The 113,448-nt window shown below is 65.7% G+C and carries 107 protein-coding genes (2 of these 107 cut by a window edge); 69 read left to right on the top strand and 38 right to left on the bottom strand.

Going from position 1 to position 113,448, the window contains the following annotated elements; all coding sequences use genetic code 11:
• A protein-coding gene (locus tag ACFOOQ_RS04900) for a lysylphosphatidylglycerol synthase transmembrane domain-containing protein (RefSeq protein ID WP_379722410.1) crosses the window boundary here: on the bottom strand, positions 1–658 show its 5' portion. The gene continues 353 nt to the left of window position 1, outside the view; the window shows 658 of its 1,011 coding nt (coding positions 1–658); it begins with the start codon at positions 656–658; its stop codon lies beyond the left edge, outside the window.
• Positions 659–961: 303 nt separating this feature from the next.
• Between ACFOOQ_RS04900 and ACFOOQ_RS04895 the strand changes: the two genes are divergently transcribed.
• From ACFOOQ_RS04895 to ACFOOQ_RS04855, 9 genes are all read left to right on the top strand, one after another.
• Positions 962–1,546: an SIS domain-containing protein gene (locus ACFOOQ_RS04895; protein WP_379722408.1), complete on the top strand. Its 585-nt coding sequence runs from the start codon at positions 962–964 to the stop codon at positions 1,544–1,546.
• A gap of 4 nt (positions 1,547–1,550) precedes the next feature.
• Positions 1,551–2,132: a D-glycero-alpha-D-manno-heptose-1,7-bisphosphate 7-phosphatase gene (locus tag ACFOOQ_RS04890; protein WP_379722406.1), complete on the top strand. Its 582-nt coding sequence runs from the start codon at positions 1,551–1,553 to the stop codon at positions 2,130–2,132.
• Positions 2,107–2,826 (top strand): transaldolase, encoded by a 720-nt coding sequence (locus tag ACFOOQ_RS04885; RefSeq protein WP_379722404.1) that lies wholly within the window; start codon positions 2,107–2,109, stop codon positions 2,824–2,826. The genes ACFOOQ_RS04890 and ACFOOQ_RS04885 overlap by 26 nt, the downstream gene beginning before the upstream one ends.
• A gap of 39 nt (positions 2,827–2,865) precedes the next feature.
• On the top strand, positions 2,866–3,885 hold the full coding sequence (locus ACFOOQ_RS04880) for an NAD-dependent epimerase/dehydratase family protein (protein ID WP_379722402.1): 1,020 nt from the start codon (positions 2,866–2,868) through the stop codon (positions 3,883–3,885).
• A complete protein-coding gene (locus tag ACFOOQ_RS04875) occupies positions 3,882–4,898 on the top strand; it encodes an NAD-dependent epimerase/dehydratase family protein (protein ID WP_379722400.1) in 1,017 nt (338 codons plus the stop codon). The genes ACFOOQ_RS04880 and ACFOOQ_RS04875 overlap by 4 nt, the downstream gene beginning before the upstream one ends.
• Positions 4,895–6,454 (top strand): PfkB family carbohydrate kinase, encoded by a 1,560-nt coding sequence (locus ACFOOQ_RS04870; protein WP_379722398.1) that lies wholly within the window; start codon positions 4,895–4,897, stop codon positions 6,452–6,454. Before ACFOOQ_RS04875 ends, ACFOOQ_RS04870 begins: the two co-directional genes overlap by 4 nt.
• The gene (locus tag ACFOOQ_RS04865; RefSeq protein ID WP_379722396.1) at positions 6,451–7,371 is read left to right on the top strand and encodes a Gfo/Idh/MocA family protein; all 921 of its coding nucleotides are present in this window, start codon (positions 6,451–6,453) and stop codon (positions 7,369–7,371) included. Before ACFOOQ_RS04870 ends, ACFOOQ_RS04865 begins: the two co-directional genes overlap by 4 nt.
• An 87-nt stretch (positions 7,372–7,458) precedes the next feature.
• Complete coding sequence (locus ACFOOQ_RS04860) at positions 7,459–8,730, top strand: nucleotide sugar dehydrogenase (protein WP_379722394.1); 1,272 nt, start codon at positions 7,459–7,461, stop codon at positions 8,728–8,730.
• A 146-nt stretch (positions 8,731–8,876) separates the two neighbouring features.
• Complete coding sequence (locus ACFOOQ_RS04855) at positions 8,877–10,556, top strand: hypothetical protein (protein ID WP_379722392.1); 1,680 nt, start codon at positions 8,877–8,879, stop codon at positions 10,554–10,556.
• Between the two features lie 100 nt (positions 10,557–10,656).
• Here ACFOOQ_RS04855 and ACFOOQ_RS04850 read toward each other — a convergent pair whose 3' ends face one another.
• From ACFOOQ_RS04850 to ACFOOQ_RS04840, 3 genes are all read right to left on the bottom strand, one after another.
• Positions 10,657–10,944, bottom strand: coding sequence for an FkbM family methyltransferase (locus ACFOOQ_RS04850; RefSeq protein ID WP_379725330.1), 288 nt, complete (start codon positions 10,942–10,944; stop codon positions 10,657–10,659).
• 2 nt (positions 10,945–10,946) lie between these two features.
• A complete protein-coding gene (locus ACFOOQ_RS04845; protein WP_379722390.1) occupies positions 10,947–11,441 on the bottom strand; it encodes an FkbM family methyltransferase in 495 nt (164 codons plus the stop codon).
• Between the two features lie 159 nt (positions 11,442–11,600).
• Positions 11,601–12,278: a class I SAM-dependent methyltransferase gene (locus ACFOOQ_RS04840; protein WP_379722388.1), complete on the bottom strand. Its 678-nt coding sequence runs from the start codon at positions 12,276–12,278 to the stop codon at positions 11,601–11,603.
• 39 nt (positions 12,279–12,317) lie between these two features.
• Between ACFOOQ_RS04840 and ACFOOQ_RS04835 the strand changes: the two genes are divergently transcribed.
• Positions 12,318–12,938: an NUDIX hydrolase gene (locus tag ACFOOQ_RS04835; RefSeq protein WP_379722386.1), complete on the top strand. Its 621-nt coding sequence runs from the start codon at positions 12,318–12,320 to the stop codon at positions 12,936–12,938.
• Between the two features lie 49 nt (positions 12,939–12,987).
• Here ACFOOQ_RS04835 and ACFOOQ_RS04830 read toward each other — a convergent pair whose 3' ends face one another.
• Positions 12,988–13,875, bottom strand: coding sequence for an NAD-dependent epimerase/dehydratase family protein (locus ACFOOQ_RS04830; RefSeq protein WP_379722384.1), 888 nt, complete (start codon positions 13,873–13,875; stop codon positions 12,988–12,990).
• Positions 13,876–14,226: 351 nt separating this feature from the next.
• Entirely contained in the window at positions 14,227–14,484 is a 258-nt protein-coding gene (locus ACFOOQ_RS04825; protein ID WP_379722382.1) for a hypothetical protein, read from the bottom strand.
• A gap of 101 nt (positions 14,485–14,585) precedes the next feature.
• Here ACFOOQ_RS04825 and ACFOOQ_RS04820 point away from each other — a divergent pair, with 101 nt between their 5' ends.
• From ACFOOQ_RS04820 to ACFOOQ_RS04800, 5 genes are all read left to right on the top strand, one after another.
• Positions 14,586–15,728 (top strand): thiamine pyrophosphate-dependent dehydrogenase E1 component subunit alpha, encoded by a 1,143-nt coding sequence (locus ACFOOQ_RS04820; RefSeq protein ID WP_379722380.1) that lies wholly within the window; start codon positions 14,586–14,588, stop codon positions 15,726–15,728.
• Positions 15,721–16,818 carry an alpha-ketoacid dehydrogenase subunit beta gene (locus tag ACFOOQ_RS04815; RefSeq protein WP_379722378.1) on the top strand — a complete coding sequence of 366 codons (1,098 nt, stop codon included), beginning with the start codon at positions 15,721–15,723 and terminating at the stop codon, positions 16,816–16,818. The genes ACFOOQ_RS04820 and ACFOOQ_RS04815 overlap by 8 nt, the downstream gene beginning before the upstream one ends.
• Positions 16,819–16,917: 99 nt before the next feature.
• Complete coding sequence (locus tag ACFOOQ_RS04810) at positions 16,918–17,958, top strand: DegT/DnrJ/EryC1/StrS family aminotransferase (protein WP_379722376.1); 1,041 nt, start codon at positions 16,918–16,920, stop codon at positions 17,956–17,958.
• A gap of 3 nt (positions 17,959–17,961) precedes the next feature.
• Positions 17,962–19,074, top strand: coding sequence for a DegT/DnrJ/EryC1/StrS family aminotransferase (locus ACFOOQ_RS04805; protein ID WP_379722374.1), 1,113 nt, complete (start codon positions 17,962–17,964; stop codon positions 19,072–19,074).
• A gap of 11 nt (positions 19,075–19,085) precedes the next feature.
• On the top strand, positions 19,086–19,751 hold the full coding sequence (locus ACFOOQ_RS04800) for a PIG-L deacetylase family protein (RefSeq protein ID WP_379722372.1): 666 nt from the start codon (positions 19,086–19,088) through the stop codon (positions 19,749–19,751).
• Positions 19,752–19,780: 29 nt separating this feature from the next.
• Here ACFOOQ_RS04800 and pelG read toward each other — a convergent pair whose 3' ends face one another.
• From pelG to ACFOOQ_RS04750, 10 genes are all read right to left on the bottom strand, one after another.
• The gene (gene pelG / locus ACFOOQ_RS04795; protein ID WP_379722370.1) at positions 19,781–21,160 is read right to left on the bottom strand and encodes an exopolysaccharide Pel transporter PelG; all 1,380 of its coding nucleotides are present in this window, start codon (positions 21,158–21,160) and stop codon (positions 19,781–19,783) included.
• Position 21,161: 1 nt separating this feature from the next.
• Positions 21,162–22,730, bottom strand: a complete 1,569-nt coding sequence (pelF, locus tag ACFOOQ_RS04790) for a GT4 family glycosyltransferase PelF (RefSeq protein ID WP_379722368.1) — start codon at positions 22,728–22,730, stop codon at positions 21,162–21,164.
• Complete coding sequence (locus tag ACFOOQ_RS04785; protein ID WP_379722366.1) at positions 22,727–23,815, bottom strand: hypothetical protein; 1,089 nt, start codon at positions 23,813–23,815, stop codon at positions 22,727–22,729. The genes pelF and ACFOOQ_RS04785 overlap by 4 nt, the downstream gene beginning before the upstream one ends.
• 4 nt (positions 23,816–23,819) lie before the next feature.
• Positions 23,820–25,214: a GAF domain-containing protein gene (locus tag ACFOOQ_RS04780; protein ID WP_379722364.1), complete on the bottom strand. Its 1,395-nt coding sequence runs from the start codon at positions 25,212–25,214 to the stop codon at positions 23,820–23,822.
• A gap of 17 nt (positions 25,215–25,231) precedes the next feature.
• Complete coding sequence (locus ACFOOQ_RS04775) at positions 25,232–26,782, bottom strand: hypothetical protein (protein WP_379722362.1); 1,551 nt, start codon at positions 26,780–26,782, stop codon at positions 25,232–25,234.
• Between the two features lie 39 nt (positions 26,783–26,821).
• Complete coding sequence (locus ACFOOQ_RS04770) at positions 26,822–29,983, bottom strand: tetratricopeptide repeat protein (RefSeq protein ID WP_379722360.1); 3,162 nt, start codon at positions 29,981–29,983, stop codon at positions 26,822–26,824.
• Positions 29,980–32,202, bottom strand: a complete 2,223-nt coding sequence (locus ACFOOQ_RS04765) for a polysaccharide deacetylase family protein (protein WP_379722358.1) — start codon at positions 32,200–32,202, stop codon at positions 29,980–29,982. Before ACFOOQ_RS04765 ends, ACFOOQ_RS04770 begins: the two co-directional genes overlap by 4 nt.
• An 11-nt stretch (positions 32,203–32,213) precedes the next feature.
• Positions 32,214–33,062 carry an endo alpha-1,4 polygalactosaminidase gene (locus ACFOOQ_RS04760; RefSeq protein WP_379722356.1) on the bottom strand — a complete coding sequence of 283 codons (849 nt, stop codon included), beginning with the start codon at positions 33,060–33,062 and terminating at the stop codon, positions 32,214–32,216.
• On the bottom strand, positions 33,050–33,997 hold the full coding sequence (locus ACFOOQ_RS04755) for an NAD-dependent epimerase/dehydratase family protein (protein ID WP_379722354.1): 948 nt from the start codon (positions 33,995–33,997) through the stop codon (positions 33,050–33,052). Before ACFOOQ_RS04755 ends, ACFOOQ_RS04760 begins: the two co-directional genes overlap by 13 nt.
• 212 nt (positions 33,998–34,209) lie before the next feature.
• Positions 34,210–36,093: a potassium transporter Kup gene (locus tag ACFOOQ_RS04750; RefSeq protein ID WP_379722352.1), complete on the bottom strand. Its 1,884-nt coding sequence runs from the start codon at positions 36,091–36,093 to the stop codon at positions 34,210–34,212.
• Between the two features lie 180 nt (positions 36,094–36,273).
• Here ACFOOQ_RS04750 and ACFOOQ_RS04745 point away from each other — a divergent pair, with 180 nt between their 5' ends.
• A complete protein-coding gene (locus ACFOOQ_RS04745; RefSeq protein WP_379722350.1) occupies positions 36,274–37,050 on the top strand; it encodes an urease accessory protein UreH domain-containing protein in 777 nt (258 codons plus the stop codon).
• A gap of 4 nt (positions 37,051–37,054) precedes the next feature.
• On the opposite strand, the gene ACFOOQ_RS04740 is transcribed toward ACFOOQ_RS04745, so the two are convergent.
• Positions 37,055–37,825: a DUF2189 domain-containing protein gene (locus tag ACFOOQ_RS04740; protein WP_379722348.1), complete on the bottom strand. Its 771-nt coding sequence runs from the start codon at positions 37,823–37,825 to the stop codon at positions 37,055–37,057.
• Positions 37,826–38,027: 202 nt separating this feature from the next.
• On the opposite strand from ACFOOQ_RS04740, the gene ccoN reads away from it, so the two are divergent.
• The 9 genes from ccoN to ACFOOQ_RS04695 are packed head-to-tail and all read left to right on the top strand — an operon-like array spanning position 38,028 to position 46,154.
• The gene (ccoN, locus tag ACFOOQ_RS04735) at positions 38,028–39,512 is read left to right on the top strand and encodes a cytochrome-c oxidase, cbb3-type subunit I (RefSeq protein WP_379722346.1); all 1,485 of its coding nucleotides are present in this window, start codon (positions 38,028–38,030) and stop codon (positions 39,510–39,512) included.
• Positions 39,513–39,535: 23 nt separating this feature from the next.
• A complete protein-coding gene (gene ccoO / locus ACFOOQ_RS04730; protein ID WP_379722344.1) occupies positions 39,536–40,261 on the top strand; it encodes a cytochrome-c oxidase, cbb3-type subunit II in 726 nt (241 codons plus the stop codon).
• A gap of 10 nt (positions 40,262–40,271) precedes the next feature.
• Positions 40,272–40,436: a cbb3-type cytochrome oxidase subunit 3 gene (locus ACFOOQ_RS04725; protein ID WP_379722342.1), complete on the top strand. Its 165-nt coding sequence runs from the start codon at positions 40,272–40,274 to the stop codon at positions 40,434–40,436.
• A 6-nt stretch (positions 40,437–40,442) separates the two neighbouring features.
• A complete protein-coding gene (ccoP, locus tag ACFOOQ_RS04720; protein ID WP_379722340.1) occupies positions 40,443–41,306 on the top strand; it encodes a cytochrome-c oxidase, cbb3-type subunit III in 864 nt (287 codons plus the stop codon).
• Positions 41,307–41,348: 42 nt separating this feature from the next.
• Entirely contained in the window at positions 41,349–42,818 is a 1,470-nt protein-coding gene (ccoG, locus tag ACFOOQ_RS04715; RefSeq protein ID WP_379722338.1) for a cytochrome c oxidase accessory protein CcoG, read from the top strand.
• A gap of 13 nt (positions 42,819–42,831) precedes the next feature.
• Positions 42,832–43,335 carry a FixH family protein gene (locus ACFOOQ_RS04710; protein ID WP_379722337.1) on the top strand — a complete coding sequence of 168 codons (504 nt, stop codon included), beginning with the start codon at positions 42,832–42,834 and terminating at the stop codon, positions 43,333–43,335.
• Between the two features lie 7 nt (positions 43,336–43,342).
• Positions 43,343–45,772 carry a heavy metal translocating P-type ATPase metal-binding domain-containing protein gene (locus tag ACFOOQ_RS04705; RefSeq protein WP_379722335.1) on the top strand — a complete coding sequence of 810 codons (2,430 nt, stop codon included), beginning with the start codon at positions 43,343–43,345 and terminating at the stop codon, positions 45,770–45,772.
• Positions 45,769–45,966 carry a cbb3-type cytochrome oxidase assembly protein CcoS gene (ccoS, locus tag ACFOOQ_RS04700; protein ID WP_379722333.1) on the top strand — a complete coding sequence of 66 codons (198 nt, stop codon included), beginning with the start codon at positions 45,769–45,771 and terminating at the stop codon, positions 45,964–45,966. Before ACFOOQ_RS04705 ends, ccoS begins: the two co-directional genes overlap by 4 nt.
• On the top strand, positions 45,963–46,154 hold the full coding sequence (locus tag ACFOOQ_RS04695) for a hypothetical protein (RefSeq protein WP_379722331.1): 192 nt from the start codon (positions 45,963–45,965) through the stop codon (positions 46,152–46,154). The genes ccoS and ACFOOQ_RS04695 overlap by 4 nt, the downstream gene beginning before the upstream one ends.
• Before the next feature lie 6 nt (positions 46,155–46,160).
• Here the strand turns inward: ACFOOQ_RS04695 and rimO are convergent, their stop codons facing one another.
• From rimO to ACFOOQ_RS04675, 4 genes are all read right to left on the bottom strand, one after another.
• Entirely contained in the window at positions 46,161–47,495 is a 1,335-nt protein-coding gene (rimO, locus tag ACFOOQ_RS04690; protein ID WP_379722329.1) for a 30S ribosomal protein S12 methylthiotransferase RimO, read from the bottom strand.
• A gap of 55 nt (positions 47,496–47,550) precedes the next feature.
• On the bottom strand, positions 47,551–48,051 hold the full coding sequence (gene nusG, locus ACFOOQ_RS04685; RefSeq protein WP_379722328.1) for a transcription termination/antitermination protein NusG: 501 nt from the start codon (positions 48,049–48,051) through the stop codon (positions 47,551–47,553).
• The gene (locus ACFOOQ_RS04680; RefSeq protein ID WP_379722326.1) at positions 48,048–48,710 is read right to left on the bottom strand and encodes a MarR family transcriptional regulator; all 663 of its coding nucleotides are present in this window, start codon (positions 48,708–48,710) and stop codon (positions 48,048–48,050) included. The genes nusG and ACFOOQ_RS04680 overlap by 4 nt, the downstream gene beginning before the upstream one ends.
• A gap of 62 nt (positions 48,711–48,772) precedes the next feature.
• Positions 48,773–50,089, bottom strand: coding sequence for an amidase (locus ACFOOQ_RS04675; RefSeq protein ID WP_379722324.1), 1,317 nt, complete (start codon positions 50,087–50,089; stop codon positions 48,773–48,775).
• A gap of 95 nt (positions 50,090–50,184) precedes the next feature.
• Between ACFOOQ_RS04675 and ACFOOQ_RS04670 the strand changes: the two genes are divergently transcribed.
• The gene (locus ACFOOQ_RS04670; protein WP_379722322.1) at positions 50,185–51,981 is read left to right on the top strand and encodes a glucan ABC transporter ATP-binding protein/ permease; all 1,797 of its coding nucleotides are present in this window, start codon (positions 50,185–50,187) and stop codon (positions 51,979–51,981) included.
• Between the two features lies 1 nt (position 51,982).
• Here the strand turns inward: ACFOOQ_RS04670 and ACFOOQ_RS04665 are convergent, their stop codons facing one another.
• The 10 genes from ACFOOQ_RS04665 to ACFOOQ_RS04620 all read right to left on the bottom strand — a co-directional run bounded on the left by ACFOOQ_RS04665 (position 51,983) and on the right by ACFOOQ_RS04620 (position 63,629).
• Positions 51,983–52,372 (bottom strand): hypothetical protein, encoded by a 390-nt coding sequence (locus ACFOOQ_RS04665; protein ID WP_379722320.1) that lies wholly within the window; start codon positions 52,370–52,372, stop codon positions 51,983–51,985.
• A gap of 86 nt (positions 52,373–52,458) precedes the next feature.
• The gene (locus ACFOOQ_RS04660) at positions 52,459–53,082 is read right to left on the bottom strand and encodes an FMN-binding negative transcriptional regulator (RefSeq protein WP_379722318.1); all 624 of its coding nucleotides are present in this window, start codon (positions 53,080–53,082) and stop codon (positions 52,459–52,461) included.
• Between the two features lie 95 nt (positions 53,083–53,177).
• A complete protein-coding gene (hutU, locus tag ACFOOQ_RS04655; protein WP_379722316.1) occupies positions 53,178–54,866 on the bottom strand; it encodes a urocanate hydratase in 1,689 nt (562 codons plus the stop codon).
• Positions 54,867–54,895: 29 nt separating this feature from the next.
• Positions 54,896–55,666 (bottom strand): histidine utilization repressor, encoded by a 771-nt coding sequence (gene hutC, locus ACFOOQ_RS04650; protein ID WP_379722314.1) that lies wholly within the window; start codon positions 55,664–55,666, stop codon positions 54,896–54,898.
• A gap of 133 nt (positions 55,667–55,799) precedes the next feature.
• Positions 55,800–57,188, bottom strand: a complete 1,389-nt coding sequence (locus ACFOOQ_RS04645; RefSeq protein ID WP_379722312.1) for an amidase — start codon at positions 57,186–57,188, stop codon at positions 55,800–55,802.
• A 28-nt stretch (positions 57,189–57,216) separates the two neighbouring features.
• Positions 57,217–58,515, bottom strand: coding sequence for a M20 family metallopeptidase (locus tag ACFOOQ_RS04640; protein ID WP_379722310.1), 1,299 nt, complete (start codon positions 58,513–58,515; stop codon positions 57,217–57,219).
• A 41-nt stretch (positions 58,516–58,556) separates the two neighbouring features.
• Positions 58,557–60,185: an ABC transporter ATP-binding protein gene (locus ACFOOQ_RS04635; protein WP_379722308.1), complete on the bottom strand. Its 1,629-nt coding sequence runs from the start codon at positions 60,183–60,185 to the stop codon at positions 58,557–58,559.
• Between the two features lie 4 nt (positions 60,186–60,189).
• Positions 60,190–61,032 (bottom strand): ABC transporter permease, encoded by an 843-nt coding sequence (locus ACFOOQ_RS04630; protein ID WP_379722306.1) that lies wholly within the window; start codon positions 61,030–61,032, stop codon positions 60,190–60,192.
• Positions 61,033–61,041: 9 nt separating this feature from the next.
• Positions 61,042–61,983: an ABC transporter permease gene (locus tag ACFOOQ_RS04625; protein ID WP_379722304.1), complete on the bottom strand. Its 942-nt coding sequence runs from the start codon at positions 61,981–61,983 to the stop codon at positions 61,042–61,044.
• 32 nt (positions 61,984–62,015) lie between these two features.
• On the bottom strand, positions 62,016–63,629 hold the full coding sequence (locus ACFOOQ_RS04620) for an ABC transporter substrate-binding protein (RefSeq protein ID WP_379722302.1): 1,614 nt from the start codon (positions 63,627–63,629) through the stop codon (positions 62,016–62,018).
• A 167-nt stretch (positions 63,630–63,796) separates the two neighbouring features.
• Here ACFOOQ_RS04620 and ACFOOQ_RS04615 point away from each other — a divergent pair, with 167 nt between their 5' ends.
• Together ACFOOQ_RS04615 and ACFOOQ_RS04610 are read left to right on the top strand one after the other, a co-directional pair.
• Positions 63,797–65,359: a gamma-glutamyltransferase family protein gene (locus ACFOOQ_RS04615; RefSeq protein WP_379722300.1), complete on the top strand. Its 1,563-nt coding sequence runs from the start codon at positions 63,797–63,799 to the stop codon at positions 65,357–65,359.
• A 25-nt stretch (positions 65,360–65,384) separates the two neighbouring features.
• The gene (locus ACFOOQ_RS04610) at positions 65,385–65,954 is read left to right on the top strand and encodes a VUT family protein (RefSeq protein ID WP_379722298.1); all 570 of its coding nucleotides are present in this window, start codon (positions 65,385–65,387) and stop codon (positions 65,952–65,954) included.
• Positions 65,955–65,960: 6 nt separating this feature from the next.
• Here the strand turns inward: ACFOOQ_RS04610 and queC are convergent, their stop codons facing one another.
• The 6 genes from queC to ACFOOQ_RS04580 all read right to left on the bottom strand — a co-directional run bounded on the left by queC (position 65,961) and on the right by ACFOOQ_RS04580 (position 73,753).
• Positions 65,961–66,680, bottom strand: a complete 720-nt coding sequence (queC, locus tag ACFOOQ_RS04605) for a 7-cyano-7-deazaguanine synthase QueC (RefSeq protein ID WP_379722296.1) — start codon at positions 66,678–66,680, stop codon at positions 65,961–65,963.
• A gap of 10 nt (positions 66,681–66,690) precedes the next feature.
• Positions 66,691–69,288 carry a TRAP transporter permease gene (locus ACFOOQ_RS04600; RefSeq protein WP_379722294.1) on the bottom strand — a complete coding sequence of 866 codons (2,598 nt, stop codon included), beginning with the start codon at positions 69,286–69,288 and terminating at the stop codon, positions 66,691–66,693.
• Positions 69,289–69,380: 92 nt separating this feature from the next.
• Entirely contained in the window at positions 69,381–70,358 is a 978-nt protein-coding gene (locus ACFOOQ_RS04595) for a TAXI family TRAP transporter solute-binding subunit (RefSeq protein WP_379722292.1), read from the bottom strand.
• A 313-nt stretch (positions 70,359–70,671) separates the two neighbouring features.
• A complete protein-coding gene (locus ACFOOQ_RS04590; protein WP_379722290.1) occupies positions 70,672–71,523 on the bottom strand; it encodes a BKACE family enzyme in 852 nt (283 codons plus the stop codon).
• Entirely contained in the window at positions 71,523–72,857 is a 1,335-nt protein-coding gene (locus ACFOOQ_RS04585; RefSeq protein WP_379722288.1) for an aspartate aminotransferase family protein, read from the bottom strand. Before ACFOOQ_RS04585 ends, ACFOOQ_RS04590 begins: the two co-directional genes overlap by 1 nt.
• A gap of 5 nt (positions 72,858–72,862) precedes the next feature.
• Complete coding sequence (locus ACFOOQ_RS04580) at positions 72,863–73,753, bottom strand: MurR/RpiR family transcriptional regulator (protein WP_379722286.1); 891 nt, start codon at positions 73,751–73,753, stop codon at positions 72,863–72,865.
• 189 nt (positions 73,754–73,942) lie between these two features.
• Between ACFOOQ_RS04580 and ACFOOQ_RS04575 the strand changes: the two genes are divergently transcribed.
• The 9 genes from ACFOOQ_RS04575 (at position 73,943) to ACFOOQ_RS04535 (ending at position 82,140) form a co-directional block, all read left to right on the top strand.
• A complete protein-coding gene (locus ACFOOQ_RS04575; protein ID WP_379722284.1) occupies positions 73,943–74,857 on the top strand; it encodes a LysR family transcriptional regulator in 915 nt (304 codons plus the stop codon).
• Positions 74,858–74,970: 113 nt separating this feature from the next.
• Positions 74,971–75,783 carry a putative hydro-lyase gene (locus tag ACFOOQ_RS04570; protein WP_379722280.1) on the top strand — a complete coding sequence of 271 codons (813 nt, stop codon included), beginning with the start codon at positions 74,971–74,973 and terminating at the stop codon, positions 75,781–75,783.
• A 27-nt stretch (positions 75,784–75,810) separates the two neighbouring features.
• Complete coding sequence (locus ACFOOQ_RS04565) at positions 75,811–76,881, top strand: TRAP transporter substrate-binding protein (protein WP_379722278.1); 1,071 nt, start codon at positions 75,811–75,813, stop codon at positions 76,879–76,881.
• Between the two features lie 72 nt (positions 76,882–76,953).
• Positions 76,954–77,553 carry a TRAP transporter small permease subunit gene (locus tag ACFOOQ_RS04560; RefSeq protein ID WP_379722276.1) on the top strand — a complete coding sequence of 200 codons (600 nt, stop codon included), beginning with the start codon at positions 76,954–76,956 and terminating at the stop codon, positions 77,551–77,553.
• A 6-nt stretch (positions 77,554–77,559) separates the two neighbouring features.
• Positions 77,560–78,843: a TRAP transporter large permease gene (locus tag ACFOOQ_RS04555; RefSeq protein WP_379722274.1), complete on the top strand. Its 1,284-nt coding sequence runs from the start codon at positions 77,560–77,562 to the stop codon at positions 78,841–78,843.
• A 27-nt stretch (positions 78,844–78,870) separates the two neighbouring features.
• Positions 78,871–79,563 carry a DUF2848 domain-containing protein gene (locus ACFOOQ_RS04550; RefSeq protein ID WP_379722272.1) on the top strand — a complete coding sequence of 231 codons (693 nt, stop codon included), beginning with the start codon at positions 78,871–78,873 and terminating at the stop codon, positions 79,561–79,563.
• A gap of 26 nt (positions 79,564–79,589) precedes the next feature.
• A complete protein-coding gene (gene pxpB, locus ACFOOQ_RS04545; RefSeq protein WP_379722270.1) occupies positions 79,590–80,318 on the top strand; it encodes a 5-oxoprolinase subunit PxpB in 729 nt (242 codons plus the stop codon).
• Positions 80,315–81,367, top strand: a complete 1,053-nt coding sequence (locus ACFOOQ_RS04540; RefSeq protein WP_379722268.1) for a 5-oxoprolinase subunit C family protein — start codon at positions 80,315–80,317, stop codon at positions 81,365–81,367. The genes pxpB and ACFOOQ_RS04540 overlap by 4 nt, the downstream gene beginning before the upstream one ends.
• Positions 81,364–82,140 (top strand): LamB/YcsF family protein, encoded by a 777-nt coding sequence (locus ACFOOQ_RS04535; protein WP_379722266.1) that lies wholly within the window; start codon positions 81,364–81,366, stop codon positions 82,138–82,140. The genes ACFOOQ_RS04540 and ACFOOQ_RS04535 overlap by 4 nt, the downstream gene beginning before the upstream one ends.
• A gap of 12 nt (positions 82,141–82,152) precedes the next feature.
• Here ACFOOQ_RS04535 and ACFOOQ_RS04530 read toward each other — a convergent pair whose 3' ends face one another.
• Entirely contained in the window at positions 82,153–83,118 is a 966-nt protein-coding gene (locus tag ACFOOQ_RS04530; protein WP_379722264.1) for a helix-turn-helix transcriptional regulator, read from the bottom strand.
• A gap of 175 nt (positions 83,119–83,293) precedes the next feature.
• On the opposite strand from ACFOOQ_RS04530, the gene ACFOOQ_RS04525 reads away from it, so the two are divergent.
• From ACFOOQ_RS04525 to atpD, 32 genes are all read left to right on the top strand, one after another.
• A complete protein-coding gene (locus ACFOOQ_RS04525; RefSeq protein WP_379722262.1) occupies positions 83,294–83,977 on the top strand; it encodes a TetR/AcrR family transcriptional regulator in 684 nt (227 codons plus the stop codon).
• Positions 83,978–84,098: 121 nt separating this feature from the next.
• The gene (locus ACFOOQ_RS04520; RefSeq protein ID WP_379722260.1) at positions 84,099–84,908 is read left to right on the top strand and encodes an ABC transporter permease; all 810 of its coding nucleotides are present in this window, start codon (positions 84,099–84,101) and stop codon (positions 84,906–84,908) included.
• Positions 84,909–84,947: 39 nt separating this feature from the next.
• Positions 84,948–85,946, top strand: coding sequence for an ABC transporter substrate-binding protein (locus ACFOOQ_RS04515; protein ID WP_379722258.1), 999 nt, complete (start codon positions 84,948–84,950; stop codon positions 85,944–85,946).
• 20 nt (positions 85,947–85,966) lie between these two features.
• A complete protein-coding gene (locus ACFOOQ_RS04510) occupies positions 85,967–86,794 on the top strand; it encodes an ABC transporter ATP-binding protein (RefSeq protein WP_379722255.1) in 828 nt (275 codons plus the stop codon).
• A gap of 5 nt (positions 86,795–86,799) precedes the next feature.
• Positions 86,800–88,200, top strand: coding sequence for an enolase C-terminal domain-like protein (locus ACFOOQ_RS04505; protein WP_379722253.1), 1,401 nt, complete (start codon positions 86,800–86,802; stop codon positions 88,198–88,200).
• Positions 88,197–89,342, top strand: a complete 1,146-nt coding sequence (locus ACFOOQ_RS04500; RefSeq protein WP_379722251.1) for a Gfo/Idh/MocA family protein — start codon at positions 88,197–88,199, stop codon at positions 89,340–89,342. Before ACFOOQ_RS04505 ends, ACFOOQ_RS04500 begins: the two co-directional genes overlap by 4 nt.
• Positions 89,343–89,346: 4 nt before the next feature.
• Complete coding sequence (locus ACFOOQ_RS04495) at positions 89,347–90,513, top strand: dihydrodipicolinate synthase family protein (protein WP_379722249.1); 1,167 nt, start codon at positions 89,347–89,349, stop codon at positions 90,511–90,513.
• Positions 90,510–91,364: a sugar phosphate isomerase/epimerase family protein gene (locus tag ACFOOQ_RS04490; RefSeq protein WP_379722247.1), complete on the top strand. Its 855-nt coding sequence runs from the start codon at positions 90,510–90,512 to the stop codon at positions 91,362–91,364. Before ACFOOQ_RS04495 ends, ACFOOQ_RS04490 begins: the two co-directional genes overlap by 4 nt.
• A 132-nt stretch (positions 91,365–91,496) precedes the next feature.
• On the top strand, positions 91,497–92,069 hold the full coding sequence (locus ACFOOQ_RS04485; protein ID WP_379722245.1) for a dTDP-4-dehydrorhamnose 3,5-epimerase family protein: 573 nt from the start codon (positions 91,497–91,499) through the stop codon (positions 92,067–92,069).
• Between the two features lie 8 nt (positions 92,070–92,077).
• A complete protein-coding gene (locus ACFOOQ_RS04480; protein ID WP_379722243.1) occupies positions 92,078–92,923 on the top strand; it encodes an urease accessory protein UreD in 846 nt (281 codons plus the stop codon).
• A 325-nt stretch (positions 92,924–93,248) separates the two neighbouring features.
• The gene (gene urtA / locus ACFOOQ_RS04475) at positions 93,249–94,514 is read left to right on the top strand and encodes an urea ABC transporter substrate-binding protein (RefSeq protein ID WP_449265803.1); all 1,266 of its coding nucleotides are present in this window, start codon (positions 93,249–93,251) and stop codon (positions 94,512–94,514) included.
• A gap of 143 nt (positions 94,515–94,657) precedes the next feature.
• Positions 94,658–96,625, top strand: a complete 1,968-nt coding sequence (gene urtB / locus ACFOOQ_RS04470; protein WP_379722239.1) for an urea ABC transporter permease subunit UrtB — start codon at positions 94,658–94,660, stop codon at positions 96,623–96,625.
• Positions 96,618–97,769, top strand: coding sequence for an urea ABC transporter permease subunit UrtC (urtC, locus tag ACFOOQ_RS04465; RefSeq protein ID WP_379722237.1), 1,152 nt, complete (start codon positions 96,618–96,620; stop codon positions 97,767–97,769). Before urtB ends, urtC begins: the two co-directional genes overlap by 8 nt.
• Positions 97,770–97,790: 21 nt before the next feature.
• A complete protein-coding gene (gene urtD, locus ACFOOQ_RS04460; protein WP_379722235.1) occupies positions 97,791–98,630 on the top strand; it encodes an urea ABC transporter ATP-binding protein UrtD in 840 nt (279 codons plus the stop codon).
• Positions 98,631–98,647: 17 nt separating this feature from the next.
• Positions 98,648–99,343 (top strand): urea ABC transporter ATP-binding subunit UrtE, encoded by a 696-nt coding sequence (urtE, locus tag ACFOOQ_RS04455; RefSeq protein WP_379722233.1) that lies wholly within the window; start codon positions 98,648–98,650, stop codon positions 99,341–99,343.
• Between the two features lie 39 nt (positions 99,344–99,382).
• Positions 99,383–99,685 carry an urease subunit gamma gene (locus ACFOOQ_RS04450; protein WP_379722231.1) on the top strand — a complete coding sequence of 101 codons (303 nt, stop codon included), beginning with the start codon at positions 99,383–99,385 and terminating at the stop codon, positions 99,683–99,685.
• Positions 99,686–99,851: 166 nt separating this feature from the next.
• Positions 99,852–100,160 carry an urease subunit beta gene (locus tag ACFOOQ_RS04445; protein WP_379722229.1) on the top strand — a complete coding sequence of 103 codons (309 nt, stop codon included), beginning with the start codon at positions 99,852–99,854 and terminating at the stop codon, positions 100,158–100,160.
• Positions 100,161–100,173: 13 nt separating this feature from the next.
• Positions 100,174–101,946, top strand: a complete 1,773-nt coding sequence (gene ureC, locus ACFOOQ_RS04440; RefSeq protein ID WP_379722227.1) for an urease subunit alpha — start codon at positions 100,174–100,176, stop codon at positions 101,944–101,946.
• A 138-nt stretch (positions 101,947–102,084) separates the two neighbouring features.
• A complete protein-coding gene (locus ACFOOQ_RS04435; RefSeq protein ID WP_379722225.1) occupies positions 102,085–102,657 on the top strand; it encodes an urease accessory protein UreE in 573 nt (190 codons plus the stop codon).
• Positions 102,593–103,330, top strand: coding sequence for an urease accessory protein UreF (locus tag ACFOOQ_RS04430; RefSeq protein ID WP_379722223.1), 738 nt, complete (start codon positions 102,593–102,595; stop codon positions 103,328–103,330). The genes ACFOOQ_RS04435 and ACFOOQ_RS04430 overlap by 65 nt, the downstream gene beginning before the upstream one ends.
• Positions 103,327–103,938, top strand: a complete 612-nt coding sequence (ureG, locus tag ACFOOQ_RS04425) for an urease accessory protein UreG (protein WP_379722221.1) — start codon at positions 103,327–103,329, stop codon at positions 103,936–103,938. The genes ACFOOQ_RS04430 and ureG overlap by 4 nt, the downstream gene beginning before the upstream one ends.
• Before the next feature lie 110 nt (positions 103,939–104,048).
• On the top strand, positions 104,049–104,462 hold the full coding sequence (locus tag ACFOOQ_RS04420; protein ID WP_379722219.1) for a DUF805 domain-containing protein: 414 nt from the start codon (positions 104,049–104,051) through the stop codon (positions 104,460–104,462).
• Positions 104,463–104,524: 62 nt separating this feature from the next.
• A complete protein-coding gene (locus ACFOOQ_RS04415; RefSeq protein ID WP_379722217.1) occupies positions 104,525–105,181 on the top strand; it encodes a bifunctional 4-hydroxy-2-oxoglutarate aldolase/2-dehydro-3-deoxy-phosphogluconate aldolase in 657 nt (218 codons plus the stop codon).
• Positions 105,182–105,183: 2 nt separating this feature from the next.
• Positions 105,184–105,432: a DUF1272 domain-containing protein gene (locus tag ACFOOQ_RS04410; RefSeq protein WP_379722215.1), complete on the top strand. Its 249-nt coding sequence runs from the start codon at positions 105,184–105,186 to the stop codon at positions 105,430–105,432.
• 14 nt (positions 105,433–105,446) lie between these two features.
• Positions 105,447–106,934 (top strand): glycerol kinase GlpK, encoded by a 1,488-nt coding sequence (gene glpK, locus ACFOOQ_RS04405; RefSeq protein ID WP_379722213.1) that lies wholly within the window; start codon positions 105,447–105,449, stop codon positions 106,932–106,934.
• Between the two features lie 147 nt (positions 106,935–107,081).
• On the top strand, positions 107,082–107,276 hold the full coding sequence (locus ACFOOQ_RS04400; protein WP_379722211.1) for a hypothetical protein: 195 nt from the start codon (positions 107,082–107,084) through the stop codon (positions 107,274–107,276).
• An 8-nt stretch (positions 107,277–107,284) separates the two neighbouring features.
• Positions 107,285–107,692: a hypothetical protein gene (locus ACFOOQ_RS04395; protein WP_379722209.1), complete on the top strand. Its 408-nt coding sequence runs from the start codon at positions 107,285–107,287 to the stop codon at positions 107,690–107,692.
• Between the two features lie 177 nt (positions 107,693–107,869).
• Entirely contained in the window at positions 107,870–108,730 is an 861-nt protein-coding gene (locus ACFOOQ_RS04390) for a flagellin (protein WP_379722207.1), read from the top strand.
• Between the two features lie 462 nt (positions 108,731–109,192).
• A complete protein-coding gene (locus tag ACFOOQ_RS04385) occupies positions 109,193–109,753 on the top strand; it encodes a F0F1 ATP synthase subunit delta (protein ID WP_379722205.1) in 561 nt (186 codons plus the stop codon).
• The gene (gene atpA / locus ACFOOQ_RS04380; protein WP_379722203.1) at positions 109,753–111,282 is read left to right on the top strand and encodes a F0F1 ATP synthase subunit alpha; all 1,530 of its coding nucleotides are present in this window, start codon (positions 109,753–109,755) and stop codon (positions 111,280–111,282) included. The genes ACFOOQ_RS04385 and atpA overlap by 1 nt, the downstream gene beginning before the upstream one ends.
• Positions 111,283–111,307: 25 nt before the next feature.
• Entirely contained in the window at positions 111,308–112,210 is a 903-nt protein-coding gene (locus ACFOOQ_RS04375) for a F0F1 ATP synthase subunit gamma (RefSeq protein WP_379722201.1), read from the top strand.
• A 45-nt stretch (positions 112,211–112,255) separates the two neighbouring features.
• Positions 112,256–113,448: the 5' portion of a F0F1 ATP synthase subunit beta gene (gene atpD, locus ACFOOQ_RS04370; RefSeq protein WP_379722199.1), read on the top strand. Its footprint extends 232 nt past the window's final position; only the first 1,193 of its 1,425 coding nucleotides appear in the window; its start codon is at positions 112,256–112,258; the stop codon falls past the right edge of the window.

Here is a 113,448-nt window from a genome sequence, read left to right as displayed (position 1 = left end):
AGCTGAATTGGAGGACCGAGATAAGCACAGCCATAAGGGCGGTCATAGGGCTGGCCGTGTAGATGCGTATTGCCCCGGTCAGGTCGCGCGCCATGGAGGACAGGATTCTGCCGGCCTTGCCGGGCAGGCGGGTCATGAGGGCAGCAATGGCGTCGCCCCATAACACGGCAATGATCAATGCGGCCGCCATAGCAGCGGCGGCGAGCGCCGCGATCCATTCAAATCGCGTGGTAATGGCCTGAGGCAACGAGGATTCTACGGAGAAGCCCAGAAGCAGCAGGGCGGCCAGACCGCTGAGACGATCGACCAGCATGCTCATGGCTATGGTGTTAATGGAGCGCGACGTTTCCCGATAAGCCATGGCCAGGCGCACCAGATCCCCGCCGTAGGAGCCCGGCAGGAAATTGTGAAAGAACTGGCTGATAAAGGTAATGTCCAGCACCTTGCGGTAGGACAGGGGCAGCGCCAGGCGGACAAGCAAGAGGTGCCACCGCAGCGCCGAAAGCGGCATGGTCAGGACAATGCACAGGAATGCCAGCAGGAATGGCCATGGGGTGACGATGGCGCTGCGGATGGCGGCAAGGTCAATCGAGCCATAGTGAACGAGAAGCCACACTCCGGCGAGCCCGATGGCCAACTTAATCGCAAATGCACGCATTTTTCGTTGCATTCCCCCGGCGAAGACCCGCCGCGCCCCTCTGACCGCATCTCATGCCCCGTCGCCTATCGCGGCCCATACCAGTTGGGGAAGGGCATTGCAACCCGACTTGTGGTAGGTTCTGGCGGGGAACACAATATAATACTACAACATGTAGCTTGACTTTATAAAAGCCCCTTGTTTCTCTTTCGTCCCTAATTCTTGCGGTATGGCCGCGCGCCCTTGGCGGTCTTAAATCGGGAAGCGCCCCGGCAGTTCGGGCCAGGATAGCGGCGGCATCCATGCGCGTTAGTCGGAGCTCTTATGTCACATATTGCAGCATATTTTGCCGAAGTGGCCCGGATCGCAGAAGCCGTAGACATCCCGAAGATTGAGAAGCTGGCTGCGGAATTGGCGACCCTACGGGAGCGTGAAGGACGGCTTTTTCTGATCGGGGTCGGCGGCAGTGCTGGCAATTGCAGCCATGCCGTCAATGATTTCAGGAAGCTCTGTGGGATTGAGGCCTATGCGCCGACGGACAATGTCTCCGAACTTACGGCGCGGACCAATGATGAAGGCTGGGGAACGGTTTTCTCGGCTTGGCTCGAAGTGAGCCGCCTGAATGCCAAGGACGCCATCCTGATTTTCTCGGTCGGCGGCGGGGATGCGGAGCGTAACATCAGTCCGAATATCATCGCCGCCATCGATCTTGCGCAGAAGCGGGGGGCTAGGGTGCTCGGCGTTGTCGGGCGGGACACCGGGTATACGGCGCGCAAGGCGGATGTGGCGGTGGTCATCCCCTGCGTCAACCCGGACCATATAACGCCGCTTTCCGAAGCTTTTCAGGCTGTTGTCTGGCACGGGCTGGTCTGCCATCCACTGTTGCAGAAAAGCGCGACCAAGTGGTGAGGATGTGTCCGGTCCTGGCCTGAACAGAGCGGTTTTCCTTGATCGCGACGGTATCTTGGTAGTACCTGAGTTCCGCGACGGGAGAAGCTATGCGCCCCGGCGGCTTCAGAACTTTGCAATATACCCTGAAGCGCGCCGGAACTTGGACCGGCTGAAGCGGGCGGGGTTCAGTCTGGTCGTGGTCACCAACCAGCCCGATGTGGGGGCGGGCCTGCTGGAGCGCGGGCAGTTGGAGGAGATGCACAGGCTTTTGCGCGAAGCGCTTCCGGTCGATGAGATCGCCGTCTGCTGTCATACCCGTGAGGACCGGTGCGCCTGCAGGAAGCCCGAACCGGGCCTGATCCACGGTTCGGCCGATCAGCTTAGGATCGATCTGGCCGCGAGCTATATGGTGGGAGATCGTGCCTCCGACATAGAGGCGGGGGCGAGGGCTGGCTGTCGCACGGTGTTTGTGGATCTGTGTTACACGGCCGAGCCGACGCCGGATGGTCCGACGGCAAATGTGTCGTCTCTAGGTGAGGCAGTGGACTGGATACTGGCGGATTCAAAGGGGGGGGGCTGTGAGCAAGAATACGTTGAAGGTTAAACTGTTCGCGGATGGCGCGGATTTGGCGGGCATGGCGGCCATGTACGGCAATCCACTGATCAGCGGATTTACCACAAATCCGACGCTCATGAAAAAAGCCGGAGTGACCGACTATCCGGCATTTGCCAGGCAGGTTCTTGCGGTTATTCCGGATCGGCCCGTTTCCTTCGAGGTGTTCGCGGACGAACTCGACGAGATGGAAAATCAGGCGCGGATTATCGCGACGTGGGGTCCGAACGTGAATGTGAAGATTCCAGTCATGAACACGCGGGGAGTCTCGACCGCACCGCTGATTGCAAAGCTGTCGGCAGACGGAATCATGCTGAATGTCACCGCTATCATGACTGTGCGGCAGGTCCGCGAAGTCGCGGCTGCACTTGCGCCGGATGCGCCCGCCATCATTTCCGTTTTCGCCGGCCGGGTTGCCGATACGGGTGTCGATCCGGTGCCGCACATGAAGGCTTGTCTGGCTGAACTTTCGGCGCGACCGAAGGCGGAGCTTCTGTGGGCCAGTCCGCGCGAACTCCTCAATATTTTCCAGGCTGACGACGTTGGTTGCCACATCATAACCGCAACCAACGACGTGCTGGGGAAACTCAAGCTGGTTGGTAAGGACCTGGATGAGTATTCCCGCGAAACCGTGCAGATGTTTTTTGATGATGCATGTGCTTCTCGTTTCGAGATTAGTCGTTGACCGAAGGTGCCGGAAATCTTCCGGATGACAGGAGAACCGATGACTGCTGTTCGTCTCTTTAAAAACGTTCTGGTAACGGGCGGTGCCGGTTATTGCGGCAGTCTTCTGGTTCCGCAGCTCCTTGCCCGGGGCTACAAGGTGACGGTTTATGACGTCATGTACTTCGGTTCCGATTTCCTGCCGAAGGACAATCCAAATCTGAAGATTGTCGAAGGGGATATCCGGGATGCTGAAAAGCTGGAAGCAGCGACCAAGGGCTGCGACGCCTTTGTAAGCCTCGCATGCATTTCGAATGATGCCAGCTTCGAACTCGACGACGAGTTGTCGACCTCGGTCAACTATGATGCTTTTGAACCCATGGTGCTTGCGGCAAAGCGTGCCAGTGTCAAACGATTCATCTATGCTTCGTCTTCCTCGGTTTATGGTGTGTCGGACCAGCCGGACGTTACCGAGGATCATCCTCTGGTGCCACTGACCCTGTACAATAAATACAAGGGCCTCTGTGAGCCCATTCTTCGCCGACATACGGACGAGAACTTTGTGGGGGTGACCTTCCGGCCGGCTACTGTCTGTGGTTATGCTCCGCGGCAGAGGATGGATCTGTCGGTCAATATTCTGACCAACCATGCCGTCAACAACAACAAGATCACTGTATTCGGTGGATCGCAGCTGCGCCCAAATCTGCATGTCCAGGATTATTGCGACGCCGTGCAGTTATTTCTTGAGGCGCCGTCCGAGAAGATCGCTGACCGAGTTTACAATGTCGGCTACCAGAATCTGTCCATCATGGACATCGCCCTTCTGGTGAAAGAGGTGGTTGCGCGGGAATTCCCCGGCCGGCCGCCGATCGAAATCGTCACCACTCCGACGGATGACATCCGTTCCTACCACATTAATTCGGACAAGATCTGGCGGGAATTGGGGTTCCGCCCGAGCCATTCCATCGAGGATGCCGTGCGCGATCTCTGTCGGGCCTTCCGCGACAATCTTCTGCCGGACAGCATGACGGACGATTTCTATTTCAATGTCCGGCGCCTGAAGAGGCTGAACGCCGCATGAGCCTGAAGGACCTTGCCGTCGTCACTGGCGGGGCCGGCTTCATTGGAAGCCATATGGTGGACTTGCTGCTGGATGAGGGATTCCGCGTCCATGTGGTTGACGATTTTTCCGGCGGCCACCGGAACAATCTGGCACACCACGGCGGCAATACTGATCTTGAGGTCTTCGATCAGGATATTCGCAGCCTACCTTCCGGCAGCCCCATCTTTTCCGGAGCCAGGTACGTCTTTCATTTCGCGGGGATCGGCGACATTGTCCCGTCGATCGAGCGGCCTTTGGATTACATGGATATCAATGTCCAGGGCACCGTGCGTGTTCTGGAATGTGCCCGCCACGCCGGGGTCGAGAAGTTCGTATACGCATCCTCTTCCTCCTGCTACGGGCTGGCGGCGACGCCGACGCGGGAGGATCATCCGATCAATCCGCAATACCCCTATGCCCTTTCGAAATACCAGGGGGAGCAGGCGGTTTTTCACTGGCGACAGGTCTATGGCCTGCCGGCCAATGCCGTGTGTATCTTCAATGCGTATGGCCCGCGAGTGCGGACTACCGGCGCTTATGGCGCGGTGTTTGGTGTTTTTTTCAAGCAGAAGCTGGCCGGCAAGCCCTTTACGGTTGTCGGTGACGGAACGCAGTCGCGTGATTTTATATACGTCACCGACGTGGCCCGCGCTTTTCTCGCCGCAGCCAGAACCCCGCTGAGCGGCGAGCGGTTCAATGTGGGGGCCGGCAATCCGCGGACAGTGAATGAGCTGGTTGACCTGCTGGGCGGACCTGTCGTCTACGTGCCGAAGCGGCCGGGCGAACCGGACTGTACCTTTGCCGATATTTCCAGAATCCGCGCGGCGCTGGGATGGGAGCCGCAGGTCGATTTCCGCCAGGGGGTTCAGCGCATGATGCAGCATATCGACCACTGGAAGGATGCTCCCCTCTGGGATCCTGACTCGATCGCTGAGGCCACGAAATCATGGTTCAGCTGTCTGGGGGCTGACCGGCAGGGGGGGAGGCAATGACTGGAACTCTGGGGAAACCCTATTCGCACAAGATCAAGACGGCCGAGGAACTGGCCGGCGTTCTTGGCGAGCGCCCGCGTTCGCGCGAAGCGATCATGTGCCATGGCGTATTCGATGTGGTTCATCCCGGCCATGTCCGGCATCTGCTTTTTGCCAAGAGCAAGGCGCCGATCCTCATTGCCAGCATCACGGCTGACAGGCATATAACCAAGGGCACGCACCGGCCACACGTCCCCCAGGATCTGCGCGCCCTCAATCTGGCGGCATTCGAGATGGTCGATTACGTGGTAATCGATCCCAATCCGACTCCAATCGAGAATCTGAAGGTCATAAAGCCCGATTTCTTTGCCAAGGGCTACGAATATGCGCCAGACGGCTTCAGCCCGAAGACGGCGGAGGAAGTTGAGGTAGTCCGTTCCTACGGCGGCGACATCATCTTTACGCCTGGCGACATCGTCTATTCCTCGTCAAAACTGATCGAAATGCAGCTTCCATCGCTCAAGTTGGAGAAGCTGCAAATAGTGATGGAGAGCAACGGCGTCACTTTCCGTGACCTGCGCGATACGCTCGATCGACTTGAAGGGCACCGGCTGCATATCGTTGGCGATACAATCATCGACAGTTACACCAACTGCACGATGATCGGAGGGCAGACGAAGACGCCGACTATGTCGGTGCTTTTTGAAAGCAGACACGACTATATCGGAGGGGCCGCCGTTGTAGCCAAGCACTGTCGCGCGGCTGGGGCGCATGTTACCTTTTCCACAGTCCTGGGCGACGATGATTACCACAAACTGGTGATAAAGGACCTGGAGGCAGCGGGAGTCAGTGTCAGGGCGTCAGTTGACCGGACCCGGCCTACCGTGAACAAGAATGCGATTGTCGTGGGCGGTTATCGCCTGCTCAAGGTCGATACGCTGGACAATCGTTCCATCTCCGATCAGGTCCTCGGCGAGATGACGGCCGGTATTCGCGATGTGCCGGCGGATGCGGTGGTTTACGCGGATTTCCGGCATGGCATATTCAATCGCAGGACTATCCCCGCGTTCATCGAAGCCATTCCGGACGGCGTTTTCCGGGTGGCGGACAGCCAGGTGGCCAGCCGCTGGGGCAACATCACGGATTTCAAGGGCTTCGATCTCGTCACACCGAACGAGCGTGAGGCCCGTTTCGCCCTGGGTGATCAGGATTCCGGTATCAGGCCGCTCGCTTCCAATCTTCATGATGCATCGGCTTGTAAGCTCCTGATACTTAAATTGGGTGAGCGTGGAGTTCTGACGTCGCGCAGCCTTGATCATGAATCGCTCGACAGTTTTTATGTCCTTGAGACTTTCGTCGACCAGGTGGTCGATGCGGTCGGTGCAGGTGACGCCCTTCTGGCCTACGCGACGTTGGCTATGCTTGCCAGTCGTAACGACGTTCACGCCACGATTCTCGGATCCATCGCAGCGGCTTGCGAGTGCGAGTTCGATGGCAATATTCCGATCACTCCCGGTCATGTGCGATCCAAGCTCGACAGGGTCGAGCATCAAATGAACTATGGCGGCTCGCCATGAGGGTTCTGGTTGTCGGGCTCGGGGTCCAGGGCCACAAGCGGCGGCGGTTTGCCGGCGACGACTATGTGGCCAGTGTTGATCCGGTCAATCCCGAGGCCGATTACAAGGCAATCGAGGATGTGCCGTTATCCAGTTACGACGCAGTGATGTGTTGCATACCGGATGAGCCGAAACATGGCGTGCTGACCTACCTGATCGAGAGCGGCAAGCATGTCCTGGTTGAGAAGCCGCTGTGGACTCCCAAGATTGAAGACATCGCCAGCCTGGAGGCGTTAGCCCGCCGCAGGCAGGTCGTTTGTTATACTGCCTATAACCATAGATTCGAGCCGCATTTCGTGCGGATGCGTGCGCTGCTGGATTCCGGTGAGCTTGGGAATGTCTATTCCTGTCGCATGTTTTACGGCAACGGGACAGCCCGTCTGGTCCGGGATTCGGAGTGGCGGGATCGGGGCGCCGGCGTTCTGCCCGACCTTGGGTCACACTTGCTCGATACATGCCGGTTCTGGTTCGGCGATATGGATGACGATTTCAACCTGAAATCGGCCCATTGCTTTGAGAACCGGGCGGCTGATCATGTGACAATCGGATGTGAGTCCATGCGGCCGCGGATCGAGTTGGAAATGACCCTGTTGTCGTGGCGCAATCATTTCACTTGCGACATCTTCGCGGAAAATGGCTCGGCGCATATCGAATCGCTTTGCAAATGGGGGCCTTCGGTCTTTACGCATCGCAGGCGCGTGCTGCCTAGCGGCCGCCCGCCCGAGAGCGCGCAGACTCTGGTGCAGGACGATCCTACGTGGGCTCTCGAATACAGCCATTTCAAGGCGCTGTGCCACCGCAACGCCGAGGCGGATCTCTCGGGCGACCTCTGGCTTGCCGGCGCGCTGGAGCGGCTGGCTGGCGGGATGTTGGCCTGATGCACGGCGCGCGCATGCGACGTGGCTGCCGTGGCGGCATGGCTCGGGCGCCGATAGGGGCTTTTGGCCGGGCGGGGAGCGATCTGCGTGACCAATAAACCGACGATCGGCTTTGCCGGCATGACCCATCTGGGCCTGATTATGGCATCAGCCGTGGCCTCCAGGGGATTCGGCACCGTCTGCTATGATCAGGATGCATCGCTCGTGGAGCGGCTCAAGGGCGGGGGCCTGCCGGTCAATGAACCCGGACTTGACGACCTGATCCGGCAGAACGGAGCGCGCCAGCATTTTTCCGCTGACCCTGCGGCGCTGACTGATTGTGATGTCGTCTACATTTCGGTTGATGTTCCCACGGATGATACCGGGCGGAGCGATTTATCGACAATCCGCGCGATGATTGACCGGGTTGCCGGTGTCCTTGCTCCGCACGCATATATGGTGATCCTCTGCCAGGTCCCGCCGGGCTTCACCCGGTCCGTTTCTTCCGTTCCGCACGACAGGCTGTATTATCAGGTCGAGACACTGGTGTTCGGCCGCGCCGTTGAACGGGCCCTGCGCCCGGAACGCTATATTGTCGGCAGCCCGAATCCGGAATTCCCGCTTCCATTGCCGCTTGCCACGCTGCTGGGGGCTTTTGGCTGCCCCCTGCTTGTGATGCGGTATGAAAGTGCCGAGCTGGCAAAAATTGCGATCAATTGCTGTCTGGTGGCCTCGGTCAGCGTTGCCAATACGCTGGCGGAACTGAGCGAGGCCACCGGTGCGGACTGGAGCGAGATCGTCCCGGCCCTGCGTCTCGACGAACGCATTGGCCCCAAGGCCTATCTGTCGCCCGGCCTCGGCATTGCCGGTGGCAACCTGGAGCGGGACCTGACGACGGTCGTCGACCTTGCAGAGCGATCAGGTACGGACAGCGGGGTCATTCGCGCCTTTATCGCGAACAGCCGCCATCGTGCCGGCTGGGCCCGCGCCGAGGCCCGCAGGGTGCTGGCCGGGACCGGTGGCCGGATTGCCATCTGGGGTCTGGCCTATAAGGAAAATACGCATTCCATAAAAAACTCGCCATCGCTTGCGACCATTGCGGGCCTCCAGGATATACCGCTGACAGTGCATGATCCCGTGGTTCCGGCCAGCGTGGTAGATCATCCGCGGGTGAAGCATGCCGAGACGCCGCTTGACGCGCTTGAAGGGGCCGACCTCCTTCTGATCATGACGCCCTGGGCCCAGTATCGGGGCATCGCGCCGGCCGAAATTGCCGCGCGGATGGCAGGGAAGGTCGTGATTGATCCGTTTCGTGTGCTCGGCGGCTCCGAGGCCGCAGCGGCGGGGCTCGACTACCGGACCCTCGGGGTATCGAAGTAGATGCCGTCCATGTCCATCCCGGAGCATGCGGCCGCCTTCATCGATCCGGAGCCGGCGCCTCGGAACAGGCGGCAAGGATATCGGCATTCTGCGATGCGGATAGTGGCGCAGAATGCCTTTTGGGTTTGCGGGCAGGGAGATGGCTCATGCCGTTGAAGGGTGCGAATGCGCGAACTGGTGTAGCGCCAGGATCGCCGGCCGGATGGGATGTGCGACATCTCTTCGATTCCCGAGCCTTTCCATTTGTCTTCGCGCTGCTCTATGCCGCGTCCTTTGTCTGGATATTTCTGATTCCCACGGCTTTCTGGGACGATCTGTCCTTCCGTAATGCGGTTGATCGCATCGGATACGGTTATCAGTCGGGACGGCCTCTGCTCGGATACTGGTGGGCCGGGCTCGCGGCCCTTCCGGCATATGACCATATCGCGCATCTTTTTGTCTTCGTAGCTTACGCCGCGGCCGCGTTGGCGATCCGGTGTTTCCTGGCCGAATTGAAGATTCTGGATGAGCGCGAGAGAAACGCGATCGTCCTTCTTCTTGCGGTGCTCCCGGTTTTCCAGAGCCGTTTTCTGGTGGCGTCCACCTACTACACGCTGGATTATCTGCTCTTCTGTCTTGGCGCGTGGTTGGTCGCCCGCGGACTGTTCAGAGGCGAGATCTGGGCGAGGATCGCGGGCAACATTTGTCTCCTCCTGTGCTTCTTCACGGATTCTTTCGTGGTGCTGGCCGGATTCCTCATGCTGCTGCTCTGGGTGGCGTGGGTGCTGCGCGCGGATAACGCGCCCCTCGATATCGGGACCTGGTTTGCGGGAGCGGTGTCGGTGACCCGGCGGCTTCCGGATCTGGTTCTGCTGCCCTTTGTGTATTTTTTCGGGGTCAAGTCCCTGTTTCCCGTATCCGGGGCTTTTCAGAACTATAACGTCGTCACCGCCGAGGGCGTGAAAGACGCTCTTCTGCATTTGCCCTTCCGTGCCCTGGTCGCGGTTTTCGCCATAAATGCCGATGGCCCGTCCTGGCAGGCGATGGTCGGAGTGTCCGCGGCCATGGCGGTATTGCTTCTGCTGCTCCGCTGGTATCCGGCAGCGGCTATGTCGGACAGCAAGAGGACAGTGCGGTTTTACGGTTTTGCGGTGATCGTCGGGTTCTGCGGCGTCATGCTTTCGATCTTTCCCTACAACGCAATATACCGCTATGTGCAGCCGTATGATTTTGGCGATGCGAATCAGTTGACGCTGGCCCTGTCTGCGCCCGCTTTTATTGGCTTCCTCATATGGTTCCTGTGTCGGGACTGGCTGAAATGGACCGCAATCTGTGTTGCGATGGTATGGAGTGTTGCCCATAACATCACGACATACGCGGACGTCATCATGGACGGGCATATCCAGAACGGCTTGGTGCGAGCATTGCGTGAGTCAGGCGAGGTGGCCAGCCATCACGCATTCGTCGTCGACATATCGCGCTATCCGCATCTGTCCCGCCAGCGGAAATATGGAACGGCTCAGTTGAACTGTCTGATGAAGGAAGCCTTTGGCGACGAGACGCGCTTCGCCGTGGCCTTTACGCAGTTCCCATTCCCGTGGGATCGGGAGCGAGCCATGCTGCAGAGGTTCATCGATACGGGAACGTGTTACCACCAATATACCGACGAGCCCCCGGTGCTGCTGACCGTATACCCGGGCCGCGGCAATATTGACCAGATCACGTCTCTTAAAATGGCCGTGATGCGAATAAAAAATTACGCGATATACCAGCAAAGCCTCGAAGGCCTGATCAGCCTGAATGTCGCCCCCCTGCCGCCGGGAAGTATTCAGTCCGCCTCCCCCTAGCCGTTACGGAGCAACGACCCGGGCAGCCCGGGTCTCTCTGGCGGCGGGCTCCGGGGGTGATCGGCGCGTATCTATCCTGCCCGTCTGGAGCGTCGCGCAGCTATAGGATCCGATCCACAAGCTCGGATGGCACAAAGAACTGATTCCGCGCCTGCGCGGTCATCTCCGCCGCCCCGCTTGAGAAACGGGATGAGTCCGGATGGAAGGTAATGGGGCGATAGTCCCACTTCGTCATGATGTCGAAAATGCGCGGGTCGCCCATATTGACTTCGATCAGGAACACCGGCCTGCATCGCGCGACCATCGCCTCCATTCCCATGAGAGCTTCAGGTTCTGCGCCCTGGATGTCGATTTTCAGCATCGAGGCGTCAATCCCGAGCGCGTCGATCGTCAGCAGGCGGGTGGTGTTTTTTGCATGGAAAGCTTGTCGGCCAGCTTGGGATAAGCCCCGCCCGCGCCCTCTCTCGCGTCCTTCTCATCCAGTGCGCCGGCGCTATGCAGATCGACCGCAGCATAGCGCGGCACATAGAACGACACCTCTCCGCCATTCTTGTCGGAGACGGCGCCGATTACAAAATCATAGCGTCCGGCATTGTTTTCCTTGATGTGACGGAGCCGCGTCGAATGGTTGGGGTTGGCCTCAAATGAAACGACGCGCCATCCACTCAGCAGTTTCAGGAAGGCGCGGCCCGAGTGGCCGCGATTGGCCCCAAGATCGAGAATGGTTTTGTATGGAAAATCAATTTTCCGGGCCAGCACCGGGAAGCCATGGTAATCCATTTCATGAGGCAGCAGGAAATCAAAGTTATCGAGCAGGAAAACCGCAAGCCGGTATCCGAAAGGATGACTTTCAAGAATGCGAGCAGCCATCATCTTCAAAGACATTAACTTTCCTACTCCTTTAACGGCGCGCATGTTGCGGCGTGCGAAAAACCACTGGAGATCGGCCTATACAGACGCGGGTGCCGGCTGCCGAATGGATCGGAAGTATGGGCTAGCCCATTGATTCTCGGCAAGGCAAATCGGCATTCGCCATGACTCCGGCTAGAGCCGCAGGGCGTCATCCACTTTAAGGATGGTCCAGAAATAGTCGCCCCGGTAACCGGTCGCTGCAAACAGGTCGCGCCAGCCCGCTGGAGTGAGATAGGTCCGGGCCGTCAGCATCCAGTCTTCAAAAACCTGCCGCTCACGTTCGTCGCGATACGCATCGACCTGGACAAACCCGTGCGCGGGCGCGACTCTCGACATTTCGCGCAGGGCGCGTGCGCAGCCGTCAAGCTCGAGATTGTGGGCCGTGTTGATCGAGATCGCCAGCTTGAAGTCGGCATCCGGGAACGGCAGTGCATCGCAGCTGCCCTGGATCAGGTACGGCTGCGCTTCCGGGACTGCATTGCGGAGCGCATAGCCAGACACATCCAGTCCCCAGACATCGAGGCCGGGCAGGGCTTCCCGCAGATCCTTGACCAGGAACCCCTTGGCGCAGCCGATGTCGAGTACCCGGTCGCCGGGGCGAAGATTGTAGTGCTCGATCAGGCGGTGCGCGACAGGCACCCAGCGGCCGTCATAACGGTACCCGCCATAGCCCTGTTCGCGGCTGCCGTCGAAATACTCGACATCGAACTTGAGTGCCAGCTCGCGGTTTTCGTCCTTGTTCAGCCTGCGGGCAGCGAGGTCCCGTACGGGTTTCGATTTTACTTGAAGGAAGTCAATAAGCGCGCCCATAACAATCACATCCTTCCGTCAAGACAGGGGAGGCGTCTGATGACGCGACAGCCGGACTGCCTGGTGGTCGCAGCGTCCGTCGCGCGCAAGCTATACAAGTCCGGACGTAATCGCATGACGAAACCCTTCCGAGGTCCGAAGACGCTGATACTGCAGACACCCTTTGTCCGGATCTGGAACCAACGGGTGTCTTTCGGCGCCTTTTCTAAAGAGTACGATATCGTCGACTTCGGGCCGCGCGTTGGCGTTCTGGTTCTCCGCGCGGATGAAGTCCTGCTGGTCAGGCAGTACCGTTTTCTGGTCGACCGGCCCTGCTGGGAGATTCCAGGGGGCTCCTGCGAGCCGGGGGAGAGTTTGGCGGCAGCGGCGCGCCGCGAGGTTCTTGAGGAAACCGGGTTCGGGATCGGTGAGGTCCGACCACTGCTGACCTATTACCCCGGGCTCGATAATGTGGACAACAGGACGAGTGTCATGATCGCCCGCGTGATCCATCAGGAGCGCGCATTCATCCCCGATCCCGCGGAGGTCATCGAGATCGCGTGGCTGCCGCTTAGTACTGCGCTGGAGATGGTTTTCAGCGGCGAAATCCTCGACGCCATGACGGCAGTCGCGCTGACCGCCCATATTGCTAGGCGGCATTCGTCAGGCGATCCAGGTTGACGTGAAACCACAAAGTGAAGGCATCGAACGGCATTAGCTGCAGCCCGGCCTAGTTCTGCGTTGCCATCATGCCAAGATGAGCGTTCTTCAGGCCGGTATCAAGCGGCTCGAACGCGAAGTCCGGAAACGCGCGGTGCAGGGCGGAGACGTCAAAATGGCGGCGGGTGACCAGGTTCTGACGGGGCGTGGTGATGATGTCGACCGGCGTGTCGAACAAGCCTGCGACCTTGCGCGCGAGATCCATGTAGCTGATCGAATGGCCGGTCGCCAGATTCAGAAGGCCCTGGCTGCGATGTTGCAGGGTCAGCAAGATGAGGCGGCAGACGTCATCGACTGAAATATGGTCGCGCGTCTCCTCACCTTCACCGAACAGCGTCACCCTGGAATCTTTCAGAGCCATGCGCCGCAGGCGGTTCGGGCCATAGGAGTTGTGGGTATCCTCTGCCCCGTAGATCAGAGTTGGCCGCAACACGGCGACGGGCGACTTGGCCGCCGTCTTGGCCATGAGCTCGCGGGTGATATGCATCGTTGCATATAGGTCGGTCGGTTCGGCTGGCGTTGCTTCGCTGATCGGCCCATCCTGCATCGGGTAGACGGCGTCGGAGCTGATGTATACTAGGTGTGCGGGTGGAACGGCTTCGCAGGCCGCGCACACGGCGGCCATCATGCGGATGTTGCTTTCCAATGGCCCGATGCCGCGGCCCTTGTCCGGGGTCAGCGCGGCAAGCATCACGACCGCATCGGTTGGCCGCAGCTGCTGTGCCAGCCGGTCGGCGGCGCCGGTTGTCGAAAGGTCGATGTCCGCGCTAGACAACGCTAGGCAGGGGATCGCGGTTTCCGCCAGCAGGCTGGCCAGCCTGCGCCCGACAAAACCCTTGGCGCCAATAACAGCAACACGCTCGGGTTTCACTGGCTCCTGGCGGCCGTGGTTCAGCATCAACTGTTTCCTTTCGAATCCATTCCCGGAGGGATGTGGCTCAACCCACTCGGCGGCAGGCGCCATCGCCCAGTAAGTTATAAGGTTATAATGGCGGCCTCGACCAGTGATCGACAAGTTACATCCGGCAAGGCAGTCAAATTTTCTGAAGGTTCGGGATAGTCGTCGTTGACCGGGATCGTGAAATAGCCGACATCGTGCCTGCGGTCATCGACCATGTAGCTGCGGCGCAGACTGATAGCCCTGAGCATGGTGACGGCGACCGGAGTGTTGGGCTTCGACTTGTAGAAGCGGCTTTCCGGTAGTTCCGCATCCCAGCAGACCCGGCTTTTCCGCAGGGACTGCCTCGCATCAGCCGGTCGTACATGGCTGCAACTGTTCCGGCGGGCAGCACGCCCCCAGCATCAGGTGGAACGCGGACAGCGCTGCGGCCAGCGATTCGCTCATATCAGGAGCGGTCTTGGCGGAGGCCTGGGCGACTTCCGAAAATACGTCTTGCTTTGCACGGCCGACAGATACCCCCACTGCTGTGACCGCACAACGCATGAGCCGCGGATCGCCGTTGAACACTGCCGCGGCGCTCGGGAATGCTAATGTCTTGGAAGGCATGGTGAATTTACAAATCGGGGCGGGAATGGCCAATGGTGGCGGGCGGGGCTGGCCGATGCCGGCATCCGGCCCGGCCGTTGGCCCCCGGAAGTCAAGATGTTATGATTCGCGGCGCGCTCGGATCTCTGTGGAATATCATCATTGAGGCAGGGCGGTTGGCGGGCCTCTCGCTGGGCCGGGGGGCACCGGCCTGCAGCCGGTCAGTGAAAGCGCTTGCGAGCCGCGTACGGGTGGGCCGGGAACGGGTTGTATTTGACGGGGTGGTGGCATTGATATCGAACGAAGAACGCCATTTTGCGCTGACCTTATTTCGCGACATTCTTCGTATTCGTCTTATTGAAGAGGCCATAGCCAGCCGCTATGCCGAGCAGGAGATGCGCTGTCCGGTGCATCTGTCGATCGGGCAGGAGGCGGCTGCCGTCGGCATGTGTGCTGCGCTGACGCCGGATGACCGGATGTTCTCGACGCACCGCTGTCATGCCCACTATCTTGCCAAGGGCGGCGACCTGAAGGCGATGATGGCGGAGATTTACGGTAAGGCCGCCGGCTGCGTCGGCGGGCGCGGCGGGTCCATGCATCTGCAGGACCAGGCGGCGGGCCTGATGGCCAGCGTGCCGATCGTCGGCGGGTCGATCCCGATGGCGGTGGGCACCGCACTGTCCGATTCGCTGGACGGCAATGATCGCGTTTCCGTGGCCTGTTTCGGCGATGCCGCCATCGAGGAAGGCGTGTTCCACGAGAGCATGAATTTTGCCGAACTGCGCAAGCTGCCGGTCATCTTCCTGCTCGAAAACAACCTGTATTCGGTTTACACGCCGCTGGCCGAACGGCAGCCCGCCCGCCCGCTGACCGACTGCGCCCGGGCTTTCGGGATGACGGCCGAAGCGGTTGACGGCAATGATGCGCTGGCGGTCCATGCCACAGCGGCAGCGGCGGTGGCGCGGGCGCGGGCCGGCCAGGGGCCGACATTGCTGGTGCTGTCGACCTACCGCTGGCGCGAACATTGCGGGCCGAATTACGACAACAGCATCGGCTATCGGACCGAGGCTGAGTTCGAGGCCTGGAAGGTGCGCGACCCGCTTGCCGTTCTGCGTGCACAATTGACGCAGGCCGGTGCGATCGATGCCGCTGTCGAGGCGAGGCTGGTCGACGAGCTGACGGGCGAGATCGACGCGGTATTTGAATTCGCCCGCTCGGCGCCGTTTCCAGTCCCCGCGCAGGCGCAAGAGTTCGTCTATGCCTGAGCAACCGGCAGCCGGCATGCGCACAATCAGCTATGCAGAGGCCGTCCGGGAGGCCCTGATCGAGAGCGGCAAGAAAGACGCCAATGTGATTTTCTTTGCCGAGGGCATCCAGGATCCTGCCGCCGTCTTCGGTACCACCCGGGGGCTGGCGGAAGCCTGCGGCAGCAATCGCGTGATCGAGATGCCGGTGTCCGAAAACGGCCTGACCGGGGTGGCGGTCGGCGCCGCCCTGCTCGGCAAGCGGCCGGTCATCAGCTTCCACCGGGTGGAATTCGCCCTGCTGGCCCTCGACCAGATCCTCAACAATGCCGGCAAGGCGCATTACATCAGCGGCGGCCGACACAAGGTTCCGCTGGTCATCCGCATGGTCGTCGGCCGCGGCTGGGGGCAGGGACCGGAGCATTCCCAGAGCCTCGAAGCCCTGTTCGCCATGATGCCGGGCGTGAAGACCGTGATGCCGGCGTTCCCGGCCGACGCCAAGGGGTTGATCGCGGGAGCGATCGCCGATGACAACCCTGTCATGGTCATCGAGCATCGCTGGTGCCATTATGCCACCGGCCATGTCCCCGAGGGCTATTACAGCCTGACGCTCGATGGCCCCCAGGTGGTGGAGGCCGGCGGCGACGTCACCATCGTTACCACATCCTACATGACCCTGGAGGCCCTGCGGGCCTCGAAGGTGTTGCGTGCCATCGGCGTCAATGCCGAAATCATCGACCTGCGCGTCCTGCGGCCGCTCAACATGCAGCCGATCCTGGCCTCGCTGGCGAAAACGGGGCGCCTCGTTACCGTCGATACCGGCTGGCGCACCCTGGGCATGGGCGCGGAGATCGTCGCGTGCGCCGCAACCGAAGGCTTCGGCCTGCTGAAGGCGCCGCCGCAGCGGCTGGGCATGCCGGATCACCCCACCCCCAGTTCACGCGGCATGGTGCCCGGTGTCTATCCCGATGCCATCCGCATTGTCCGGACGGTCGCCGGAATGCTCGGGCTGTCCGCCGACAGGCTCGCGGCGGCCGAAGAGCAGTTGGCGCAAGAGCGCGGCGATCTGCCTGTCGATGTTCCGGATCCTTTCTTCAAGGGCCCCTTCTGAGGCTCCCCTGCAATGCATCCAGCGCAAGGCCAGACTATGCGTGTCCGATACTCCCCGCTTGGTCAGCAGTATGCAGACCCCGAGCCGATTTTCACAGAATTGCGCGAGCTGGTCCGCTCGGGCGATTTCACGCTTGGCAAGGTCGTCGGTGAATTCGAGGCGATGTTTGCCGAGGCTGTCGGCGTCCGTCATGCCATTGGTGTCGGCTCCGGCACCGATGCTCTGAAGATACCGCTGAAGGCACTGGGGATCGGACCCGGCGACGAGGTCATCACCACGGCGAATACCTTCTGGGCGACGGTCGGCGCCATTGCCGAGGCCGGCGCGCGGCCGGTCTTCGTCGACTGCGACGACAGCTTCTGCATGGATGTGGCGCAGCTTGATGGTGCCCTGACGTCGCGGACCAGGGCGATCATGCCCGTGCACCTGACCGGCGATGTTACCGATATGCCGAAGGTGATGGCTTTTGCCGAACGGCATGGGCTGGCGATCGTCGAAGACGGCTGCCAGAGCCTGATGGCGCAGCTCGACGGCCAGCCGGCCGGTACATTCGGGGTCGCGGCCGGCTTCTCGATGCATCCGCTCAAGATCATCAATGTCTGGGGCGACGCCGGCGTCGTCGTCACCAACGACGACGAGATGGACCGCAAATGCCGGTTGCTGCGCAATCACGGGCTGCGCAATCGCGATGAAATGGAAATCCTCGGCTACAACTCGCGGCTTGATTCCGTGCAGGCCGTGGTCGGCAAATGGATTCTCCGGCAGATCGAAGACATTGTGCGGCGGCGGGCAGAAAATGCCGCGTATTACGATGCCGGTCTGCGCGACGTTGCCGGCATCCGGTTGCCGCCACGCAATCCCCGGGTCCGCAACGTCTACCTGTTGTACATGTTCTTCGCCGAGCGTCGTGACGCGCTGCTGGAATACCTCGTTGCTCATGGCGTGGAAGCCAAGGTCCATTACCCCGTCCCGATATATCAGCAGGATGCGCTGCGGTTTCTTGGCCACAAAGCCGGAGATTTTCCGGTGACCGACCGTCACGCGCGCGAGGTCATTACGCTTCCGGTCGACCAGCATCTGTCGGTGGCCGAACTCGATCACGTCATCGAAACCGTGCGCAATTTCTATTCAAGAAAGTGAACAATGGCTGACGAATTCAAGGTCCCCTTCATCGACCTGCAGATGCGTTACGAGGAAGAACGCGAGGAGATCCTCGCCTGTGTTGATCGGGTCCTGTCGAAGGGGCATCTCGTCCTCACCGAAGAGGTCTTCGAGTTCGAGCAGAAGGTCTGCGATTATACCGGCGCCAAACACTGCATTTCCCTGAATTCCGGCACCGATGCGCTGATGATCGGTATGTGGGCGATGGGTATCGGCCGCGACGACGAGGTGATAACGCCGCCGGTCTCTTTCGTCGCTTCGACCGGTTCGATCGCGCACATCGGCGCCACCCCGGTTTATGCCGACGTGCTGGACGACCAGACCATCGATCCGGCGGAAATCGAAAAGAAGATCACGCCCAGAACCAGGGCGATCATGCCGGTGCACTGGGTGGGGCGGATTGCCGACATGGATCCGATCATGGACATTGCCCGGCGCCACAATCTGCTGGTGATCGAGGATGCCGCCCAGGCTATGGCGGCCTATTACAAGGGCCGGCATGGCGGCACCTTCGCGCATTGCGCGGCGGTTTCGGCGCATCCGCTGAAGAACCTGAACGCGATCGGCGACGGCGGGTTCCTGCTGACCGATGATGACGAGATTGCCCGCAAGGCCAAGCTCTACCGGACCCACGGGCTGGAAAGCCGCGACAACTGCGTGATGTTCGGCGTGAACTCGCGGCTGGACGTCGTATCGGCAGAGGTTCTCAAATTCCGCCTCGACCGCCTCAAGGGCGTTGTCGAGGCGCGCCGCCGCAATGCCAATGTCTACCGGTCGATCATCAAGCCCGGCCCCGTCTTCATCCCGGAAGAGAAGGCGCATGAGCAGGTGTCGTATGTGATGTTCATCGCCCAGTGCGACGACCGGGACCGCCTGCAGAAGTATCTCGTCGACCACGGCGTGCAGACGCTGGTCTATTACGGGACGGCCCTGCACCTGCACAAGGCGGCCGAGAAATACGGCTACAAGCGTGGCGATTTCCCGGTCGCGGAACGGCAGTGCGACCGGGTCCTGGCGCTGCCGCACATGCAGTATCTGTCCGAGGACCAGTGCGCCTATGCAGCGGACCTGGTCAACAAGTTTTACGGAGTCTAGGGCGTCCGGCGATGGCGAACGTCCTGATCATCAGCCCGCACGGGATGGATGAGGTGCTTGGCTGCGGCGGTGTCATCGCCCGCCATGCTGCCGCAGGGGATCGCGTCGATGTCCTAGTCCTCTTCGGCGACGGCACTGGCATGGATGCAGGTCGGCGGATCGCGGCGCCCGCCGCGGCCGGGATTCTCGGTGCCACTGCGCCGGTTTTTGCCGGTCTGCCGGAAAATCGCAGCGACAGCCTGCCACTGATCGATATCATCCGGCCGATTGAGGATGTCGTCAAACGGCTGCAGCCGAGCGTTGTCTATGTTCCCCATGGCGGCAGCCTGCACGTCGATCACCACAGCGCCTTCCGCGCGGCCGTCACCGCGATCCGGCCGCTACCGGGTCACCCGGCGGGGCGCATATATGCCTATGAAATAGTGTCGTCGACGGAATGGGCGCCGCGCGGTCTGGGTGCCGACATTTTCGTTCCGACCCGGTTTGTCGATATTTCCGCCGTGCTGGAAAAGAAAATGCAGGCCCTGGACTGCTACCGGGCGGAAATGCGCCTGGCGCCGCACAGCCGGTCGGTCGAGGGTGTGCGCGCACTTGCCACGCACCGTGGCCATGTGGCGGGGCTGCAGGCGGCCGAGGCCTTCGTCACGGTGAGGGAGGTCCTGACCGGTCTGCTCTGATCCGGCGACTTCCGGCTGTGGGCGCGGCATCATTTGATGCTGGCGTTGTTCTTCACGAAGGTCAGGAACGGCAGGCGCGCGACCTCGCGGACCACCACGGCGAGCGCGGCGAGAAAAGCGATCAGCGAGGCGAGGAAAAAGCCGTAGCCGTACCAGGCGAAACCCCAGGACAGGCTGAGCCAGCTCAATCCGCCATTGAGGCAAAGATACAGCAGGGTCAGCTGCACCAGCCGCAGGCGCAGGTCGAAATAGGCCAGCACGATGGTCAGGAAGACGAACAGGATCTGGAACAGCGAGCCGATGGTGCCGAGCCGGAAGATCCCGATCTGTCGTGCATCGATGCCGAGCGCCGCGAACAGCGCCGGGCTGCACAGGATGGCCAGCGCGGCAATCACGCTCTGCAGCAGCAGGATGTTGCGGCCGGCCGCATTGAGGCTGCGGATGATGGCGGCATGGTTCTCGCGGATCTCGCGCCAGGTCGCATGCGCCTCGATGGCGCGGTAGAAGGTCTGATAGCGTTCGAAGAATTCCGTCTCGATGGCGATGATGAAGATCGCCAGCACCGGCACGGTGGTCATGTTGGCAAGGAACATGGCGCTGTCATAGGCCGGATTGCTGATCAGGCCGACCGCGGCGCGCTCGGCATCGGGCGCCAGCCACAGCACCAGCTTGTCGCACCAGATGGTCAGATTGTAGGCGAAACCGAACAGGGCGAGCTGCCAGAAGCGCGGGAAATAGCGCAAGAAAGCGAACGGCCGCACGATGCCGTAGGGATATTCGACCATCACCCGCAGCGTGAGCGCGAAGAAGATCACCGCGAGGCCGATGGCAAAGCCGCCGATCAGCCCGGCGGCGCCATAATTGTCGAGTAATGCCCAGGCGGCGCCGAGGCCGATGGTCATGCCGCCGGCAAAGCTGAGCCCGATGGCGCGATAGTCCTTCAGCGCCGAGAGGAACACGCTGACCAGCCAGATGCCGCAGATCAGGAAGTAATGCACGGCGCTGGCCAGCCGTTCGGGCAGCGTCATGTCGGTGTGCAGGAAGTACAGCCAAATGACGATCGGCGCCTGCAGGCCGAGTGCCACGGCAGTGGCACCGACCAGCATGCCGGGTGCCTCCTCGACCTTCTGCTCGTAGATGCGGTCGGCCAGATAGCGGGTCATCACCAGCAGGAAGGGGCCGCAGCAGACCAGCGACAGGGCGAAATTGTAGATGGTGACCAGCCGGAAGGTCTCGACCGCCTGGCGGCCGCCGGCGGCCTCGCCGAGGATGCCGACCGCCGCCATGGCGATCACCGTCACCAGGAAGGGGCCGGACGAGACCAGCGCCGCATAGACATAGCCGACAGCGACGCCGACCAGATTGTCCTGCCGGGTCAGCCGGCGCAGGACGAAGCCGATGCCTGCCATGTCAGGTCGCTCCCGGCTGGCGCTGCTGCCGCCAGCGGGCGAAGAAGCCGCGTTGTCTCGGTGTGCGCAGATGCACCGGCGCGGCGTCGGGCAGGGCGATCGCCTCGGCGTAGAGATCGCCGTAGATACGGTCAAGATGCCGCTTGTTGTAGCGCAGGCGGACGCGCTCCTGGATGGCGCGCGAGGCGGCGGCCAGGGTTTCCGGGTTGCGCAGCAGGGCGGCCAGCGCGGTCGCGGTCGCCTGCGGATTGGCCAGCGGGGTGATGGCGCCGCCGGCACCGAGCGCCGGGCTTTCGTCGGGCGGGCCGAGGATCATCTCGCGGCAGGCGCCGACATCGGTGGCCACCGTCGGCACGCCGGCGGCACCGGCCTCTAGGATCACCAGCGGCTGTGCCTCCGAGATACTGGTCAGCACAATGGCATCGATGCGGCCGAGCCAGTCGTCGAGCTTCACCTGTCCCATGAACTTCACCGTCTCGCCAAGGCCCAGCATGGCCACCAGGTCGCGACATTCCTGGCCGTAGCCCGGATCTTCGTCGAAGGGGCCGAGGATCAGGGCCTGCAGGTCGGGGATCTGCTGGCGCAGCATGGCGGCAGCGCGGATATAGGTCTTCACGTCCTTGATCGGCACCACACGGCCGATCAGGGCAATGGTCGGCGGCTGGCCGACGGTGTCGCGCGGCACGGCGGAATAGCGGTCGTAGTCGATGCCGTTGGGGATCACCTGCAGGCGCTCTTCCGGGGCGCCGTCGCGGCGCTGCAGGTCCTGGTTGCCGCCATACAGGGTAATGATTCGCCAGGCGGCGCTGTAGGCGCAATGGGAATAGCCGGTGAAGGTGTCGATCCACAGGTCGCGCAGGTCGCGTTTCTTGCGTTGCACCGTCAGTGATCCGGCATTCACCTCGTGCAGCCAGTTGGCCATGGTGATCTCGATGCGGCGCTCGTTGGTGTAGATGCCATGTTCGGTGATCAGGGCCGGGCGCCGCGTCTCGATATGCGCCCGCGCCGCCAGCATGCCGGCATAGCCGGTCGAGATCGTGTGATAGGCCCGCGCCGGCGGGATCTCGGCCAGCAGCACGGCGAACAGGCTCGACATCATGCTGCGCCAGCTCCAGAAGAACTCGAGGAACGAGCCCTCGGGCATCTCCCGGTCATAGAGGCGCAGCACGCTCTGCCAGGCGGCCGGCGAATTGAGTAGCCGCCGGCGGCCGAGCCGGCGACGGGCCGGGGCCAGCGCCGCATCGAGCAGGGCCAGGTCTTCCAGCTGGCCGGCCTCCATCAGGGCGGTGATGCCGTGCTCCATGCGGCGGAACAGCCGGTGGTCGCCGGGCATGGAGCGGCTGCCGGTCGGGATATCCTGCAGATAGACATGCTCGATGCCGACGACGTTGCCGGGCACCGTGTAGCGCGGTTTGCGCTCCTGCCGGTCGGGCAGCAGGCAGACCAGATGGAAGCTGCGGTCGGCGTGGGTCTGCAATACGTCATGCACCCAGCTCGACACGCCGCCGGCCACATAGGGATAGGTGCCCTCGAGGATCATGCAGATATCGGCCGGCTGCCGCGCGGTCATGATGCCGCCTTCGCACTGTCCAGCCACAGCCGCGCGCTCTGCTGCAGGCGATCTTCCTCGTCGCCGGCATCCAGCAGCAGGTCGCCGAAACGGGCGGCGATGCCGCGCAGTTCGGCGAAACGGCCAAGATGGAACAGGCATTCGAGATACCAGCCGACAATGGCGCGGCTGCTGCGGTCCTGGTCGAGCCGCTGGCCCAGCCAGTCGACGGCATCGGCATGGCGGCCTTCGCGTACCAGGATGCGGCTGATCGCCATGCGGATATCGGCATCCTGCGGTTTCAGCTTCAGGCAGGCGCCATAATACATCAGCGCCGAACGGCGGCTGGCATGCTCGCGGCCGGAATCGAGCAGGCCGGAAAAGGCATAGGCATCGTAATGCCGCGCCATGGCGAGCTGGTGCTCGAAATCCTGCGGCGCAGCTTTCGCCGCAGCCTCCAGCGCGATGGTGCGGTCGGTAAAGCCGCTTTCGATCTCGGCGGTCGCGGTTGCAGCCTGCACGCGGATCGCCGGGTTGGCATCCTGCAGGGCGAGTTTCAGCGCCGGGGCGAATTCCGGCCGGAAGCGGCGGGCCAGCAGCATCAGCACGGCGCGCTTCTGCTCGATGGTGCCGTACCGCATCACGTCGGTAAACGAATCGATGCCGCTCAGCGTCTGATTGGCGCTGCGGCCCGAGGCGATCATGCGGTAGAGCTTTTCGTCCTCGTCGTCCTCTTCCTCCGGGAACAGCGCCGAATACCATTGCTCGAAGGGCGTCGCCTGGCGACGCAGGATCACCTGCAGCGGCGTGATGACGGCCAGTCCGAGCGTGCCGAGCGGCCCGAAGAAACAGCCGGACACCGCCAGCAGCATGGCGAAGCGGTTGACCCGGCCGCCGCGCCGGAAGGTATAGGCCCAGCCCAGCACCAGCAGCACGATACCGAGATGGAAGCAGGCGAACGGCAGCAGGCCGATGCGATCGGTAAATGCCAGCCACAGCAGGCCGGTCTGTGCCGCCAGTGTCAGCAGGCAGGGCAGCAGAATCTCGGCCGTTCGCCGCCACTCGTTGCGGCCGCGGACGGCTGTGGTCTGGCCAGGTGTCGTCATTCCGTCACGGTGCCCCGGGGCGGTCGTCGGCCGGCGGGTCGTACAGGCGGTGCACGGCGATGCTGATACGCAGGCCGGGATGCTCGCGGGCCAGCAGGGCCGTCAGTTCGGTTTTCAGCTTGTCGCCGGCGATGGTGGCATGCCGGTGTGGTGTCGCCGGCAGCACGACATCGTAATCCCAGCCGCTCGCGCGCGTCTCGAAGGCAAGGTCGGTGTCACGCAACGCGGCGTGCACGGCCTGGCCGACGGCTGCCGAGATTTCCGGCCGCCGCGAGGCCGGCAGCTGTTCGGCGCCCTGCACCGACAGCCGCAGCGCGCTGACCGGAAAGCCGATGCGGCGGGCAAGGTCGAGCACGATGCGGGTTTGCCGCTCGCGGAAGCCGGCGGCGAACAGCGACCGGCTGCTGTCATAGGCCGAGCCGGCCTCGGCCTTGCGGAAGCGCAGGGCATGGGCATAGGCGGTGGCGATCCAGTCGCAGGTGACGCGGAAATTCTCCACCGTCGAAAGGTTGAAGTCGAGGAAGCCGATCTGTTCGACCTTGACCATGCCGAACACTTCGCCGGTATCTGCCGACAGCAGCGGGCCGGCCATGAGGCCCTCGTCGGCCAGGATGTCGAGGTCTTCCGGCTGCGAGGCATTCAGCATGCGCTGCTGGCCGATCACGGCGCGGAACAGCGCGCTGTTACTGTCGAAGCGACGGCCGTACTGCTCGGGCGTTGCCCAGCCTTCGGTGATCAGTGGCTGCAGCCGGCCGTCCTCCAGCAGGAAGACGGAATACTGCTGCGGGTCGAGAATGGTGCGGATGATCTGGTCGACGCCGGTCAGCACCTCCTCGGGTGCCAGCCGGTCGATGGCGCGGGCCGCCTGGTAGAGCGACACGACGGTCTTCATCTGGCCGGCGACGCGCACTTCGAGGCGCGTCTTCGCCGCCGCCAGCTTGCGGTAGGCATCGTCCAGCGTGCCGATATGCTGTTCGGTTTCGACCAGCCGGCCGGACAGTTCGGCGATGCGGTTGCGGTGGCGCCGGCCGATCTCGCCGATGAACACAACGGTCAGCAGCCAGAGGATCGGGTTGCGGGCCAGTTCCAGGATATAGGCGTAGATGTCCTGGTCGATCGGCTGGTCGGGAATGTTGCCGATCAAGAGGGCAGCGGTGCTGGCGACGGCGGCGAGCAGGGCCTCGCCGGTGCCGTATTGCGCCGCCATCAGCAGGATGATGATCCAGAAGGGATGCGGCTGCACACTGGCGAAGCGGTCGCTGGCGAAGACATAGCGGTCGAGCAGCAGCGCGCCGGCGAGGAACACCGCGATCTCGAGCAGCGCGGTGATCCGCCAGCCGCCCATCCGGCGTGGGGGCTTCGGCGGCGATGCCGTATCCACGGGGGTGTCCGGTTCCATGGCGGCCTGCGCTGGGCTCAGAAACGCCACTGGGCGTAGGCGCCGGCCCGGGTCACGTCATCACTGCTGCCGCGGGTCAGCGCCTTGGCATGGCTGGCGCGCAGGCCGGCCTCGAAATGCTCCTGCCCGACCAGCGCCAGGCTGCCGCCGAGGATCGGGCCGCCCTCGTTGTAACGGTCATAGGCGTAACCGCCATAGAGATTCATGCGTAGCCAGTCGGTCAGGTTCTCGGCCATGGAGATGTCCAGGCTGTGGATTTCGCGGGTACTGATATCGAGCGGCCGGAACAGGGTACCATCGGCGGCGCGGTAGGATTTCTGGCTGTCGATGTATTCGCCGTCGAAGCCGTAGCCGGCACTCATGTCGAGATCGCCGAGCGTGAATGCCTTGCGCAGGCCGCCGTTCAGCCCGGCGCTGCGGGTGACGTCGTCGTCGCCGTCGATGCCGTAGCGGTTGTAGCGGACCCCCAGCGTGGCCGACCAGCTGTCGCCGAACTGGCGCTCGTGCTGCAGGTCGACGCTGTCCTGGGTGCCATCGTTGACGATGCCGGACACCAGTTCCCAATAGGCGCGGTGGTAGGTGGCGCCGAGCTTGGTTTCCTGCCGGGCATCGCGCCAGGCATAGGAGACAGCGGCGCCGGGCGTGCCCTTGGAATCGCCGAGCAGGGCACCGCGCAGGGTGCCGCCGGCATCGAAAGTGTGGCTGACATAGACTTCGGCGCGCTGGCGGTCGAGATGGGCGGGCGCGCTGGTGCCGTTCAGGTTCAGCGCCGCATCGGTGTCGAGCCGGCGGGTTTCGACGATTGCGCCGGCATCGGTCATCCTGCCGATGGCGGTCTGCCCCTGGCCCACGGTGATCACCTGGCGGTCGGCATGCTTCACCTTGGCGACATCGGTATCGGCGCGCACGAAGGGGGCGCCCTGCTGGCCGAGGCGGCGGGCGGCATCGGCATAGAATTCGTTGTCGCCATCGAGCGCGCCGGCACGGCGGAAAGTGTCGGCCGCCTGGCGCCAGGCGCCGCGGGTTTCGGCCAGTTCGGCGCGGGCGGCGAGGATTTCCGGCCGCTCGCCATAGCGGGCGGTCAGCGTATCGAGATCCATGGTCGCCTGGCCGATCTGGCCGCGCTGGATCTCGATGCGGACCAGGGTCAGGCGACGCTGCAGCTCCGGCGGGATTTCGCCCGGCGCGGCGCCTGTGATGGCGGCAGCGGCCGGGGCTTCCGCCAGCAGCAGCCGGCTGCCATCGCCGACGGGGGTGAGGGTATAGGTCAGCGGCCGCTTGCCGCGGATCAGCAGCTGGTCATAGCCGGTACTGACATAGTCGACGAGGTCCGGGTAGAGCCGCGGCAGGGCATCGCCGAGGCCCGGGTCGATCGGCTGCGGGAAGCGCAGCAGCAGTTCGCGGTGGTCCGGGGTCAGTTCCGCCTGCGGTGTTTTCCCATTCAATATCAGAGTGTTGCTACCTGTCGTCGCGGCCTGCGGGGTCTGGGCTGCAACGGGCAGGGCAGCACACAGAAGCAGCAGGGTGGCGACCATGATGCGGCCGATATGTCGGGTAAACTGTGTCATGCAATTCTACTCTAAATGATATCCGTCCGGTTATCGCGGTTAAGGATTGATAATCCGTTCCGCTTCGTCGAGGCGGCCGAGATCAATCAGCAGGCCGGCAAGATCGGTGCGCAGGCCGGTATCGTCGGGCCGCGTCTTCAGCAGCCCGGCAATGGTCCGGTCCATCTCGCCGGTGCGACCGAGCCGGCCGAGCAGGAAAGGGCGGGCACGGACGGCGGCGTCGCTCGGCCGGTGCTGGCGGTCGATGATCGCCAGCGCCGCGCGGTACTGGTCGGCCGCTTCGCTGCGTTTCTGGCCGGCCAGCAGCAGCTCGCCGTAATTGTAGTGGCTCTGCCAGTCGGCCGGGCCGCCGGCGAGATAGCGGGCATAGAGTTTCAGCGCCTCGCTGCGCCGGCCGCCGCCATAGGCGGCCAGCGCCAGCCGGCGGATCGCCTCACGGTCGTTCGGGTCGGCGGTCGCGAGATCGCGGGCCAGGCCGGCGACGGCATGCGGCAAGCCGAGGTCCTCGGCGCGGCCGAGCAGGGCGGCCAGCCGGCCACCGTCCTGCCTGGCGGCCTTGCCGGCGCGCAGCAGCCAGTCTTCCGCCTCGCGGGTCTTCTGCTGTCCGGCCAGATAGTCGACCAGCAGGTCGAGCCGGGCCGGCTGGCGCAGGATGCTGTCGTCATGGCCGAGCAGGGCGGCCACCCGGTCGCCGCCGCCATGGTCGAGCAGCAGTTGCAGCCATTGCCGTTGTTCGCCGTCGTTGGCAGCGCGCGCCCGCCGCTCCAGCCAGTCGAGGCCGGCCGCGCCCGGCCGCGGGCCCCACAGGTACAGCAGCTGCTGGGTATCGTCGCCATCGGGTCCTTCGCGTTCGGCCAGCTGGCGGAAAGTCTCCTCGGCTGGTGCCTTGGCGCCCAATTCGAGCAGGCGAAAGGCCGCGGCGCGGCGCTCGGTCACTGGAGTGCGATCATTTCCGGCGGTCCGGGTGATATCGGCAATCAGTTCGTCGCGCCGGCCGAGCTTTTCGAGGGCGGCTTCGTAGGACGACTGCCAGTCGCCGCCCCAGCGTGTCGCCGCTTGTTTCAGGTACGGCAGGGCGCGCTTGTCGCCGCCGATGTCGATCAGCGCGTAGAGATCGGCCTCGGCCTGCTTGCGGTCGCGCGCATGCTCCATGCGGCTGGCCAGCAGGGTGACGGCCTCGTCGCGCCGGCCGAGCTTCAGCAGCAGGTCGAGGGTGGCATCGCCGGCGGCGGGGTCTCCGGCAGCCGCCAGGGCCTGCCAGCGCGGCAGCGCCTTTGCCGGTGCCAGACGGGTCAGCAGTTCGAGCCGCGCCCGGGCGTCGTCGCCGGAAAGATTGCCGGCATCGAGATCCTGCTCGGTGGCCGTGGCGATGGCTGCGGTGTTGCCGACAAGCCTGAGTCGTGAATCGGTCAGCGTGCCGATGATGGCGTGGCGCCCGGCCGGCGTCAGGCCGGGCCGGTTCAGCGCGGCAAGGGCAATGGCGGCGACGTCGGCGCCGGTCTGGCGTGCCGCTTCGAGGGCGAGCTCGGTGGCATCCGGGGTTTCCGGCGGCAATCCGGCCAGCAGCGGCAGGGCCTCCTTCGGCCGGTTGAGCGCCAGCAGGGCACGCGCCTGCAATGCGGCATGATCGGGCGTCGGCTGCAGTGCCGACAGCCTTTGCACGGCGGCCAGCGCCAGCGGCCAGTGTGCGGCATCGCTGCCGATGTAGTAGAGGTCGGTCAGCAGCGCGGCATCCCGTGGCGCGGCCTGGCTGATCCAGTCGGCCACGGCACCGGCGTCGCCGGAAGCCGCGGCAAGCCGCGCCCAGGCCGCGTCGAGTGGCGCCAGTCGCGGCCGTTTCGCGCGCACGGCGGCCAGCAGGGCGGCGCCTTCACCCTGGCGCTTCAGCTGCGTGTAGGCTTCGGCGAGATCGCTGAAATTTTCCGGCGGCAGCCGCGGATCGCCAGCCAGGGCCGCCATGACAGCAAGGCCGCGGCTGTTGTCGCCGAGCTGCAGCAGCACCTGGCCGAGCAGCACGCGATCCTCGAAGCCGAGGCCGGCTTCCCTGACCTGGGCAAGCCAGCTCTTCGCAGCAGTCTTGTTGCTCTCGGCCAGTGCGAAGCGCGCCGCCAGCAGCGGCTGCGCCGCCATCGCCGCCTCGCTGAGGTCGCCGCGCAGCCGGGCGGCCAAGCTGACCTTCTGCTTCTCCGGTGCGGCATCGAGAATCGCCACGGCATCGGCGATGCGGCGGTCGGTCATCGTATCGAAGGTTGCCACCGCGAGATCGAAGCGGCCGGCGTCCAGTGCCAGTTCGAACAGCAGGCGGCGGCCGTTGGGTGGCAGCGGCGCGGTATTGTCGCGGCCGGTCAGGCGGGCGAGGGCGGCATCGCTGCGGCCGTTGGCCGCTTCCACGGCGGCAAAGGCTTCGGCATGGCGCCGGGCGAGCGCCGGTTCACGGTCGGCGGCGGCGATGACGGCAAGGGCGGCGGCACTGCCGTTGCGGCGAACGATCGCCGACAGCACGGCTTCGACGTTGTCGCTGTCGGCATCGCTGCCCTTGCGCAGCCAGTCGAGCAGGGTGGCCTGCAGCCGCGCCGCATAGGTGGTGCCGGCAATGACCGTGTAGAGATCGACGAAACCGTCATCCACTTCGCGCGGCTGGCTGCGAGCGAGAGTGTCGAGGGTATCGAGGGCCTGGTCGGCTTTGCCGTCGATGCCCTGGTAGCGGGCGAGTTGGATATAGTCTTCGGCCTCGGCCTTGCCGGTGCGGACCAGTTCCGTAAGCGCCCAGCGCCGCGCCGTGCGATCGTCGCGGAAGATGGCGAGATCGAAATAGTCGTGCAGAGTGTCGATATCGCCGGTGACGGCGTAAAGCGCCTTGCGGGTCTTTTCCTCGTCGCCGAAGCGGTCGACCTGGTGCTGCAGATCGGCCAGCAGGCGCAGCGCCTTGGGGTCGTCCGGACGCTTGCCGACAAACAGTTCCAGCGCGTCGATGGCGCGTTCCGGCGTGCCGTTTTCAAGGTAGAGGTCGACCAGCGGCCGGATCGTGCCGGCTTTCAGGTTGCCGTCGGCGATGTTTTCTTCCAGCAGGGTCTGGGCGCCGTCGAAGTTGCCGCTGCGCATCATCATCAGCGCCTGCTCGGCGCGGCGTGGCACCACGGCGATGCTGGCCGCCAGGGCCGCCAGCGCGATCACCACCACCAGCAGCAGGTTCAGTTTCACGGCCGCGCCCCGAGCGTCAGCGCGGCACCGGCGGTGGCAGTGGGCGGAAGCGAGAAGGCGAGCCGGCCGGTTGCGTCCGCGGCGGCCTCCTGCTGCGCGGTGGCGCCATCGGGGCCGGCAAGCGTGATCTTCCACAGGCTGGACGGTGCCACCTGCCAGACGAAGCTGCCATCGCCATAGCCCTGCACCTGCATGCGGCAGCCGGCGACCTCGCAGGCAAAACCATGGATGCGCCAGCGCGCATCCTGCAGCCGCGGCCGCGCGACCGGCACGGGCGTGGCGGTCAGGCTGATCTCGGGCTGCGGCATGTCGGGATCGATGGCGACATAGAGCACGCCGCCGTCGTGATGCCAGCCGATCACGCCGCTGCTGGTCTGCAGGTCGGGGCTCAGGGCCGCCAGCGGACCGTCGAAACGGATGGTGCTGAGTGCGCCGTGGTCGGCGATGCGCCAGCTGTGCGGCCCGGTCTGCTCGATCCGGGTGGTGAAGAAGCCCTCGGCGATACTGGCGTAGGTGTAGGTGCTGACCGGCGCCACGCTCTGCTGGCGGACCCAGTCGAGGTTGTCTTTGACGGCGTTCAGCGAGGCGAGCCGTTCGGCCGAATAGATATGGTAGTAGAGATTCAGCGGCTTGATGCGCAAAGGCGTGCCGGTGTTGATCCAGGTCTGGCGCAGATAGCGGTAGCCGAAATAGCGGTTGGTCCACAGGTCGGTATAGGTGTTCTCGTTCGATCCGGCGGCATAGATCTGGATCTCGCCACCGACCCGCGCACCGATCGGCGCCACCGACGAATAGGACGGATATTCGGCGTCAAAGCGGGAATCGCCGCCGTTGATGTTGAGCGCGCCGGCCTCGCGGGTCAGCTTCAGGGCAAGCGGAAACGGCGAGGTGTCGCCCGACCATTGCACCAGACGCACCGGTTTGCCGGGCGGCGACAGGGTCTGCAGGAAGGCGATGGCGCCGCCGATCTCCTGATGGATGTCGAAGGGTTTGTCGCCATAGGCGCGCGGGATGCGATAGCCGGTATGCAGGCCGGCCGCGCGGGCGGCCTGCATGCTCTTCTCATCCGGATCGCCGCCCTGGTAGCGGTCCTGGCCGCGTGCGTCATAGATGGTGCGGAACGGCTTCTCGCTGGCCGGATCGTAATTGCGGAAAAAGCCCCATTGGAACGGATGGCTGTAGGTATGGCTGGCCGGCTCGACATTGGGGCGGGCGAATATCTCGCGCGCCAGCTCCATGGCCGCCTTGCTGCCATGCCAGGCCGGATCCAGTTCGGCCACGATGGGAGCGATCGTCACCGGCAGGTCGGGATAGCCGTCGACGATTTCGTGCAGGATGACTGCGGCGGAAACGACATGGCGGCCGGCATAGCCCGGCACCCGGCTTTCGTTCAGCCAGCCGTCACCGTCGATATGGCTGTGGAACAGGCGCCGGCCGCTGACCGTGGTGACGTCGGGCTTGGGCAGCGCATCGGTGGCGAAGACGCTTGAGAAGAAGCCGAAGGGGTTGATGAACCAGCGCGTGCGCAGGAAGGCCGGGTCGCGGAAATAGCCATAGCCGGGCGAGACGATGCCACCCTGCCGGCCGATCACGGCAAGATTGCTTTCGTCGGCCTTGCCCTGCGGACCCTGCACGACCAGCAGGGCCTGCACCAGATCGTCGCTCGGTTTGAAGATGCCGAAGGCGGGCAGGATTTCCGGCAGGGCCCGCTCGAAGGCCATGCCGGCCGGGTCGCTGCTGACCACCTTGCTGCCATAGGTATCGGCGATCCAGCGGTCCTGCATGTGGACGCCGAGCCGGCCCAGCACCCGGTCGACGGCCGCCGGATCTGGCACATGGCCGGCGGCATCGCGCAGCGGCAGGTCGCCGAGGATACCGAGCCGCAGGCCGTGGCCGGCGGCGGCGTCGAGCCATGTCCATACGGCGGCCGGATCATCGACCTGCTGGCTGGTCAGCCACATCAGGATGCCGCGCAGGTCATCGCGGCCGGCGATTTCCGGCAGGCCCTTGCGGATGTCGTGGAACTCGACAGTCAGGCCGAGATAGTTGAGCGGCATCGCCGCCAGCTGGTGCACGTTGCTGAAGCGCAGCTGCGGCTCAGTCTTGCCGTCATACAGCGCCAGGATGGTGCGTGGCACGGGGGCGGCCACGGCCTGTCTCGCCGGCAGGACCAGCAGGCAGGCAAGGACAAACAGGCTGCGAAGGACAAAGCGTGCCATGCCGGTTCCCCTCAGGGTTCCGGAATGATGCGGTCCAGCGCCCGCGTCGCCACATAGGGCAGGAAGCCGGCGGTGCGTTCGGCGGCATAGATCTTCCTGATGCCGGCGGGATCGTCCGGCGACCAGTAATCCAGCGTCATCACGGTCAGTTTCGGATTGCGCTGCTGCACGGCCTTCAGTTTCGCGACATAGGCCCTGTAGTCGGCGTCCGGCGTCAGGACATAGGCATTGCGGTCGGCCGACCAGTTGGCACGGATGCTCTCGCCGAGCACGAAGTCGATGTCCGTCGCCACGGCATCGTGCAGCTCGAAGGCGCGGTTCAGCATGATCTTCGCCGTCGGGAACCGCTGGCGCAGCTCATGCACCAGTTTTGCCGCCGCCGCGGTCATGCCCTTGTAGCGCACCGGGTCGAGGCGTTCGAGGTGGCCGGGATCGTCCAGCGTGTCGAGGAAAAAGCCGTGGAAGCCCTGTGTCCAGACGCTCGGTGCCAGCGTGTCGAGAATCCGCTTCTGCCAGGCGGGATTGCGGATGTCGACGAAATAGCTGCCCGGCCAGTGCGGGTTTTCGTCAAGCAGCACGCCGGAAGCCTTCACGGCGGCGAAATCCGGCCGCCAGGATTCCATCTCGCCGAGGCTCATGTAGCCAAGCAGCCAGATGTCGCGGTCGAGCAGCGGCGCCAGCGGCGGATGGCGGTCGGCATCAAACACCGCCAGGCGATAGTCGAAAAAAGCGCGCGCCGGCTCGCTGCCCCGGTAATACACCACCCAGGGCGCATAATCGGCGGCCCGGGCGGCGGCGGGCAGAAGCAGGAAGAGGACAGCCGCAAGGAACCGCAGGGCCAGCCCGGTCAGGCGGCGCATGGCGTCCCGTCGAACACATGGGCCAATGTCGGGCGCAGCCCCTCGTCGAGCGTGACTTTCGCGGTCACGCCCAGCGCCGCCATGGCGGCTGCCGGATTGCCGATCGAACGGCGAATGTCGCCAGCCCGTGCCGGGACGTGTTTGACCTGCGGCGGATGGCCGGCAATGCGGCCGATGGCGGCGGCGAGCTCGAGCACGCTGGTCGCCCGGCCGGTGCAGACATTGTAGACACAGGATCGCTGCGGCTGCCGGCTCATGGCGGCCAGCAGGTGGCCAACCACGTCGCCGACATAGACGAAGTCGCGCACCTGTTCGCCATCGCCGAACACGGTCAGCGGCTCGCCGGCGGCGATGTGGCCGGAAAACAGCGCGATCACCCCGGAGTAGGGCGAGGCCGGGTCCTGGCGCGGACCATAGACGTTGAAGAAGCGCAGGCCGGTGGTCGGCACGCGATGCACCAGCCAGGCGACGCGGCCATGCATTTCGCAGCCGAGCTTGTCGGCGCCATAGGCAGTCAGCGGCTCGGTCGCGGCGGTCTCGGCCAGCGGGGTCGCCGGGTTGTCGCCATAGACGGCGGCGGACGAGGCATAGACGACCGGGCAGGGCTGGCCGTCCCGGGCCTGCCGGGCGGCATCGAAGACGGCAATGGCACCGGCCTGGTTGGCGCGATGGGTGTCGTACCAGTGTTCGACCGATTGCTGGACCGAGGCGATGGCGGCGAGATGGAAACAGCCGTCCACGCCCTCCATGGCCGCATGGGTCAGGGCGAGGTCGGCCACATCGGCGACGATCAGCTCGGCAGCCGGAGCGAGATTAGCCCGGCGCCCGGTCGACAGATTGTCGAGCACCCGGACGGAATCGCCCCGCGACAGCAGGGCGTCGACGAGATGGGATCCGATAAATCCGCATCCGCCTGTTACGAGATACTTGGCCACCTGGATCGACCCCACCCACTAGAACAATGTCGTATTTAATACGCGCACTGGTTACGGTCAAATTAACTTTTGGCCGCTGCCGAAGCTGTGAGGGTGAGAAACACTGTCCGGGTCCGGCGGACAAATTGGTTTTTGGTAACCCTTCGCCGGCCCGAGGCCGGCCTGCCGTCTGAAGGCGCGCAGAACGGCGGATTTCTGTAGCCGGGAGGTATCTAGATTTCAACCTGTATGCCGAGTTCCACCACCCGGTCGGGCGGCAGGTTGTAGAAGGTGGTGGCGCCCATGGCATTGCGCGACAGGACGGCGAAAAGCTGTTCGCGCCACAGCGACATGCCGGGCACCTGGTCGGAGGGGATGACGGACTCGCGGCCGAGGTAATAGGTGGCCCGCTCAAGGTCGATCTTCACCCCGAGCTCCTCGGCGAAGCGCAATGCCACCGGGATGTTGGGCGTCTGCATGAAGCCGTAATGGGCGAAAATCCGGCAGAAGCCCTGGTCCATCGGCTCGATGGTCAGGCGGTCCTGGGCGCCGACGCGCGGCACGTCCTCGGTGACCACGGTCAGCAGCACCACCTGCTCGTGCAGCACCTGATTGTGCTCCAGGTGATGCGGCAGGATGGTCGGCACCATCGGTGCCGTCGCAGTCAGGAAGACGGCGGTGCCGGGCACCCGGATCGGCGGCTTTTCTTTCAGTTTCCCGAGGAAGGCATCGAGGCGGATCGCGTTCTGCATCAGCTGGATACGCAGCAGTTCGCGGCCGCGCGACCAGGTGGTCATCAGCAGCAGGATCACACCGCCGGCTGCCAGCGGGAACCAGCCGCCCTCGAAGATCTTGATGCTGTTGGCGCCGAGGAACAGCAGGTCGAGCAGCAGCAGGGAGCCGGCAACGAGCAGCGCCGACCAAAGCGACCAGCCCCAGCGGTCGCGCATCACCCGGAAGATCAGCAGTGTAGTGATCACCATGGTGGCGCTGACCGCGATGCCGTAGGCGGCGGCGAGATTGGCCGAGCTGCCGAAGCCGAGCACCAGCCCGATGGTGGCCAGCGCGAGCGCGGTATTGACGATGGGGACATAGACCTGGCCGGTTTCTTCCGACGAGGTCTGCACGATCTGCATGCGCGGGCAGCGGCCGAGCTGGATCGCCTGGCGGGTCAGCGAGAAAGCACCCGAGATCACCGCCTGCGAGGCGATCACGGTGGCCATGGTGGCCAGCGCGATCAGCGGGTAACGCGCCCAGTCGGGCGCCATGTGATAGAAGGGACTGACGGCGCGCAGCGGATCGGCCAGCACCAACGCGCCCTGGCCGAAGTAATTCAGCAGCAGGCAGGGGAAGGCACAGCCGAACCAGGCCAGCCGGATCGGCGTGCGGCCGAAATGGCCCATGTCGGCATAGAGCGCCTCGCCGCCGGTCACCACCAGGAAGACGGCGCCAAGCACGGCAAAGGCCGTGCCGCCGGCATCCAGGCAGAAGCGGATCGCATAGACCGGGCTGAGCGCCTGCAGCACCTCGGGGTGTTGCAGGATCTGCACCACACCCAGCAGGCCGATGATACCGAACCAGACCACCATCACCGGCCCGAACAGGGCGGCGACCCGCGCGGTGCCGCGTGACTGGAAGGAAAACAGCAGTACCAGGATCACCAAAGTGATCGGGATGACGAAGGGGCCGATGCCATGCGCCGTGGTCTCGAGGCCCTCGACGGCGCTGAGCACCGAGATGGCCGGCGTGATCATGCCGTCGCCATAGAGCAGCGCGGCGCCGAAGATGCCGAGCGCGACCAGCACGCCGCGGCCGGGCCGCTTGCTGCCGGGCCACGGATTGAGCAGGGCGAGCAGGGCGAGGATGCCGCCCTCGCCGCGGTTGTCGGCCCGCATCACCAGCAGCAGGTATTTCAGCGAGACGACGACGACCAGCGACCAGAAGATCAGCGACAGGATGCCGAACACGCGGTCCGGCGTCGGCTCAAGGCCGGCCAGTGCCTGGCGGAAGGCATAGAGCGGGCTGGTGCCGATATCGCCATAGACGATACCGAGCGCCGCCAGCGCGAGCCCCGCAGTCCGGCGTTTGCCGGTATCCTCCTGGACGGCCGCTGTCATGGATTAGCGGCGGGCCCGACGCTGTCGTGGGAATGCATCCGTTTTCTATAGCATGGCAGGCGGCATACGCCCACCGCGTGGCTGCGGCGGTCCGCCGCATGTCACACCTGTCCGGCTTATGGTCACGGGGGTTTGATCAGCATCATTTGCGCCGCTGCCGTCCTGCCGTAGTCTGGCGGCATGATCGACTGGCATGCCCTGCTGAATGCCTGCAGCGCGCTCGCCGGCGGCGAGGCGGCGGGCAGCGTGCTGTCCTTCGGCCTGCCGACGGGCCTGTTCCTGCTCGGCCTGGTCGGTGGGGTCACCCATTGCGCCGGCATGTGCGGCCCCTTCGTGCTGGCACAGGCCGGCCGGCGGCTCGCCGCCCTGCCACTGGCGGAGACCACCATGCTGACGCGGCTGCAGGGCGCGGCCCTGCTGCCCTATCATTTCGGGCGGGCGACCACCTACACGGCCCTCGGCGCGGCGGCCGCCGGGCTGGTCGGTGGTGTCGCGCCGCTGACGGAAAGTGGCCTGCTGCCGGCTGCTGCGCTCGGTCTCGCCGCCGTCACCTTCCTGCTGCTGGCGGCCGGCCAGGTCTGGCCACAGCTGGCCGGTCGCGGGCTCGCGATCCTCAAGCAGACCGGCGGCGCGCGCTGGCAGCGACTGCTGGCGCCGCTGTTCGCCCATCCGGTCGGAGTGGGCGGCTATCTGCTCGGGGTTGCGCTCGGCTTCCTGCCCTGCGGGCTGGTCTATGCGGCGGTGCTGGCGGCGGCGGCCGGCGGCAGCATCCCGCTGGCGGCGGCCGGCATGGCGGCTTTTGCGGCCGGCACGGTGCCGGCGCTGTTCGTGGTCGGCTGGCTCGGCCTGGTGGCGGGCCGGCGCTTCCGCGCGGCGCTGCGCCTCTGGATGGTGCCCGTCCTGCTGCTGAATGCCGCCGTCGCCGCCGGCATGGCGGTACGCTGGCTGGCGCTGTAGCAACCTAGGCGACGACTTCCTTGTAGGCATGCCAGGTGGCATGGGCGACCAGCGGGAACAGGATCGCCAGCCCGGCAAAGAAGGTGACGATGCCAACGGCGGTGAACAGCACGATCAGCCCGGCCCACAGCGCCATCGCCCGCGGATTGGCACGCACCGCGCGCAGGCTGGTGATGATCGCAGTAACCACGTCGACGTCGCGGTCGAGCAGCATCGGCAGGGCCACCACCGAGATGGTGAAAGCGACCAGCGCGAAGCCGCCGCCGATCAGGGCGCCGATCACCAGGAAGGGCAGGTTTTCGGCTTCCATCAGGTAAAAGGGGATCGCATCCAGCGGCGGCGTGCCGCTGCTGAAATACAACGCGAACCACAGCAGGGCGACCCGCACCCAGACGAAATGCAGCAGCAGCAGCACCATGCCGAAGACGGCGATCTGCGCCGGCCGGTGCCAGGCCATGAGGGCAAGGCCGAGGTCGACCGGGCGTCCGCTCTCGAGCCGCCGGCTGGTATCATACAGCCCGACGGCAATCAGCGGTGCAATCAGGAAGAAGCCGGCCGCCATCGGCAGCACAAGATAGCCGAGCTCGCCGTACCACAGCCCATAGGCCAGCGCCCAACTGAACAGGGCCAGGCAGAGGCCATAGGCGATGCTGACCTGTGGCGCGCGGACAAGGTCATGCCAGCCGGCGGCGAGCCAGTGCCACGGGCGGTCGTGGGCCACGCGATGGACCAGGAAGCCGGACGGGACGGGCAGTGGCGGCATCACTTCGGCCATGGTGTTCCTCCTTCTCTGCATACCGGTTTGCCGGTACGTCCTGCGGCAACCCGCCGCAGCGATTTCCCCTTTTATTGCACCGATTTGGCCAGAAGCGATTGATCTGCGTCAATGCCTGTTTTGCCCTGCCGGGCCACAAGGAAGCCTGCCAAGCCGTGAGGAGTCGGGGGGACCGACTCGCCGGACTGTAAGCGAGGTTTCCATGACCGCTATCGCCGCCGCCCCATCCCATGCGGGCAGCCCCACCGCCGGACCCGCCTATGTCGAGGATGTCGTCCGCGCCTTCGTGATCGCCACGACCTTCTGGGGTGTCGCCGCCTTCGCCGCCGGCGTCTTCATCGCGCTGGAGCTCGCCTTCCCGCTGCTCAACATGCATTTTGAATGGTCGACCTTCGGCCGGCTGCGCCCGCTGCACACCTCGGCGGCGATCTTCGCCTTCGGCGGCAATGCCCTGATCGGCACCTCGATCTTTATCGTCCAGCGCACCTGCCGTGCCCGCCTGTTCGGCGGCCCCGCCGCCGGCTGGTTCCTGTTCTTCGGCTATCAGCTGTTCATCATCCTGGCCGCCACCGGCTATCTCGCCGGCATCACCCAGGGCCGTGAATATGCCGAGCCGGAATGGTACACCGATCTGTGGCTGACCATCGTCTGGGTGGTCTATCTCGTCGTCTTCGTCGGCACACTGATGAAGCGCGAGGAGCCGCATATCTATGTGGCAAACTGGTTCTTCGTCGCCTTCATCGTCACCATCGCCATGCTGCATATCGTCAACAACCTGGCGATCCCGGTGTCGATCTTCGGCGCCAAGAGCTATTCGCTGTTCGCCGGTGTGCAGGATGCGCTGACCCAGTGGTGGTACGGCCATAACGCGGTCGGCTTCTTCCTGACCGCCGGCTTCCTGGCGATGATGTACTACTTCATCCCCAAGCAGGCCAACCGGCCGGTCTATTCCTACCGGCTGTCGATCGTGCATTTCTGGTCGCTGATCTTTCTCTACATCTGGGCCGGCCCGCATCATCTTCACTACACCGCGCTGCCCGACTGGGCTGCGACGCTCGGCATGGTGTTCTCGGTGATGCTGTGGATGCCGTCCTGGGGCGGCATGATCAACGGCCTGATGACGCTGTCGGGCGCCTGGGACAAGCTGCGCACCGATCCGGCGCTGCGCTTCTCGGTCACCGCGGTTGCCTTCTACGGCATGGCGACCTTCGAAGGTCCGGTGATGTCGATCCGCCAGGTCAATGCGCTCAGCCACTATACAGACTGGACCATCGGCCACGTGCACTCCGGCGCGCTGGGCTGGAACGCCTTCATCACCTTCGGCGCGCTGTACTACCTGGTGCCGGTGCTGTGGAACCGCCAGCGGCTCTATTCGATCCGCCTGGTCTCCTACCACTACTGGATCGCCACCATCGGCATCCTGCTCTACATCACCGCCATGTGGGTGTCGGGCATCATGCAGGGTCTGATGTGGCGCGCCTATGATGCCCAGGGTTTCCTGCAATATTCCTTCGTGGAAACCGTGATGGCGATGCACCCCTTCTATGTGATCCGTGCGCTCGGCGGCGTCTGCTTCCTGCTCGGTTCCCTGATCATGGTCTACAACCTGTGGCGTACGGCGCGCGGCGATCTCCGCGACGAGGCGCCGATCGTCCACGCCGGCGCGCAGCCGGCGGCGGCCGGCTAAGCGGCAAGCGAGGAGCGCGTCCCATGGCCTATCGTCATGAAATCATCGAGAAGAACTCCGTCCTTCTCGTTGTCCTCACCCTGATCACCGTCGCCATCGGCGGTCTGGTCGAGATCGTGCCGCTGTTCACCATCGAGAGCACCATTGAGAAGGTGGACGGCATGCGGCCCTATTCGCCGCTCGAACTGGCCGGTCGCAACATCTATCTCCGCGAGGGCTGCTATCTCTGCCACAGCCAGCAGATCCGCCCGCTGCGCGACGAGGTCGAGCGTTACGGCCATTACAGCCTGGCGGCCGAGAGCATGTACGACCATCCGTTCCAGTGGGGCTCCAAGCGCACCGGGCCGGATCTCGCCCGCGTTGGCGGCAAGTATTCCAACGAATGGCATGTCGAGCATCTGAAGGACCCGCGCGCCGTGGTGCCCGAGTCGGTGATGCCGCCCTATGCCTTCCTGGCCGAGCGGCCGCTGAAATACGCGGATATCGCCGATCACCTGAAAGCCCTGCGCGTCACCGGCGTGCCTTACAGCGATGCGGCGGTGAAGGATGCCGTGGCCGATGTCGAGGCACAGGCGACGCCCGATGCCGACACCGAGGCGCTGCTGAAGCGCTACGCCAAGGCCAAGACCGGCGATTTCGATGGCAATCCCGGCCAGATCACCGAAATGGATGCACTGGTCGCCTATCTGCAGATGCTCGGCACCCTGGTCGAATTCGACAAGGTGCAGCCCGGCAGCCTGCGGCAGTGAGGAGGACACCATGTCGATGATGCATGAAATCTATCCCCATCTGAAATCGCTGTGGACCGTGTGGTTCTTCCTGCTGTTCACCGGGATCATCGTCTGGGTGATGTGGCCCAGCCGGCGCAAGGACTGGGACCAGCAGGGACAGATTCCGCTGCGCGATGGCGCGGACAAGGAGTGAACGGCGATGCCGACCAAGATCGAGAAAGACCATATCACCGGCGCCGAGACCACCGGCCATGAATGGGATGGCATCAAGGAGCTGAACAATCCGCTGCCGAAGTGGTGGCTCTATGTCTTCTATGTCTGCGTGCTGTTCGCCGTGGTCTGGTCGGTCCTGTATCCGGCGATCCCGGGTTTCCGCAGCCATACCGACGGCCTGCTGGGCTATACCCAGCGCGGCGCGGTGGAAAAGACACTGCAGGAAGCCGCCGATGCCCAGGCGCAGTATCGCGACCAGATCGCGAAACTGGACATCGCCGCCGTCAAGGCTGACCCGGAGCTGAACCGTTTCGCACAGGCCGGCGGCCGCGTGCTGTTCGCCGAGAACTGCGCGCCCTGCCACCAGTCGGGCGGCACCGGCGCCCGCGGCTATCCCAGCCTGGCCGACGACGACTGGCTGTGGGGCGGCCGGCTGACCGATATCGAGCAGACCCTCCGCCACGGCATCCGCGCGCCGAATGACGACGAGACCCGGCAGTCGCAGATGCCGCGTTTCCTCGCCGACGGCATGCTGCAGCCGGTGCAGATCGAGGCGGTTGCCCAGCATGTCCGCTCGCTGTCCGGGCTCGACAAGGCAAATGCCGAGGGTGCCAAGCTGTTCGCCGAGAATTGCGCCGCCTGTCATGGCGAAGATGGCAAGGGCAACCGCGAGCTCGGCGCGCCGAATCTGGCCGACAAGATCTGGCTCTACGGCTCCAGCAAGCAGGCGGTGATCGAGACGATTTCCTACGCCCATGCCGGCGTGATGCCGGCCTGGGGCGGACGCCTCGACGATGCCACCATCAAGATGCTGGCGCTGTATGTGCATGCGCTCGGCGGCGGCGAATAGCCGCCGCCAGGACCAAAGCCGGAAGGACAGGCGGTGAGTGACATGAACCAGATGGTTCCCGACCGCGAGACCAAGAGTCGCGCCGAGGCAGCGCTCGGCCTGTTCGCGCCCTCGCTTTATGCCGATCACGTCAAGGTCTATCCGCGTGCCGTGTCGGGGCGGTTCCGCACGGTCAAATGGGGCGTGCTGATCGCCTGCCTGGCCGCCTATTACATCGGGCCGTGGCTGCGCTGGGATCGCGGCCCGAATACGCCCGACCAGGCCCTGCTGCTCGATATGGCCGGGCGGCGCGGCTATTTCTTCAATATCGAGATCTGGCCGCAGGAGGTCTACTACATCACCGGGCTGCTGATCCTCGGCGCCGTGGCGCTGTTCCTCGCCACCGCCCTGTTCGGCCGCATCTGGTGCGGCTATGCCTGTCCGCAGACGGTATGGACCGACCTGTTCATGCTGGTCGAACGCTGGGTCGAGGGTGACCGTAACGCCCGCATGAAGCTGGACCAGCAGCCGCTGTCGTTCAACAAGGTCTGGCGCAAGACCGCCAAGCATGTGCTGTGGGTGGCGATCGCGGCGGCGACCGGCGGCGCCTGGATCATGTATTTCCAGGATGCCCCGACGGTAACGCGCGAGATGGTTACCGGCGAAGCCGGCGGCGGCACTTATTTCTTCTTTGGCCTGTTCACCGGCACCACCTACCTGCTGGCCGGCTGGGCCCGGGAACAGGTCTGCACCTATATGTGCCCCTGGCCGCGCTTCCAGGCTGCGATGCTGGACGAGCATTCGCTGGCGGTGACCTATCAGGGCTGGCGCGGCGAGACCCGCGGCAAGCACAAGGCCGGTGACAGCTGGGACGGACGCGGCGACTGCGTCGACTGCCGCGCCTGCGTCAACGTCTGCCCGACCGGCATCGATATCCGCGACGGTTTGCAACTCGAATGCATCGGCTGCGGCCTGTGCATCGATGCCTGCGACGAGGTGATGGGAAAGGTCGGCCGGCCGCTGCGGCTGATCGATTTCGTCTCTGACGTGAATGTTGCGCGTCGCGCTGGCGGGCAGCCGGCGATCCGCAAGCTGGTGCGGGCGCGCACCGTCATCTATGCCGCCCTGCTGGTGCTGGTCGCCGCCGTCATGGTGGTAACGCTGGCGACCCGCAGCCAGTGGAGCATGAACGTGCTGCATGACCGGGCGCCGCTTTATGTCACCTTGTCCGACGGTAGCCTGCGCAACGGCTATACCGTCAAAGTGCTGAACAAGACCCGCGATGTGCGTGACCTGCACCTGGCGCTCGACGGCCTGCCGCAGGCCGCCATGTTCTACGCCGGTGACGGCAGCGAAGCGGCGGTCAGCCTGCCACTGGAGGCGGCCGCCGACGATGTCGACGACGTGCGGGTCTTCGTGAAGGTACCGCGCAGCGTGATCCGGGCCGCTTCGACGCCGTTCCACTTCCGCCTGCTGGACGGCCGGGGCCACGAACTGGCACATTACGCCGCCACCTTCAACGGTCCGAACTGACAGGGAGGCCCCGATGGCACTCAGCATCGCTCGCAGTTCCGCTCCGCGCGGCCGCTGGATTCCCTGGCTGTTCGTCGCCGGCTTCGGCGTCATCATCGCCGTCAATGCCACCCTGATCGTTTTCGCGGCGCGCACATTCAGCGGCCTGGTGGTCGAGAACCCTTACCAGAAGGGCCTCGAGTACAATGCCGAGAAGGCGCAGATCGACCGCCAGGGCCGGCTCGGCTGGCAGTATCTGGTGGTGGCTGCGCCGCAGACCGCGCACGCCGGTGCGATGGATATCGAGCTGCACTGGACCGATGCGGCCCGCGCGCCGCTCGACAACCTGGTGATCAGCGGCCATCTCGAACGCCCGGTGGAGAATCTGCCGCCACTGCAGGTCGCCTTCACCGCCGTGGGCGGTGGCCGCTACCGCTCGACGGTTGTCCTGCCCGAACGCGGCGCCTGGGACCTCTATGTCACGGCGGCGCGCGGCAGCGACAGTTTCGAGGCCGCCGAACGTCTGATCATGCCCTGAGGCCAGGATGAGCCTCGCTGAACGCCGTATCGGTCCTGATCCGGCCGCCGCCGCCCCGGCGACGGCAGCGGCGCTCTGCGACCATTGCGGCGGTCCGCTGGGGGGCGCGCCGGTGGGCGACGACGGGCTGCGGTTCTGCTGCCGCGGCTGTTCCGGGGCGCGCCGGCTGATCCACGGCCTCGGGCTTGATCGCTATTACAGCCTGCGCGATGCGCTCGGCGGCCCGGCGCGGCCCGAAGGCGACGAGGCGGCCGACTGGACCGATTTCGTCGAGACCCTGCCCGACGGCCGCCATCGCATCGAGCTGCTGGTCGAGGGGCTGCATTGCGCCGCCTGCCTGTGGCTGATCGAACAGGCGCTGCATGCCCAGCCCGGCGTGGCAAAGGCCCGGCTGTCGGCCACCACGCGGCGTCTGGTCATCGTCTGGTCGGGCGAGGCGGCACGGGTCAACCTGCTGGCCGGCACGCTGCACCGGCTGGGCTACCGGTGCCTGCCCTATACCGCCGATGCCGCCGAACAGGCCGGGCAGGCGGAAGAAAAGGCGCTGCTGCGCGCCATGGCGGTGGCGGGTTTCGCGGCTGCCAATGTCATGCTGCTGTCGGTGGCGGTGTGGTCGGGCATGTCGGGCTCGATGGGTCCGGCGACCCGCGACCTGTTCCATGCCGTCTCGGGGCTGATCGCCCTGCCGGCGATCGCCTATGCCGGCCGGCCGTTCTTCGGCTCTGCTTGGGCGGCCCTGCGCCATGGCCGCGCCAACATGGATGTGCCGGTATCGATCGGCGTGCTGCTGGCGGCCGGGGTCAGCATCGCCGAGCTGCTGCGCTCGGGCCCGCATGCCTATTTCGATGCCGCCGTGACCCTGCTGTTCTTCCTGCTGGTCGGCCGTTATCTCGACCTGCGCGCGCGCGGCTTCGCCCGTCGCGCCGCCCAGCGGCTGGTCGCCTTCACGGTGCGGCCGGTCAGCGTGCTGACGGCAGACGGCATCCGCCAGCGGCCGGCCCACAAGGTGCTGGCCGGCGATCGCGTGGCCGTGGCGACCGGCGAGCGTATCCCGGTCGACGGCGTCGTCGAGACCGGCCGGTCCGCGCTCGACGCCAGCCTGATCAGCGGCGAAACCCTGCCGCAGCCGGCCGGGCCGGGCACCCGCGTCTTCGCCGGCATGATCAACCTCGATGCGCCGCTGACGGTGATCGCCACGGCGGTCGGTCGTGGCACCTTGCTGGGCGAGATCGCCCGCCTGATGGAAGCGGCCGAACAGGCGCGTGGCGCCTACGTGCGGCTCGCCGACCGGGTGGCGCGCTGGTATGCGCCGGTGGTGCACAGCACGGCGCTGCTCAGTTTCCTCGGCTGGCTGCTGGTTGGCGGCCTTGACCTGCGCGGTGCCGTGCTGATCGCTGCCGCCGTGCTGATCATCACCTGTCCCTGCGCGCTGGCGCTGGCAGTGCCGGCCGTGCAGGTGATCGCCTCGAGCCGTCTGATGCGGCGCGGCATCCTGCTGAAATCGGCGAGCGCGCTGGAACGTGCGGCCGCCATCGATACCGTGGTGTTCGACAAGACCGGCACGCTGACGCTCGGCGCGCCGCGCCTGCTCGACGATGGCCTCGACTCGGCCGTGCTGCGCGAGGCGGCGGGACTGGCCGCGCGCAGCCGCCATCCGCTCTGCCGCGCGCTGGTCGCGGCTTGCCCGGATGCCGAACCGGCCGGCGATGTCGAGGAAATGCCCGGCGCCGGTCTGCGGCGGCGCACCACTGCGGGCGAATGGCGGCTTGGCCATGCCCGCTTCGCCGGCGCGGTGGCCGGTCCGGCCGACGATTGCAGCGAATTGTGGTTCACCCGGCCGGGCCAGCGCCCGCTGCGCCTGCGCTTCCGCGACAGCCTGCGCGGCGATGCACCGGATGCACTGGCCGCCCTGCGGGCGACGGGACTGAAGATCGTGCTGCTGTCGGGCGACCGGCCGGCGGCGGTGGCCGCCGTTGCCGGTGCACTCGGCATCACCGACTGGCAGGCTCAGGTCGATCCGGCCGGCAAGGCGGCAGCAATCGCCACACTGAAGCAGGCCGGCCGGCATGTGCTGATGGTTGGCGACGGGCTGAACGACGCGGTGGCGCTGGCGGCAGCCGATGCCTCGCTGTCGCCATCGAGCGGCCTCGACATCGCGCAGAATGCCGCCGATGCGGTATTCCAGGGTGGCCGGCTCGGCGCGGTGGGCGAGTTCCTAGCCGTGGCACGGCGCAGCCGCCGCCTGGTCTGGCAGAATCTCGGCTTCGCGCTCGGCTACAATCTGCTCGCCGTGCCGCTGGCGATTGCTGGCTTCGTCACCCCGCTGATCGCGGCCGCCGCCATGTCGGGCTCGTCGCTGGTGGTGGTGCTCAATGCGCTGCGGCTCGACTGGGGCCGTGGCGGCGGCGCGACTGCATCCTGGGAGGCCCGGCCATGACCGTGCTGCTGTATCTGATTCCCGCCGCGCTCGGCCTCGGCCTGATCGGCATGCTGGCCTTCCTGTGGGCCCTGCGGTCGGGCCAGTTCGAGGATCTCGACGGCGCCGCGCGCCGCGTGCTGTTCGACGATGCCGATGCCGAGGCGCGTGCCCGGCCATCGGCGCAACCGCCCCAACAACGGAGCAGACAATGAAATCGATCGAAGATCTGGTGAGCTTCTGGCTGTTCGCCGCCCTGGTGACGGTGTTCGGCCTGGTCGGCCTGGTGCTGGCCGCCGGCGCCAAGGATGACAGCATCGCAGCCTTCGGCCTGCTGCTGGCCGGCTTTGCCGTGCTGTTCGACTACTGGGCGATCAGCTACGCCCACGACCACGCGGAGTGACCGCAGTCAGGCGACAACCGATCCGCTGAGATCGTAGGCTGTCGCCTTGTCGATGGCGACCTTGACGATATCGCCCGTCTGCAGGCCGGCGGCATTCCTTATCTTGACGATGCCGTCGATTTCCGGGGCATCGGCATAGGTGCGGCCGGTGGCGGTGGTACGCTTCGCGTCGTCGATGATGACGTCGAGCGTGCGGCCGACCTTCGCCTTCAGGCGGGCGGCGCTGATTGTCTGCTGGGCCGCCATGAAGCGCTCCCAGCGCTCCTGCTTGACTTCGTCAGATACATGGCCGGGCAGATCGTTGGCGGCGGCGCCTTCGACATTCTCGTATTTGAAGCAGCCGACCCGGTCGAGCTGGGCTTCATCGATCCAGTCGAGCAGGGCCTGGAACTCGGTTTCGGTCTCGCCCGGGAAGCCGACGATGAAGGTCGAGCGGATGGCCAGATCCGGGCAGATGTCGCGCCAGGCACGGATGCGCGCCAGCACCTTTTCCTGGTTGCCCGGGCGGCGCATCGCCTTCAGTACCGAGGGCGCGCCATGCTGGAACGGGATGTCAAGATAGGGCAGCAGCTTGCCCTCCGCCATCAGCGGAATGACCTCGTCGACATGCGGATAGGGATAGACGTAATGCAGCCGTACCCAGGCGCCAAGGCTGCCCATGGCATCGCAGAGCTCGGTCAGCCGCGCCTTCACCTTGCGGTCGCGCCACTGGCTTTCGGCATGGCGAAGGTCAACGCCATAGGCCGAGGTGTCCTGCGAAATGACCAGCAGTTCCTTCACGCCGGCCTTGACCAGCCGTTCGGCTTCGTAGAGGACGTCGTTGGCCTGCCGGCTGGCCAGCTTGCCGCGCATGGACGGGATGATGCAGAAGCTGCAGCTGTGGTTGCAGCCTTCGGAAATCTTCAGGTAGGCGTAATGCCGCGGCGTCAGCCGGATGCCCTGTGGCGGCACCAGATCGACGAAGGGGTCATGCACCGGCGGCGCCGCCTCGTGCACTGCCTCGACCACCGCCTCATACTGCTGCGGGCCGGTCACCGCCAGCACGTCGGGGAACATGCCGCGGATCTTCTCGGACTCGACGCCCATGCAGCCGGTGACGATCACCCGGCCGTTCTCGCGCATCGCCTCGCCGATCGCCTCCAGCGATTCCTGCTTGGCACTGTCGAGGAAGCCGCAGGTATTCACCAGCACCACATCGGCGGCGTCGTAGGAGCCCGAGATGCTGTAGCCCTCGGCGCGCAGCTTGGTGATGATGCGTTCGGAATCGACCAGCGCCTTCGGGCAGCCGAGGCTGACGATGCCGACTTTGGGCGCGGGTTTCTGCGGGGCGGGGCTGGTCATGGGCGGGGCTTATACGCCCCCCGGACCGGGTTTTCCAGCCGTCAGGGGCGGGCCGTCAGGCAGCTTCCACCTGGCGCAGCGGCATCCGGGTGCGGACCATGCGGCCGAGCAGGGAAATCAGCAGAATGGCCCGGTCGCCATCCACCGCTTCCTCGAAAATAGCCGCGGTATCGGCCATCGGGCCGTCGACGATGCGCAGCGCCTGGCCGCGCCGAAAGCCGGGCGGGTTGAGCCGGATATAGCCGGTTTCGTCCTCGCGGCTGCGGATTTCCGCGATTACCGCTTCTGGCACCGGGATCGGGGTCTCACCGAACATTACCAAGCCGATGACACCCCGGGTGCCGTTGACCGAACGCCAGCGCTGGGTCTCGGTGTCGACGCCGGCAAACAGATAGCGTGGGAAAAGCGGCGCGGCGATGATGCCGGGCGCCTTGCCGGCCCGACGACAGAGTTTCTGGTATTGCGGCAGGTAGACGGCGAAGCCCTGGTTGCGCAGGTGCTGAGAGGCAAGGACTTCCTTGTGCGGCTGGGTATAGACGGCAAACCAGGTCGTCATGCCGCATTCTCGCGTTCGGCGGCAGGGTTCGTCGTGGTGACATGCAGCAGGCGCGGCGTCACGATGCGGTCTGTCGGCAGGTCGCGACGCAGGCTGTCATAGACGGTCTGCGGCTGCTGGCTGTCGGCGATGGCCACGGCTTCGGCCTTCAGGACCCTGGCGGCCGTCAGGTCGGGGACGATCGGGCGGCCATGGAAGCTGGCGATATTCCGCTCCGGCGCGATGACGGCAACCACGGTGACGCCGGCAGAGGACGCGGAGAGCAAGGCGATTTCGGCCAGCTCGCCGCTGCCGACAAGGGCGACGCGATGGATGCCGCGGGCAGCGAGGGCGGCGAAGGCCTCCTCATACTGGCTACGGGCACCTCGAAAGAAATGCAGCGAGGTTTCAAGATATTCCGCCACCAGCCGGCTCTTCTCGGCAAAGCCCTTGGGCGTCAGGTAATAGGCATAGCGGCGGGCCGGGGCATTCTGGATCTTCACGAGGCCCTTGGCGGCACAGCGCTTGAGCAGCGCATTGGCCAGGCCGAGCGCCACCCCCATGCGGGTCGCCAGGGTGCGCTGGGTATGCTCGTCGCCGCTGCCGATCGCTTCCAGCAGGGCGACCATGGTGGCCGCGTCCTGATTGTCGGAGGTGGGCTTTCCGGTCGAACTGTTCATAGCGTGAACGATAAACCGCATAACGGATTCGGTCAATTAGTTTATAGTATTGAAATTATTTGTTATTTTCCAGAAATCAAACCTTCGACGGCGGCCGCGATTCGCAGCAGCCGGGCGTCCTGGCCATTGCGGGCCAGCAGCATCAGGCCGACCGGCAGGCCACCGGCCACCGGCAGCGGCAGGGAAATGCCGCAGAGGTCGAAGAAATTGCCGGCCGAGGTGTTGCGCAGCAGGGCGATGTTGGCGGCGGTGAAGGCCGGCTCGCTGGCCGCGAGATCGGCGATCTTCGGTGCCGGGATCGGCGTGGTCGGCAGCACCAGGGCGTCGAGGTCGCCGAGCCGCAGGTCCATGGCGGCGATCAGGTCGCGGCGGCGGTGCTGCATGTGGATGTAGTCGGCGGCGCTGATCGCGCGGCCGCGGTCGATGCGGGTGCGCACCAGTGGGTCGAAGGCATCGGCCCTGCTGTCGATCCACGCGCGATGGATGAAAAAGGATTCGGCCGCCGTCAGCCCGCCGCGGGCATTCACCTCGGCCGCTTCGGACAGCAACGCGAGCGGCTCGTCGGTCAGCCGCACGCCGGTGCCGCCCAGCAGCTTCAGCGCCGCGTCATAGGCGGCGGCCACGACCGGATCGAGCCCGTCGAGCAGCGGGCCGCGCGGGATGCCGAGCCGCAGGCCGGCCAGCGGCGCGGCGACCGGCGCCTGCGGCGTCTCGCCGGCCATCACGGCGTCGGCCAGCGCGCAGTCGGTGACGCTGCGCGCCATCGGGCCGATGCTGTCGAGCGCATAGGACAGCGGGAAGGCGCCCGCCGTCGGCACCCGATACTGGCTCGGCTTCCAGCCGGTAATGCCGCAGAGCGCCGCCGGGATGCGGGTCGAGCCGCCGGTATCCGAACCGATGGCGATCTCGGCCATGCCGTCGGCCACCGAGACGGCACCGCCGGAACTCGATCCGCCGGGGATGCGGCTGCGGTCGGCCGGATTGCCGGGCGTGCCGTAATGCGGGTTGATGCCGACGCCGGAAAAGGCGAATTCGGTCATGTTGGTCTTGCCGACCAGCACGGCACCGGCGGCGGCCAGGCGGGCGATGGCCGGGGCCATGGCGGTTGCCGGGGCGGCATCGCGCAGCAGCGTCGAACCGGCGGTGGTCACCTCGCCCGGCATGTCGAAGAGGTCCTTCACCGACACGATGCGGCCATCCAGCGGCCCGAGGCTGCGGCCGAGCCTGGCGCGGGCATCGGCGGCCTCGGCGGCGGCGCGGGCGGTATCAGCATAGACCCGAGTAAACGCCCGGCTGCCTTCGCCGGCCGGATCGGCGATGCGGGCGAGGCAGGCCTCGATGCGGTCGCGGGCGGAAAGGGCGAGGGCGGCAGCGGTCATAACGGGTCTCCGGCGGAAATGTTCCGGCACTATCGCCGATTCTGCCGCTGCGGCAAGGCCTAGCCCGGCCGCGGTCCGCCGCGCATGATACCGGCATGGAATTCCTGCGCATCTATGGCCGGGTACTCGGTCTGCTCGAGCCGGAAAAGCGCCTCGCGGCGGTGCTGGCGGCGGCCAATATCGCACTGGCCGGCGTCGGCTTCATCGAGCCGCTGCTGTTCGGCCGCATCATCGACGTGCTGTCGGTACCGGTTACTGCAACTGGGACCGGCAACGCTGCCGCCTGGTCGGATACCATCCGGCTGCTGCTGCTGTGGGGTGTGGCCGGCCTCGGCGGTATTATCGCCGGCATCCTCGTCGCGCTGCATGCCGACCGGCTGGCCCATCGTCGCCGGCTCGCCGCCATGGCGCTGTATTTCGAACATGTGCTGAGCCTGCCGGCGGCCTTTCACAGCGCCACCCATTCCGGCACCCTGCTGAAGGTGATGCTGAACGGCACCGACAACCTGTTCGGCCTGTGGCTCGCCTTTTTCCGCGAGCATCTGTCGACCTTCGTTGCCGTGCTGGCCCTGCTGCCGCTGTCGCTGTATCTGAACTGGCGGCTTGGCCTGCTGCTGATCGCCCTGATCGTTGTCTTCGCCGCGGTCAGCGCCATCGTGGTGGTGAAGACGGAAACCGCCCAGGCGAAGGTCGAAGGCTATCATTCCGAACTGGCGGCGCGGGCCGGCGACGCGCTCGGCAATGTCGTGCTGGTGCAGAGCTTCGTACGGCTGGCGCTGGAGGCGCGTGAGCTTGCGGCCGTGATGGAACGCCTGCTGAAGGCGCAGTATCCGGTGCTGAACCTCTGGGCGCTGATGACCGTGCTCAGCCGCATGGCCGCGACCATCACCATCATCGCGATTTTTGTGCTGGGCAGCTGGCTGCATCTGCAGGGCCAGACTTCGGTCGGCGAGATCGTCAGCTTCATGGGCTTCGCCACCATGCTGATCGGCCGGCTCGAGGCAGCGATGGGCTTTGTCAGCCGCATGTTCTTCCAGATGCACAGCCTCGGCGAATTCTTCACCGTGCTGGATACGCAATCCGCCGTGCGTGACCGGCCCGGCGCCCGCGATGCCGGGGTCTTGCGCGGTGCCGTCGCCTTCGAGCAGGTCACGCTGTCCTACGATGGCCGCCGGCCGGCGGTGACCGACCTGACGTTTGCCGCCGAAGCCGGCCAGACAGTGGCCCTGGTCGGGCCGACCGGTTCCGGGAAATCCTCATCGATGGCCCTGCTCAGCCGGCTGTGGGACCCGCAGTCGGGCCGCATCCTGATCGACGGGACGGATATCCGCGATGTCACGGTCGAAAGCCTGCGCCGCAATATCGGCGTGGTGTTCCAGGACAGCGCGGTGTTCCGCCGCTCGATCGCCGACAACATCCACATCGGCCGGCCGGAGGCGAGTGATGCGGAAGTCGAGCAGGCCGCGCGCCTCGCCGAGGCGCATGACTTCATCCTGCGCCAGCCGGATGGTTATGCCACCCTGGTCGGCGAGCGCGGCGTGAATCTGAGCGGCGGCGAACGCCAGCGCATCGCCATCGCCCGCGCGCTGCTGAAGAATCCGCCGCTGCTGATCCTCGATGAGGCGACCTCGGCGCTTGATGCCGCGACCGAGGCGCGTATCCAGAAGGCACTCGATGCACTGATGCGGGGCCGGACCACCTTCATCATCGCACACCGGCTGGCCACCGTGCGGCGCGCCGATCTCATTCTGGTGCTGGACCACGGCCGCATCGTCGAGCGCGGCCGTTTCGACGACCTCGCGGCGGTCCCCGATGGCCTGTTCGCCGGGCTGGTGCAGAGCCAGTTCGCCAACGCGCAGTACAAGGCGGCCGGTGGCGACGGCAGCGGCTAGTTCAGTTCCACACCCGGCGCAGCTTGTCGCCTTCGGGCTGGGCCTTGGCGGGTTCGGCGGCCGGCAGCGGTTCGGGTGGGCGGGCCGCTTCGCGGGCTTCCCAGGCCCTGCGCAGTTTCTCGTGGCCTTCGATGCTCTGCACCGTCAGCTCGCATTCCTCGGCGATATTGGTCAGCGTCTGCTTGGTCACCTTGGCATAGGTCTTCATTTTGGCCAGCACGCATTCCTCGCGACTGGGTGTCACACCGGGCGTGTAATACGGGCCGTCCGACCCGCCGCCCGAACGCAACAGCATGACGACGCCGCCGCAGACCACGAACAGCACAGCCAGGCCGGCTATGGTCGGCAGGAGGCGCCGGCCACTGCGGCGCAATTTCAAGGTGTATAGCATCGGGAGGTAACCCTTTTCTCCCGAGTATACTCCGGATGCTGCCCGATGCCACGGTGAAACAATCCGGCTCCGGACTGACGCGGCCCTCAGCGGGGGATCAGTGTTGCCACCGTCTGGTCCCGCGGGTCGCTGCTGGCAGACAGCCCGGCGGCGACGCCAGCGCGGTCGGCTTCGTTGCGGTTCTGGCTCATCTTGCGCTTGGCATCGAGCCGCGTGATCGGCAGCCGCAGGCCGACGATGCCTTTCAGCTGGCCCCGGATGAAATCCTCCGGCGCGTCGCTGACCGCCCAGGGCTTGTCGCGGCCCTGTTCATGCAGCCGGGTCAGCCGGGTGACGAGAGCGAGTAACCGGTCGGCATCCTCGAAGAATTCCACCGGGCCATAGGCATGCACGGCCACATAGTTCCAGGTCGGCACCACCTTGCCGGTCTCCTGCTTGGTGGCGTACCAGGACGGCGAGACATAAGCGTCCGGCCCCATGAAGATCGCCATCGCTTCACCGGTGACCGGTGTCTTCCATTGCGGATTGGCCCTGGCGACATGACCATAGAGGACGCCGTTCGGCGCTTCCGTCTCGTCAAGGATCATCGGCAGCGGCGTGGCGATCAGGCCGTCGGCGGTGGCGGTGACCAGATTGCACAGGCGGGCCGCCCGGATTGCGGCATGGATGCCGGGGATGTCGTCGTCGCGGAAATGCGGGGGTAGATACATGGGGAACTCCGGAAAGGAGCCCTCATGTAATCACACGAACTGGCCTTCTGGAATATCCAGTCTGGCAAAGACAAGTGGAACCAGAATGAGGCCGGTCAGTCCTGCAGGAAGGGTAGGTTCAGTCCCTGTTCGCGGGCACAGTCGACAGCGCTCTCATAGCCGGCATCGGCATGGCGCATCACGCCGGTGGCGGGATCGTTCCACAGCACGCGCTCCAGCCGCTTGGCCGCCGCATCGGTGCCGTCGGCGACGATCACCACGCCGGCATGCTGCGAAAAGCCCATGCCGACGCCGCCGCCATGGTGCAGCGACACCCAGGTGGCGCCCGAAGCGGTGTTCAGCAGGGCGTTCAGCAGCGGCCAGTCGGAGACGGCATCCGAGCCGTCCTTCATGCTTTCCGTCTCGCGGTTCGGGCTGGCGACCGAGCCGGAATCGAGGTGATCGCGGCCGATCACGATCGGGCCTTTCAGCTCGCCGTTTTTCACCATCTCGTTGAAGGCGAGGCCAAGCCGGTGGCGCTGGCCGAGGCCGACCCAGCAGATGCGCGCCGGCAAGCCCTGGAACTTGATGCGCGACCGCGCCATGTCGAGCCAGGCATGCAGATGCGGATCGTCGGGGATCAGCTCCTTCACCTTGGCGTCGGTCTTGTAGATGTCTTCCGGGTCACCCGACAGCGCCACCCAGCGGAACGGGCCGATGCCGCGGCAGAACAGCGGCCGGATATAGGCCGGCACGAAGCCCGGGAAGTTGAAGGCCTCGGCGACGCCGACCTCCTTGGCCATCTGGCGGATGTTGTTGCCGTAGTCGAAGGTGGGGATGCCCAGCTTCTGAAAGGCCAGCATGGCGCGCACGTGATCGGCCATGGACCGCTTGGCGGCGGCGACTACGCGATCAGGGTCGGTCTGTTTCGCCTGTTCCCATTGCTCCAGGGTCCAGCCGGCCGGCAGGTAGCCGTTCAGCGGGTCATGGGCGCTGGTCTGGTCGGTCACGGCGTCTGGGCGGATGTCGCGTTTCACCATCTCGGGCAGCAGTTCGGCGGCATTGCCGAGCAGGCCGATGGAAACCGGCCGCCCGGCGGTCTTCGCCTCCTGCAGCATGGCAAGCGCCTCGTCGAGGCTGCGCGCCTGCTTGTCGACATAGCCGGTGCGCATGCGCATTTCGATGCGCGACGGCTGGCATTCGATGGCGACGATCGAGGCGCCGGCCATGGTGGCGGCCAGGGTCTGGGCGCCGCCCATGCCGCCGAGGCCGGCGGTGAGAATCCAGCGGCCTTTCAGGTCGCCGTTGTAGTGCTGGCGACCCATCTCGACGAAGGTCTCGTAGGTGCCCTGGACGATGCCCTGGCTGCCGATATAGATCCACGAGCCGGCCGTCATCTGGCCATACATCATCAGGCCCTTGCGGTCGAGTTCGTTGAAATGTTCCCAGGTCGCCCATTCCGGCACGAGATTCGAGTTGGCCAGCAGCACGCGCGGCGCATCCTCATGGGTGCGGAACACGCCGACCGCCTTGCCCGACTGCACCAGCAGGGTCTCGTTCGCCTTCAGGCCGGTCAGTGCCTTCTGGATCTGGTCAAAGCACTGCCAGTTGCGCGCGGCACGGCCGATGCCGCCATAGACCACGAGTTCCTCGGGCTTCTCGGCGACATCCGGATCGAGGTTGTTGCGCATCATCCGGTAGACGGCCTCGATCTGCCAGTTCTCGGTATGCAGGTCGGGACCGGTCGGGCTGCGGATGACACGGGAATTGTCGCGGCGCGGATCGGACTGGGAAGCAGCAGGCACAGGAGCAGACATCGGGGGGTAGACCTCACTCAGATGAACGAGCGCTTCGACGTGCCGTCGGCGCGATAGGAAAAGCGAGTGGCGAAGCGATGGGCATGGCCCGGATAGATCAGGCGCGCGGCCGAGACGATCAGCGGCCCCGACCAAGTGCGCCGGCGCAGCCGCAGGCAGGGTTCACCCTCGGTCATTTTCAGCAGCCGGCGAATGCGCGTGTCGGGCATGATGGCCTCGACGATATGCTCGACCTCGGTGGCCGGCGCCGCGCGCATCAGGAATTCGTTTGGCGTCTCGGTCTCGAAATCGGCATCGAGATAGCCCGGCGCGGTATCGGGATTGACATAGCGGTCTTCCACCTGCAGCGGTACGCCGTCGGCGGCATGGACCATGACCGAATGCCAGACCGTGGCGCCGGGCGGCAGGCCGAGGTCACGGGCGGTCTCGGCATTGGCCTTTTCGGCCTTCAGCAGCTCGACATGGGCGGTGTGGCGCTGGCCGCGTTCGCGGATTTCCTCGGCGATGTTGCGCAGTTCGACCAGGTTGAAGATCGGCCGCTTTTCGGCAACGAAGGTTCCGGTACCCTGGACCCGGACCAGCAGGCCTTCCTGGCTGAGTTCGCGCAGCGCCCGGTTGACGGTCATGCGGCTGACCTTGAGGTCGCGCACCAGCGTGCTTTCGGAGGGCACCTGCTCGCCGGCGCGCCAGCCGCCGTCCTCGATATGCTTGACGATGTATTCCTTGACCCGCCGGTACCGCGGCGTTGGTCCGGTATGGGCGTCCGGCTTCGGTTTCGACCCGGTCATCGCGGTCCGGTCCCCTCGTCGTTGTGGCGATGCCGGAGTATAGGTTCAATTGTATATACAAGTCCAGACCGTCGACAGCCCCCACTGGCGGTTTGCCGGCCAAAGGGCGGCTGGCCCGCGGCTCAGGGCTGCATCAGGGCTGCGGCCAGGGGTGCAGGGCGGGGCGGAGCTGCTCGAAGATATGCGCCATGCGCAGCACGCCGGCATCGTCGAAGCGGTGGCCGATGATCTGCAGGCCGATCGGCAGGCCGCCGGCATCGTAGCCGCAGCAGATCGAGGCGGCCGGCTGCTCCGACATGTTGAACGGCGCGGTGAAGCAGATATGGCCGAACGGCTGGGCCGGATCGTCGCCGGGGCAGGCTTCTTCGGCGGCGTAAGCCGTGATCGGCGAGGTCGGCGACAGCAGGAAATCGAACGGCTCGGTGGCGGTGACGGCCGCCTCGCGGAGCGCAAACAGCTGGGCCATACCGCGCATGGCATCGGCCGCGGTCAGCCCGGCGGCGGTGCGGCACCAGCTGGCGATGAAGGGCAGCACTTTCGCCTGCCGCTCCGGGGTCATCTGTTCGAAATCCGCCCAGGCGCGCGAGCGGAACACGACATCGAGGCCGTCGACCATGGCCTGGCTGATGAAGGGCTTGACCGGTTCGACCGTGGCGCCGGCGGCGGCGAACAGTTTCGCCGCCCGTTCGATGGCATCGCGCACCGCCGGCTGCAGCGGCAGGCCGGTGCCGATATCGAGCAGCAGGCCGATCCGCTTGCCCTTCACTTCACCGTCGAGCAGCTTGGGATAATCCATCTCCTCGTAGGGCAGGCACATATAGTCGCGCGCATCCGGCCGGGTCAGTTCGTTCATCAGCAGGGCGGCATCCATCACCGTGCGGGTCATCGGCCCCGTCACGCGGCCGAGCCAGGGCGGATTGACCGGCACGCGGCCGAGGCTCGGCTTCAACGCGAAGATGCCGTTGTAGGCCGCGGGCAGGCGCACCGAGCCGCCGATGTCGGTGCCGAGCGCCAGCGGGCCGTAGCCGGCGGCAATCGCCGCGCCGGCCCCTGAGGACGAGCCGGCGGTGTTGCGCATGGTGTTCCACGGATTGCGGGTGATGCCGTGCAGGCTGGAGACGCCCGACGCCAGCATGCCGAAATCGGGCATGGTGGTCTTGCCGAGGATGACACAGCCGGCCTCGCGCACGCGGGCCGCTGGCGGCGCATCGACCGTGCCGGGCGTCAGGTCGCCAGCCGCGGTGCCGACCGGCGCCGGCCAGCCCTTGGTGGCGATATTGTCCTTGATGGTGATCGGCACGCCGTCCAGCGGCCCGAGTGCCGCGCCCGCTTTCCAGCGCTTTTCCGCCGCCTTCGCCTGGGCCAGCGCGCCCGCGGCGTCGGTGATGTACATGGCGTTCAGCTTCGGCTCCCAGGCGGTGATGCGGTCCAGCGCCGCCTTCGTCGCCTCGACCGGCGAGATCCGCCCGGTGCGATAGCCCATCCACAGGTCATGCGCCGTCAGGTCGTGCAGAGCCGCCATGTCTTTTTCCTCCCGGAAGGTGGTGCGGTCAGTCGTCGAGCCGGTTCACGCCGCACCAGCGGACCATGAACAGCGCCAGCACGGTGGCGACCTGCATCATGCTGTCGATTGACACCCATTCGTCGATGCCGTGGATATTCTCGGCATGGGGGCCATAGCAGGTGGCCGGGGTGTTGCCGTAGAGGTTGAAGAAGCGCGCATCGGTGGTGCCGGTAAACGCCGTATAGGGCGGCACCTTGCCGAGCACCTCGCGGCAGCAGTCGGACAAGGTGGTGATCACTGGCATGTTCATGTCGAGCGCGAAGCCCTCGGCCTGGAAGCCCTCGTAGACCACGCTGTAGCGCAGGCTGTTGCTGGACGGATGCTGGCGATAGGCCTCGGCCAGCACTGCCTCGATCTCGGCGCGCACATCTTCCGGCTTGCGGCCGGGATAGAAGCCGATGCGGATATCGGCGCGCGCGGCAGTGGGCACCGAGGAGGCCCATTCGCCACCGGTGATCTTGCCGAGGTTGAAGTTCACCGGATGCTCGTGACCGTGATAGCAGGCATGGCGGTGGCCCGGCGCGTTCCACCTGGCTTCCAGCTTCTTCAGCGCACTGAACATGTAGGTGGCGAAATCGATGGCGCCGACGCCGGTATGGGCCACTGAGGCATGCACCGGCTTGCCGGCGATCTCGATGGCGAGCCACATGACGCCCATCTGCGCCTGCATGATGCCGGGCGTCGGCTCCGGGATGATCGCCGCATCGGCGGTATAGCCCTCGACCAGACAGGCCAGCGCGCCGTTGCCGGTGCATTCTTCCTCGACCACTGACTGCAGCACGACTTTCGCCGCCGGCTCATAGCCCAGCTTCTGCAGGGCCTTCAGCGCCATGGTGTAGGCGACGATGCCGGCCTTCATGTCGCCGGCGCCCCGGCCGTAGAAGCGGTCGCCGTCGATCCACGGCTCGAAGGGGCCCCTGGTCCACAGGCTTTCGGCGCCGACCGGGACCACGTCGATATGGCCGTTGCAGATCAGCGATTTGCCATGGGTGCCATGCTTCGGCTCGTGCACGCCGACCACATTGTGGCGGCCGTCGTAGGAGACGATGGAGGGCGAATAGCCGGGGTGACCCTTGATCTTCGCCTCGTCAATGGCGAATTCGTCGACCCTGAGCCCCATGCCTTCGAACACGCCGCGCATATGGTCCTGGGCGCTGCGTTCGTCGCCGAGCAGGGATGGATGGCGCACCAGGTCGCCCAGCAGCGTGATGGCCTCGTCGCGCAGGGAGGATATGGCCGCAGTGATCTGCGCCTTGTCGAGCGGACGGTCGAGGGTATCGGACATGGTCTGCCTCCTGCGGCGCTACGCCGCGCTGCCGGTCCGGATCAGGCTGCCGGCGTGGCCTCCAGCCAGTGCCGGCCCGGCAGGGCGGCAAACAGCTGCTTGGTGTATTCATGCTGCGGATCGGCGAACAGCGTGGCGGTATCGGCGAATTCCACCACCTTGCCGCGCTGCATCACCATGATGCGGTCGCAGAGCCGGGCGGCGACCCGCAGGTCATGGGTGATGAACAGGATGCTGATGCCGAAGCGGTCGCGGATCTGCTCCAGCAGTTCCAGCACCTGGGCCTGCACCGAGACGTCCAGCGCCGAGACCGCTTCGTCGGCGATCAGGATCTCCGGCTGCATGGCCAGCGCGCGGGCGATGGCGATGCGCTGCCGCTGGCCGCCCGAAAACTGGTGCGGAAAGCGGTCGAGCGCATTGGGATCAAGGCCGACGGTATCGAGTAGGCCGCGGGCGCGCTCCAGCGCTTCGGCGCGTGACGTGCCGTAGTTCAGCGGCCCCTCGATGATCGAATCGCCCACGGTGCGGCGCGGATTGAGCGAACGATACGGGTCCTGGAAGACCACCTGGATGCGGCGACGATAGGGGTGCAGGGCGCGTTCCTGCAGCCCGGCGATGTCGTGGCCATCCAGCAGCACCTGGCCGCCGGTCGGCTCGATCAGCCGGGCGACGCAGCGCGCCGCGGTGGATTTGCCCGAACCGCTTTCGCCAACGATGCCGAGCGTCTGGCCCTTGTAGAGCGAAAGATTGACGCCGTCGACGGCGCGAATTTCGCGGGTGCCCTTGAACATCGAGGTCGAGACATAAAGCTTGCTGAGGTCTTTCGCATCCAGCACCGGCGCCCCCGCCAGCGGCCGGGCAGCGCGCGGCGTCAGGCGCGGCACCGCGGCGATCAGCATCTTCGTATAGTCGTGCTGCGGGTTGTACAGCACCTCCTGGGCAGCGCCGCTTTCCACCACCTCGCCGTAGCGCATGACGACGACACGGTCGGCGATATCGGCGACGACGCCGAAATCATGGGTGATGAACAGCACGCCGGTGCCGCGCTTGCGCTGCAGCTCGCGCAGCAGTTCGAGGATCTGGGCCTGGGTGGTGACGTCGAGCGCCGTGGTCGGCTCGTCGGCGATCAGCAGGGCCGGCTCCATGGCCAGCGCCATGGCGATCATCACGCGCTGACGCTGGCCGCCCGACAGCTGGTGCGGATAGGCATTCATCAGGCGCGCAGGATCGGGCAGGTGCACGTCGGCGAAAAGCTGCTGGACGCGCTCTTCCGGGCTGACCCAGTTGCCCTTCCACTTATGGGCGCGCAGCAACTCGATGACCTGCTCGCCGACCCGGTGCACCGGGTTGAGCGCCGTCATCGGCTCCTGGAAGATCATCGACATGCGGCTGCCGCGCAGCTCGCGCAGGCGCGGCTTGCCGGCGGCCAGCACATCCTCGCCTTCCAGCAGGATATTGCCGCTGCTGATCGGCAGCGGGCTGAGCCGCATCACCGTCGATGCCGTGACCGACTTGCCCGAGCCGCTCTCGCCGACCAGGCAGACAATCTCGCCCGGCATCACGTCGAGGCTGAGGCCGCGCACGGCATGGGCGCGGTCGCCGCCCTTCGGCAGGCCGACGCTGAGGTCGCGGATGCTGAGCACGGGAGTTTTAGTGAGAGATTCGCTCATGATATCAGGCCCCCAGCCGCTTTTTCATGCGCGGGTCCAGCGTGTCGCGCAGGCCGTCGCCGAGGATGTTGACGGCGAGGATGGTGGCGGCGAGGAAGGCGCCGGGGAACAGGATGATCCAGGGCGCGCGCTGGAACACGTCGCGGCCGTCGGCAATGATGTTGCCCCAGGTCGGGATCTCGCTCGACAGGCCGGCGCCGAGGAAGCTGAGGATCGCCTCGGTCAGGATCGCCGAGGCGCAGATGTATGTGCCCTGCACGATCAGCGGCGCGATGGTGTTGGGCAGGATATGCTGGGTCAGGATGCGGTAGGTCGAGGTGCCGAGGCCCACGGCCGCCTCGACATAGGGTTCCTCGCGGATCGACAGCACCACGCTGCGCACCAGGCGGGCGACGCGCGGGATTTCCGGCACCACGATGGCGATGATCACGGTGTAGAGGCTGGAGCCTGACAGCGAGACCAGCGCGATGGCGAGCAGGATGCCGGGAATCGCCATCAGGCCGTCCATGACACGCATGATCACACCGTCGAGGCGGCGGATATAGCCGGCGACCAGGCCGATCACGAGGCCGGTCGAGATGGCGATGGTGGCGACGCAGATGCTGACCAGCAGCGAGACGCGGGCACCGTAGAAGGACCGGGTCAGCACGTCGCGGCCGAGTTTGTCGCTGCCCATCGGAAACTGCGGCGAGGGCGGTTTCAGACGGAAGCGCGGCGCGATGGCCAGCGGATCGGCATGACTCAGCAGCGGCGCAAGAATGGCCATCAGCACCAGCAGCAGCAGGATGCCGCCGCCGGCCAGCACGGCGGGATTACGGAACAGCGGATGACGGAATGCGGCACGCATGGTCGGCCCCTAATACCTGATCCTGGGGTCGAGCAGGACATAGGCGATATCGATGAGGAGGTTGATCAGGACATAGATGCCCGAGAATAGCAGGATAATGCCCTGGATGATCGGATAGTCGCGGGCCAGCACCGCCTCGACCACCAGTCGGCCGAGGCCGGGGATGTTGAATACCGTCTCGGTGATGACGACGCCGCCGATCAGCAGGGCGAAACCGATGCCGATGACCGAGACAATCGGCACGGCCGCGTTGCGCAGGGCGTGACGGGTCAGCACCGCGCGGTCAGGCAGGCCCTTGGCATAGGCGGTGCGGATGTAATCTTCGCCCAGCACCTCCAGCATCGAGGCGCGGGTGATGCGGGCGAACAGTGCGATGTAGATGAAGCCGAGCGCCAGGGTGGGCAGGATCATGTTTTGCAGGAAGGGCCACAGCCCCTCGCGGATCGAGACAAAGCCCTGCACCGGCAGCAGGTCCAGCTTGATCGAGAAGATGTAGATCAGGATATAGCCGAGCACGAAGACCGGCACCGAGAAGCCGGCGACCGACAGCGCCATGATGCTGCGGTCGATCCAGCTGCCCTGCTTCCAGGCGGCAATGATGCCGATCGGCACGGCGACGACGACCGAGAAGATCAGGGTGACGATGGCCAGCGAGATGGTGGGCTCGATGCGGTCGGCGATCATATGCATCACCGGCTGCTTGGACAGCACCGAGCGGCCGAGGTCGCCCTGGGCCAGATCGCCGATCCAGTGGACGAACTGCACCCAGATCGGCTGGTCGAGGCCGAGGCCGGCGCGGATCGCGGCGATGGTTTCGGGGGTTGCTGCGTCGCCGGCCAGGATCGCCGCCGGATCGCCGGGGCTGAGCCGCAACATCAGGAAAACGAAGATGGCCACCACCCCCATCACAGGGATGGCGGCCACCAGACGCGACAAGATCAGTCGAAGCATTGAATCCGTCGAACGCGATACATGTTACAGCATTACTTCTTTTCGATGTTCCACAGGGCCATCGCCGGCGTCGACAGCACGCCGGAAACGTTCTTGCGGAAGGCGCTCGGCAGGTGCACTTCGCCCAGCGGGACGAAGAAGACCTGGTCATAGGCGCGTTTCTGCACCTCGGCGGCGATCTGCTTCTGCTTGGCCGGATCGGTTTCGGCGGCATAGGCGTTGCGCAGCTTCTCCATCTCCGGGTCCTTGCTCCAGCCGAACCAGCCGCCTTCGCCGAAGCCGAGGCCGCGCACGCCGGCATTGGCGATCGGGTTCAGCAGGTCGGCCACGTACCAGGAAGTGTGGAAGATGTGCCAGCCGCCCTGGTCGATCGGGTCCTTCTTGGCGCGGCGACCGACCAGCGTCTGCCAGTCCATCGTCTGCAGGTCGACGTTGAAGCCGATCTCGCGCAGCAGCGGCGCCGTCACCAGCGGCAACTGGGCGATGCTGAGCAGGTCGGTCGGTGCCATGATGACGATCTTCTCGCCCTTGTAGCCGCTTTCCTTCAGCATCTTCTTCAGTTCGGCAATGCTGGGGTGCTTGGTCGGCGCCCCGGCATCGGTGGCCAGCGGCGTGCCGCAGCCGAACATGGCATGGCAGACCTTATAGTACTTCGGGTTGCCGACCTGGGCGGCCAGATAGTCTTCCTGGTTCACCGCGGCCATGATCACCTTGCGGATCTTGACGTTGTCCAGCGGCGGCTGCAGCCAGTTCGGCCGCAGCATGTATTGCTGGCCGGCCGGGTTGAGGTCCTTGATCGTGATATCCTTGGACTTTTCCAGTTCCGGCAGCAGGTCGAAGGAGGTCTGCTCGATCATGTCGATCTCGCCCTTGACCAGGGCATTGGTCGCGGTCTGCGCATCCGACATGGTGATCCACTCGACGCGGTCGACCTTGGCCACCTTGCCGCCGGACAGGCTGTTGGCCGGCTCGCTGCGTGGCTTGTAGTCGGCGAACTTCTCGTAGACCACCTTGACGCCGGGCTGGAACTCGCTCTTGACCATGCGGTAGGGGCCCGAGCCGATATCGTCCGGCACCGGCTTGTTGGCCGGGGTATCGGCCATTTCCTTCGGCATGATGAACGGCACGTTGGAGCTGGGCTTGGCCAGTGAATCGATCACCAGGCCATAGGGCTCCTTGAGGATGATCTGGAAGGTCTTGTCGTTGACCGCCACCATATCCTTGGTGGTGGACATCAGCTTGAGGCCCATGCCGTCGACCTGGCCCCAGCGCTTGATCGAAGCGATGCAGTCTTCCGAGGTGACCGGCTTGCCGTTATGGAACTTCAGGCCGTCGCGCAGCGTGAAGGTATAGGTCAGCTTGTCGGGGCTGACCTCGTATTTCTCGACCATCTGCGGTTTCGGCTCGAACTTGTCGTTCACCGAAAACAGCGTGTCGTAGATCATGTAGCCGTGATTGCGCGAGATATACGCGGTGGTCATGATCGGGTCGGTGATGCGCAGGCCGGCATGCGGCACAAAGCGCAGGACGGTCTTGCCGTCCTGGGCGGTGGCATCCGGTGCGACGGCGGCAAGGCCGACGACCAGACCAAGGCTGGCACAGATGGCAAAAGCTGAAACGAGACTGCGGAAATGGCGCGGACGCATGATACTCCCCCTTGAAATTGTTTGACCGCTAACGAAAGCTCACCATGGTATGACAGCCGAGGTCAAGGGAATCATTGCCGATTCTCTGGGCGGCGCGAAAATTGCCTTTTCGCTATGCAGCGTGCTTGCCTGCATGGCATCGATTGCATAACCAGGAGACAGTCCGCATGTCGCAGAATTTGAGCCGGTCACTGCGTTTCACCAAGGAAGCGGTGCGCTCGGCGCATGGCGTGGTCGCCGCGCAGAACCAGAAGGCGGCCGATATCGGCGCTGCTGTGCTGCGGACCGGCGGCAATGCCGTCGATGCCGCGGTGGCAACGGCGTTTGCGCTCGGCGCGCTGGAGCCGTGGATGAGCGGTATCGGCGGTTGCGGCTACATGATGGTGTGGGATGCGAAGAAACAGGCCGGCCATGTGGTGGATTTCGGCGCGGTCAGCGCGGCGGCACTCGACCCGGCCGATTATCCGTTGGCGGAAGGAAAAGGCGGCGACCTGTTCGGCTGGCCCGCCGTGCTGGAAGACCGCAATATCCTTGGTTATTCGTCGATCGCCGTGCCCGGTCAGCCCGAGGGCATGCGGCTGGCGCTCAAGACCTTCGGCACGCGCAGCTGGCAGCACAGCCTGGGGCCCGCCATCGAACTGGCGCAGGAGGGCATGGAGGTCGACTGGTACCTCAGCCTGATGGCGACCAGCGCGGCGAAGGACCTGAACCGTTCTCCCGCCTCGCGCGCCATGTTCCTGCCGGGCGGCTTTCCGCCGGCGCCCGACGGCGGCGGTGCCCCGGTGCCGCGCCTGAAGAATGCCGCCCTGCTGGCCAGCCTGCAGCGGCTGGCGGCGGCCGGCGCGCGCGACTATTACGAGGGCGACCTGGCGGCAAAGCTGGTGCATGATTTCGCCGCCGGCGGCTCGAAGATCGCGGCGGCTGATCTGGCCGGCTACCGCGCCCGGCTGAGCACCCCGCTGCGCTATACCTATGGCGACAAGACGCTGCTGCTGCCCCCGGGCCTGACGGCGGGGCCGTCTTTGCGCGATGCGCTCGAGACCGTGGCGCAGAAACTGGACCGCGCCCGTCCGCTCGGGCCGGCCAGTTTCGTCGCCTATGCCGAAGGGCTGACCGAGGCCTATGAAAAGCGGCTGGCCGGCATGGGCGATACCGAGAACCAGGGCGGCTGCACCACCAATCTCTGCGTCATCGACCGCGACGGCAACATGGTGGCGCTGACCCAGACCCTGCTGTCGCTGTTCGGCAGCCGTGTGATGCTGCCGGAGAGCGGCGTGCTGATGAATAACGGCATCATGTGGTTCGACACCCGGCCGGGCCGGCCCAATTCCATCGGCGCGGCCAAACGGCCGCTCAGCAACATGCTGCCGGTGCTGGCGCTGGATGGCGACGCGCCGTGGCTGGCGATCGGCGCGTCGGGCGGCCGCCGCATCATGCCGGCGGTGATGCAGCTGCTGTCGCTGCTGGTCGATTACCGCCTGTCGCTGGAAGACGCCTTTCACCAGCCGCGCATCGACGTCAGCGTGCCGGGCCAGCCGACGGTCGATCCCCTGCTCGATGCGGCGATCCGCACGGCGGTGGCGGCGCGGTTTCCGCAGACCATCGAGCACGGCCGCGGCCCCTATCCGCTGACCTTTGCCTGCCCGAGCGCGGTGCTGATCGGCGCCGATGGCGCCCGTATCGGCATGACCGAGATCGCCCAGCCCTGGGCCGGCATGGCGGCGGCCTGACCGGTACCGGGACACGGAGAGGCCTGTGACCCGTCTGCGTCTCGAAGGATATCTCTTTCTGGCCGGCTTCATGGCCTGCGTGCCGGTAGCCAACTGGCTGATCGGCCATGTCGGCACGGTCTGCGTGCCGCAGGGTCCCTGCCTGATTCCGGTGGCGCCGGGCCCGCACGGACAGCCGATCACCGCGCCGAGCGGCGTGCTGATGATCGGCCTGGCGCTGGTGTTGCGCGATCTGGTGCAGCGCCGGCTCGGCAAGCTGTGGACCTTGGGCGCCATCGTTGTCGGCACTGCGCTGTCGGCACTGATCGCGCCGCCGGCCCTGGTGACCGCCTCGGCGGTGGCCTTCCTGCTGTCGGAGCTGGCCGATTTCGCCGTCTACACACCGCTGCAGCGCCGCGGCCTGGTCCGCGCCGTGGTCGCCTCGGCCGCAGTCGGACTCTGCGTCGATTCGGTAGTGTTTCTCTGGCTTGCCTTCGGCAGCATCGACTACCTGGAGGGCCAGATCATCGGCAAGCTGTGGATGGTGTTGCTGTCGATCCCGGCGATCCGCCTGCTGCGCAACCGCGACCGCCGGCTCGGTATCCAGCCGGCCTGAGGTGGGTCAGGCCGGTTTGCCGGCCTTCATCCTGGCGATGGCCTCGATCCAGTAGTCCGGGTCCTCGTAGTCGGTCGGGTCGGGCACATTGGCCAGATGGAAGGCCTCGCGCCGCTCGACGCAGGTGCCGCAACGGCCGCAATGCCGCTCGCCGCCCTTGTAGCAGCTCCAGGTGATCTCGTAGGGCACGCCTAAGCTGGTGCCTTCGCGCACGATGCCGGCCTTGTCGGTGCCGGTGAAGGGTGCGTACAGTTCGACCTCCCACATGTCTTCCAGCGCGCAGTCCTGCATGGCGCGAAAGGCCTCGACGAAGGCCGGACGGCAGTCGGGATAGATGAAGTGGTCGCCGGCATGCACGGCAATGCCAACTGCATCGGCCTTGGCCCCGGCGGCGATGCCGAATGCGATCGACAGCATGATGGCGTTGCGGTTCGGCACCACGGTGGCCTTCATGTTGTCCTGGGCATAATGGCCGTCCGGCACGGCGGTATCGCCGCCGGCGATCAGCGCCGAGGAGGTCAGGAAGCGGGCCAGCTCGCGGATGTTCACCACGTCATGGCGCGCGCCGAGCCTCTCGGCCACCAGCGCCGCGCGCTCGATTTCCTTGCTGTGGCGCTGGCCGTAGTCGAACGACACCAGGCGGTCGAGCGCGCCGGCGGCAGCCACCTTCCAGGCCAGCGTCACCGAATCGACGCCGCCGGAGCAGAGGACGACAGCCTTCTTCATGCGAGCCCCCTTATGCCGCGACCACCACCGGGGCCGATTTACGCCGCCGCCGTTGCAGCAGCACGATCGCCGCCAGCAGGGCGAAGGCGGGCAGGGTGAACCAGTAGCGCGACGGGCGGTCGGCCGGCACGGTGACAGCAAGGATCGTGTCGCCCGGCACGATGCCGTTCTTGGCAACGACACTGCCGAGCCGCACGTTGGTGACGGTGGTAGTGTCGCCGAGCGTCGTCAGGTTGAGGCCGGCGTTGCGCAGCCGTTCGGCACCGGTGGCGCCCTTGCCCATGTCGATGCGGATCAGCTTCTGGATGGTGTCGCCGTTCAGGTTCTGCGTCTCGATGCGCACCCGCAGGGCCTGGCCGGTCGGCGTCTGGTCCGCCACCGCCATCAGGTCGGCGGCCGGCTGGTCGATGAACGGCTCGCTGATCTGGTCGAGCCAGAAGCCGGGGCGGAACAGCGTGAAGCAGATCAGCAGCAGGGCCAGCGTCTCGTACCAGCGGTTCCGGATCAGCAGCCAGTGCTGGGTCGCCGCCACGAAGCTGAACATGGCGATCACCGACGAGCCCAGCACGAAGACCAGTTCGACCGGACCGGGAATGTCGATCATCAGCAGCGCATTGTTGAAGATGAAGATGAACGGCAGCAGGCCGGTGCGGATTTCGTACATGAAGCCCTGGTAGCCGGTCTTGACCGGATCGGCGCCCGAGATCGCCGCCGCTGCATAGGCGGCGAGGCCGACCGGCGGGGTGACGTCGGCCATCAGGCCGAAATAGAAGACGAACAGATGCACCGCGACCAGCGGCACAGCCAGGTCGTTCTGGGCGGCGAGGTTGACGATCACCGGCGCCATCAGGGTGGCAACCACCACATAGCTCGCGGTGGTCGGCATACCCATGCCGAGGATGATGCAGATCATCGCGGTCAGCACCAGCATGATGATGATGTTGCCGTTCGAGACGAATTCGACCAGCTCGGTCATCACCAGGCCGACGCCGGTCAGCAGCACGACGCCGACGATGATGCCGGCGGTGGCGGTGGCGACGCCGACTGTCGTCATGTTGCGGGCGGCGGCTTCCAGGCCCTCGATCAGGTCGCGGCTGCCGCGCAGCCATTCGGCGCCGAGGCCGCGCTGGCCGCGGAAGAAGGCAGTCAGCGGCCGCTGGGTCAGCAGCAGTCCCATCAGCGTCGCGGTGCCCCAGAAACCCGACAGGCCGGGCGACAGTTCCTCGACCATCAGGCACCAGATCAGCACGCCGACCGGCAGCAGGAAATGCAGGCCGGTGCGCGCCGTCTCGGCAAAATCCGGCACTTCGAGGAAGCCTTTTTCCGGATCGTCGAGCGGCAGGTCGGGATGTTTGGCGCGGAAGGCGACCAGCCCGACATAGGCGGCGGCGACCAGCACCGCGGCGATCGGCGAGGCGGCGGCGCCGAAGGCGCCCTTCATCCAGCCGAGCCCGTAATAGACCAGGCCGCAGAGCACGATGAAGCCGGCGATGCCCATGATGGTGCGCAGCAGGGTGGCGGTGGCGGGGCGCATCTGGCGCACCGGCAGGCCCTTGAGGCCCATTTTCATCGCCTCGATGTCAACGATGTAGAACAGCGAGCCGTAGGTCAGCAGGGCCGGGAAGAAGGCATGCTTGACCACGTCGGCATAGGGAATGCCGACATATTCGGCGATCAGGAAGGCGGCGGCGCCCATCACCGGCGGCATGATCTGGCCGTTGACGCCGGCGGCGCATTCGATGGCGCCGGCCTTGGTGGCGCTGTAGCCGACCCGCTTCATCAGCGGGATGGTGAAGGTGCCGGTGGTCACCACATTGGCAATCGACGAACCCGAGATCATGCCGGTGAGGCCCGAGGCGACGACGCCCGCCTTGGCCGGACCGCCGCGATACTTGCCGAGCAGGGAGAAGGCGACCTGGATGAAGAAGCCGCCGGCACCGGCCTTTTCCAGCAGGGTGCCGAACAGCACGAACATGAACACCACGTTGGTCGACACGCCGAGCGCGACGCCGAAGATGCCTTCCGAGGTCAGCCACATCTGCGACGAGGCGCGCGACAGGCTGGCGCCCTTGTGCGACAGCAGGCCCGGCAGATGCGGCCCGGCGAACATATAGGCGATCATGATCACGGCGATCACGGTGATCGCCGGCCCGACGGCGCGGCGCGCGGCTTCCAGCAGCACCAGCACGCCGATCACGGTCATGATGATATCGGCAGTGGTCGGCAGGCCGGGGCGCTGGATCAGGTCGCGGTAGAAGACCAGCAGATACAGCGATGCGCAGGCGCCGGCGATGCCGATGACCCAGTCGGCCAGCGGGATACGGTCGCGCGGCGAGCTCTTGAAGGCAGGGAAGGTGGCGGCGGCAAGGAACAGCGCGAAGGCGAGATGGATTTCACGGGCGAAATTGTCGCCGATGATGCCGACGCCGAGCATGTAGGGCAGCGGCGAGGCATACCAGAGCTGGAACAGCGACCAGCACAGCGCGATGACGAACAGGATGCGCGCCGTCACACCGGTGGGCTTGCGGCCGCCGGTATCGGCCTCGGCCACCAGGGTCTCGAGTTCCTCGAGGCTCAGCGGGTGCTTGGTCGTCTCGTTGCTGCTCATCGCGTCCCCCGTTTTTCCGTCTCAGGCACGTCTCTTAAAAACACAAAAGGCCGGCCCATCCATTGACGGGCCGGCCATGATGCGCAGCCGGATTACATCCAGCCCTTTTCCTTGTAGTACTTCACGGCGCCCGGATGCAGCGGCGCGGTCAGACCGTCCTTGATCATATGCTTCGGATCGAGGTTGGCGAAGGCCGGGTGCAGCTTCTTGAAGTCGTCGAAGTTCTCGAACACCGCCTTGACGAGGTTGTAGACCACCTCGTTGTCGACCTTGGTCGAGGTGACCAGCGTGGCCAGCACGCCATAGGTCTTGGTCGGATTCGGGTTGTTGGCATACAGGCCGCCCGGGATGGTCGCGTAGGCATAATAGGAATGCGCCTTGACCAGCTTGTCGACAGCCGGGCCCTCAAGCGAGATCAGCTGCGCGCCGCAGCTGGTGGTCGGGTCCTGGATGTTGGCCGACGGATGGCCGACGCCATAGAAGAAACCGTCGATCTTGTTGTCGCAGAGCGCCGGGCCATGCTCGTCGGCCTTCAGTTCGGAAGCGAGCGAGAAGTCCTTGAGCGTCCAGCCCATGGCGCTCAGCAGCTCTTCCATCGAGTTGCGGGTGCCCGAACCGGGGTTGCCGACGTTGAAGCGCTTGCCCTTGAAGTCGGTGAACTTGGTGATGCCGGCATCCTTGCGGGCCAGCACGGTGAACGGCTCCGGATGCACCGAGAAGACCGCACGCAGATCCTTGAAGGCGCCGTCCTTGAACGGACCCACGCCATCATAGGCATTGGCCTGCACGTCGGACTGTGCCATGCCGAAATCGAGTTCGCCGGCCTTGATGGTGTTGATGTTGTAGGACGAACCGCCGGTCGACTCGACCGAGCAGCGGATGCCGGTGGTCTTGCGGTCCTTGTTGAGCAGGCGGCAGATCGCGCCGCCGGCCGCGTAGTACACGCCGGTGACGCCGCCGGTACCGATGGTGACGAACTTCTGCTGGGCGAAGCCGGTGCCGGGCATCGCCGCCAGCAGGGCGGCGCCGAGCATGCCGCTCAGCAGGCGCTTGGTGGTGAACTGGATCATTGTCGTTATCCCTCCTTCAAGATATCCGTCGCCGGCCCCGGCCGGCGTTGCTTTTGCGCCGTGACGACGCGTTGGAAACGACAGGATGGCCCGGCTGTTCCGGTGCCGCCTGCGGCTTCCGCTGACGACGGCAGGACCCGCAGGCCCTGTCGCCAACCCCCCGATCACCGTCACCGCGATCTGCGGCTATGGACACTGTGACGCGCGTGGACGTCAAGCGTTTTCCGGCGATTCCATTGATGTATCGATACAATTTCGCGGTGTCCGGCGAGTCGTTGCGGTGCGGCAGGCCGGATGCATGCATGGCGGCGGCTCAGACCAGCTGTGCCAGCAGGGCGCGCGCCGCCCCGGCATCGGCGATGGCGCGGCCCATCAGGCCGGCATGCTGGACCGTCTGGCGCACCAGCGCCGCATTGTCGGCGGCGCGGCGGCCATCGGCCAGCAGCATGTTGTTCTCGAAGCCGATCCGCGCATGGCCGTGCAGGCCGAGCGCCGCCAGCGCGCAGGCCGATTCCTTCGCCCCGAAGGCGCAGACGGCGAAGGCGCCGTCGGCATCGCTCCAGTGCCGCAGGAACGGCAGCAGGTCGGCCGGCTCGGAGGTCTGCCCGGCGGTATAGCGGCCGAGCACGAACAGCACGAAATGCTTGTCGCCCGGCACCACGCCACGCGCCTTCAGGTCGCGGAAACGGCGGACATCGTCGTCGCTGTACAGGATGTACTGCAGCATCACGCCGGCCTTGTGCAGCTCGGCGAAAAACGCGGCGGCATCGGATTCGGCGGCCGCATCGGGCGCGATCTCGCGGATCGCCAGGCTGCAGGCTTCCGGCATCAGGGCGCGCATCGCCGCCATCTGCTGGTGGCGGTCATAGACGCCGGCGGCTTCCGAGGTCGCCTGGATGATCAGCTCCGGTCCCGCCTCGCGGCGCACCGCGGCGATGGCTTCGTGGTAAAGCCCGGCATCCAGCGAATGGCGGCCATCGGCCTGGCGTACATGCAGGTGGATCATGGCGGCGCCGGCCTCGGCGCATGCGGCGGCGCAGCGGCCAAGCTCGTCCGCCGTCAGCGGTACGGCCGGATGGTCGGCCTTCAGCTTGCGGGCGCCGTTCGGTGCCACCGCGACGACGGCCGGCGCCATGACGGCGGGCAGGATGGGGGCGGCGGACATCAGGCAACTCCCGTGAGTGCGGCGTCGACCGCGTCACCCAGTCGTTCGACGATCATGTCGATATCGGCCGGTTTGCAGATGAAGGGGGGCGCCAGCAGCACGTGGTCGCCGTTCCTGCCGTCGATGGTGCCGCCCATCGGGTAGCACATCAGGCCGCGCGCCATGGCCTCTTTCTTGACCCTGGCGTTCAGCTTCTGCGCCGGATCGAAGGTCGACTTGTCGGCGCGGTCGCGCACCAGCTCGATGGCCTGAAACAGGCCGCGGCCGCGGATGTCGCCGACGTGGCGATGGTTGCCGAAGCGCTCGTGCAGGCGGTCGTTGAGATGCAGGCCCATCGCCTTCACATTGTCGAGCAGGTGGTCGCGCACGATCACCTGCTGCACCGCCATGGCTGCCGCGCAGGCCATCGGGTGGCCGAGATAGGTATGGCCGTGCTGGAAAAAGCCGCTGCCGTTTTTGAAGGCGTAGAAGATCTTCTGGCTGAGCAGCGCCGCGCCGATCGGCTGGTAGCCGCCGCCGAGACCCTTGGCGATGGTCATGATGTCGGGGGCGATGCCCTCCTGCTCGCAGGCATGCAGGGTGCCGGTGCGGCCCATGCCGCACATCACCTCGTCGAGGATCAGCAGCACGCCGTATGTGTCGCAGATCTCGCGGATGCGTTTGAAATAGCCGGGTGCCGCGGTCACCGCGCCGAGCGTGGCGCCGACCACCGGCTCGGCGACGAAGGCGATCACGCTGTCGGTGCCCAGTTCGATGATCTTGGCTTCCAGCTCGTTCGCCATGCGCAGGCCATAGGCCTCCGGCGTCTCGTCAGGCTGGCGGCCGCGATACTCGAAGCAGGGCGAGATGTGGTGTGCCTCGATCAGCATCGGCGCGAACTGCTGGCGCCGCCAGGCATTGCCGCCGACGCTGAGCGCGCCGACCGTGTTGCCGTGATAGCTCTGCTGGCGGGCGATGAAATGCTTGCGCTGCGGCTGGCCGATCTCGACGAAATACTGCCGCGCCATCTTCAGCGCGGCTTCCACTGCCTCCGAGCCGCCGGAGACATAATAGACATGGCTGATGCCCTGCGGTGCCGTGTCGATCAGGTAGTCGGCGAGCTGCTCGGCCGGTTCGGTGGTGAAAAAGCTGGTATGGGCATAGGCGATGCGCCCGGCCTGTTCCTGCAGCACGCGGGTGACATCCGGATGGCCATGGCCGAGGCAGCTGACCGCGGCGCCGCCCGAGGCGTCGATATAGCGCTTGCCGGTGGCATCCTCGATGTAGATGCCCTGGCCGCCGACGGCGACCGGATACTCGTGGTTGATCTGGCGATGCAGGATATGGCTGCTCATGACCTTCAGGCTCGTTTGCGGCGGGGGGACCAGTAGGCGGAAAAGGCGCCGAGCTGGCTCTCGGCGTCCCGGATGGCACTGAGCGTCCGGGCGCCGCCGCGGGCGGCAACCAGGGCGATCAGGGTTTCGGCGGCGACGAAGGCGGGCGTCACCGTATGGAAGAAGGAGGGCGTCTCGGTCGGCACCAGTACGGCGGCGCCGGCCGGCACGGCAACCGGCGAGGCGGCACTGTCGGTGATGGCGACGATGTCGACGCCACGGCCGGCGGCATAGGTCACGCGCTCGACGGCCGCCGTGGTGTATGGCGCGACGCTGATCGCCAGCAGCACGTCGCCCTTGCCGCTGTGGCGCAGGGCATCGACTCCGGTATCGCCGGGGCCATCGAGCAGCAGGCCGTTCTCGCGGAACAGCCCGTAGACATAGGCCGCCTGGAACGCCACGGCATAGCAGGAGCGCAGGCCGAGGAAATAGACCCGCCGGGCGCCGCCGATCAGCCGGGCGGCGGCCTGCAGGGCATCGGCGCCGTCGCCGGCGCCGAAGGCGGCGAGATGGCGGGCCATGGTGCGGCCGATCTCGGTGGTCAGCGCGGCATCGCCGCCGGCGCGCTGGCGGCGCTGCATCTGGCCGGCACGGGCGCTGAAGCCGGCCGGGGCGGCCGGGCGGCGGAGCGCGCGGGCATGCAGGTCGCGGAAGGCGGCGTAATCGGCAAAGCCGAGCTGGCGGGCGAGCCGGGTCATGGTCACCGGCGGCACCCCGGCGCGGCGGGCCTGCTCGCGCATCGACAGCAGGGCGACATCTTCCGGGTGGTCCAGCACGAAGCGGGCCGCCGCCTGCAGCTGCGGCGGCAACTGGGCGAACCCTGCGGTGATCCGGCTGGCCAGGTGGCGGGCGTCCATGGCCGGTCATCCAATCCGATTCCCCGCAGCGATGCAACAAATGATTCATTTCCTGTGGATAAATGAAACACTTGTTTCATCCGCAGGCGGCCGGCTGGCCAGATCGTCTGCCCGCGGAGACCGGGTGGTTTCCCGACCGATAAGCCCGCCTTATACTAAATCCGGTTTTCCATTAGCCGGGACCCGATCGTGGCCGATCTGCGCAATCTCGAAACCTTCGTCTGGGTCGCCCATCTGGGCGGCTTCCGCGCCGCCGCCGAGAAGCTGAATACCACCCAGCCGGCGGTGTCGCAGCGCATCGCGCTGCTGGAGGCCGATCTCGGCGTCAAGCTGTTCGACCGCGAACCGCGCGGCGTGGCGCTGACGCCGAAGGGCGGCGAACTGCTGCCCTATGCCGAACGCATGCTGCAGCTGCGCGCCGACCTGATGCAGGCGGCGCGCGAGAAAAAGGCGATGCGCGGCGTGGTCCGGCTCGGCGTCGCCGAGACCATCGTGCATACCTGGCTGGCCAAGCTAATCGAGCGCATGCATGCGGTCTATCCGGCGCTGACGCTGGAAATCGAGGTCGACACCTCGCCGTTGCTGCGTGAACGGCTGGTTTCGCACCAGCTCGATATCGCCTTCCTGCTCGGCCCGGTCAGCGAACCGCGCATGAAAAACGTCGCCCTGTCGAGCTATCCGCTGGCCTGGGTGGCGAGCCCGGACCTCGACCTCGGCCCCGATCCGGTCCCGCTCGGTGTGCTGGCGCGCTGGCCGATCATCACCTATCCGCGCAACACCCGGCCCTACATCACCGTGCGCGAGATGATGACGCGCTCCGACTTCCCCCAGTTGCGCATGTACGGCAACGCCTCGCTCAGCACCATCGTGCGCATGACCCTGGACGGCATCGGGGTCAGCGCCATTCCGCCGGTGGTGATCCGTCGTGAGCTGAGCGAAAAGCGCCTGCGTCTTGTGCGGGCTGAACAGAATCTGCCCGATCTGAACTTTGCCGCCACCTATCCGGTCAAGCCGGACAGCTATATGGCCGAGGCGGTGGTGGAGATCGCCCGCGATCTGGCTACGGCGGAGGCAAAACGGCGTATCCGCCTGCGCAATCGCTAGGCAATTCTGCGATAAGAATTTCTTATCGGTCGCCATCCGAACTGACGATTGGACAGTCACGGCTTTGACATGATGCCATGACCCCGTCGTCATCAGAGGGGATGGGGTTTGTAATGAATGCTGGCGTCGCCCGGCAGGGTAACCGGATTTTTGCCACCGGCCGCGAGGCGCGGCTGGCGGTACGCAACGGCATCCATCGCGGCCAGACCGCCGGCATCGCGCCGGGTTTCGTGCAGGCCAATCTCGCCATCCTGCCCAAGGCGCTGGCCGACGATTTCTTCCGCTTCTGCCAGTTCAACCCGAAGCCCTGTCCGCTGCTGGCGGCCAGCGAGCCGGGCGATCCGCGCCTGCCGACGCTCGGCGAGGATATCGACATCCGCACCGACATCCCGCTCTACCGCGTCTGGAAGAACGGTGAGCCGGTCGCCGAGGTGCCGGACCTGAAAGACGTCTGGCGCGACGATCTCGTCGCCTTCCTGATCGGCTGTTCGTTTTCTTTTGAAGAGGCGCTGGTCGAGGACGGCATTCCGCTGCGCCATATCGACGACGGCACCAACGTGCCGATGTACCGCACCAGCATCCAGACCCAGCCGGCCGGCCCGTTCCGCGGCCCGCTGGTGGTGTCGATGCGACCGCTGAAGCCGGCCGATGCGATTCGCGCCGTGCAGATCACCTCGCGCTTCCCGTCGGTGCATGGCGCGCCGGTGCATATCGGCAAGCCGGAGATGATCGGCATCGCCAACATCATGAAGCCCGATTACGGCGACCCGGTCGTCGTGAAAGACGACGAACTGCCGGTCTTCTGGGCCTGTGGCGTCACCCCGCAGTCGGTGATTGCCGCCGTGAAACCCGAATTCAGCATCACCCACGCGCCCGGCCACATGCTGGTCACCGACCTGAGGAACAGCCGGCTCGCGGTTCTGTAAATTTCACCAACCTGGAGGGGTACCATCATGATGAATCTCAAGAAGCTGGCGCAGGGTGCCGTGCTGGCCGGCGCACTGGTCGCCGGTCTGGCGACGGCCAATGCCGGCGCGCAGGACATGCCGCAGACCAAGCTCAAGGTCGTTGGCAGCTGGGGCAACCTGACCATGTACAAGGACTACGAGCAGCCGTTCTGGACCAAGGAGATCGAGCAGAAGTCCAAGGGCGCCGTCTCGGCCGAGATCACCCCGTTCAACGAAATGGGCCTGAAGGGCGCCGAAATCTTCCGCCTGATGCGGCTTGGCGTCATCGACATCGGCTCCACCGTGCTCGGCTATGTCGCCGCCGACGACGCCCGCAACGAGGCGGTTGACCTCGCCGGCCTGTCGCCTGACGTCGCCACCGCCCGCAAGGTCTCGGACGCCTACAAGCCGGTGCTCGACAAGTTCTACCAGGAGCGTTTCGGCATCAAGGTGCTCGGCATCTACCCGTATTCGGCCCAGGTTCTGTACTGCAGCAGCCCGATCAAGAGCCTCGCCGACCTGAAGGGCAAGAAGGTGCGCACCGGCAACCGCACGCTGGCTGAATTCGTCGAGGCCTTCGGCGGCACCGGCGTGACGCTCGCCTTCAGCGAGGTGGTCCCCGCCCTGCAGAACAAGGTGGTCGACTGCGCCATCACCGGCACGCTGTCGGGCAATTCGGCCAAGTGGTACGAGGTGGCCGACTACATGTACGCCCTGCCGCTCGGCTGGAGCCATGTCATGCTGGCCGCCAACAGCAAGACCTGGGCCAAGCTCGACCCGAAGGTGCAGGCCTTCCTGCAGACGGAAATCTCCGGCCTCGAGAACCGCATCTGGGACGCGGCCGCCAAGGAGACCCAGCAGGGCTATGAATGCAACGCCGGCAAGGCAGACTGCACCATGGGCACCAAGGCGAAGATGACCGTCGTGCCGGTCTCGGATGCCGACAAGGCGCTGCTGAAGAAGGCGCTGAGCGACACCGTGCTGCCGAAGTGGGCGGCCCGCTGCCAGGGCGACTGCGTTGCCACCTTCAACGACAGCATCGGCAAGGTGGTCGGCCTGACCGCCAAGACCAACTAAAGTTCCCTCCTGTGACTGGGCGGGGCTCCGGTTTTGCGCCGGGTCCCGCCACTTTCTGCTAGATTGTCCCCCATGACCTTCCTGCTCGACCGCTGGCTCGGCCTCGCTGACCGCATCTCCCGCTACGCCATCTGGTTCGGCGGCACCCTGGTGCTGGTCTCGGCCTTCGTCGTCTCGGTCGATGTCCTGCTGCGCAAGATTTTCCTCATCAGCATGGGTGGCTCGGACGAGCTGTCGGGCTATGCCTTCGCCATCGGCACCGCCTGGGCGCTCGGCTTCACCCTGCTGCGTCGTGCCAATGTCCGCGTCGATGCGCTCTACACCCGGCTGCCGGCTGCGCTCTGCGCCGTGCTCGACATCGTCGCGCTGCTCTCGCTCGCCCTGTTCCTCGGCCTGCTGACCTGGCAGGCCTGTTCGGTGTTCAGCACGTCGCTGGCCTTCAGCGCCCGCGCCACCACGCCGCTTGCCACCCCGCTGTGGATTCCGCAGGGCCTGTGGTTCGCCGGCTACTGCCTGTTCATCTTCACCCTGGTGCCGCTGCTGCTGCGCGCCCTGCAGGCCCTGCTGACCGGCGACCTGCCCAAGGTTCGCAGCCTGGCTGGCGCCCGCACCATCGAGGAAGACGCCGCCGACGAGGCGTCCCACACCGCCAGCCTCAAGCCCCTGGACTGACCCCCCATGCTCGCCACCTCCCTGATCCTTCTGATCGTCCTGCTGGCGGCGGCGCTGCCGGTGGCCGGCGCGCTTGGCACGCTCGGCCTGCTGCTCGACAAGATCTATTCCCAGATGCCGCTGACGCTCGCGATGGGCGAGGTGGCCTGGTCGTCGTCGAAGGACTTCCTGCTGGTCTCGATCCCGATGTTCATCCTGCTGGGCGAGATCCTGCTGCGCGCCGGCGTTGCCGAGCGCATGTACGATGCCATGGTGAAATGGCTGTCGTGGATTCCCGGCGGCCTGATGCATTCCAATATCGGCGCCTGCGCGATCTTTGCCGCCACCTCGGGCTCGTCGGTCGCCACGGCGGCGACCGTGGGCACTGTGGCGCTGCCGCTGGTGAAAAAGCACGGCTACAACGAGCGGCTGTTCCTCGGCACTCTGGCGGCCGGCGGCACCCTCGGCATCCTGATTCCGCCGTCGATCAATCTGATCATTTACGCGGTGCTGACCGACACCTCGATCCCCAAGCTGTATCTGGCCGGTATCATTCCCGGCGTCGGTCTCGCCGTGCTGTTCATGGTGATCGTCGCCGTCTGTTGCCTGGTCAAGCCGGCCTGGGGCGGCGAGAAGCTGTCGGCCAGCTGGGGGGAACGTCTGCGCAGCCTGACCGACCTGATCCCGCCGCTCGGCATTTTCCTCGTCGTGGTCGGCTCGATCTATGCCGGCCTGGCGACGCCGACCGAAGCCGCCTCGCTCGGCGTGGTTGCGGCACTTGGCCTGGCCGCCTTCTATCGCCGGCTGTCGTTCGCGATGATGAAGGAAGTGCTGGAAAATACCATGCGCACCACGGCGATGGTGATGCTGATCATCATCGCCGCCTATTTCCTCAATTTCGTCATCTCGGCGATCGGCCTGACCACGCTGCTGACCAACTACATCGCCGGCCTCGGCCTGTCGAAGCTGGAGATGCTGGCCGCCATCGTGGTGTTCTACCTGATCCTCGGCTGCTTCATGGAGACGCTGTCGATGATGATCACCACCATCCCGATCGTCGCCCCGGTGATGTTCGGGCTGGGTTTCGATCCGGTCTGGTTCGGCATCGTCATCATCATCATGATCGAGATGGCGCTGATCACCCCGCCGGTCGGCCTCAACCTCTTCGTCGTACAGTCGCTGCGCACCAGTGGCACGCTGAACGACGTGATCGCCGGCTCGATCCCCTTTGTGCTGGCGATGATTGCGCTGATCGCGCTGCTGGCGGCTTTCCCGGCCATTGCACTGTGGCTGCCGGCCACCTTTGGCTGACCTCCTTGATCTAAGGACATTCGCACCGTGCTGACCTTCGACCGCCTCTGGGCTGACCGCCGCGACCGCGTCGCCGTCGAGATCGAAACCCTGATCGTTGCCGGCTGGGCCGGCCGCGATGCCGCCGCCATCGAGCATCATATCGAGGAACTGGCTGCCATCGGCGTGCCGCGTCCGTCGAGCGTACCGCTGTTCTACCGCATCGGCACCGGCCAGCTCAGCCAGACCACGCGTCTGCAGGTGCTGGGCCCGGACACCTCGGGCGAGGTCGAGCCGGTGGTCGTTTCCCTGGCCGACGGCCTGTGGGTCACGCTCGGCTCCGACCATACCGATCGCAAGGCCGAATCCGCCGGCGTCGCGCTCTCCAAGCAGCTCTGCTCCAAGGTTGTCGGTACCCAGCTGTGGCGCTACGACGAGGTGGCGCCGCACTGGGACAGCCTGATCCTGCGCGCCTGGGCCACCATCGACGGTGCGCGCGTGCTCTACCAGGAAGGCGCCGTCGCGGCGCTGCGGAGCCCGGCCGACCTGATGCAGCGCTACAGCAACCAGCCCGGCCTGCCGCCAAGTCTTGCTCCTGGCAGCCTGATGTTCGGCGGCACGCTCGGCGCCCTCGGCGGCATCCGCTCCGGCACCCGCTTCGAGATGGAGCTGGAAGACCTGGTGCTCGGCCGCAGGATGGGTCACGCCTATGATATCGAGGCCCTGCCTGTTGTGGCCTGACCGGCTTCGCGGTTATTGAAGTCGGCATGGGCAGCTACCCGCAGATCCGCAGCTTCGGCGATACCGGCTTCAGCGTCGAGTTCGGCGAGGGCATCGACCGCCAGGTGAACGCCATGGTGATGGCGCTGCATGCGGCGCTCGCCGAAGCCGCCCTGCCCGGCGTGGTCGAGACCATTCCGTCCTTCCGTGCCCTGCTGGTGGCCTATGATCCGCTGATCGCAAGCCGTGCCGGTCTCGAGGCGCAGGTGCGCGCCATGCTGCCGGACCTGAAGGCGCAGAGCCGCGCCGGCCAGCTCTGGCAGCTGCCGGTCTGCTATGCCCCCGAAGTCGCTCCCGACCTGCTTGATGTCGCCGGGCGCTGCAAGCTGGCGCCGGAAGAGGTGGCCGCCCGCCATGCCGGTGGCCGCTATTTCGTCTATATGCTCGGCTTCATGCCCGGTCTTGCCTATATGGGCGGACTGGACGCGGCGCTGCAGTTGCCGCGCCGCAAGGAACCGCGACTGAAGGTACCGCAGGGTTCGGTGGCCATCGCCGAATCGATGACGACAATCTACCCGTGGGAAAGTCCGGGCGGCTGGCATCTGATCGGCCGCACGCCGCTGAAGCTGTTCGATGCCGCGCGCGACGAACCGATCCTGCTCGGTGCCGGCGACGAGATGACCTGCCAGGCCATCTCGCTGGCCGAATACGAAGCCATGCTGGCCGCGGTCGAGGCCGGGCGTTTCGAGTATGCCGCTTTGCGGGTGACGTCGTGAGCGGTGCCTTCCTCGATATCGTCGCGCCGGGGCTGATGACCTCGCTGCAGGATCTCGGCCGTCGGGGCCACCAGGCATCGGGCATGCCGGTGGCCGGCGCCATGGACCCGGTGGCGCTCAGGCTCGCCAACGCGCTGGCCGGCAATGCGGAAAACACGGCGGCACTGGAAATCGGCTATCTCGGGCCGACGCTCTCGGTGGCGGCCGGGGCGGTGCGCGTGGCTTTCGTCGGTGCCGCAAAGCTGACCCTGCAGCCGGCCGATGGCGGCGAGCCGCGGCCGCTGCGACCCGGCCGCTCGCTGCGGCTGAAGCGCGGCGACCGGCTGGCCATCGGTGCCATCGAGGCAGGCGCGGTGGCCTATCTCGCCGTGCAGGGCGGCTTTGCCGTGCAGCCCTTCCTCGGCAGCCTGTCGACCTACATGCGGGCCGGGCTCGGCGGCTTTGCGGGCCGCGCGCTGCAGGCCGGCGACCGCCTGCCGCTGAAGAATGCTACGGCGGAAGAGGGCGACGAACACGAACTCGCCGACAGCTTCGATTACGGCAGCGGCCCGGTCCGCGTCGTGCTGGGGCCGCAGGAAGATCGCTTCACCGCGGCCGGCATCGCCACCTTCCTGTCGGAACCCTATACGGTGACCAAGGAGGCCGACCGCATGGGCCTGCGCCTCGACGGCCTAGTGATCGAACATACCAGCGGCGCCGACATCGCCTCGGAGGGCCTGGTGACCGGCTGCATCCAGGTGCCGGGCAACGGCCGGCCGATCATCCTGATGGCCGACCGCCAGACCACCGGCGGCTATACCAAGATCGCCACCGTGATCTCGGCCGATCTGCCGCGCTGTGGCCGGCTCAAGCCCGGCGATAGCCTGAATTTTGCCACCGTGACCGTGGCCGAGGCAGAAGCCGCCCGCCGCGAGCAGGAAACGCGCATCCGCGCCCTGATCGGCGGCATTCGCGTCGCCGAACCGGATGTTCGCCTCGACCCCGGCGCCCTATATACTGTGAACCTGATCAGCGGCATGGTCGATGCCGTCAGCGGAGAAGGCCGATGAGCAAGCTTAAGGTGAACCTGAACAGCGATCTCGGTGAAAGCTTCGGCGCCTGGACCATGGGCGACGATGCGGCGATGCTGGCGGTGGTCACCACCGCCAATGTCGCCTGCGGCTTCCATGCCGGCGACTGGACGGTGATGCAGCAGACCGTAGACGAGGCCGTGAAGAACGGCGTCTCGATCGGCGCGCATCCCTCCTATCCCGACCTGCAGGGCTTCGGCCGCCGGCCGATGACCATGAGCAACAGCGAAGTCGAAGCGCTGATGGCCTACCAGATCGGCGCGCTGATCGGCATTGCCGCCACCCGCGGCGGCAAGGTAACCCATGTCAAGCCGCATGGCGCCATCAACAACAAGGCGGCCGTCGACGCCGATCTCGCCGCCGCCATCGCGCGCGGTATTGCCGGCGTCTCGCGCGACCTGATCTTTCTTGCCCCGGCCGGCTCGGCGATGATCGATGCCGGCCGCAAGGCCAACCTGCCGGTGGCGCAGGAGGTCTTTGCCGACCGCAACTACGACGATGACGGCAACCTGGTGCCGCGCGGCAAGCCCGACGCCATGGTGCATGACAACGACCAGGCGCTGCAGAACGTGCTGCGCATGGTGCAGGAAAAGGCCATCGTCTCGCTGTCGGGCAAGCGGATTCCCTGCGCCGTCGATTCGATCTGCGTACACGGCGACAGTGCCGGTGCGGTGGCGATGGCCCGCCATATCCGCGCCGGGCTGGAAAAGGCCGGTGTCGAGATCGTCACCCTGCCGGCGATGCTGGGCTGAGGCCGGCCGCGCTTACGTCGCTTTCGTGCTGCGCCCAAGCTGGCGGCGCTGCCGGGCCGGCGCCGCCACCGCATAGCGCCCGGGCGGCATGCCGTAGCGCGCGGTGAAGGCATTGATGAAATTGGTGACGTGGTTGTAGCCGACGCGGAAGGCGATCTGCTTGATCGGCGCCGCCCCGGCTTCCAGCGCGATCCGTGCATGCTCGAGCCGGTGGTTGCGCAACACCTCGAAAACCGTGCCGCCATACTCGTTGCGAAAGGCATTGTTCAGCCGCTTCTCGGTGAGGCCTACCGTGGCGGCCAGTTCGCCAAGGCCGGGCGGTTGCCGCATGTCGAGCAGCAGCAGGCGATGCGCGGTCGTGACCGCCGCGCGTTCCTGCCGGGTCAGCAGCCGGGCCTGGCGGATCTGGCTGGCCATCTGGCAGGCCAGCAGCTGCAGCACGACACCTTCCATGAACAGCCGGCGCAGGGGACCGTTCAGGCCGGGCGAGAACAGGCTGTCGGCCAGAGAACGCAGCCGGCGGGTCGCCTGCATGCAGATGACGCGGCTGCTCTCCACGTCCGGTTCCAGCAGCGGCGCCAGTGCCGGCGGCAGCGCGCCGTCGAAAATGCGCTGCACCCGGTCGACGCGCAGTGCGTAGCCGGCGAGCCGCAGGCGCTGCGGCGCCTTCACGTGATAGCGCGGGTTGCGCGCCGAGGGCCGGAACAGCACGGCCTGGTCGGGCCCGACCGCAACACGCAGGCCGTCCGGCATCTCGATATCGACTAGGCCGGAGACCACGATGTTGCTGCTGGTCCAAGGCGCGGTTTCGGTGTCGCGTGGCTGCACGGTGATATCGCTATGTGCCGTCACGTCGGTGAGGAAGACGCGCAGGCCCGGGCCAATCTCGATGCGTTCGATCTCGGCATCCCACTGCGCGTCGCTGATGACAGTGCGCTCGCTGAATTTCAGCTCGTGCTGCCCATCCGCTTTATGCAACAACCATCCGATTTCTTCCATTGCGGTGCTTTCGCGGGGTCGTTCTATGCCGCCCCTGGATTTTAGGGGCAGGCGACAGGCCCCGCCACAACAAACGGGCATTCCGCTTGCAGCTTGCGGTGCTGCCCGTCTGGCCCGATAAAGGGGGCTGGCGACACAGGGCGGACGAACACGCGTGGCAAAACGGAAAACCGCGAACGGCTGGCAGCGCGACCCGGAGGGGATGCGGTTGCGCATCCTTGAGGCCGCGACCCAGGAATTCTCCCGCCACGGCCTCGGCGGCGCCCGCATCGACCGCATCGCCAAGGCGGCCGGCGCCAACAAGCGCATGATCTATTATCATGTCGGCAACAAGGAGGACCTCTATCTGGCGGTCCTCGAAGGCACCTATGCGCATATCCGCGAAGCCGAACGCGAACTCAACCTTGAGGCCCAGGCGCCGGCCGAGGCGATCGCCAGCCTGATCCGCTTCACCTGGCAGTATTACCTGAAGCACCCGGAATTCCTGGCCATGCTGAATACCGAGAACCTGCATGGCGCGCGTTACCTGCGGCAGTCGGACAAGGTCAAGGAGATGCATTCGCCCTTCGTCGCCCTGATCGGTGCGGTGCTGCGCCGCGGCGAGAAAAGCGGTGAGTTCCGCAGCGGCGTCGATCCGGTACAGCTCTATATCTCGATTGCCAGCCTCTCGTATTTCTATCTGTCCAATAACGCCACGCTGGGCGTGATCTTCGGTCGCAACCTGCTGGCCGAGAGGGCCAAGGCCGAGCGGCTCGCGCATATGACCGATCTCGTGCTTGATGCACTGCAAAATCCCGCGATGCGGGAAGCGACCGCGAAAAAGCCGCCGAAGCGCTGATCCGCACAAGGATTTTGCGCCGGAAAGCGCTTGACCCTGTCGGGCCGTCGTCCCTAGAATTTAACCAACGAGTTAAAATGTAACGGACCCGCCCGCAGGCGGAGTCCGCTGGAGGAAACCGATGCGAAATGGCGCCAAGCCTGCGTTGTGGGCCCGTCTGCTTCAGGCGGCGTGGCTGAAGCCGCTGATCTTCCTGGCCCTGCTGATCGTGATGTGGGATCTCACCATCCGCATCTTCGGCATTCCGGCCTACCAGATCCCGACGCCCAGGGACGTCATCATCACCCTGTGGCAGGAAGCGCCGCGGCTGGCCGCCGAAGCGGTGCCGACCACCACGGCGACGGTCTGGGGCTTCCTGCTGTCGATCGCCTTCGGCATCCCGATCTCGATGCTGATCGCCGGCTCGCGCACCGTCGAGGCCTATGTCTACCCGCTGCTGGTCTTCTCGCAGTCGGTGCCGAAGATCGCCATCGCGCCGCTGTTTGTCGTGTGGTTCGGCTTCGACATGCTGCCCAAGGTGCTGTCGGCCTTCATGCTCGGCTTTTTCCCGGTGGTGGTTTCCGCCGTGCAGGGTTTCAAGTCGGTCGAGCCCGACATGATGGACATGGCGCGTGCCATGGAGGCCAACCGGCTGCAGATTTTCCGCTGGGTCAGCCTGCCGCATGCCATGCCGGCGATCTTCGCCGGCCTCAAGGTGTCGATCACCCTGGCGGTGGTCGGCGCCGTGGTCGGCGAATTTGTCGGCTCGAACTCCGGCCTCGGTTTCGTGCTGCAGCGCTCGATCGGCAATTTCGAGCTGCCGACGATGTTCGCGGCGCTCGTGATCCTCGCCTTCATCGGCGTGGTGCTGTTCTGGATTATCGATGTGATCGAACGGCTGGCGATTCCGTGGCACGCCAGCCAGCGCCAGAACCTGGTGATCGGTAGCTGAAGTCAGTCCAACCATAAAGAAAACACAACGGAGGAAACCATGATGCGTTCACATATCGCCGCCGGCCTCGGCGCCGTCCTGCTTGCCGGCGCGGCCACGGTGCCGGCCCCTGCCGTGGCGGCCGACAAGGTCACGCTGATGCTCAACTGGTATGTCTACGGCGAGCATGCGCCGTTCTATTACGGCAAGGAAAAGGGCATCTATGCCAAGCAGGGCATCGACCTCGACATCCAGGAAGGCCGCGGCTCGGCGGTGACCACCCAGGCGGTGGCCGCCAAGACCGCCACGTTTGGCTATGTCGACGTGCCGACCATGATGCGCGCCGCCGTCAAGGGCGCGCCGGTGGAGGCGGTTGGCGTCGCGCTGCAGACCAGCCCGATGTCGGTGATGGGCTTTGCCGACAAGAACATCCGCAAGCCAGCCGACATCAAGGGCAAGACTGTCGCCACCACGCCGGGCGATTCTATGTCGCAGATCTGGCCGCTGTTCCTCAAGAAGACCGGCCTGAAGGAAAGCGACTTCAAGACCGTCTCGGGCGACGGCACCACCAAGCTGAATGCCGTGATCAACGGCCAGGCCGACCTGCTGCTGGGCTACGTGATGGACCAGAGCATGAAGATCAAGGATGCCACCGGCAAGAATGTCTATCCGATCAAGTTCGCCGATTACGGCATCCATCTGGTCAGCTCGGGTATCATCGCCAACAAGGAGACCGTGAAGGGGCATACCGACATGGTGCGCCGCTTCCTGGCCGCCAGCACCACGGCGATCGAGGAAGCCTCCAAGCATCCGGGCGAGGCGGCCGACGCGATCCTCAAGGAGAACCCGAAGGGCGGCAAGAAGGAGACCCTGACCGAGGGCTTCGAGCTGACCATCCCGCTGTACAAGGACCCGACCGGCAAGTCGAACCGGCCGCTGCGCGTCTCGGACGAGAACATGAAGGACTCCGTCGACCTGATGGTCGAATACGGCGGCCTCGACGCCAAGGCCAAGGATGATCCCAAGGCCTTCTATACCAACGACTACCTGCCGAAGTAACGCCTGAGGACCTTGCTGTCATGGTTACACCAGCCCTGCGCCCAGCGCTGCATATCGTGCCTGAAGCCAGTGCCGGGGCCCGGCCGATCATCGAGATCGACGGTGTCTCGAAAACCTACCGTACCCAGGACGGCGAGGTTCCCTCGCTGCGGCCGCTCGACTTCCAGATCAACGACGGCGAGTTTCTCGTCGTCGTTGGCCCGTCGGGCTGTGGCAAGTCGACCCTGCTGAAGATGATTGCCGGCCTGCTGCCGCCGACTGACGGCGAGATCCGCGTCGACGGCAAGGCGATCACCAGGCCGCACAGCGGTGTCGGCGTCGTGTTCCAGAGTGCCTTGCTGCTGCCGTGGAAGCGCGTTTTTGAGAACGTGATGATGCCGGTCGAGATCAAGCATCTGCCGCGCGACGAATACCGCCAGCGCGCCCGTGACCTGCTGAAAATGGTCGGCCTTGAGGGCTTTGAGCGCAAATACCCCTGGCAGCTGTCGGGTGGCATGCAGCAGCGCGCCGCGATCTGCCGGGCGCTGGTGCACGATCCCAAGATCGTGCTGATGGACGAGCCGTTCGGCGCGCTCGACGCGATGACGCGCGAAAAGATGAATGTCGAGCTGCAACGCATCCAGCGTGAGACCCGTAAGACGGTGATGCTGATCACCCATTCGATCCCGGAGGCGGTGTTCCTTGCCGACCGCGTGCTGGTGATGAGCGAACGGCCCGGCACCATCGCCGCGATCTACGACGTGCCGCTGCCGCGGCCGCGCTCCCTCGATGTCATGGCCGACCCGGTTTTCGTCGCCCTGGCCCAGAAGATCCGCCAGCATTTCAACGCCGCCCCAGGCCTCGACTGACCGACATGCCGCCGCTGCTGCAGGTTTGCGATCTGACGCTGCACGGGCGGCCGGTGCGGTTCCGCAAGCCGTTCCGCTTTGGCGCGGTCACCGTCGAGGCGGCCGACCAGGTCTTCGTCACTGCCGAGGTCGAGGTGGCCGGCCATGGTCGCGCCACCGGCATGAGCGCCGAGCTGATGGTGCCGAAATGGTTCGACAAGAATCCGGCGCTCAATGTCGCCGATACGGTGGCCGAGCTGCGCCGCTCGCTCGAGATCGCCTGCGACCTCTATCTTGGCCGTGGCGACCGCGACACGGCGTTTGGCCATCATGCCAGTCGCATCGGCGAGCAGGTGGCGCGCTGTGCCGCCGAGGGTATCCCGGCGCTGGCGGCCGGCTTCGGACCGGCCGAGATCGACAAGGCGGTGCTCGATGCCCTGCTGCGCGCCCTGCATCTCGATGTCTATGCCGGATTTGCCGGCAACGTGATGGGGCTGGATGCCCGGCTGGCGCCTGACCTCGATACCGGCGCCATCGATCGCTTTCTCTTCGGCCGTCGCCCGCTGCAGCGGCTGGCGATCCGCCATACCGTCGGCATGGCCGATGCGCTGGACGGCCCGGGCGGTCTGCCAGCCATTGCCGCCGATACCGGCTGCCGGCATTTCAAGCTGAAGCTGGGTGGCGATCCGGAGACCGACCGCCGCCGGCTTGCCGCTATTGCCGCCGCGCTGGACGGCGCCGGCATCGACTATGCCGCGACGCTCGATGCCAACGAACAGTATGCCGACCTCGCCGCGCTTGGCGCCATCTGCGACGCCCTGGCCCATGATCCCGCGCTGACCGGGCTCGGCCGCCGGCTGCTCTACATCGAGCAGCCGATGCCGCGCGAGACCAGCCGGCAGGCGGCGCTCGGCGACCTCGGCACCCGCTGGCCCTTCATCATCGACGAGGCCGATGACGGCTACGATGCCTTCCCGGCGGCCATCGCGCTCGGCTATCGCGGCGTATCGTCGAAATCCTGCAAGGGACTGTACAAGTCGCTGCTCAACGGCAGCCGCGCGGCGGTGCGCAATGCCGCCGATGGCGCGGCCGGGTATTTCATTGCCGCCGAGGACCTGACCTGCCAGGCCGGTCTGGCGCTGCAGCAGGATTCGGCGCTGGTGGCTTTCCTCGGCATCGGCCATGCCGAACGCAACGGCCACCATTACGGCAACGGCTTTGCCGGCGCGCCGGCGGGCGAGGCGGAGGCCTTCCTCGCCGCCCACGACGACCTCTATGAACGGCGCGACGGTCAGGTCCGCCTGAAAATCCGCGATGGCAGCATCAGCATCGCCTCGCTCACCGTGCCGGGCTTTGCCTCGGCCGTCCTCCCCGCGTCCGGCCCGGCCGGACATACCATAATGCAACAGGAGCATTTTCAGTCATGAAGCGTCTCGGTATCATCATGAACGGCGTCACCGGCCGCATGGGCATGAACCAGCATCTGATCCGGTCGATCGTCGCCATCCGCAACGACGGCGGCGTCGTGCTGAAGAACGGCAAGCGCGTGATGCCCGACCCGATCCTGGTCGGTCGCAACCTCGACAAGGTGGCGGCGCTGGCCAACAAGTATGGCATCGAGCGCTATACCGACGATCTCGACGCCGCGCTGAAGAACAAGGACGACACCCTGTTCTTCGATGCCGCCACCACCCAGGCCCGCGCCGGCCTGCTGAAGAAGGCGATGGCCGCCGGCAAGGACATCTATTGCGAGAAGCCGACGGCAGAGACCCTGGCGGTGGCGATGGATCTCGTCAAGGCGGCGAAGAAATACGGCGTCAGGAATGGCGTGGTGCAGGACAAGCTGTTCTTGCCCGGCCTCGAGAAGATGAAAGTGCTGATCGACAGCGGCTTCTTCGGCAAGATCCTCTCGGTGCGCGGCGAGTTCGGCTACTGGGTGTTCGAGGGCGACTGGCAGCAGGCGCAACGCCCGAGCTGGAACTACCGCGTCAAGGACGGCGGCGGCATCATCCTCGACATGCTGTGCCACTGGCGCTACGTGCTCGACAACCTGTTCGGCAACGTCAAGGCGGTCTCCTGCCTCGGCGCCACCCATATCCCGAAGCGCTGGGACGAGAACGGCAAGCCCTACAAGGCCGATTCCGACGATGCCGCCTATGCCACCTTCGAGCTGGAAGGCGACGTGATCGCCCAGATCAATTCCTCCTGGGTCACCCGGGTGCGCCGCGACGACCTCGTCACCTTCCATGTCGACGGCACGCTGGGTTCGGCGGTCGCCGGCCTGCACAAATGCTTCGTGCAGCCCCGCGTCGCCACGCCGAAGCCGGTGTGGAACCCCGACCTGCCGCAGAGCATCAACTTCTTCGACACCTGGCAGGAAGTCCCCGAGAACAAGGTCTATCCGAACGGCTTCCGCGCCCAGTGGGAGATGTATATCCGCCATCTGGTCGACAACGAGCCGTTCAAGTGGACCCTGCTGGAGGGTGCCAAGGGCGTGCAGCTCGCCGAGGCCGGCCTGAAGAGCTGGAAGGAGCGCCGCTGGATCGACCTGCCGGAGCTGAAGGCCTGAAGCGATGACAATCACATTGATCCTTCCCTCGGCGCCGGGCAGGACCGCGCCCTACACGCTGAAACAGCCGAAGGCGTTTCCGGCTGCAAAGCCACCGTTCAGCCGCATCGCTTTCGGCGCCGTCCATGTGGTGGCCGATCCGCTGGCGGATCATGACCCCTGGCTGAAGCCGGCGATCGACTGGGACCGCACCGTCGCCTTCCGCCGGCATTTGTGGTCGCTCGGCCTCGGTGTCGCCGAGGCGATGGATACCGCCCAGCGCGGCATGGGCCTTGACTGGAAGGATGCGCTGGAGCTGGTCCGTCATTCGCTCGATGCGGCGAAGGACATCCCCGGCGCGGTGATCGCGTCCGGTGCCGGCACCGATCATCTGGCGCCGGGCCCCGATGTCACCATCGACCAGGTGATCGCCGCCTACGAGGAACAGTGCGAAGCCATCGAGAAGCTCGGCGGCCGCATCATCCTGATGGCCAGCCGCGCGCTGGTCGTTGCGGCGAAATCGCCTGACGACTACATCAGGGTCTACAGCCGGGTTCTGTCCGGCGTGAAGCAGCCGGTGATCCTGCACTGGCTCGGCGAGATGTTCGATCCGGCGCTCGCGGGCTACTGGGGCAAGGGCGGCCACATGCAGGCGATGGATGTCTGCCTCGACATGATTGCCGCCAATGCCGCCAAGGTCGACGGCATCAAGATTTCCCTGCTCGACAAGGACAAGGAGATCGTGATGCGCCGCCGCCTGCCCAAGGGCGTGCGGATGTATACCGGCGACGACTTCAATTATGCCGAACTGATCGCCGGCGACGCACAGGGCCATTCCGAGGCGCTGCTCGGTATCTTCGATGCCATCGCGCCGGCGGCTTCGGCCGCGCTTGGTGCGCTGACCCGCGGCGACGAGAAGACCTTCCACGAGATTCTCGCTCCGACCGTGCCGCTGTCGCGGCATATCTTCAAGGCGCCGACCCGCTTCTACAAGACCGGCGTCGTCTTCATGGCCTACCTCAACGGCCACCAGGATCATTTCCTGATGGTCGGCGGGCAGCAGAGTACGCGCTCGGCTTTGCATCTGGCCGAGCTGTTCCGGCTGGCCGATGCCGCCGGCCTGCTCAGCGACCCGGACCGGGCGGCGGTACGCATGAAGGCGGTGATGGCCGTGCACGGGGTTACCGCATGACCGCGCTAAAGCCGCGGGCCAAACCAGGCCCGCTGTCGCTGAACACCGCCACGGTGCGCGAGCAGTGGTCGCTGAAGGACTGCATCGAGGGCTGCGCCCGGCATGGCATTACCGGCATCTCGCCGTGGCGCGACAAGCTGGCCGAATACGGCATCGCGAATGCCGCGCGGCATATCCGTGAGGTTGGTCTTACGGTGACCGGGCTGTGCCGCGGCGGTATGTTCCCGGCCGCCGATGCGGCCGGGCGCCAGGCGGCGATTGAGGATAACAAGCGTGTCATTGACGATGCGGCGGCGCTCAACGCCCAATGCCTCGTGCTGGTGGTCGGCGGCATGCCGGCCGGCTCGCGTGACCTCGCCGGTGCGCGGGCCCAGGTCCAGGACGGCATCGCCACCGTGCTGGAGCATGCGAAAGCGGCCGGCGTGCCGCTCGCCATCGAGCCCTTGCATCCGATGTATGCCGCCGACCGCGCCTGCGTGAACACGCTGGGCCAGGCGCTCGACATCTGCGATGCGCTGGGCAGCGGCCCGGCCGACCGCCATCTCGGCGTGGCCGTCGACGTCTATCACGTATGGTGGGACCCGCAGCTGAAGCAGCAGATCGAGCGGGCGGCCAAACGCGTGCTGGCGTTTCACATCTGCGACTGGTTGGTGCCGACCACCGACCTGCTGCTCGACCGCGGCATGATGGGCGACGGGGTGATCGACATCCCGGCGATCCGCGCCATGGTCGAGGCGGTCGGCTACGACGGCTTCTGCGAGGTCGAGATCATGTCGACGGCCAACTGGTGGCGGCGTCCGGCCGACGAAGTGCTGAAGATCTGCATCGAGCGCCACGCCACGGTCGTCTGAATATGGGCGTGGTGTGACCTTTGATTTCCGGCGGCGGACCCGGTCCGCCGCCGGAACAGGCCGGCGTGCCTTGATTTAAGCCGGGGCATCCTTCAAAAGAGGGGTCGTTCCCCTCTTCGCCCGCCGGTGCCCATGCTGCCCGACAAGCTCTTCGACGCCACCCCGCATGTCCTGCCCGGCCTGCTGCTGCTGCGCCCGGCCACGGTGATGGACAGTTTCGGCTGGGTCAGTGTCGTCTATGACGAGGGCCTGCTCGGCAACCTCGGTATTCACGACCGCTTCCACCGCGACATCATCGTCTATGCCGACCGGCGCGGCACCGTGCAGGGCCTGCATTACCAGCTGGCACCGCAGCAGCAGGCCCGCCTGCTGCGGGTGCTGCGCGGCAGCGCCTTCGTCGCGGCGGTGGATGTGCGGCGCGGCTCGCCGACTTTCGGCCGGTCGGCAACCATCACGATCTCCTACATGGATGGCGCGCAGTTCTATGCCATGCCCGGTTTCGCGCTCGGCTGGTGCAGCCTTGAGCCCGCCACCGAGCTGCTGGTCAAGACATCGGCGGAAGACCGGCCCGACCTGCAGCGCGGCATCAACTGGCGGGATCCGGCGCTGAAACTCGACTGGCCGGTGCGCGCCGCCGACGCCCTGATCGGCGTCGAGGATGTCGGCCTGCCGATGCTGGCCGACCAGACCGACCTGCCCGACTGACCGCGGCGATGACCCAGCGGCTGCAGCGCGCCCAGGGCCGGCTCGCGCTCGGTTTTGCCGCTCCGGTCGCGGCCGGCGGCCCCAGCCGGCTGGCCGACCTGTTCCAGCATGACCCTTGCCGCGCCCTGCTGCCGGCGCCCGATCCCGGCGAGCCCACCACGGCGATCCTGATCACCACCTCCGGCGGGCTGACCGGCGGCGACCGGCTTGATCTCGCCGTCACGGCAGGCGCCGGCAGCGACGTGCTGTGCACGCCGCAGGCCGCCGAGAAGATCTACCGGGCCGAAACCGACGAAGCCGCCGCCATCGACCTGCGGCTGACGGTCGGCAATGCGGCGCGGCTCGAATGGCTGCCGCAGGAGATGATCCTGTTCGACGGCGCCCGGCTGCGCCGCCGCATCCGTATCGACCTGAATGGTGCGGATGCGCGGCTGCTGGCTGGCGACATCACCGTGTTCGGTCGCATCGCCCGCGGCGAGCGCTTCGGCCATGGCCTGCTGGCCGATCGCTGGGAGCTGCGCCGCGACGGCCATCTGCTGTGGGCCGATGCATTGCGGCTCGACGGCGAGATCGCCGCGCGGCTGGCGCATCCGGCCGGTTTCGCCGGCGCCGTCGCTCAGGGCGTTATCCTGTCGGTTGCGCCGGACCCCGCGGTGCTGCGCGACCGGCTGCGCGCGATGATGACGGAGGAGGCCATGACGGGGGCGGGCGCCACCGTGATCGGCGACCTGCTGCTGGTCCGCCTGCTGGATGGCGATGCGGCCCGGCTGCGGCGGCACTTTGGCCGGCTCTGGGCCCTGCTGCGCGCCGGACTGGGACGCCCGGACCGTATGCCCCGGCTCTGGCACCTGTAACCGATCTGCCGCACTAAGCTGTTCAAAAACTGTGCATTGCCTGTTTTTTTATCAAAATTGACAAAATTATAAGCAAAATCCCGCTCCGGTAGCTCTCTTCCATACACAAGAATCGCGCGGGTTATTGTGCAGTTGCGAAGGACGGGTTCGCTTTTCCCTGCCCGGAATCAGCGGATTAGCGGACGGCGTTCCATATTCGGTACCGCCCGGGGCGGCTTGGCATGGTCCTTGCCACTCCTCTGTCATCTGGCTGAGCCCATGGGGGGGCCGCCAAGTGACGCAGGAGAGGAAAACTATGATCAAGTTTGTTCGGACGCTGGCCGTGATGGGTACGGTCGCCGCCGGCCTGGCCGCCGTCGCGGCCCCGCAGGGGGCCCGCGCGCAGGACACCATCAAGGTGGGCGTGCTGCATTCGCTGTCGGGCACCATGGCCATCTCGGAGACCACCCTGAAGGACACCGTCCTGATGATGGTCGACGATCTCAACAAGAAGGGCGGTCTGCTCGGCAAGAAGGTCGAACCCGTCGTGGTCGATCCGGCCTCCAACTGGCCGCTATTCGCCGAAAAGGCGCGCGAACTGATCTCCAAGGACAAGGTTTCGGTGGTGTTCGGCTGCTGGACCTCGGTCTCGCGCAAGTCGGTGCTGCCGGTTTTCGAAGAGCTGAACAGCCTGCTGTTCTACCCCGTCCAGTATGAGGGCGAGGAAAGCTCGAACAACGTGTTCTACACCGGCGCCGCGCCGAACCAGCAGGCGATCCCGGCCGTCGAATACCTGATGAGCAAGGAAGGCGGCGACGTCAAGCGCTGGGTGCTGGCCGGTACCGACTACGTCTATCCGCGCACCACCAACAAGATCCTCGAAGCCTTCCTGAAGTCCAAGGGCGTCAAGCCCGAGGACATCATGATCAACTACACGCCGTTCGGTCAGTCCGACTGGCAGACCATCGTGGCGGATATCAAGAAGTTCGCCTCGGCTGGCAAGAAGACCGCCGTGGTCTCAACCATCAACGGCGACGCCAACGTGCCGTTCTACAAGGAACTGGCCAACCAGGGCATCAAGGCCTCCGATATCCCGGTGGTCGCCTTCTCGGTCGGCGAGGAAGAACTGGCCGGTATCGACACCAAGAACCTGGTCGGCCATCTGGCGGCCTGGAACTACTTCGAGTCGGTCAAGAACCCGGTCAACGACGCCTTCATCAAGCAGTGGCACGCCTACATCAAGAACCCGAAGCGCGTGACCAACGATCCGATGGAAGCCACCTACATCGGCTTCAAGATGTGGACCCAGGCCGTCCTGCAGGCCGGCACCACCAACGTCGACGCCGTCCGCCAGGCCATGTATGGCCAGAAGGTCAAGGCGCCGTCGGGCTTCACGGCCGTGATGAACACCAACCATCACCTGTCGAAGCCGGTCTACATCGGCGAAATCCGCCCGGACGGTCAGTTCAACATCGTCTGGAAGACCAAGGGTCCGATCAAGGCCGATGCTTGGTCGAAGTACATCCCGGAAAGCGCCAAGCTGACCGCGGACTGGACCTTCCCCTGGGTCTGCGGCAACTGCCAGAAGCCGAAATACGCTTCTTACCAGTAAGACCGGCGTAACCGTCCCATGATGGAACCCGCCCCCTTCCTCCGCCGTGTTGTCCGCAATGCGGCGCGGGGAAGGGGTGCGGACCACCGGCACAAAGCGCGGCAATCCAGACAACAGCGCATCCGGGAGTAGGAGTAAACGCCGTGTCCGTCGTCTCGGTCTCCATGAAACGCGTCCTGAGAATTTTCCTGCTGGCCACCCTGCTGGCCGTGCCGCTGACCGCCCACGGCGCCTTGGGCGCCGATGAGTCGCTCGAAGACCTGCTCACCGGCCTGACCTACGATGACCCGAAGCCTGCCATCAAAACGCTGGCCGCCAGCCAGGACGAGAAGGCCAAGGCCGCCGCGGCCGCGCTGGCCAGGGGCGCGCTGTTCGTCCGTCTCGAGGATAATGCCGTGGTGATCGGCGAGAAGGATGGCGACCAGTATGTCGTCACCAACGCGCTGACCGGCGATGTCGAGGCGATGGCCGCCCCCGACGAACTGAAACCCATCGCGCTCGATGCCGAAAGCAAGGCGCTGCTCGGCGCCAGCGGCACCGATACCGCCGCCACCGATGCCGGCCCGTTCGACTTCGCCACCGGCGTGAACGCCCTGAAGGCCGACGACTTCGAGGCCAAGGCCAGGGCGATCGAGCGCCTGACCACGCTCGCCGATCCCCGTGCCATCCCGGTCTTCCGCGCGCTGGCCGACGGCCGCCTGTTCATCCGCAAGGCCGATGGCGCGCTGGTGATCGGCGATGCCAGCGGCAATGACGTGCGCCTGACGCTGGCCACCACGCTGGAGCCGGCCGGCATCGTGGCGCCGGGCGACCTCGATGTCGTCTTCGTCAACAACAACCTGCGCAACACGCTGCGCGAATCGGTCGGCCGCCTCGGTCTGCTGAGCGATGAGGCCAGCCAGCGCCGCCGCGCCGCCAATGCACTGCTTGATGGCATTACGCCCGACGCCGTGGCGCTGCTGCGCAAGGCCTGGGACAAGGAAACCGACCGCAGCGTGAAGCAGACCATGGCGCTAGCGCTGGCGGCAGCCGATGTCACCGACCCGGACAAGGCCAGGCGCCTGCTGGCGGTCGGCGTGCTGTCCGGCTCCACCGACCTGCGGGTGCGGTCGCTGCTGCAGGCGCGGCTCGGCCAGGAGCAGGATGCCGACGTCAAGGCGGCGATCACCAAAGCCTTCGACAGCATGCAGACCAAGATCAAGCTGCTTGGCTACGCCGAAAACCTGGTGCAGGGCATCAGTCTCGGCTCGGTGCTGCTGCTGGCAGCGGTCGGCCTCGCCATCACCTTCGGCGTGATGGGCATCATCAACATGGCGCATGGCGAGATGATCATGCTGGGCGCCTATTCGGCCTATGTGACGCAGGAATTCTTCCGCTCCTTCCTGCCGCCGGCTTGGCTTGGCGCCTATCTGATCGTGGCGCTGCCGGTCGCCTTCCTGGTGGCCGGCTGCATCGGCGTGATCATCGAGCGCGGCGTGATCCGCTTCCTCTACGGCCGTCCGCTCGAGACCATGCTGGCGACCTGGGGCATCAGCCTGGCGCTGCAGCAGACCGTGCGCATGATCTTCGGTGCGCCGAACAAGGAAGTCGCCAATCCCGGCTGGATGACCGGCGCCGTCGAACTGACCGGCGGTTTCGCGGTGACCTGGAACCGCATCTACATCATCATCTTCTGCTTCATCGTGCTCGGCCTGATCACGTTGATCCTGCGCAAGACCAGCTTCGGCCTGCATATGCGCGCGGTGACCCAGAACCGGCCGATGGCCTCGGTGATGGGTATTCCGACCGCGCGGGTCGATGCCATGACCTTCGCGCTTGGCTCCGGCATCGCCGGCATGGCCGGCGTGGCGCTCAGCCAGATCGGCAACGTCTCGCCCAATCTTGGCCAGCTCTACATCGTCGACAGCTTCCTCGTGGTGGTGTTCGGCGGCGTCGGCAACCTGATGGGCACGCTGGTCGGCGCATTGACGCTCGGCGTGGTCAACAAGCTCCTCGAGCCGGTTGCCGGCGCGGTGCTCGGCAAGGTGGTCGTGCTGGTCTTCATCATCCTGTTCATCCAGAAACGGCCACGCGGCCTGTTCGCAGCCAAGGGGAGGTCGGCCGATGCGTGAGGAACTCGCGGCCTGCGCGAAGCCGGCGCCGCTGCTGCCGTTGCGCGGCTGGGCGGCTTTCCTGGGCGTCGGCTTCGTGCTGATCGTGCTGGTGCCGTTGCTCAACCTGCTGCCGGCCACCGGTTCGGCGGCGCAGGTGCCTGATTACCTGATCCCGCTGCTCGGCAAATACGCCTGCTACGCGATCCTCGCGCTCGCGCTTGATCTCGTCTGGGGCTATGCCGGCATCCTCAGCCTCGGCCATGGTGCTTTCTTCGCGCTCGGCGGTTATGCCATGGGCATGTACCTGATGCGCCAGATCGGCACGCGCGGCGTCTACGGCAATGCCGACCTGCCCGATTTCATGGTGTTCCTGAACTGGAAGGAGCTGCCCTGGTACTGGTACGGCTTCGAGCATTTCCCCTTCGCCCTGCTGATGGTGGTGGTGGCGCCGGGCCTGCTGGCGCTGGTGCTCGGCTGGTTCGCCTTCCGCAGCCGCGTCACCGGCGTCTACATTTCGATCGTCACCCAGGCGATGACCTTCGCCCTGCTGCTGGCCTTTTTCCGCAACGACATGGGCTTCGGCGGCAATAACGGCCTGACCGATTTCAAGGACATCCTCGGTTTCCCGATCCAGGCATCCGGTACCCGCATCGGGCTTTACGTGATCTCGGTGGCGATGCTGGGCGGCTGCTTCCTGCTGTGCCGCTGGATCACCGGCTCCAAGCTCGGCCGCGTGCTCAAGGCGGTACGCGACGCCGAAAGCCGGGTGCGCTTCTTCGGCTATTCGCCGACTGCGGTGAAGCTGTTTGCCTTCGTCCTCTCGGCCATCCTCGCCGGGATCGCCGGCGCGCTCTATGTGCCGCAGGTCGGCATCATCAATCCATCGGAATTCTCGCCGGCCAATTCCATCGAGATCGCCATCTGGGTCGCGGTCGGCGGCCGCGGCACGCTGTATGGCGCCATTCTCGGCGGCGTGCTGATCAACCTGGTGAAGACCTGGCTGACCGGCGCCGCGCCGGAACTGTGGCTGTTCGTGCTGGGTGCGCTGTTTGTCGCCTGCACCCTGCTGTTCCCCAAGGGCGTGGTCGGGCTGATCGGCCAGTGGAAGGCCTGGCGGGCCGAACGGCGCAGCTATGCCGCCCAGCCCGGCAGTGGCGAATAGAACAGGGAGGCGAGCGCGACCATGCACGCAGCACCGATTGCCCCGAGCCCGCTGGTTCCGCCGGCACACGCGCACGAAAGCGCCGCCGGCCTGGCGCCCGAGGTGATCGACCGGCCGCGGGTCTCCGACACCCAACTCTACCTGTCCGGCGTCTCGGTCAGCTTCGACGGCTTCCGCGCGATCAACAATCTGTCGCTGATGGTGGCGCCCGGCGAGCTGCGCACCATCATCGGTCCGAATGGTGCCGGCAAGACCACGATGATGGACATCGTCACCGGCAAGACCCGGCCCGACGAGGGCGAGGTGATGTTCGCCGGCCGCATCGACCTGACCAAGCTGGACGAGACCGAGATCGCCAACCTCGGCATCGGCCGCAAGTTCCAGAAGCCCACCGTTTTCGAGAATCTTTCCGTCTTCGAGAATTTCGAACTGGCCATGAAGGCGCCGCGCGGGCCCTGGCGCACCCTGATGGCGAAACTCGATTCCGAGTCGCTCGACCGCATCGGCTGGGCCCTTGATACCGTCGGCCTTGGCGGCCGCGTCGGCGAGCTGGCCGGCGCGCTCAGCCACGGCCAGAAGCAGTGGCTCGAGATCGGTATGCTGCTGGTGCAGGACACCCAGCTGATCCTGCTGGACGAACCGGTCGCCGGCATGACCGATGCCGAGACCAGGCAGACCGCCGAGCTGATCCTGACCCTGAAGGGCGAGCGCACCCTGGTGGTGGTCGAACACGACATGGAATTCGTCCGCGATCTCGGCGCCCGGGTCACCGTGCTGCATGAAGGCAGCGTGCTGGCCGAGGGCAGCGTCGAGGCGGTGCAGAACGACCCCCGGGTCATCGAAGTCTATCTTGGCCGCTAGAGTGGGGGCGCGCTGACATGCTGAACGTCGAAGGTATCAATCTCTATTATGGCGCCAGCCACGCGCTGCGCGATGTCAGCCTGACCGCCGAGGCCGGCAAGATCACCTGCGTGCTCGGCCGCAACGGCGTCGGCAAGACCTCGCTGATGCGGGCCCTGGTCGGCCTGCAGGGGGTGCGCAGCGGCACGGTGCGCTGGGAAGGCCATGACATCACCGCCATGAAGCCGCACGAGCGCGCCCGCCACGGCATCGCCCTGGTGCCCCAGGGCCGCGAGATTTTTCCCCGCCTGACGGTGATGGAAAACCTGGAAACCGGCATGGCGCCGCTGCCGCGCGGCCAGAAGAAGATTGACGAAGACGTGTTTGGTCTGTTTCCTGTGCTGCACGAAATGCGGAATCGCCGGGGAGGCGATCTTTCGGGGGGACAGCAGCAGCAGCTGGCGATCGCGCGGGCCTTGGTCACGCGTCCCCGGCTGCTGCTGCTGGACGAACCGACCGAGGGCATCCAGCCCTCCATCATCAAGGATATCGGCCGGGTCATCCGGGATCTCGCTAACCGCGGCACCATGGCGATCGTGCTGGTCGAACAGTATTTCGAGTTCGCCCGGGAACTCGCCGACCGCTTCATCCTGCTCCAGCGCGGCGAGGTTGTCGTCGCCGGTGACGCTTCCAGACTGGAAGACGACGAGGTCCGCAGGTATCTTACCGTCTGATTTCGGACTTCGGATTCCAGCTTCGGGGAGGCCGGCGGCATGAATCTCACGCCCCGCGAAAAGGACAAACTTCTGGTGGCGATGGCCGCCAATGTGGCGCGCCGCCGGCTCGAGCGCGGGGTGAAGCTCAATCACCCCGAAGCGGTGGCGCTGATCACCGACTTTGTGGTCGAGGGCGCCCGCGACGGCCGCTCGGTCGCCGAGCTGATGCGCGACGGCGGCACGGTACTGACCCGCGCCCAGGTGATGGATGGCATTGCCGAGATGATCCACGAGATCCAGGTCGAGGCGACCTTCCCCGACGGCACCAAGCTGGTGACCGTGCACAACCCGATCCGGTAGGCGCCATGTCACGGCGCCACACCACAAAAAAGCCGTCATGCCCGGACTTGATCCGGGCATCCACGTGCGAGGGTTCTTTCCGCCGGGCCAAGCCTGGCATCACCATCATTTCGTGGATGGCCGGGTCAAGCCCGGCCATGACGCGTGTGGGAAAGGTAGGCACCGCATGATTCCCGGCGAAATCATCACCGCGCCCGGCGAGATCGAGCTGAATGCCGGCCGGCCCACCGTCACCCTTTCGGTGGCCAATACCGGCGACCGGCCGATCCAGGTCGGCAGCCATTACCATTTCTTCGAGACCAACCCGGCGCTGTCCTTCGATCGTGACAAGGCGCGCGGCATGCGGCTGAATATCGCCGCCGGCACCGCCGTGCGCTTCGAGCCGGGCCAGACCCGCGAGGTCTCGCTGGTCGCCTATGCCGGGCGGCGCAATGTCTTCGGCTTCCGTGCCGAAGTCATGGGCACCCTGCGCTAAGGAGGCGAGAGAGATGGTCACCCGCATCCCGCGTTCCGCCTATGCCGGCATGTTCGGCCCCACCGTCGGCGACCGGGTCCGTCTCGCCGATACCGACATCATCATCGAGGTCGAGAAGGATTTCACCGCCCAGCCGCCGTCGGGCCATGACCCGAAGCTGGTCGGCAGCGGTTACAGCGCCAACGCGCCGCTTTACGGCGAGGAAGTGAAATTCGGCGGCGGCAAGGTGATCCGCGACGGCATGGGCCAGAGCCAGATGACCAATGCCGAGGGCGCGGTCGATACCGTGATCACCAACGCACTGATCCTCGACCACTGGGGCATCGTCAAGGCCGACATCGGGCTCAAGAACGGCCGCATCCATGCCATCGGCAAGGCCGGCAACCCGGATGTCCAGCCCGGCGTCGATATCGTCATCGGCCCCGGCACCGAGGCGATTGCTGGCGAGGGCAAGATCATCACCGCCGGCGGCTTCGACGCCCATATCCATTTCATCTGCCCGCAGCAGATCGAGGAGGCGCTGTATTCCGGCGTCACCACCATGATGGGCGGCGGCACCGGCCCGGCCGCCGGCACCTCGGCCACCACCTGCACGCCGGGCCCGTTCCACATCATGCGCATGCTGCAGGCCGCCGAGGCCTTCCCGATGAACATCGGCTTCCTCGGCAAGGGCAATGCGTCGCTGCCGGACGCGCTGATCGAGCAGGTCGCCGCCGGCGTCTGCGGCCTCAAGCTGCACGAGGACTGGGGTACCACGCCGGCCGCCATCGACAATTGCCTGAATGTCGCCGAGCAGCATGACATCCAGGTCGCCATCCATACCGATACGCTGAACGAAAGCGGCTTCGTCGAGGATACGATCGCGGCGTTCAGGCATCGCACCATCCACGCCTTCCATACCGAAGGCGCCGGCGGTGGCCATGCGCCGGACATCATCAAGGTGGCCGGGCTTGCCAATGTGCTGCCCAGCTCGACCAATCCGACCATGCCGTATACCGTGAATACGGTCGACGAGCATCTCGACATGCTGATGGTCTGCCACCATCTCGACCAGCGCATTCCGGAGGATGTGGCGTTTGCCGACAGCCGCATCCGCCGCGAGACGATTGCGGCGGAAGATATTCTGCATGACCTCGGCGCCTTCTCGATGATGTCGTCGGACAGCCAGGCCATGGGCCGCGTCGGCGAGGTGATCATCCGCACCTGGCAGACGGCCGACAAGATGAAGAAGCAGCGCGGCCGCCTGCCCGAGGAAACGGGCGACAACGACAATGTCCGCGCCAAGCGCTATGTCGCGAAATACACCATCAATCCGGCGCTCAGCCACGGCGTGGCCCACGAGATCGGCTCGGTCGAGGCCGGCAAGTTCGCCGACCTGGTGATCTGGTCGCCGGCCTTCTTCGGCGTCAAGCCCGATATGATCCTGAAGGGCGGCAGCATCGCCGCCGCGCCGATGGGCGATCCGAATGCCTCGATCCCGACGCCGCAGCCGGTGCATTACCGGCCGATGTTCGCCAGCTTCGGCCGCAACATGGTGCAGTCGAGCCTGACCTTCGTCAGCCAGGCCGGGCTGGATGCCGGCATCGCCGCCAAGTTCGGGCTGCAGCGTCCCCTGGTCGCGGTGAAGGGCTGCCGCACGGTGACCAAGAAGGACATGGTGCACAACAACTACATGCCGAAGATCGAGGTCGATACCGAGACCTATACCGTGCGCGCCGACGGCCAGCTGCTGACCTGCGAGCCGGCCAAGGAACTCGCCATGGCGCAAAGGTATTTCCTGTTCTGACCAATATGGCCGCCGGATGCGGTGCAAACCACAGTCGTCATGCCCGGACTTGATCCGGGCATCCACGTCCATCGGCGGGACGAATCCCGCCGCGTGGATGGCCGGGACAAGCCCGGGCATGACGGATAGGATAGGAATATGCTGAGAGCAACATCCGTCATTCCGGCCGGCGCCTGGCCGGCCGCCGAGGGCAGGGCGACCGTCACGCTCGCCCATCACGACCGCCACCGCCGGCGCATCCGGCTGACTGCCGATGACGGCGGCGCCTTCCTGCTCGATCTGGCCGAAGCCACCGTGCTGCGCCATGGCGACGGCCTTGCGCTTGAGGGCGGCGGCTATATCGAAGTGAAAGCCGCGCCGGAGCCTTTGGTCGAGGTGCGGGCGCCGACGCCGGAGCTGCTGGCGCGGCTGGCGTGGCATCTCGGCAACCGCCATCTGCCGGCTGAAATCCATGCCGACCGCATCCTGATCCGTGATGACCATGTCATCGTCGCCATGCTGAAGGGGCTGGGGGCCGCCGTGCAGGCGGTCGATGCGCCCTTCGATCCGGAAGGCGGCGCCTACGGCCAGCATAACCACGACCCGTCGCATCCCTATGGCCTCGGCTCGCGCTATGGCCGAGATAGCAAACATGGGGGCGGTGAGCATGACCATAGTCACGACCATGGCGACGGCCATCACCACCATCACGGCCATGACCACGACCATTGATCCGGCCAGCCTCTATCGCCTGATGGCATGGTTCTCGCCGGCCTATCCGATCGGCGCCTTTTCCTACAGCCACGGTATCGAATATGCCGTCGAGGCCGGTTTCGTGAAGACCGCGGCCGACCTCAGCGACTGGATCGGCGAAATCCTGCTCCACGGCGCTGGCCATGTCGATGCCGTGCTGCTGAAGGCCGCCTACGAGTCCGCCGGCGATCCGGCCGCGCTGGACGGGCTTGCCGATCTCGCCGCCGCGTGGCGCGGCACGGCGGAAACCGCGCTCGAAAGCGGCCAGCAGGGCGGCTCCTTTCTGCTGGTCACCCGCGCCGCCTGGGGGCATCCCGATCTGGACAGTTTCGCCGCCCGTCGTGGCGAGGCGACCGTGGCGCTGAGCATTGCCATCGGCCTGGCCGCTGCCGCGCATCGCCTCGACCTCAAGGCCGTGCTGGCGGCCTATCTGCATGCCTTCGGCGCCAACCTCGTTTCGGCGGCCGTGCGGCTGATCCCCTTGGGCCAGACCGATGGCCAGCGCGCGCTCGCCGCCCTGATGCCGGTTACCGAGGCAGCGGTGACGAAGGCGCTGGCGACACCGCTGGAGGGTTGCGGCACGGCGGTGCCGATGGTCGACCTCTGCTCCATGCAACACGAAACCCAGTATACGAGGCTGTTCAGATCATGAGTGCCAATCCCCTCCGCGTTGGTATCGGCGGCCCGGTCGGCTCCGGCAAGACGGCCCTGGTCGAACGGCTGTGCCGGCATTTGCGCGACGACTGGAACATAGCGGTGGTGACCAACGACATCTACACCAAGGAGGATGCCGAGTTCCTCACCCGCGCCGGCGCGCTAGATCCGCTGCGCATCGCCGGGGTCGAGACCGGCGGCTGCCCGCATACGGCGATCCGCGAGGATGCCTCGATCAATCTCGCCGCCGTCGCCGACATGCAGAAGAAATTCCCCGGCCTCGACATCATCTTTGTCGAATCCGGCGGCGACAATCTGGCGGCAACCTTCTCGCCGGAACTCGCCGATATCACCATCTACGTCATCGACGTCTCGGCCGGCGACAAGATTCCGCGCAAGGGCGGCCCCGGCATCACGCGCTCCGACCTGCTGGTGATCAACAAGATCGACCTCGCGCCGCTGGTCGGCGCCTCGCTCGAGGTGATGGACCGTGACTCTAAAAAGATGCGCGGCCAGCGGCCCTTTATCTTCGCCAACCTCAAGGCCCAACAGGGCGTCGCCGAAATCGCCGACTTCATCCTGAAGGCGGGTGGATTGAAAGAATAGGGCGTTCATACGCCAGTATGTGTGGTGCCGCAGAACACTGCGGACGCTTTGCGGACAGTCTGCTAAAAATGGCGGATCGAATCGATCCGTCGTCAGGCAGGGCCATCCACATGCTCCGGACTCTTGTCGCCTCCTTCGATCCGCGCCGGCGCCGCAGCCGCAAATACTATCTTGCTTTCTACATGGCCCTGATCGCGCTCGGCATGGCCCTGATGGTCATTTACTTCCTGGTCGATCTGGTGCTGGGCCAGGTGCTGAATCTCCATATCGCGGCTGCCGATATCGAGGAGAGCTCCTGGTTCGAGGCACTGAACTGGGGTGTTTCCATCGTCGTGGCAGTCCTCGGTCTCGCGGTGATCGCACAGCGCTGTCACGATATCGGCTGGCCCGGCTGGCTGGCATTGGTTGCCCTGATCCCCTATCTCGGCATCGTCTTCTGGCTGGTGCTGTTTTTCATCCCCGGCACCCGCGGCCCGAACCGTTACGGTCCTGTGCCGCAGGACGGTCCGCCCGATCCTGCCTGAGCGGTAGCCAGCCGGCGCCGGCCGCTGCTATCCTGTGGCAAAAGCAAGCCTTGGGAGGGCCCATGCCGGACAAGATCGCCGAGACTGCCGCTGCCACCGATCGCCTGTTTGCCGGGGCGCCGGTGATTCCCGTGCTGGTGATCGAGGATGCCGAGCAGGCCGTGCCGCTGGCGAAGGCGCTGGTCGCCGGCGGCCTGCCGGTTCTCGAAATCACGTTGCGTTCGGCCGCCGCGCTGGAAGCCATCCGCCGCATCGCGCAGGGGGTGCCCGAAGCCGTCGTCGGTGCCGGCACCGTGCTCAACCCGGCGCAGTTCGCCGCCGCCCAGCTCGCCGGCGCGCGGTTTGTCATCGCGCCGGGCTCGACCGATTCGCTCTATGCCGCCGCCAAGGATACCGGCCTGACCTTCGTGCCGGCGGTAGCGACCGCCAGCGAGATCATGCGCGCCCTCGATCATGGCTTCAGCCGCCTGAAGTTCTTCCCGGCAGAATCGTCCGGCGGCATGGCGGCACTGAAAAGTTTCGGCGGGCCGTTCCCGGCGGTGAAATTCTGCCCGACCGGCGGTATCTCGGAAGCCAACCTCGCCGCCTATTCGGCGCTGCCCAACGTGTTCGCCGCCGGCGGCTCATGGCTGGCGCCGAAGGACAGGGTGGCGGCCGGCGACTGGGCCGGGATTACCGCCATCGCCAAGAAGGCCGTCGCTACCGCGAAGGGGTCCTGACCATGCTGGAGCTGCGCCCGAACTGCGAATGCTGTGACCGCGACCTGCCGCCCGACAGCAGCGCGGCGATGATCTGCACCTTCGAATGCACCTTCTGCCGCGACTGCGCCACCGGTGTGCTGGCGGGCAGTTGCCCCAACTGCGGCGGCAACCTGGTGCAGCGGCCCATCCGGCCGGCCCGCATGCTGGAGAAATACCCGGCCAGCAGCAAATGCGTGCTGAAGCCGGACGGCTGCAAGCGGGTCGCCTGACGCGGGAGGCCGCCATGCCGAAATACATCCTCGCCATTGATCAGGGCACCACCTCGAGCCGCGCCATCGTCTTCGACGAGACCGGTGCGGCGCTGGCCATCGCCCAGAAGGAACTGGCCCAGCATTACCCGGCCGATGGCTGGGTCGAGCATGACGCCGAGGAGATCTGGCGCGACGTGCAGAGCGTGATGCGTGAGGCGGTGGCCAAGGCGGGCCTGCGTGGCGGCGACATCGCCGCCATCGGCATCACCAACCAGCGCGAGACCACCGTGGTGTGGGAGCGCAGTACCGGCCGGCCGGTGCACCGCGCCATCGTCTGGCAGGATCGCCGCACGGCGGAGACCTGCCGGCGCAAGATCGCCGATGGCGTCGGCAGCCTGGTGCAGCAGAAAACCGGCCTGCTGATCGACAGCTATTTCTCGGCCACCAAGATCGCCTGGCTGCTCGACAATGTGCCCGGCGCCCGGACGCGGGCCGAGCAGGGCGAGCTGTGCTTTGGCACCATCGACAGCTTCCTGCTGTCCCGCCTGACCGGTGGTGCCGTGCATGCGACCGATGCCACCAATGCCTCGCGCACCATGCTGTTCGACATCCACCGGCAGGACTGGGACGACACGCTGCTGAAGATTTTCGACGTGCCGCGCGCCATGTTGCCGGCGGTGCAGGACAGCAGCGGCGCATTCGGCGCCACCCTGCCGGAAATCCTCGGCACGGCAATCCCGGTGGCCGGTATTGCCGGCGACCAGCAGGCCGCCATCTTCGGCCAGGCCTGTTTCCGGCCCGGCATGGTGAAATCGACCTATGGCACCGGCTGTTTCGCGCTGGTCAATATCGGCGAGCGACCGGTGCAGTCGCAGCATCGCCTGCTGACCACCGTGGCCTACCGTCTGAACGGCAAGCCGACCTATGCGCTGGAGGGCTCGATCTTCGTCGCCGGTGCCGCGGTGAAATGGCTGCGCGACGGACTTGGCATCGTCGGCTCTGCCGCCGAAACGGCGACGCTCGCCGCTTCGCTGTCGCAGAACCACGGCGTCTATCTGGTGCCGGCCTTCGTCGGTCTCGGCGCGCCCTACTGGGACCCGGATGCGCGTGGCGCCATCCTCGGCCTCACGCTGGATGCCGGCCGCGCCCATATCGCCCGCGCCGCACTGGAATCGGTCGCCTACCAGACCCGCGACCTTGCCGCCGCCATGAAGGCCGATGGTGCGGCGCCGCCGACGGCGCTGCGGGTCGATGGCGGCATGGTGGCGAATGACTGGTTCTGCCAGTTCCTGGCCGACATGCTTGGCGTGGCGGTCGAGCGGCCGAAGGTGATCGAGACCACGGCACTGGGTGCCGCCTGCCTCGCCGGACTGGCGGTGGGGGTCTACGGCGGCCTCGACGCGATTGCCTATGCCTGGAGCTGCGAGCGCCGCTTCGAGCCCAGGATGACCGGCCACCAGCGCGACGCGCTCTATGCCGGCTGGCAGCAGGCGGTGCAACGGGTGTTGTCGGCCCGCTGACGGCCGGGCGCAGAACGAAGCGCCGCCGGATTTCCGCGCGTTGGTAAACAGTCGTTAACCATTTCAACTGTAGGGTGGTCGCGCTCCAGAAGGAGCAGCGCCGCAGCAGGCGGCAAATCAGGCTCCACAGAACGGGGGGTACGGACTGTGTCTGAATTCATCAATATCTATGCCGGTGCGCTGGTGGCTTTGTCCTCGCTGCGCGGCCAGGCCGGCGTTTCCCGCAAAATCCCGCACCAGACGGAAACCGGCAGCCGCTCCATCGGCACCGCCGGCGATTCCGCGCCTGCGACCGCCAGAGCTGCCCGCCGGCCCGAGGCCGCGCCGATCCTGCAGCCCTGAGGCGGGCCATGGCGATGACGACCCCCGCCGCGGCGCTTGCCGCGGTGCGGCGGCCGTGGCCGAAATGGCTGCGGTCGCTCATCCTCTGCGCCCTCGGCTATCTGGCGGCGGAATATGCCCTGCAGCAGCTGACCTTCTCGCATGACGAGGCCCGGACCCGCGCGGTAGCGGTGATGCGGCAGGCCTGCGACAGCGACTGCGCGGCCCGCGGCCTGCGTCCGGACGACCTGCAGGGGCCCTATGAAGCACCGGTGAATTTCCTGCCCGGCTCACGCCATTTCGAATTCCTGTGGCGGGCGCGCCGCGACGGCAGCGGCCTGGTGGTCATGGTCAATGACAACCGGCTGTTCATCGACACCGACCATTGGTGGGAGCAGCAGGACTGGTGGTCGCGGGCTGATGCGCCGCGCCCGTGACCCCACCGTCCATGGGTGGCCTGCCGGCATCACGGAAGGCATGGTTAACCAATTGCTAAAATCCGGTTGATGCAACCGGGGGTCATGATATTCTCCCTCCGCCGACGGAAGAATTCGTCGGTGGGTGGCGCACCCCGCTGCCTGCATGTCGGTTTCTGACCCAGAACGGGACGGGACATGAATTCGCTGATCACCAACAGCAGCGCCATTGCTGCGCTCTCGGCCCTGCGCAGCCGCTCGGCCTTCGTCGACGGCCTGGCCAAGCAGGTTTCGTCCGGATTCCGCGTCAACGACGCCGGCGACGATGCCGCGATCTTCCAGGCCGCCCAGGGTGTGCGCGCCAATGTGAAAGCCTATGCCTCGGTGCAATCCTCGCTGTCGGCCGGCATCGGCCTTGGCCAGGTGACGCTGGCGGCGGCGCACAAGATTTCCGGCCTCGTCGGCGACATCAAGGGCAAGATCGCCAACCTCGCTGATGGCTCGCTTTCGTCGGCACAGCAGGATGTCTATCGCGGCGATGTCGGCGCGCTGATCGGCCAGATCAACACCTTCATCAGCCAGGCCACGTATCACGGCAGCAATATCCTGGCCGGCGATGCCCGGGCGACGCCGCTCAGCTTCGTCAGCGATGTGTCCGGCAGCTTGCTGTCCTTCTCGACGGCGCACCAGCTCGACTGGGATTCAGACGAGTTTCTCGGCCCCAACGTGTTGTTCCCTGATCCGAGCAATGTCACCGACAATGTGAATGCCGTGCCGCCCAATATCGCCGGCGCGCTGCAGGGCCTGGCCTCGTTCGAGGGGCGGGTTACAGAGATTTCGGCCACGGTGGCGGCGCAAACCCGCTCCCTCGAGCAGCAGAAGGGCTTCATCGACAATCTGGTCGATGCGCTGAAAGGCGGCCTGGGCTCTCTGATCGATGCGGATGTCGCCGCCGGCAGCGCCGAACTTGAATCCGGCCGTGTCGCCCAGCAGCTCGTCATCCAGTCGCTGTCGGTCGCCAACCATCAGTCCGACGCGCTGCTGCAGCTGCTGCGCTGATGGTATTTGTCTCCGGGCAGCTGATGGCGGGGCATCGCACGCGGCCGGAAAATACGGCGAATCTGCCCGGAATATATGCCTTTCTTTCCGCTGATTCTGCCTCGGTTCCGGGCGGTCGGTCGATCCGGCGGCCCATCCGGACGCTGCCTGCACCATCTGCTGCTGAGTCGCTACGGGCCGTCGCCGCCGCGGCGACAGCCGGGACAAAAGCAGACTCCGGGCTGGCGCATGCAGGGTGCAACAAATGCGGCATAACTGCCCGGTCCGCCTCTCTGTTGCGCCGCCCATACCCTTATGCTAACTAAGCGCGGCTTTCGCACCGGGGGGCTGCGGACACGTGGTCACCTGCGTGAGAATTCCCCAGGCGGATCAAGAGTTTGGCTGGCAGACCGAGAGGGAACGGGACCGGGGGTCCAACGCCCGGTCGGAATCGGCGGCCTCCATAAAGAAGAAGGGTCGTTCGTGGCTCAGGAAACCTCGCTCGTCTCCGGCATTGCCGGCCGCTACGCGACTGCGCTGTTCGATATGGCGCGGGATGCCGGCCAGCTCGATGCCGTCGCTCAGGATCTCGACAATATCTCTGCCATGCTGGCGGAATCGGCTGATCTGGTCCGCCTTGTCCGCTCGCCGGCTTTCAGCCGCGAGGACCAGGCCAAGGCCATCGCCGCTGTCGCCGCAAAGGCTGGCCTGTCCGAGCTGGTGCGCCGCTTCCTCGGCGTCACCGCCGCCAACCGCCGCCTGTTCGCCATCGCCGATGTCATCGCCGCCTTCCGCGCCCTGCGCCGGCATCATCGCGGCGAGGCGATTGCCGAAGTGGTTTCTGCCGTGCCGCTGGACGATGCCCAGCTGGCGCAGCTCAAGTCTTCGTTGTCGTCGGAAGCCGCCGGCAACGTGGTGATCAGCGCCAAGGTCGATCCCGATCTGATCGGTGGCCTTGTCGTCAAGCTCGGGTCGCGCATGATCGATGCCTCGGTCCGCAACAAGCTCAACAATCTTAAGACCGCCATGAAAGGGGTTGCGTGATGGACATCCGCGCCGCAGAGATTTCTGAAATCCTGAAGACGCAGATCAAGAATTTCGGCGCCGAAGCCGAAGTTTCCGAAGTCGGCCAGGTGCTGAGCATCGGCGACGGTATCGCGCGCGTCTACGGCCTCGACAAGGTGCAGGCCGGCGAAATGGTCGAGTTCCCGGGCGGCGTGAAGGGCATGGCCCTCAACCTCGAGACCGACAACGTCGGCGTCGTGATCTTCGGCGACGACCGCGGCATCAAGGAAGGCGACACCGTCAAGCGTACGGGCGCCATCGTCGACGTGCCGGTCGGCAAGGGCTTGCTCGGCCGTGTGGTCGACGCGCTCGGCAATCCGATTGACGGCAAGGGCCCGCTGAAGGATGTCACCCGCGCCCGCATGGAAGTGAAGGCGCCGGGCATCATCCCGCGCAAGTCGGTGCACGAGCCGATGCAGACCGGCCTGAAGGCGCTCGACGCCCTGGTGCCGGTCGGCCGTGGCCAGCGCGAGCTGATCATCGGTGATCGCCAGACCGGCAAGACCGCGGTGGCCATCGACGCGATCCTGAACCAGAAGGCGACCAACACCGGCGCCGACGACAAGAAGAAGCTGTTCTGCATCTACGTCGCGATCGGCCAGAAGCGTTCGACCGTCGCCCAGGTGGTGAAGACCCTCGAGGAAGCCGGCGCGATGGAATATTCCATCGTCGTTGCCGCCACCGCCTCGGAGCCGGCGCCGCTGCAGTACCTGGCGCCCTATACCGGCTGCGCCATGGGCGAGTTCTTCCGCGACAACGGCATGCATGCCGTGATCGTCTATGACGATCTGTCCAAGCAGGCCGTCGCCTACCGCCAGATGTCCCTGCTGCTGCGCCGCCCGCCGGGTCGCGAAGCCTATCCGGGCGACGTCTTCTACATCCATTCGCGCCTGCTCGAGCGCGCCGCCAAGATGTCGGACAAGAACGGCGCCGGCTCGCTGACCGCCCTGCCGGTCATCGAGACCCAGGCCGGCGACGTCTCGGCCTACATCCCGACCAACGTGATCTCGATCACCGACGGCCAGATCTTCCTCGAGACCGACCTGTTCTACCGCGGCATCCGCCCGGCGATTAACGTCGGCCTGTCGGTCAGCCGCGTCGGCTCGGCCGCGCAGATCAAGGCGATGAAGCAGGTGGCCGGCTCGATCAAGCTGGAACTGGCGCAGTATCGCGAAATGGCGGCCTTCGCCCAGTTCGGTTCCGACCTCGACGCCTCGACCCAGCGCCTGCTGAATCGCGGCGCCCGTCTGACCGAGCTGCTCAAGCAGGCCCAGTACCAGCCGCTGCCGGTCGAAGAGCAGGTTGTCTCGATCTATTCCGGCGTGAAGGGGTATCTCGACAAGGTGGCGGTCAATGCCATCACCCGTTTTGAGCAGACCTTCCTCGGCCTGATGCGCAGCAAGCACGGCGACGTGCTGAAGGGCATTCGCGAGGCGCAGGCCCTGACGCCGGACATCGAAGAAAAGCTGAAGGCGATCCTCGAAGATTTCGCCAAGACCTTCGCCTGAGGCGGCCGGATAAAGGACGAGCGTCATGCCCAGCCTTAAAAGCCTCCGAATCCGGATCAACTCGGTCAAGTCGACCCAGAAGATCACGAAGGCGATGAAGATGGTGGCGGCCAGCAAGCTGCGCCGCGCCCAGGAGGCCGCCGAAGCCGCGCGCCCCTATGCCGAGCGCATGGCAGGCATCCTCGCCTCGCTGGCGGCCGGCCAGAACGGTGCGGAAAACGCCCCGCGTCTGCTGGTCGGCACCGGCAAGGACCAAGTGCATCTGCTGGTGGTTGCCACCGCCGAGCGCGGCCTGTGCGGCGCCTTCAACTCGTCGATCGTCAAGCTCGCCCGCCGCAAGATCGAGGAGCTGACCGCCGCCGGCAAGACGGTGAAGATCCTCTGCGTCGGCAAGAAGGGCCGCGACCAGCTGCGTCGCGACCATGCGTCGAAGATCGTCGATACCGTTGACATGTCGGCGGTCAAGCGGCTCGGCTTCACCAATGCCCAGGATATCGCCGACCGCGTGCTGGCGATGTTCGAGGCCGGCGAATTCGACGTCGCCCATGTCTTCTTCAACAACTTCAAGTCGGTGATCAGCCAGATTCCGACCGTGCAGCAGCTGATCCCGGCAATGACGCATGGTGTTTCGTCCACCCCGAATGAGACGGCGGCGACGCCGGATCTGGGTGGTGCGGTCTATGAATACGAGCCGGACGAGGAGACCATCCTCGAACAGCTGCTGCCGCGGAACCTGTCGGTGCAGGTCTACCGCGCGCTGCTGGAGAATGCGGCTTCCGAGCAGGGTGCCCGCATGTCCGCGATGGACAATGCGACGCGCAATGCCGGCGAGATGATCAAGAAACTGACCACCATCTACAACCGGTCGCGTCAGGCCCAGATCACCAAGGAACTTATCGAAATCATCTCCGGCGCCGAGGCCGTTTAAGGCCACGCGCAGGACGATACGGAACAGAAAGAGCGGAGCAGCATCATGGCTACGAACAAGGTGGGTCGCATTACCCAGGTTATCGGCGCGGTTGTCGACGTTCAGTTCGACGGGCACCTGCCGGCGATCCTCAACGCCCTGCATTGCACCAACCAGGGTAACCATCTGGTGCTGGAAGTGGCGCAGCATCTCGGCGAGCACACTGTGCGCACCATCGCCATGGACTCGACCGATGGTCTGGTCCGCGGCATGGATGTCACCGACACCGGCGCGCCGATCTCGGTGCCGGTCGGCCCGGAGACTCTGGGCCGCATCATCAACGTGATCGGCCAGCCGATCGACGAGCGCGGCCCGGTCAACGCCAAGCTGGCGGCGCCGATCCATGCCCCGGCCCCGGCCTATATCGACCAGTCGACCGAGCAGAAGGTGCTGGTCACCGGCATCAAGGTGGTCGACCTGCTCGCGCCCTACGCCAAGGGCGGCAAGATCGGCCTGTTCGGCGGCGCCGGCGTCGGCAAGACCGTGCTGATCATGGAGCTGATCAACAACATCGCGAAAACCCACGGCGGCTATTCGGTGTTCGCCGGTGTCGGCGAGCGTACCCGCGAGGGTAACGACCTCTATCACGAGATGATGGAATCGGGCGTCATCAAGACCGATGGCCCGGGCTCCAAGGTCGCCCTGGTGTACGGCCAGATGAACGAGCCGCCGGGCGCCCGCGCCCGCGTCGCGCTGACCGGCCTGACGCTTGCGGAATACTTCCGCGACCAGGAAGGCCAGGACGTGCTGTTCTTCGTCGACAACATCTTCCGCTTCACGCAAGCCGGGTCGGAAATGTCGGCGCTGCTCGGCCGTATCCCCTCGGCGGTGGGCTACCAGCCGACCCTGGCCACCGACATGGGCCAGCTGCAGGAACGCATCACCTCGACCAACAAGGGCTCGATCACCTCGGTGCAGGCGATTTACGTGCCGGCCGACGATCTGACCGATCCGGCGCCGGCCGCGTCCTTTGCCCACCTGGACGCGACCACCGTGCTGTCGCGCCAGATCGCCGAGCTCGGCATCTATCCGGCGGTGGACCCGCTCGACTCGACCTCGCGCATCCTCGATCCGCGTATCGTCGGCGACGAACACTACGGCATCGCCCGCCGCGTGCAGGAAATCCTGCAGAGCTACAAGTCGCTGCAGGACATCATCGCCATCCTCGGCATGGACGAACTGTCGGAAGAAGACAAGCT

It is taken from the genome of Ferrovibrio xuzhouensis (assembly GCF_042648965.1).
GTDB classification, from domain to species: Bacteria; Pseudomonadota; Alphaproteobacteria; order Ferrovibrionales; family Ferrovibrionaceae; genus Ferrovibrio; species Ferrovibrio xuzhouensis.
The sequence above is the reverse complement of the archived record's forward strand: the minus strand, read 5'-3'. Positions and strand labels throughout refer to the sequence as shown.

Coding starts and splice junctions, on each gene's coding strand:
- ACFOOQ_RS04600 (WP_379722294.1), bottom strand. CDS start 69,288: ATGAGCAGCAACGAGACGACCAAGCACCCGCTGAGCCTCGAGGAACTC.
- ACFOOQ_RS04805 (WP_379722374.1), top strand. CDS start 17,962: ATGGCTGACGAATTCAAGGTCCCCTTCATCGACCTGCAGATGCGTTAC.
- ACFOOQ_RS04765 (WP_379722358.1), bottom strand. CDS start 32,202: ATGGCACGCTTTGTCCTTCGCAGCCTGTTTGTCCTTGCCTGCCTGCTG.
- ACFOOQ_RS04415 (WP_379722217.1), top strand. CDS start 104,525: ATGCCGGACAAGATCGCCGAGACTGCCGCTGCCACCGATCGCCTGTTT.
- ccoG (WP_379722338.1), top strand. CDS start 41,349: ATGAACCAGATGGTTCCCGACCGCGAGACCAAGAGTCGCGCCGAGGCA.
- ACFOOQ_RS04555 (WP_379722274.1), top strand. CDS start 77,560: ATGCTCGCCACCTCCCTGATCCTTCTGATCGTCCTGCTGGCGGCGGCG.
- ACFOOQ_RS04435 (WP_379722225.1), top strand. CDS start 102,085: ATGCTGAGAGCAACATCCGTCATTCCGGCCGGCGCCTGGCCGGCCGCC.
- ACFOOQ_RS04630 (WP_379722306.1), bottom strand. CDS start 61,032: ATGCGTGCCGCATTCCGTCATCCGCTGTTCCGTAATCCCGCCGTGCTG.
- ACFOOQ_RS04895 (WP_379722408.1), top strand. CDS start 962: ATGTCACATATTGCAGCATATTTTGCCGAAGTGGCCCGGATCGCAGAA.
- ACFOOQ_RS04570 (WP_379722280.1), top strand. CDS start 74,971: ATGAATGCTGGCGTCGCCCGGCAGGGTAACCGGATTTTTGCCACCGGC.
- ACFOOQ_RS04635 (WP_379722308.1), bottom strand. CDS start 60,185: ATGAGCGAATCTCTCACTAAAACTCCCGTGCTCAGCATCCGCGACCTC.
- ACFOOQ_RS04780 (WP_379722364.1), bottom strand. CDS start 25,214: ATGGAACCGGACACCCCCGTGGATACGGCATCGCCGCCGAAGCCCCCA.
- ACFOOQ_RS04680 (WP_379722326.1), bottom strand. CDS start 48,710: ATGAACAGTTCGACCGGAAAGCCCACCTCCGACAATCAGGACGCGGCC.
- ACFOOQ_RS04645 (WP_379722312.1), bottom strand. CDS start 57,188: ATGGCGGCTCTGCACGACCTGACGGCGCATGACCTGTGGATGGGCTAT.
- ACFOOQ_RS04820 (WP_379722380.1), top strand. CDS start 14,586: ATGATTCGCGGCGCGCTCGGATCTCTGTGGAATATCATCATTGAGGCA.
- urtA (WP_449265803.1), top strand. CDS start 93,249: ATGGGTACGGTCGCCGCCGGCCTGGCCGCCGTCGCGGCCCCGCAGGGG.
- ACFOOQ_RS04375 (WP_379722201.1), top strand. CDS start 111,308: ATGCCCAGCCTTAAAAGCCTCCGAATCCGGATCAACTCGGTCAAGTCG.
- ACFOOQ_RS04410 (WP_379722215.1), top strand. CDS start 105,184: ATGCTGGAGCTGCGCCCGAACTGCGAATGCTGTGACCGCGACCTGCCG.
- ACFOOQ_RS04665 (WP_379722320.1), bottom strand. CDS start 52,372: ATGCTATACACCTTGAAATTGCGCCGCAGTGGCCGGCGCCTCCTGCCG.
- ACFOOQ_RS04445 (WP_379722229.1), top strand. CDS start 99,852: ATGATTCCCGGCGAAATCATCACCGCGCCCGGCGAGATCGAGCTGAAT.
- ACFOOQ_RS04725 (WP_379722342.1), top strand. CDS start 40,272: ATGTCGATGATGCATGAAATCTATCCCCATCTGAAATCGCTGTGGACC.
- ACFOOQ_RS04815 (WP_379722378.1), top strand. CDS start 15,721: ATGCCTGAGCAACCGGCAGCCGGCATGCGCACAATCAGCTATGCAGAG.
- ACFOOQ_RS04395 (WP_379722209.1), top strand. CDS start 107,285: ATGGCGATGACGACCCCCGCCGCGGCGCTTGCCGCGGTGCGGCGGCCG.
- ACFOOQ_RS04590 (WP_379722290.1), bottom strand. CDS start 71,523: ATGTCCGCCGCCCCCATCCTGCCCGCCGTCATGGCGCCGGCCGTCGTC.
- queC (WP_379722296.1), bottom strand. CDS start 66,680: ATGAAGAAGGCTGTCGTCCTCTGCTCCGGCGGCGTCGATTCGGTGACG.
- ACFOOQ_RS04745 (WP_379722350.1), top strand. CDS start 36,274: ATGATCGACTGGCATGCCCTGCTGAATGCCTGCAGCGCGCTCGCCGGC.
- ACFOOQ_RS04785 (WP_379722366.1), bottom strand. CDS start 23,815: ATGACGACACCTGGCCAGACCACAGCCGTCCGCGGCCGCAACGAGTGG.
- ACFOOQ_RS04580 (WP_379722286.1), bottom strand. CDS start 73,753: ATGGACGCCCGCCACCTGGCCAGCCGGATCACCGCAGGGTTCGCCCAG.
- ACFOOQ_RS04670 (WP_379722322.1), top strand. CDS start 50,185: ATGGAATTCCTGCGCATCTATGGCCGGGTACTCGGTCTGCTCGAGCCG.
- pelG (WP_379722370.1), bottom strand. CDS start 21,160: ATGGCAGGCATCGGCTTCGTCCTGCGCCGGCTGACCCGGCAGGACAAT.
- ACFOOQ_RS04490 (WP_379722247.1), top strand. CDS start 90,510: ATGACCGCGCTAAAGCCGCGGGCCAAACCAGGCCCGCTGTCGCTGAAC.
- urtE (WP_379722233.1), top strand. CDS start 98,648: ATGCTGAACGTCGAAGGTATCAATCTCTATTATGGCGCCAGCCACGCG.
- ACFOOQ_RS04485 (WP_379722245.1), top strand. CDS start 91,497: ATGCTGCCCGACAAGCTCTTCGACGCCACCCCGCATGTCCTGCCCGGC.
- ACFOOQ_RS04560 (WP_379722276.1), top strand. CDS start 76,954: ATGACCTTCCTGCTCGACCGCTGGCTCGGCCTCGCTGACCGCATCTCC.
- ACFOOQ_RS04750 (WP_379722352.1), bottom strand. CDS start 36,093: ATGACAGCGGCCGTCCAGGAGGATACCGGCAAACGCCGGACTGCGGGG.
- ACFOOQ_RS04430 (WP_379722223.1), top strand. CDS start 102,593: ATGACCATAGTCACGACCATGGCGACGGCCATCACCACCATCACGGCC.
- ccoN (WP_379722346.1), top strand. CDS start 38,028: ATGACCGCTATCGCCGCCGCCCCATCCCATGCGGGCAGCCCCACCGCC.
- pelF (WP_379722368.1), bottom strand. CDS start 22,730: ATGACCGCGCGGCAGCCGGCCGATATCTGCATGATCCTCGAGGGCACC.
- ACFOOQ_RS04420 (WP_379722219.1), top strand. CDS start 104,049: ATGCTCCGGACTCTTGTCGCCTCCTTCGATCCGCGCCGGCGCCGCAGC.
- ACFOOQ_RS04695 (WP_379722331.1), top strand. CDS start 45,963: ATGAAATCGATCGAAGATCTGGTGAGCTTCTGGCTGTTCGCCGCCCTG.
- glpK (WP_379722213.1), top strand. CDS start 105,447: ATGCCGAAATACATCCTCGCCATTGATCAGGGCACCACCTCGAGCCGC.
- ACFOOQ_RS04870 (WP_379722398.1), top strand. CDS start 4,895: ATGACTGGAACTCTGGGGAAACCCTATTCGCACAAGATCAAGACGGCC.
- ACFOOQ_RS04390 (WP_379722207.1), top strand. CDS start 107,870: ATGAATTCGCTGATCACCAACAGCAGCGCCATTGCTGCGCTCTCGGCC.
- ACFOOQ_RS04775 (WP_379722362.1), bottom strand. CDS start 26,782: ATGACACAGTTTACCCGACATATCGGCCGCATCATGGTCGCCACCCTG.
- ACFOOQ_RS04705 (WP_379722335.1), top strand. CDS start 43,343: ATGAGCCTCGCTGAACGCCGTATCGGTCCTGATCCGGCCGCCGCCGCC.
- ACFOOQ_RS04515 (WP_379722258.1), top strand. CDS start 84,948: ATGATGCGTTCACATATCGCCGCCGGCCTCGGCGCCGTCCTGCTTGCC.
- urtD (WP_379722235.1), top strand. CDS start 97,791: ATGCACGCAGCACCGATTGCCCCGAGCCCGCTGGTTCCGCCGGCACAC.
- ACFOOQ_RS04505 (WP_379722253.1), top strand. CDS start 86,800: ATGCCGCCGCTGCTGCAGGTTTGCGATCTGACGCTGCACGGGCGGCCG.
- ureG (WP_379722221.1), top strand. CDS start 103,327: ATGAGTGCCAATCCCCTCCGCGTTGGTATCGGCGGCCCGGTCGGCTCC.
- ACFOOQ_RS04760 (WP_379722356.1), bottom strand. CDS start 33,062: ATGCGCCGCCTGACCGGGCTGGCCCTGCGGTTCCTTGCGGCTGTCCTC.
- pxpB (WP_379722270.1), top strand. CDS start 79,590: ATGGGCAGCTACCCGCAGATCCGCAGCTTCGGCGATACCGGCTTCAGC.
- ACFOOQ_RS04480 (WP_379722243.1), top strand. CDS start 92,078: ATGACCCAGCGGCTGCAGCGCGCCCAGGGCCGGCTCGCGCTCGGTTTT.
- nusG (WP_379722328.1), bottom strand. CDS start 48,051: ATGACGACCTGGTTTGCCGTCTATACCCAGCCGCACAAGGAAGTCCTT.
- ACFOOQ_RS04740 (WP_379722348.1), bottom strand. CDS start 37,825: ATGGCCGAAGTGATGCCGCCACTGCCCGTCCCGTCCGGCTTCCTGGTC.
- ACFOOQ_RS04495 (WP_379722249.1), top strand. CDS start 89,347: ATGACAATCACATTGATCCTTCCCTCGGCGCCGGGCAGGACCGCGCCC.
- ACFOOQ_RS04660 (WP_379722318.1), bottom strand. CDS start 53,082: ATGTATCTACCCCCGCATTTCCGCGACGACGACATCCCCGGCATCCAT.
- urtC (WP_379722237.1), top strand. CDS start 96,618: ATGCGTGAGGAACTCGCGGCCTGCGCGAAGCCGGCGCCGCTGCTGCCG.
- ACFOOQ_RS04855 (WP_379722392.1), top strand. CDS start 8,877: ATGCCGTTGAAGGGTGCGAATGCGCGAACTGGTGTAGCGCCAGGATCG.
- ACFOOQ_RS04880 (WP_379722402.1), top strand. CDS start 2,866: ATGACTGCTGTTCGTCTCTTTAAAAACGTTCTGGTAACGGGCGGTGCC.
- ureC (WP_379722227.1), top strand. CDS start 100,174: ATGGTCACCCGCATCCCGCGTTCCGCCTATGCCGGCATGTTCGGCCCC.
- hutC (WP_379722314.1), bottom strand. CDS start 55,666: ATGACCGGGTCGAAACCGAAGCCGGACGCCCATACCGGACCAACGCCG.
- ccoO (WP_379722344.1), top strand. CDS start 39,536: ATGGCCTATCGTCATGAAATCATCGAGAAGAACTCCGTCCTTCTCGTT.
- atpA (WP_379722203.1), top strand. CDS start 109,753: ATGGACATCCGCGCCGCAGAGATTTCTGAAATCCTGAAGACGCAGATC.
- ACFOOQ_RS04450 (WP_379722231.1), top strand. CDS start 99,383: ATGAATCTCACGCCCCGCGAAAAGGACAAACTTCTGGTGGCGATGGCC.
- ACFOOQ_RS04845 (WP_379722390.1), bottom strand. CDS start 11,441: ATGTCTTTGAAGATGATGGCTGCTCGCATTCTTGAAAGTCATCCTTTC.
- ACFOOQ_RS04510 (WP_379722255.1), top strand. CDS start 85,967: ATGGTTACACCAGCCCTGCGCCCAGCGCTGCATATCGTGCCTGAAGCC.
- ACFOOQ_RS04800 (WP_379722372.1), top strand. CDS start 19,086: ATGGCGAACGTCCTGATCATCAGCCCGCACGGGATGGATGAGGTGCTT.
- ACFOOQ_RS04595 (WP_379722292.1), bottom strand. CDS start 70,358: ATGATCCAGTTCACCACCAAGCGCCTGCTGAGCGGCATGCTCGGCGCC.
- ACFOOQ_RS04830 (WP_379722384.1), bottom strand. CDS start 13,875: ATGCTGAACCACGGCCGCCAGGAGCCAGTGAAACCCGAGCGTGTTGCT.
- ACFOOQ_RS04875 (WP_379722400.1), top strand. CDS start 3,882: ATGAGCCTGAAGGACCTTGCCGTCGTCACTGGCGGGGCCGGCTTCATT.
- ACFOOQ_RS04710 (WP_379722337.1), top strand. CDS start 42,832: ATGGCACTCAGCATCGCTCGCAGTTCCGCTCCGCGCGGCCGCTGGATT.
- ACFOOQ_RS04865 (WP_379722396.1), top strand. CDS start 6,451: ATGAGGGTTCTGGTTGTCGGGCTCGGGGTCCAGGGCCACAAGCGGCGG.
- ccoS (WP_379722333.1), top strand. CDS start 45,769: ATGACCGTGCTGCTGTATCTGATTCCCGCCGCGCTCGGCCTCGGCCTG.
- ACFOOQ_RS04825 (WP_379722382.1), bottom strand. CDS start 14,484: ATGCCTTCCAAGACATTAGCATTCCCGAGCGCCGCGGCAGTGTTCAAC.
- ACFOOQ_RS04625 (WP_379722304.1), bottom strand. CDS start 61,983: ATGCTTCGACTGATCTTGTCGCGTCTGGTGGCCGCCATCCCTGTGATG.
- ACFOOQ_RS04535 (WP_379722266.1), top strand. CDS start 81,364: ATGAGCAAGCTTAAGGTGAACCTGAACAGCGATCTCGGTGAAAGCTTC.
- ccoP (WP_379722340.1), top strand. CDS start 40,443: ATGCCGACCAAGATCGAGAAAGACCATATCACCGGCGCCGAGACCACC.
- ACFOOQ_RS04585 (WP_379722288.1), bottom strand. CDS start 72,857: ATGAGCAGCCATATCCTGCATCGCCAGATCAACCACGAGTATCCGGTC.
- ACFOOQ_RS04615 (WP_379722300.1), top strand. CDS start 63,797: ATGTCGCAGAATTTGAGCCGGTCACTGCGTTTCACCAAGGAAGCGGTG.
- ACFOOQ_RS04840 (WP_379722388.1), bottom strand. CDS start 12,278: ATGGGCGCGCTTATTGACTTCCTTCAAGTAAAATCGAAACCCGTACGG.
- ACFOOQ_RS04500 (WP_379722251.1), top strand. CDS start 88,197: ATGAAGCGTCTCGGTATCATCATGAACGGCGTCACCGGCCGCATGGGC.
- ACFOOQ_RS04640 (WP_379722310.1), bottom strand. CDS start 58,515: ATGTCCGATACCCTCGACCGTCCGCTCGACAAGGCGCAGATCACTGCG.
- ACFOOQ_RS04565 (WP_379722278.1), top strand. CDS start 75,811: ATGATGAATCTCAAGAAGCTGGCGCAGGGTGCCGTGCTGGCCGGCGCA.
- ACFOOQ_RS04675 (WP_379722324.1), bottom strand. CDS start 50,089: ATGACCGCTGCCGCCCTCGCCCTTTCCGCCCGCGACCGCATCGAGGCC.
- ACFOOQ_RS04835 (WP_379722386.1), top strand. CDS start 12,318: ATGACGCGACAGCCGGACTGCCTGGTGGTCGCAGCGTCCGTCGCGCGC.
- ACFOOQ_RS04620 (WP_379722302.1), bottom strand. CDS start 63,629: ATGCGTCCGCGCCATTTCCGCAGTCTCGTTTCAGCTTTTGCCATCTGT.
- rimO (WP_379722329.1), bottom strand. CDS start 47,495: ATGACCAGCCCCGCCCCGCAGAAACCCGCGCCCAAAGTCGGCATCGTC.
- ACFOOQ_RS04520 (WP_379722260.1), top strand. CDS start 84,099: ATGCGAAATGGCGCCAAGCCTGCGTTGTGGGCCCGTCTGCTTCAGGCG.